The organism is Collinsella aerofaciens (assembly GCF_027679495.1).
GTDB lineage: Bacteria > Actinomycetota > Coriobacteriia > Coriobacteriales > Coriobacteriaceae > Collinsella > Collinsella aerofaciens_AK.
On record NZ_JAQEKC010000008.1, the window covers coordinates 1 to 94,982 of the forward strand.

The 94,982-nt window shown below is 59.0% G+C and carries 84 protein-coding genes, 1 pseudogene and 1 riboswitch; of the genes and pseudogenes, 43 read left to right on the plus strand and 42 right to left on the minus strand.

Annotation, left to right across the window (positions count from 1 at the left end; all coding sequences use genetic code 11):
- The first annotated feature begins 123 nt into the window (after positions 1–123).
- Positions 124–711, plus strand: coding sequence for a pyridoxal 5'-phosphate synthase glutaminase subunit PdxT (pdxT, locus tag PGW49_RS04240; RefSeq protein WP_270225646.1), 588 nt, complete (start codon positions 124–126; stop codon positions 709–711).
- A gap of 355 nt (positions 712–1,066) precedes the next feature.
- Here the strand turns inward: pdxT and PGW49_RS04245 are convergent, their stop codons facing one another.
- Together PGW49_RS04245 and PGW49_RS04250 are read right to left on the minus strand one after the other, a co-directional pair.
- Positions 1,067–1,954: a hypothetical protein gene (locus tag PGW49_RS04245; RefSeq protein ID WP_270225647.1), complete on the minus strand. Its 888-nt coding sequence runs from the start codon at positions 1,952–1,954 to the stop codon at positions 1,067–1,069.
- Positions 1,955–2,106: 152 nt separating this feature from the next.
- Positions 2,107–3,522: an MFS transporter gene (locus tag PGW49_RS04250; protein ID WP_270225648.1), complete on the minus strand. Its 1,416-nt coding sequence runs from the start codon at positions 3,520–3,522 to the stop codon at positions 2,107–2,109.
- 205 nt (positions 3,523–3,727) lie between these two features.
- On the opposite strand from PGW49_RS04250, the gene PGW49_RS04255 reads away from it, so the two are divergent.
- Positions 3,728–4,138 (plus strand): peptide deformylase, encoded by a 411-nt coding sequence (locus PGW49_RS04255; RefSeq protein WP_238022531.1) that lies wholly within the window; start codon positions 3,728–3,730, stop codon positions 4,136–4,138.
- 199 nt (positions 4,139–4,337) lie between these two features.
- Here the strand turns inward: PGW49_RS04255 and PGW49_RS04260 are convergent, their stop codons facing one another.
- Together PGW49_RS04260 and PGW49_RS04265 are read right to left on the minus strand one after the other, a co-directional pair.
- Positions 4,338–5,819 carry an aminotransferase class I/II-fold pyridoxal phosphate-dependent enzyme gene (locus tag PGW49_RS04260; protein ID WP_270225731.1) on the minus strand — a complete coding sequence of 494 codons (1,482 nt, stop codon included), beginning with the start codon at positions 5,817–5,819 and terminating at the stop codon, positions 4,338–4,340.
- Positions 5,820–6,020: 201 nt separating this feature from the next.
- On the minus strand, positions 6,021–6,878 hold the full coding sequence (locus PGW49_RS04265) for a LysR family transcriptional regulator (RefSeq protein ID WP_270225649.1): 858 nt from the start codon (positions 6,876–6,878) through the stop codon (positions 6,021–6,023).
- Between the two features lie 118 nt (positions 6,879–6,996).
- Here PGW49_RS04265 and PGW49_RS04270 point away from each other — a divergent pair, with 118 nt between their 5' ends.
- Both PGW49_RS04270 and PGW49_RS04275 read left to right on the plus strand, forming a co-directional pair.
- Complete coding sequence (locus PGW49_RS04270) at positions 6,997–7,908, plus strand: DMT family transporter (RefSeq protein ID WP_270225650.1); 912 nt, start codon at positions 6,997–6,999, stop codon at positions 7,906–7,908.
- Between the two features lie 140 nt (positions 7,909–8,048).
- Positions 8,049–10,298, plus strand: a complete 2,250-nt coding sequence (locus PGW49_RS04275; protein WP_333494005.1) for a KUP/HAK/KT family potassium transporter — start codon at positions 8,049–8,051, stop codon at positions 10,296–10,298.
- A gap of 79 nt (positions 10,299–10,377) precedes the next feature.
- Here PGW49_RS04275 and bsh read toward each other — a convergent pair whose 3' ends face one another.
- Both bsh and PGW49_RS04285 read right to left on the minus strand, forming a co-directional pair.
- On the minus strand, positions 10,378–11,343 hold the full coding sequence (gene bsh / locus PGW49_RS04280; protein ID WP_195362039.1) for a choloylglycine hydrolase: 966 nt from the start codon (positions 11,341–11,343) through the stop codon (positions 10,378–10,380).
- A 244-nt stretch (positions 11,344–11,587) separates the two neighbouring features.
- Positions 11,588–12,007 carry a peptide deformylase gene (locus PGW49_RS04285; RefSeq protein ID WP_035137017.1) on the minus strand — a complete coding sequence of 140 codons (420 nt, stop codon included), beginning with the start codon at positions 12,005–12,007 and terminating at the stop codon, positions 11,588–11,590.
- Between the two features lie 193 nt (positions 12,008–12,200).
- Between PGW49_RS04285 and PGW49_RS04290 the strand changes: the two genes are divergently transcribed.
- Both PGW49_RS04290 and PGW49_RS04295 read left to right on the plus strand, forming a co-directional pair.
- Positions 12,201–13,511 (plus strand): NCS2 family permease, encoded by a 1,311-nt coding sequence (locus tag PGW49_RS04290; RefSeq protein ID WP_270225651.1) that lies wholly within the window; start codon positions 12,201–12,203, stop codon positions 13,509–13,511.
- A 137-nt stretch (positions 13,512–13,648) separates the two neighbouring features.
- Positions 13,649–14,314 carry an alpha/beta hydrolase gene (locus PGW49_RS04295; protein ID WP_270225652.1) on the plus strand — a complete coding sequence of 222 codons (666 nt, stop codon included), beginning with the start codon at positions 13,649–13,651 and terminating at the stop codon, positions 14,312–14,314.
- A 234-nt stretch (positions 14,315–14,548) separates the two neighbouring features.
- Here the strand turns inward: PGW49_RS04295 and PGW49_RS04300 are convergent, their stop codons facing one another.
- The 3 genes from PGW49_RS04300 to PGW49_RS04310 form a co-directional block, all read right to left on the minus strand.
- The gene (locus PGW49_RS04300; RefSeq protein WP_270225653.1) at positions 14,549–15,682 is read right to left on the minus strand and encodes a 5-methyltetrahydropteroyltriglutamate--homocysteine S-methyltransferase; all 1,134 of its coding nucleotides are present in this window, start codon (positions 15,680–15,682) and stop codon (positions 14,549–14,551) included.
- Between the two features lie 155 nt (positions 15,683–15,837).
- On the minus strand, positions 15,838–16,734 hold the full coding sequence (locus PGW49_RS04305; protein WP_055286633.1) for a LysR family transcriptional regulator: 897 nt from the start codon (positions 16,732–16,734) through the stop codon (positions 15,838–15,840).
- Positions 16,735–16,744: 10 nt separating this feature from the next.
- The gene (locus PGW49_RS04310; RefSeq protein WP_270225654.1) at positions 16,745–17,653 is read right to left on the minus strand and encodes an HAD-IIB family hydrolase; all 909 of its coding nucleotides are present in this window, start codon (positions 17,651–17,653) and stop codon (positions 16,745–16,747) included.
- Between the two features lie 61 nt (positions 17,654–17,714).
- A riboswitch (TPP riboswitch) is annotated at positions 17,715–17,825 on the plus strand.
- Positions 17,826–17,876: 51 nt separating this feature from the next.
- Here PGW49_RS04310 and thiM point away from each other — a divergent pair.
- Genes thiM through PGW49_RS04325 form a run of 3 tightly spaced genes read left to right on the plus strand, consistent with a single transcriptional unit; the run spans position 17,877 to position 19,753 of the window.
- Positions 17,877–18,716, plus strand: a complete 840-nt coding sequence (gene thiM, locus PGW49_RS04315) for a hydroxyethylthiazole kinase (RefSeq protein WP_270225655.1) — start codon at positions 17,877–17,879, stop codon at positions 18,714–18,716.
- Between the two features lie 3 nt (positions 18,717–18,719).
- The gene (locus PGW49_RS04320; protein ID WP_225093307.1) at positions 18,720–19,061 is read left to right on the plus strand and encodes a thiamine-binding protein; all 342 of its coding nucleotides are present in this window, start codon (positions 18,720–18,722) and stop codon (positions 19,059–19,061) included.
- Positions 19,058–19,753, plus strand: a complete 696-nt coding sequence (locus PGW49_RS04325) for a thiamine phosphate synthase (RefSeq protein WP_270225656.1) — start codon at positions 19,058–19,060, stop codon at positions 19,751–19,753. The genes PGW49_RS04320 and PGW49_RS04325 overlap by 4 nt, the downstream gene beginning before the upstream one ends.
- Positions 19,754–19,854: 101 nt before the next feature.
- On the opposite strand, the gene PGW49_RS04330 is transcribed toward PGW49_RS04325, so the two are convergent.
- Positions 19,855–20,724 (minus strand): patatin-like phospholipase family protein, encoded by an 870-nt coding sequence (locus PGW49_RS04330; protein ID WP_270225657.1) that lies wholly within the window; start codon positions 20,722–20,724, stop codon positions 19,855–19,857.
- Between the two features lie 324 nt (positions 20,725–21,048).
- Here PGW49_RS04330 and PGW49_RS04335 point away from each other — a divergent pair, with 324 nt between their 5' ends.
- The 7 genes from PGW49_RS04335 (at position 21,049) to PGW49_RS04365 (ending at position 29,637) form a co-directional block, all read left to right on the plus strand.
- Positions 21,049–23,766, plus strand: coding sequence for a bifunctional diguanylate cyclase/phosphodiesterase (locus PGW49_RS04335; protein ID WP_270225658.1), 2,718 nt, complete (start codon positions 21,049–21,051; stop codon positions 23,764–23,766).
- A 127-nt stretch (positions 23,767–23,893) separates the two neighbouring features.
- The gene (locus PGW49_RS04340; RefSeq protein ID WP_270225659.1) at positions 23,894–25,423 is read left to right on the plus strand and encodes a diguanylate cyclase domain-containing protein; all 1,530 of its coding nucleotides are present in this window, start codon (positions 23,894–23,896) and stop codon (positions 25,421–25,423) included.
- A gap of 74 nt (positions 25,424–25,497) precedes the next feature.
- Complete coding sequence (locus tag PGW49_RS04345) at positions 25,498–26,121, plus strand: flavodoxin family protein (protein ID WP_270225661.1); 624 nt, start codon at positions 25,498–25,500, stop codon at positions 26,119–26,121.
- Positions 26,122–26,138: 17 nt separating this feature from the next.
- Entirely contained in the window at positions 26,139–26,480 is a 342-nt protein-coding gene (locus tag PGW49_RS04350) for an arsenate reductase family protein (protein ID WP_006234522.1), read from the plus strand.
- An 86-nt stretch (positions 26,481–26,566) separates the two neighbouring features.
- A complete protein-coding gene (locus tag PGW49_RS04355; RefSeq protein WP_270225663.1) occupies positions 26,567–27,697 on the plus strand; it encodes a GTP-binding protein in 1,131 nt (376 codons plus the stop codon).
- A 95-nt stretch (positions 27,698–27,792) separates the two neighbouring features.
- The gene (locus PGW49_RS04360) at positions 27,793–28,392 is read left to right on the plus strand and encodes a tRNA (cytidine(34)-2'-O)-methyltransferase (RefSeq protein WP_227790210.1); all 600 of its coding nucleotides are present in this window, start codon (positions 27,793–27,795) and stop codon (positions 28,390–28,392) included.
- Between the two features lie 144 nt (positions 28,393–28,536).
- Positions 28,537–29,637: an AAA family ATPase gene (locus PGW49_RS04365; RefSeq protein WP_270225666.1), complete on the plus strand. Its 1,101-nt coding sequence runs from the start codon at positions 28,537–28,539 to the stop codon at positions 29,635–29,637.
- Positions 29,638–29,677: 40 nt separating this feature from the next.
- Here PGW49_RS04365 and PGW49_RS04370 read toward each other — a convergent pair whose 3' ends face one another.
- The 4 genes from PGW49_RS04370 to PGW49_RS04385 all read right to left on the minus strand — a co-directional run bounded on the left by PGW49_RS04370 (position 29,678) and on the right by PGW49_RS04385 (position 36,141).
- Positions 29,678–32,173 (minus strand): excinuclease ABC subunit UvrA, encoded by a 2,496-nt coding sequence (locus PGW49_RS04370; RefSeq protein ID WP_270225669.1) that lies wholly within the window; start codon positions 32,171–32,173, stop codon positions 29,678–29,680.
- A gap of 10 nt (positions 32,174–32,183) precedes the next feature.
- On the minus strand, positions 32,184–33,302 hold the full coding sequence (locus PGW49_RS04375) for an AAA family ATPase (protein ID WP_225093298.1): 1,119 nt from the start codon (positions 33,300–33,302) through the stop codon (positions 32,184–32,186).
- 93 nt (positions 33,303–33,395) lie between these two features.
- Entirely contained in the window at positions 33,396–35,399 is a 2,004-nt protein-coding gene (locus PGW49_RS04380) for a GTP-binding protein (protein ID WP_270225672.1), read from the minus strand.
- Positions 35,400–35,652: 253 nt separating this feature from the next.
- Positions 35,653–36,141: a GNAT family N-acetyltransferase gene (locus PGW49_RS04385; protein WP_270225673.1), complete on the minus strand. Its 489-nt coding sequence runs from the start codon at positions 36,139–36,141 to the stop codon at positions 35,653–35,655.
- 125 nt (positions 36,142–36,266) lie between these two features.
- On the opposite strand from PGW49_RS04385, the gene PGW49_RS04390 reads away from it, so the two are divergent.
- On the plus strand, positions 36,267–36,515 hold the full coding sequence (locus tag PGW49_RS04390) for a hypothetical protein (RefSeq protein WP_225093295.1): 249 nt from the start codon (positions 36,267–36,269) through the stop codon (positions 36,513–36,515).
- Positions 36,516–36,563: 48 nt separating this feature from the next.
- Here PGW49_RS04390 and PGW49_RS04395 read toward each other — a convergent pair whose 3' ends face one another.
- Positions 36,564–37,268 (minus strand): class I SAM-dependent methyltransferase, encoded by a 705-nt coding sequence (locus tag PGW49_RS04395; RefSeq protein WP_225093294.1) that lies wholly within the window; start codon positions 37,266–37,268, stop codon positions 36,564–36,566.
- A gap of 439 nt (positions 37,269–37,707) precedes the next feature.
- Between PGW49_RS04395 and PGW49_RS04400 the strand changes: the two genes are divergently transcribed.
- The gene (locus tag PGW49_RS04400; protein WP_055286664.1) at positions 37,708–38,109 is read left to right on the plus strand and encodes a hypothetical protein; all 402 of its coding nucleotides are present in this window, start codon (positions 37,708–37,710) and stop codon (positions 38,107–38,109) included.
- A 128-nt stretch (positions 38,110–38,237) separates the two neighbouring features.
- Here PGW49_RS04400 and PGW49_RS04405 read toward each other — a convergent pair whose 3' ends face one another.
- Positions 38,238–39,053, minus strand: a complete 816-nt coding sequence (locus PGW49_RS04405) for a putative RNA methyltransferase (protein WP_225093293.1) — start codon at positions 39,051–39,053, stop codon at positions 38,238–38,240.
- A gap of 178 nt (positions 39,054–39,231) precedes the next feature.
- Between PGW49_RS04405 and PGW49_RS04410 the strand changes: the two genes are divergently transcribed.
- Positions 39,232–40,614, plus strand: a complete 1,383-nt coding sequence (locus PGW49_RS04410) for an MATE family efflux transporter (RefSeq protein WP_225093292.1) — start codon at positions 39,232–39,234, stop codon at positions 40,612–40,614.
- 27 nt (positions 40,615–40,641) lie between these two features.
- Here PGW49_RS04410 and PGW49_RS04415 read toward each other — a convergent pair whose 3' ends face one another.
- On the minus strand, positions 40,642–41,508 hold the full coding sequence (locus PGW49_RS04415; RefSeq protein ID WP_225093291.1) for a LysR family transcriptional regulator: 867 nt from the start codon (positions 41,506–41,508) through the stop codon (positions 40,642–40,644).
- A 158-nt stretch (positions 41,509–41,666) separates the two neighbouring features.
- Here PGW49_RS04415 and PGW49_RS04420 point away from each other — a divergent pair, with 158 nt between their 5' ends.
- Both PGW49_RS04420 and PGW49_RS04425 read left to right on the plus strand, forming a co-directional pair.
- Complete coding sequence (locus tag PGW49_RS04420) at positions 41,667–42,569, plus strand: DMT family transporter (RefSeq protein WP_225093290.1); 903 nt, start codon at positions 41,667–41,669, stop codon at positions 42,567–42,569.
- A gap of 88 nt (positions 42,570–42,657) precedes the next feature.
- On the plus strand, positions 42,658–43,383 hold the full coding sequence (locus tag PGW49_RS04425) for a uracil-DNA glycosylase (protein WP_225093289.1): 726 nt from the start codon (positions 42,658–42,660) through the stop codon (positions 43,381–43,383).
- A gap of 50 nt (positions 43,384–43,433) precedes the next feature.
- Here the strand turns inward: PGW49_RS04425 and PGW49_RS04430 are convergent, their stop codons facing one another.
- From PGW49_RS04430 to PGW49_RS04440, 3 genes are all read right to left on the minus strand, one after another.
- Positions 43,434–44,114, minus strand: coding sequence for an SDR family NAD(P)-dependent oxidoreductase (locus PGW49_RS04430; RefSeq protein WP_055309998.1), 681 nt, complete (start codon positions 44,112–44,114; stop codon positions 43,434–43,436).
- Positions 44,115–44,123: 9 nt separating this feature from the next.
- Positions 44,124–44,846, minus strand: a complete 723-nt coding sequence (locus tag PGW49_RS04435; RefSeq protein WP_270225681.1) for a VUT family protein — start codon at positions 44,844–44,846, stop codon at positions 44,124–44,126.
- 156 nt (positions 44,847–45,002) lie between these two features.
- Complete coding sequence (locus PGW49_RS04440; protein ID WP_055286676.1) at positions 45,003–46,616, minus strand: peptide chain release factor 3; 1,614 nt, start codon at positions 46,614–46,616, stop codon at positions 45,003–45,005.
- Between the two features lie 215 nt (positions 46,617–46,831).
- On the opposite strand from PGW49_RS04440, the gene PGW49_RS04445 reads away from it, so the two are divergent.
- Genes PGW49_RS04445 through PGW49_RS04455 form a run of 3 tightly spaced genes read left to right on the plus strand, consistent with a single transcriptional unit; the run spans position 46,832 to position 48,812 of the window.
- The gene (locus PGW49_RS04445; RefSeq protein ID WP_161115290.1) at positions 46,832–47,212 is read left to right on the plus strand and encodes a GntR family transcriptional regulator; all 381 of its coding nucleotides are present in this window, start codon (positions 46,832–46,834) and stop codon (positions 47,210–47,212) included.
- A 23-nt stretch (positions 47,213–47,235) separates the two neighbouring features.
- Entirely contained in the window at positions 47,236–48,117 is an 882-nt protein-coding gene (locus tag PGW49_RS04450) for an ABC transporter ATP-binding protein (protein WP_270225686.1), read from the plus strand.
- A complete protein-coding gene (locus tag PGW49_RS04455) occupies positions 48,114–48,812 on the plus strand; it encodes an ABC-2 transporter permease (RefSeq protein WP_270225687.1) in 699 nt (232 codons plus the stop codon). Before PGW49_RS04450 ends, PGW49_RS04455 begins: the two co-directional genes overlap by 4 nt.
- An 88-nt stretch (positions 48,813–48,900) precedes the next feature.
- Here the strand turns inward: PGW49_RS04455 and PGW49_RS04460 are convergent, their stop codons facing one another.
- From PGW49_RS04460 to PGW49_RS04470, 3 genes are all read right to left on the minus strand, one after another.
- Positions 48,901–50,205: a chloride channel protein gene (locus PGW49_RS04460; RefSeq protein ID WP_225093284.1), complete on the minus strand. Its 1,305-nt coding sequence runs from the start codon at positions 50,203–50,205 to the stop codon at positions 48,901–48,903.
- Positions 50,206–50,330: 125 nt separating this feature from the next.
- Complete coding sequence (locus tag PGW49_RS04465; RefSeq protein WP_225093283.1) at positions 50,331–50,864, minus strand: LOG family protein; 534 nt, start codon at positions 50,862–50,864, stop codon at positions 50,331–50,333.
- 36 nt (positions 50,865–50,900) lie between these two features.
- Complete coding sequence (locus PGW49_RS04470; RefSeq protein WP_225093282.1) at positions 50,901–51,326, minus strand: potassium channel family protein; 426 nt, start codon at positions 51,324–51,326, stop codon at positions 50,901–50,903.
- 198 nt (positions 51,327–51,524) lie between these two features.
- Here PGW49_RS04470 and PGW49_RS04475 point away from each other — a divergent pair, with 198 nt between their 5' ends.
- Both PGW49_RS04475 and PGW49_RS04480 read left to right on the plus strand, forming a co-directional pair.
- Positions 51,525–54,329 carry an ATP-binding protein gene (locus PGW49_RS04475; RefSeq protein WP_270225689.1) on the plus strand — a complete coding sequence of 935 codons (2,805 nt, stop codon included), beginning with the start codon at positions 51,525–51,527 and terminating at the stop codon, positions 54,327–54,329.
- 42 nt (positions 54,330–54,371) lie between these two features.
- Positions 54,372–54,851, plus strand: a complete 480-nt coding sequence (locus PGW49_RS04480) for a pyridoxamine 5'-phosphate oxidase family protein (RefSeq protein WP_270225690.1) — start codon at positions 54,372–54,374, stop codon at positions 54,849–54,851.
- Between the two features lie 95 nt (positions 54,852–54,946).
- On the opposite strand, the gene PGW49_RS04485 is transcribed toward PGW49_RS04480, so the two are convergent.
- Complete coding sequence (locus PGW49_RS04485; RefSeq protein WP_195625177.1) at positions 54,947–56,161, minus strand: MalY/PatB family protein; 1,215 nt, start codon at positions 56,159–56,161, stop codon at positions 54,947–54,949.
- A gap of 111 nt (positions 56,162–56,272) precedes the next feature.
- Positions 56,273–57,010 carry an SAM-dependent methyltransferase gene (locus tag PGW49_RS04490; RefSeq protein WP_240128701.1) on the minus strand — a complete coding sequence of 246 codons (738 nt, stop codon included), beginning with the start codon at positions 57,008–57,010 and terminating at the stop codon, positions 56,273–56,275.
- A gap of 140 nt (positions 57,011–57,150) precedes the next feature.
- Here PGW49_RS04490 and PGW49_RS04495 point away from each other — a divergent pair, with 140 nt between their 5' ends.
- The 3 genes from PGW49_RS04495 (at position 57,151) to PGW49_RS04505 (ending at position 59,375) form a co-directional block, all read left to right on the plus strand.
- A complete protein-coding gene (locus tag PGW49_RS04495) occupies positions 57,151–57,978 on the plus strand; it encodes a zinc ribbon domain-containing protein (protein WP_161145051.1) in 828 nt (275 codons plus the stop codon).
- A gap of 51 nt (positions 57,979–58,029) precedes the next feature.
- Complete coding sequence (locus tag PGW49_RS04500) at positions 58,030–58,275, plus strand: glutaredoxin family protein (protein ID WP_117734582.1); 246 nt, start codon at positions 58,030–58,032, stop codon at positions 58,273–58,275.
- 833 nt (positions 58,276–59,108) lie between these two features.
- A complete protein-coding gene (locus tag PGW49_RS04505) occupies positions 59,109–59,375 on the plus strand; it encodes a ribbon-helix-helix protein, CopG family (RefSeq protein ID WP_055309982.1) in 267 nt (88 codons plus the stop codon).
- Positions 59,376–59,526: 151 nt separating this feature from the next.
- On the opposite strand, the gene PGW49_RS04510 is transcribed toward PGW49_RS04505, so the two are convergent.
- The 5 genes from PGW49_RS04510 to PGW49_RS10465 all read right to left on the minus strand — a co-directional run bounded on the left by PGW49_RS04510 (position 59,527) and on the right by PGW49_RS10465 (position 66,239).
- Complete coding sequence (locus PGW49_RS04510; RefSeq protein WP_240128765.1) at positions 59,527–60,459, minus strand: tRNA dihydrouridine synthase; 933 nt, start codon at positions 60,457–60,459, stop codon at positions 59,527–59,529.
- A 253-nt stretch (positions 60,460–60,712) separates the two neighbouring features.
- Entirely contained in the window at positions 60,713–63,967 is a 3,255-nt protein-coding gene (locus PGW49_RS04515) for an ABC transporter ATP-binding protein/permease (RefSeq protein WP_270225698.1), read from the minus strand.
- A gap of 253 nt (positions 63,968–64,220) precedes the next feature.
- Positions 64,221–65,192 carry a TlpA family protein disulfide reductase gene (locus tag PGW49_RS04520; protein ID WP_195568549.1) on the minus strand — a complete coding sequence of 324 codons (972 nt, stop codon included), beginning with the start codon at positions 65,190–65,192 and terminating at the stop codon, positions 64,221–64,223.
- 29 nt (positions 65,193–65,221) lie between these two features.
- Positions 65,222–66,124: a 4Fe-4S binding protein gene (locus tag PGW49_RS04525; RefSeq protein WP_195568548.1), complete on the minus strand. Its 903-nt coding sequence runs from the start codon at positions 66,122–66,124 to the stop codon at positions 65,222–65,224.
- Positions 66,117–66,239, minus strand: coding sequence for a CD1871A family CXXC motif-containing protein (locus PGW49_RS10465; protein ID WP_411161328.1), 123 nt, complete (start codon positions 66,237–66,239; stop codon positions 66,117–66,119). Before PGW49_RS10465 ends, PGW49_RS04525 begins: the two co-directional genes overlap by 8 nt.
- Positions 66,240–66,336: 97 nt before the next feature.
- Here PGW49_RS10465 and PGW49_RS04530 point away from each other — a divergent pair, with 97 nt between their 5' ends.
- The 3 genes from PGW49_RS04530 to PGW49_RS04540 are packed head-to-tail and all read left to right on the plus strand — an operon-like array spanning position 66,337 to position 68,663.
- Positions 66,337–67,029 (plus strand): response regulator transcription factor, encoded by a 693-nt coding sequence (locus PGW49_RS04530; protein WP_270225703.1) that lies wholly within the window; start codon positions 66,337–66,339, stop codon positions 67,027–67,029.
- Positions 67,026–68,165 (plus strand): HAMP domain-containing sensor histidine kinase, encoded by a 1,140-nt coding sequence (locus tag PGW49_RS04535; protein WP_195625188.1) that lies wholly within the window; start codon positions 67,026–67,028, stop codon positions 68,163–68,165. Before PGW49_RS04530 ends, PGW49_RS04535 begins: the two co-directional genes overlap by 4 nt.
- A 30-nt stretch (positions 68,166–68,195) precedes the next feature.
- Positions 68,196–68,663, plus strand: a complete 468-nt coding sequence (locus tag PGW49_RS04540; RefSeq protein ID WP_199574392.1) for an arginase family protein — start codon at positions 68,196–68,198, stop codon at positions 68,661–68,663.
- Between the two features lie 529 nt (positions 68,664–69,192).
- On the opposite strand, the gene PGW49_RS04545 is transcribed toward PGW49_RS04540, so the two are convergent.
- The 5 genes from PGW49_RS04545 to PGW49_RS04565 all read right to left on the minus strand — a co-directional run bounded on the left by PGW49_RS04545 (position 69,193) and on the right by PGW49_RS04565 (position 72,081).
- Complete coding sequence (locus tag PGW49_RS04545; protein ID WP_195568545.1) at positions 69,193–69,876, minus strand: hypothetical protein; 684 nt, start codon at positions 69,874–69,876, stop codon at positions 69,193–69,195.
- A 413-nt stretch (positions 69,877–70,289) separates the two neighbouring features.
- Entirely contained in the window at positions 70,290–70,544 is a 255-nt protein-coding gene (locus tag PGW49_RS04550) for a hypothetical protein (RefSeq protein WP_118081429.1), read from the minus strand.
- 15 nt (positions 70,545–70,559) lie between these two features.
- Positions 70,560–71,183, minus strand: a complete 624-nt coding sequence (locus PGW49_RS04555; protein WP_195568543.1) for a DUF1700 domain-containing protein — start codon at positions 71,181–71,183, stop codon at positions 70,560–70,562.
- A complete protein-coding gene (locus PGW49_RS04560) occupies positions 71,170–71,490 on the minus strand; it encodes a PadR family transcriptional regulator (protein WP_022093836.1) in 321 nt (106 codons plus the stop codon). The genes PGW49_RS04555 and PGW49_RS04560 overlap by 14 nt, the downstream gene beginning before the upstream one ends.
- Positions 71,491–71,904: 414 nt before the next feature.
- Positions 71,905–72,081: a hypothetical protein gene (locus tag PGW49_RS04565; protein WP_195625189.1), complete on the minus strand. Its 177-nt coding sequence runs from the start codon at positions 72,079–72,081 to the stop codon at positions 71,905–71,907.
- A gap of 66 nt (positions 72,082–72,147) precedes the next feature.
- Between PGW49_RS04565 and PGW49_RS04570 the strand changes: the two genes are divergently transcribed.
- Positions 72,148–73,152: a helix-turn-helix domain-containing protein gene (locus PGW49_RS04570; RefSeq protein WP_229066805.1), complete on the plus strand. Its 1,005-nt coding sequence runs from the start codon at positions 72,148–72,150 to the stop codon at positions 73,150–73,152.
- 211 nt (positions 73,153–73,363) lie between these two features.
- Positions 73,364–77,677: a hypothetical protein gene (locus PGW49_RS04575; protein WP_270225711.1), complete on the plus strand. Its 4,314-nt coding sequence runs from the start codon at positions 73,364–73,366 to the stop codon at positions 77,675–77,677.
- Positions 77,678–77,789: 112 nt separating this feature from the next.
- Here the strand turns inward: PGW49_RS04575 and PGW49_RS04580 are convergent, their stop codons facing one another.
- Complete coding sequence (locus tag PGW49_RS04580) at positions 77,790–78,806, minus strand: hypothetical protein (RefSeq protein ID WP_161145419.1); 1,017 nt, start codon at positions 78,804–78,806, stop codon at positions 77,790–77,792.
- A 406-nt stretch (positions 78,807–79,212) separates the two neighbouring features.
- On the opposite strand from PGW49_RS04580, the gene PGW49_RS04585 reads away from it, so the two are divergent.
- The 4 genes from PGW49_RS04585 to PGW49_RS04600 all read left to right on the plus strand — a co-directional run bounded on the left by PGW49_RS04585 (position 79,213) and on the right by PGW49_RS04600 (position 86,378).
- Positions 79,213–80,595, plus strand: a complete 1,383-nt coding sequence (locus PGW49_RS04585) for an ATP-binding protein (RefSeq protein WP_195568534.1) — start codon at positions 79,213–79,215, stop codon at positions 80,593–80,595.
- 157 nt (positions 80,596–80,752) lie between these two features.
- Positions 80,753–82,750 carry a DNA gyrase/topoisomerase IV subunit B gene (locus PGW49_RS04590; RefSeq protein ID WP_195568533.1) on the plus strand — a complete coding sequence of 666 codons (1,998 nt, stop codon included), beginning with the start codon at positions 80,753–80,755 and terminating at the stop codon, positions 82,748–82,750.
- 45 nt (positions 82,751–82,795) lie between these two features.
- On the plus strand, positions 82,796–85,036 hold the full coding sequence (locus PGW49_RS04595) for a DNA gyrase subunit A (protein ID WP_195568531.1): 2,241 nt from the start codon (positions 82,796–82,798) through the stop codon (positions 85,034–85,036).
- Positions 85,037–85,283: 247 nt separating this feature from the next.
- Complete coding sequence (locus PGW49_RS04600) at positions 85,284–86,378, plus strand: P-loop NTPase family protein (RefSeq protein WP_270225716.1); 1,095 nt, start codon at positions 85,284–85,286, stop codon at positions 86,376–86,378.
- Positions 86,379–86,486: 108 nt separating this feature from the next.
- Here the strand turns inward: PGW49_RS04600 and PGW49_RS04605 are convergent, their stop codons facing one another.
- The 3 genes from PGW49_RS04605 to PGW49_RS04615 form a co-directional block, all read right to left on the minus strand.
- Positions 86,487–87,017 carry a flavodoxin family protein gene (locus tag PGW49_RS04605; RefSeq protein WP_022093910.1) on the minus strand — a complete coding sequence of 177 codons (531 nt, stop codon included), beginning with the start codon at positions 87,015–87,017 and terminating at the stop codon, positions 86,487–86,489.
- Positions 87,018–87,162: 145 nt separating this feature from the next.
- Positions 87,163–88,134 carry an alpha/beta hydrolase gene (locus PGW49_RS04610; RefSeq protein WP_270225718.1) on the minus strand — a complete coding sequence of 324 codons (972 nt, stop codon included), beginning with the start codon at positions 88,132–88,134 and terminating at the stop codon, positions 87,163–87,165.
- A gap of 2 nt (positions 88,135–88,136) precedes the next feature.
- Positions 88,137–88,934 (minus strand): carboxymuconolactone decarboxylase family protein, encoded by a 798-nt coding sequence (locus tag PGW49_RS04615; protein WP_270225720.1) that lies wholly within the window; start codon positions 88,932–88,934, stop codon positions 88,137–88,139.
- Positions 88,935–89,179: 245 nt separating this feature from the next.
- Here PGW49_RS04615 and PGW49_RS04620 point away from each other — a divergent pair, with 245 nt between their 5' ends.
- A complete protein-coding gene (locus tag PGW49_RS04620) occupies positions 89,180–89,620 on the plus strand; it encodes a MerR family transcriptional regulator (RefSeq protein ID WP_270225722.1) in 441 nt (146 codons plus the stop codon).
- A 137-nt stretch (positions 89,621–89,757) separates the two neighbouring features.
- On the opposite strand, the gene PGW49_RS04625 is transcribed toward PGW49_RS04620, so the two are convergent.
- Entirely contained in the window at positions 89,758–90,657 is a 900-nt protein-coding gene (locus PGW49_RS04625; RefSeq protein WP_270225724.1) for a LysR family transcriptional regulator, read from the minus strand.
- Between the two features lie 129 nt (positions 90,658–90,786).
- On the opposite strand from PGW49_RS04625, the gene PGW49_RS04630 reads away from it, so the two are divergent.
- The 4 genes from PGW49_RS04630 (at position 90,787) to PGW49_RS04645 (ending at position 94,006) form a co-directional block, all read left to right on the plus strand.
- Positions 90,787–91,635, plus strand: a complete 849-nt coding sequence (locus PGW49_RS04630) for an aldo/keto reductase (protein WP_270225725.1) — start codon at positions 90,787–90,789, stop codon at positions 91,633–91,635.
- A gap of 71 nt (positions 91,636–91,706) precedes the next feature.
- Positions 91,707–91,841: a flavodoxin gene (locus tag PGW49_RS04635; protein ID WP_270225726.1), complete on the plus strand. Its 135-nt coding sequence runs from the start codon at positions 91,707–91,709 to the stop codon at positions 91,839–91,841.
- Positions 91,842–91,946: 105 nt separating this feature from the next.
- Positions 91,947–92,798 carry an aldo/keto reductase gene (locus PGW49_RS04640; RefSeq protein ID WP_270225727.1) on the plus strand — a complete coding sequence of 284 codons (852 nt, stop codon included), beginning with the start codon at positions 91,947–91,949 and terminating at the stop codon, positions 92,796–92,798.
- Positions 92,799–92,842: 44 nt separating this feature from the next.
- Positions 92,843–94,006, plus strand: a complete 1,164-nt coding sequence (locus PGW49_RS04645; protein ID WP_270225728.1) for an iron-containing alcohol dehydrogenase — start codon at positions 92,843–92,845, stop codon at positions 94,004–94,006.
- Here PGW49_RS04645 and PGW49_RS04650 read toward each other — a convergent pair.
- The gene (locus PGW49_RS04650; protein ID WP_270225729.1) at positions 93,939–94,604 is read right to left on the minus strand and encodes an ATP-binding protein; all 666 of its coding nucleotides are present in this window, start codon (positions 94,602–94,604) and stop codon (positions 93,939–93,941) included. The genes PGW49_RS04645 and PGW49_RS04650 overlap by 68 nt on opposite strands.
- A gap of 197 nt (positions 94,605–94,801) precedes the next feature.
- Positions 94,802–94,982, minus strand: a pseudogene (locus tag PGW49_RS04655) (hypothetical protein); the annotation flags it as partial.

The window sequence follows — 94,982 nt, forward strand, 5'->3', positions numbered from 1 at the left end:
GTTTTTCGTTAAACGGACGCTAGGGCGTCACCCTTACACCAACATTTTCGACGCGATCAACGCCGACGAGATCGAGATCATCATGGAGGAGCGCGGGCGCTAGTCCGGCAGAAAGGATCGCACATGAGCGATTATGCAGACCAGACGGTCGCCGTGCTGGCGGTCCAAGGCGCTTTTGCCGAGCACGAGGCAAGGCTATCTGAGCTGGGCGCACGTTGTATTGAGCTGAGGCAGGCGGCTGATTTGAAGCAGGACTTTGACCGTCTGGTACTTCCCGGCGGCGAGTCTACCGTTCAAGGGAAGCTGCTTGATGAGTTGGGCATGCTCGAGGAGCTTCGTGCCCGTATCGCTGAAGGCATGCCCGTCCTGGGCACTTGCGCCGGCCTGATTCTACTGGCTCACGACATTGCCGCCCATGACGATAAGGGCACGCCGCGTTTGGCAACCATGGATGTACTTGTCGAGCGCAATGCCTACGGCAGACAGCTCGGCAGCTTTCGAACCAAGGGACAGGTAGCCGACATCGACGGTGAAGTGCCGCTGACGTTTATCCGCGCGCCCCGCATCGTCAAGGTCCACGGCGACGCCAAGGCCTTAGCGAAAGTCGACGGTCGTATTGTCGCCGCCCGTCAGGGCAACCAGCTCGGCGTAACCTTCCACCCCGAGCTCGACGACGATACCCGCCTCCACGAACTGTTCCTACAAATGTAGGCATCGAAATCAACAAACGAAACGAGAGTGGATGATCTCCCACTTTGAGCTTGAATGCAGGCTCAAACCGGGAGATCATCCACTCTTGTTCTATGTAGTCGTTTAAGAACGTCCCCAATGACTACAAGGAGTGTCCCAAGCTGCCGGCAGAAAAGGAACGTCCCTAACTGCCGCATCCGGAGCAAGACAACGCCGCAGGCAGAGGACGGACAGCGAGCGGGTCGCATTTGAGGCAAGGTGACGTGAAACGAAAGGGCGCTGACCTTCTGGTCGCGCCCTTGAAGTTGAACGTCAGATTGTCCAAATGCGGCCCGCGCAGCGTCGGCCCGTTACGGCGTTTGGTAAAACGCCGTAACTAAAAACGGTTACCGCGGAAGCCGCCGCCGTTGCGGCCGCCACGGTCGCCACCACGACCGCCGCGGTCGTTACCACGGTTGCCGCCAAAGCCGCCACGGTTGCCGCCGCGGTCGCCATAGCCACCACGGTTGCCGCCAAAGCCGCCGCGACCGCCACGGTCGCCGCCACGGCCACCGCGATCGCCAAAGCCGCCGCGACCGCCACGGTCGCCGCCACGGCCGCCACGGGGACCACGGTCGTCACGGGGACCGCGGGGACCACGGTCGTCACGGCCGCCGCGAGGACCGCGATCCTCGTCCAGGCCCATGGCGACGAGCGGAGCGATAACCTTATCGAGAGCGGCCATCAGCTCGGTGGCCTCCTCATAAGAAAGCTCGGGCAGGAGCTTCTCCTTCTTGTTGGCAAGCTCGACCAGGCCCTCAGCGGCATCCTCGGCAGCGAAGACGACGATCTTGCGCATATCGCCCTCGGCGTCGTCGATGCGGCCGACCAGATCGGCAGCCTCGGCCTCGGCCATCAGACCATCGAGCTCACGAAGGCGCATGCCCAGCAGGTCGGACATTTCCTTCTGCTCCATCTTGGGCTTGAGGTCAAGAAGCTTGATGGCGCGCTCGATGTTCGCCATGCGCTCGGCCTTGGCCTCCTCCTCCTTGGAAATAGCAAAGCGACGGCTACGCAGCAGGCGGGCGGCCTTCTGCATCTTGTCCATCAGCTCTTCGTCATCGTAATCAACGGCGGCCTCGACAACCTCGGCCTCCTCCTCGGCGGAAACCTCGTCAGCAGCCTCAACCTCGGCAGCTTCGGTCTCCACGGTCTCGACTGCCTCGACCTCGGCAGCCATGGTCTCGTTCTCGGTCTCGTTCATGATCTCTTCGTTCTCGGACATGAGACTCCTTCTTGGCCCTCTCGGGCATCATCGCCCCATTCGCGGGGCCCGTCGCGCACTCTTTGCGCTTTGAACATTCATGCCTCTCGGCAAAACGTCCATTAGTTTATGGTGTCGCCATCCAATCTAGCTGCAGAATCTATGTGCACACATTAATGCGACATGTGCGACTCGCGACGAGCGTACACCAGCGACGCCACGAACCCGACCGCGGCAATTACAGCCGCCACACGCACGGCAGCTGCAAATCCAATCGCCTGGGCAACGTCCGTCGCAACGCCAGCGGCGCCGGCAGTCGCCGCAGAACTCGAAAGCAGACCGATAAACAGCGACGGACCAAACGATGCGGCAATCATGTTCCACGTGTTAAGCAATGCCGTTCCGTAAGGATGTTCAGCGGCAGGCAGCGTCTCCAAGCCGGCCGTTTGCGAGGGGCTCAGCACCAAACCGACTCCGGCATACACCACAACGGTCAGCGCCACGACGACGCCGATGTTCATACTTGCCGCCGTCATCGAGATGGCAGTCTGCCCCACGGCAATCAGGGCAAAGCCGACCGGCAGCAGCGGCCATGCGCCACGGGCGTCCATCACGCGTCCGCCCACAATCGAGGTCACGGCGTTGCAGGCAATCGCCGGCAAAATGAGCAAGCCCGCAATAAGTGCGGTCATGCCGTATGCGCCCTCAAAATAGAGCGGCAACAAAACGCTCATCGAGAACGTCGTCATCATCGACACCACCACAAGCAGGCACGCGGGCCAAAAACGAACGCTCGCCATGGGACGCACGTTAAGCACCGGATGCTCGAGCTTGAGCTGACGGGCCGCAAACAGGCCGAGCAGCACAATGGCGGCGAAAAGCGCCACGATGCCGGCAATCGGATTGGTCGAGAACTCGCCTACGGAATACACGAATGCCGTAATGCCGGCGGCGAGCAAAACAACCGACAGAATATCAAGCGTGGTGCTCGAGCGCTCTCCGACATTCTGAACAAGCTTAACGCCCGCCGCAGCGACCACAATGCCGCCCACCAGCGGCACTACGAACACCGCCCTCCAGCCGAACAACGTGCACATAAGACCGCTGATTACGGGTCCAAACGCCGGCCCTAGCGTAATGCAGGCACCGCCCAGGCTAAGATACAGACCGAGCTTCTCGCGCGGGGCGCAAGACAGCACCACGTTCATCATGAGCGGAAACAAGATGCCCGATCCCGCAGCCTGCAAAATACGACTTGGTAGCAAAACGCTAAACGACGGAGCGATCAGACACAGGACTTCGCCGGCGACCATACATCCGCATGCGAAAAACAACAGCTTGCGCGTCGAGAAACGGCCGGACAGGAAGGCCATGATGGCCGTAAAGATCGACGTCACGATCATGTAGCCCGAAACGAGCCACTGCGCCGTGGTGGCACTCACCGAAAAGGCTGCCATAATGTCGTGCAACGCCACGTTAATGATGTTCTCGTTAAACGCGGCAACAAAGGCTGCAATATACATAACGACGAGAAGTGCCGCAGTGGCCGATGGCGTTGCTTGAACTTGTTGCTGAGATTTGCTCCCCATGCATTTCCTTCCTCTTGGAACGACAGTCGCATCGCCCCAGAGGAGCAGTCCAGGGCGAAAAATGAGCCCTAGACTTACGCCAGACGCCGTACACGACGAATCTGGCAACATGGTCCAACGTCAAAAGATTGTAACGCGGACGCGCAGCTTTCCTTCCGCGCTATTATTAAAAGTCCACGAAAGCATAAGACATGAGGAGCCCGCCATGATTAAGCCCATCATGAAATCCGAGTTCTTTTTGCGCCTGCCTTCCGAAGACGCGGGGCCCGACGATGCCGCGACCGGGCAGGACCTCCTGGATACACTCCACGAGCATGAGCACGAGTGCGTGGGGCTCGCCGCCAACATGATCGGTGTGCGCAAACGCATCATCTGCGTAAAGGACGGCAACAGGGCGCTCCTGATGTACAACCCTCAAATTCTTGAACAGGTCAATGCCTATCAGACGAGCGAAGGATGCCTCTCGCTGATCGGCGAGCGTCCCTGCACCCGCTATCGCCGCATTAAGGTTGAGTATTTGGACGAGAACTTCGTTCACCGCATCAAAAACTTCTCGGGCTACACCGCCGAGATCATCCAGCACGAAATCGACCACTGCAACGGGATTGTTATTTAGTTCCGCCGTTCTACCGAACGGCGGACCACTTGACGCTGCGCGAGCCGCATTCACGCCAATCTGACGTTCAATTTCGAGGGCGCGACCAGAAGGTCAGCGCCCTTTCATTTCACGTCACCCTGGCGCAAATGCGGCTCGCTCGCTGTCGTATGTCTATCCTGCGACGCCTCGATTCTTGCTGCGGCAGGCACCTAATCCCCTACGACTGGCGATAATGATCGAAGAAGTCGGCGAGGTCTTCGAGGGACTCTTTGAGCACTTCCATGCGCGGCAGGTAAACGATACGGAAGTGGTCGGGCTCGCCCCAGTTAAAGCCGCCACCGCGCGTGATGAGGATCTTCTTCTCGTGCAGCAGGTCGAGAGCAAACTGCTCGTCATCGGTGATGTTGAACTTTTTAACATCCATCTTGGGGAAGATGTAGAACGCCGCACGCGGCTTAACCACCGAGATGCCGTCAATCTTGTTGAGTGCCTCATACACAAAGTTGCGCTGCTCGTAGACACGACCGCCCGGGCGGATGTAGTTGTTAACAGACTGATGGCCGCCGAGCGCCGTCTGGACGATCGACTGAGCCGGCACGTTGGAGCACAGGCGCATGTTGGAGAGCATGTTGACGCCCATGATGAAGTCGCTCATGCAGCGCTGGTTGCCCGAAAGCACCATCCAGCCAATACGATAGCCCGCGATCATGTGCGACTTGGAAAGGCCGCTAAAGGTGACGCAGGGCAGGTCGGGAGCAAGCGAGGCAATCGAGACGTGCTCGTAGCCGTCCATGCACAGGCGGTCGTAGATCTCATCGGCAAAGATCATCAGCTGATGCCTGCGTGCAATCTCGACGATGCCCTCGAGCACCTCGCGCGGATAGACAGAACCCGTGGGGTTGTTGGGGTTGATGATGACGAGGGCTTTGGTCGCGCTCGTAATCTTGGACTCCATATCCTCCAGGTCGGGATACCAATCCGCCTGCTCATCACACAGATAATGTACGGGATGACCGCCAGCAAGGGTTGCGCACGCCGTCCAGAGCGGATAGTCGGGGCTGGGGATCAGAATCTCGTCGCCATTGTCGAGCAGCGCGTTCATCGAAAGCTGAATGAGCTCGGACACGCCGTTGCCCGTGTAGATATGCTCCATCTGAACGTTGGGCAGGCCTTTGATCTGCGAATACTGCATGATCGCCTTGCGCGCGGAGAACAGGCCACGCGAGTTGGAATAGCCTTCGCAGTCGGGCAGCTGCTGGCGCATGTCCTTGATGACCTCATCGGGCGTGCGGAAACCGAAGGGCGCCGGGTTGCCGATATTGAGCTTGAGGATGCGCTCGCCCTCGTCCTCCATACGGGCGGCCTCGTCGACGACGGGGCCGCGCACGTCATACAGGACGTTATCGAGCTTGGTGGATTTAGAAAAAGTACGCATGGTGGTGCTCCTTGCAATTTGAGCTGAGGGATGGGGTTCGGGCTTGGAATCGTTGCGGGATGATGATGCCTCGCCTTGATCGGCGTCGCCGGCAAGCAGCCAGGTAACATCGACCTCCATAATACGGGCGAGCAGCTCAGCCACATCGCGCCGCGGGATCGTCTTGCCGCTCACATATTGGCTCATCTGACTCTTGCCGAGTTTTTTGCCGAGCATCTCCGATGCGCGGATCACGTCCGACTGGCGAACGTCGCGATCGGACATAGCCTGTCGCAGGCGATCGCTAAACGTCTCTTGGGCCACTAGAACCTCCTTGCTGGCAAAGTTCAATTTATAGAACACGAATTGAACCAAGGTTCAATTTAGCAAGCAGTATAGCGCGGCACCTCATTCGAAAGTTCAATTTCATAAGAAAATGTACCGGACTCCGAGATTTGCCCAAAGCGGACAATGGCGTGTACGCGTTTAGAGGTATTCAAGGAATCGAGCGGCGGCAAGCGAAACGTCAGCCGTGCGATATATCGCATTGATCTGCCGATGGGGATGTCCCTCGAGCGAACGCACGGCAACATCGAACTGACAGCGGCGCAAGATGAGCGCGGGAAGAATGCTCACGCCCAGGCCGTCCTCGACCATGGCCATAATCGCATAGTCATCCCAGGTCGACAGCGTGGAGCACACCGCCAGTCCCGCCCGACGGAACAGCGGCGTAATCTCGTCATCGGTGCCGCGTTCTAGCAGAATAAACTGCTCGTTGGCTAAATCGGCAAGAGAAACGACCTCCGCCGTGGCAAGCAAAGAATCTGCCGGCACCACCGCCATCAACTCGTCGCGCACCAAAGACCGCGATGCCATGCCGTTTTCTCGTGGCTCACGCGGGATAAAGCCCAGGTCGCAGCGGCCTTCCGCCACCCATTGCTCAATCTCGGAGTAATCACCCATCAGCAGCTCGTAATCGACATCCGGATGATCGGCGCGAAAGCGCGCAATCACCGGCGGCAGCACGTGGGTCGCCACACTCGAAAACGTACCGATGCAGATTTTGCCGCGCATGAGCCCGCGCATCTCATCCACCCGTCGCTGCAAGCGAATGAATTCCTCGCAGAGCGCCTCGACAGCCGGCATGACCTGCCGCCCGTCGGCAGAAAGCACTACGCCCTCGCGACTGCGGTCGAGCACCTTAAAGCCCCAATCGGCCTCAAGATCGGCCACCATACGGCTCACGCCCGACTGCGAATAGCTCAGGCGCTCGGCAGCACGCGTAAAGCTTCCGGCGCGCACCGTCTCCAGCAGCACCTGCATCTTTTGAATATTCGTTTCCACGACACGCCTCCACCTTTACATGAATTTTTGTCATGTTAGCCATGCATTATATTCGCTTTTCTTCTATTGCCAGTTCGCCCATAGTGAACATGCTCGAATATAGAGGGGACGGAAGCGCATGGACAACGGACTGTTTACGTACTTAGCAGCATTGCTATTGTTTGGCTCCAACGGCATCATCGCCGCTGCCATCGCGCTGCCGAGCTCCGATATCGTGCTACTGCGCACGATTTTGGGCGCCCTCTCGCTTGTCACTATCCTTGCCATCACCCAACGCCATAAACTGCAGGCGCCATCTCGTCCCCGCGAAGCCGCAGCACTCCTTCTGTCGGGAGCCGCGCTGGGTGCCAGCTGGATTTTTCTGTTCCGTGCCTACCAGACGATCGGCGTCGGCGTATCCTCGCTGCTGTACTACTGTGGCCCCATCATTGTCATGGCGCTCTCCCCACTCATCTTTGGTGAAAAACTGACCGGCGGCAAAATCGCCGGGTTTATCGCCGTCGCCTGCGGTGCTTTTCTCATTGCAGCACAAGGTCTAGGCGGCAATATGCCCATTGCGGGTATCGTCTGCGGTATCGCCTCGGCATTTTGCTATGCGCTGATGGTCATCGCTAGCAAGGGTGCGCCACACATCGAAGGCCTCGAGAACTCCACGCTCCAGGTGAGCGCCGCCTTTGTGACCGCGCTGGTCCTCACGCTCATCACGCAGGGCGCTCCCTCATTCCTGTCCGCCGGCGTCGCCGCCAGTATTGATTGGCGCGCCGTCGTCATGCTCGGCGTCGTCAACACCGGCATCGGTTGCCTGCTCTACTTTAGTGCCGTCGCCAAGCTGCCCGTCCAGACCGTCGCGGTCGTCGGCTACCTCGAGCCGCTTTCGGCCGTCGTGTTCTCGGCCGTCCTTTTGGGCGAAGCCATAACACCGGTCCGCCTGATGGGCGCCGCGCTTATCATCGGCGGCGCGATTTTTTGCGAACTCGCCGGCAAACGCGCAAACGCCAAGGCTGGCATCGCCCAGACAGTACGTGCTTAAAAGCCCCTGCTTTGAAATGCTACCTGCGTAGATAAATAATCCCCAGCTGAGGATTATTGTCTAAAATAACCTGATGTGCCAAACTGCTCTTGTATGTATAAAGACGGCATAAAGATTATCTGTCCTAAACAGATAACCGGATGTCTAAGGGAGTCCACGTGGCACACAACAAACTGGAGGCAAGCCCCCAAGACCAGCGTGGTCAAGGCGGGCACGGAGCCATCCCCCTCTCCGCTGGCATGCTGCTTGTAACGCTCGGCGTCGTCTATGGCGACATCGGCACGAGCCCCATGTACACCATGAAATCAATCGTCGCCAACAACGGCGGCATCGGTACCGTCAGCGAGGACATGATCCTGGGCGCGCTTTCGCTCGTCATCTGGACCATGACGCTCGTGACCACGGTCAAGTACGTGGTAATCGCCATGAAGGCCGACAACCACAACGAAGGCGGCATCTTCGCCCTGTTCAGTCTCGTGCGCAAGGTGGCGCCATGGCTGATTCTGCCCGCCATGATCGGCGGTGCGGCACTGCTTGCCGACGGCATCCTCACCCCCGCCGTCACGGTCACCACAGCCATCGAGGGCCTGCGTACCATCGAGTGGGGCCACGCGCTGCTTGGCGACGGCCAGACCAACGTCATCATCATCACCATCATCATTATCTGCGGCCTGTTTGCCATGCAGCGCGCCGGTACCTCGTCGATCGGCAAGCTGTTCGGCCCGCTCATGACGCTGTGGTTCCTGTTCCTGGCAGGCGCCGGCCTGTTCAACATGCTCGGCAACCTGTCCATCCTACGCGCGCTCAACCCCATCCGCGGCATCATGTTCCTGTTCTCGCCCATCAACCACTCGGGCATCATGGTGCTCGGCTTCGTCTTTCTGTCGACGACCGGCGCCGAGGCCCTCTACTCGGACATGGGCCACGTGGGCAAGGCTAACATTTACGCATCCTGGCCATTCGTAAAGGCGGCCCTCATCCTTAACTATCTGGGTCAGGGCGCTTGGCTGCTCGCCAACAGCTCCAACCCCCAGATGCTCGCGATGGATATCGTTAACCCGTTCTATATGATGCTTCCCGAGCCCCTGCGCCCCTTTGCCATTGTGCTTTCGGCCGTGGCGGCCATCATCGCCTCGCAAGCGCTCATAACCGGCTCGTTCTCGCTGGTATCCGAGGCTACGCGCCTCAACCTTATGCCGCACCTGCGCATCCACTACCCCAGCGACACCAAGGGTCAACTCTATATTCCGCTCGTCAACAACATCATGTGGGTCGGCTGCATCTTCATCGTGCTGCTGTTCCAAAACTCCGAGCGCATGGAAAGCGCCTACGGCCTCGCCATTACCGTGACCATGCTCATGACCACCACGCTTTTGACGAGCTATATCGCTGGCATTCTCAAGCACAAGCTGGGCGCCTGCGTCTTCGCCCTGCTCTTCGGTGCCATTGAGCTGTGCTTCTTCGCCTCGTGCCTCACCATGTTCTTTGACGGCGGCTACGTCATGATCTTCCTGGCCGCACTGCTGTTTGGCCTTATGTATGTGTGGCGTCGCGGCACCGCCATCGAGCGCACGCAGACGATTCTGCTGCCCGTCTCCAAGTACATCGACCAGCTCAATCGCCTGCGCAATGACGAGACCTATCCCGTGCTCGCTGACAATCTGGTATTTCTCACCAACAGCCCCGACCCGCTCACGCTCGACCGCGACGTGCTCTATTCCATCCTAGATAAGCATCCCAAGCGCGCCAAGGCATATTGGTTCATTAACGTGCACGTTACCGACGAACCCTATACGCACGAGTATTCCGTCGAGACCTTTGGCACGGACTTCCTCTTCCGCGTTCGCCTGGACCTGGGCTTTAAGGTCAACCAGCGCGTCAACGCCTATCTGCGTCAGATCGTCGGCGACTTGATGGCATCGGGCGAGCTGCCGCCGCAACATCACACCTACTCCATCTACGAGACGCGCGGCAACGTAGGTGACTTCCGCTTTTGCATGCTGCGCAAGATGCTTGCCCCCGAAACGGACATCAACCGCAATGACCACCGCGTGATGGCCATCAAGTACGCCGTCCGCCGCGCCTGCGGAAGCCCGGCACGCTGGTACGGTCTCGAGAACTCGGCCATCATCATTGAGTACGTACCGCTCTTTGCCCGCATGCGCCCGGCCGTCAAACTTGTGCGCACCCAGGTGCCGCTCGAGGTTCAGATCGAAGAGGCCGAGGAAATGGAGGTCGACATCTTCTCGGACGACTTGGTCAACGGCAACGAAGCCGGTAAGGACATGAACGTCGATCCCACCGAGTTGCTCGAGAGCGTCGCCGATACGCCCGAACAGCAACAGCTCGACGGCCTCGAGAACGAACAACTCAACGACGCCAACTTCTAGCGACGTCACAAATCAACGACAGCGGCCCTGCACCTCACGGGAGATGCAGGGCCGCTTTGCATTGCGGTAAAGCTATCGGCTACGAACGACGCGGCTCGGGAACCACGAGCCTATCGGGGCTCGCGCCCTCGGCATCCATCAGGCTCACGTAGCGAATCGACGGATCCCCATACATCGCGTAGTAATAATTGCCCGTGCGCGCGCTAAAGCATCCGGTGTAGATAGTCTTCTCGAACTTGCCATCGCCCATCCTGGACGCTCCCTCGATCATCACCACGCCCTCGAGCGAGCGGAACATGCGAACGACGTTTTCGGTCTCGCTCTCCTTTTGCGGGTAATTGGCATTGAGGTACGCCGCCTTTACAAAACGGCTCGGCGAATAGCAATCGCCCGGAATGCCGCGCATGCCGGCACCGGCTCCATAGGGCTTGAGCTCGGCGCCACGCCATGTCGCCGTCTGCGGAAAATCGCTTGTGGCGGTGATATAGGTGCGTAGGTTTTCCATATGCCACGGGAAGGTCGGCTGATTGGCAAGGGTGTCGACCGGATCGTCGTATACATGCAGGCCGTCAGCCATCATCTCGACCACGATGCTGCGCTGGCTGTCGCCGATAATCCAATGGAGCAGTGACACGCCCAGCCCCTCTCCGGCAGATTTGGCGACAATCACCGTGTCGCGCAGCGCGGCCTCGACCTCATCGACCGTCGAGAACGTCGCTGCCACCCACAGGGGAAACTCATAGGCCGCGATATTGGTCTTGCCGTCGACAGGGCCCTTGGCATACTCGGCATAACCCGGGAAATTGAGACCCGCCACGGCGAGGCCCGCATCGTTGCCGCAATCGAAGAACATAGGGTAGTTCCTGTAATCGATGCACATACCGATCACCGCGTGCGCCGCTGTCGCGTCGTCGATAAACGAATACGGAATGTGAAACCCGCGCGGCATCACGCGAACCTGTTGGCCGTAGTCAAAGCTCCAGTCGAGGTTGCGGCCCAAATACATGTGGCCAGAATTATCGGTAAATCGAATACTCGTGCACATAGCGCCTCCTAGCCTTACGTTCTTGCTAATTTCATTGTCTCCAAACAAAAAGGCGCTAAACACAAAAGCCCGGACATGACAGCAACGTCATACCCGGGCTATTCAAGCAGGATAAACTCAACCAAGTTAACCCCGCAGGTCGTCTAAGGGGTCAAAGTGCCGCAGATTGCCACGAAAGAGGAGCGAAGCGTACTTAAGGTACGCGAGCGACGATTGAGCGGCAAGGTGCGGTGCTTTGATCCCCTTAGACCAACTTGCCGAGACAGTGGTCGATCATATGCTGGATCATTTGTGCCTCAAAGCCCGCGTAGTCGCGGCGGCATTCCTTCATCTTGCCGTCGACGATCTGATCAAAGGCGACCTTGCACTTGATATAGCGCGTGGACTTGGTGACCTCCTCGTGCGTCAGGCAGCTCTCCTCCATCTTGCTGGCGCCCAGGCCAAACACCAGACGGGGGTTGTAGAGCACGTGGGGCTCGCCGGCATCGTCCAGGTAGACGCAAACCTTCTTGGTAACGCCAATCTGGTTAGCGGCAAGGCAGCCGGCATCGTCGAGTGACTTGATGGTATCGATCAGGTCCTGAGCGACCGACTCGTCCTCGACGGTCGCAACCTCGCAACGCTGGGACAGGATAGCCTCGTCGTGGCAAAGCTCTTTAATCATACATTCCTCCATAGGGGTCGTTGTAACCGCTTAAGTATACGGTACCCACACATTTTCATGCGAAAAATACCGTCCGTCTGCTACAAAGCGCCGAACATCAACATGCGAGGAACAACAGCGTCGTAAAGGGGCTATAGTGGGTGAGTTCGTGTCAATCGGCCTAAACTCGGGGCCGAACAAGGAAAGGGTATGCATGGACGAACTATTTCACGTCAGCGAGCGCAAGTCCACAATCGGGACCGAACTCCGCGCTGGACTGACAACATTCCTGGCGATGGCCTACATCATCGCCGTCAACCCCGCGGTGCTCTCGGGCGCTGGCATCGATGCGGGAGCGCTCGCCTGCGCCACCTGCCTGGGCGCCGGCATCATGACCATCTGCATGGGCATCTTCGCCAATCGCCCGCTCGCCTGCGCGTCGGGCTTAGGCGTCAACGCGATGATCGCCGGAATCACCACCACCGTCTGCGGCGGTGACTGGCACGTGGCCATGAGCGTCATCTTCCTTGAGGGCGTCGTCATCTTGCTGCTCGTGCTTTGTGGCCTGCGCGAGGCCATCATGGACGCCATCCCGGTTGTCCTGCGTCACGCCATCTCGGTGGGTCTGGGCATGTTCATCGCCATGATTGGCCTGTGCGATGCCGGCATTATCACCGCTGGCGCCGGTACACTCGTCGGTCTGGGCGACATCACCTCCCCCACCTTCATCGTCGGCATCATCTCCATCCTGGTGACAGTCGCCCTCGCCTGCCGCAACGTCCCCGGCTCGCTGCTCATCGGCATCGTCGTCGCCGTCATCGCCGGTATCCCCCTAGGTGTGACCCAGGCTCCGACCGGTATCATCGCCCCGCTCGACTTCTCGAGCATCGGTGGCCCCATCGCCGACGCCGGCGGCGTGCCTGCCATCGTCAAGGTCCTTACCGACCCCGCGCTCCTCGTCATCTCGTTCTCGCTGCTCATGAGTGACTTCTTCGACACCATGGGCACCGCGATGGCCGTGGCCAAGCAGGGCGAGTTCCTCACCGACGACGGCAACGTCGAGAATATCAAGGAGATTCTGATCGTCGACTCCGCCGCCGCTGCTGTGGGCGGTTTCATGGGCGTCTCCTCCATCACCACCTTCGTCGAGTCCACCTCTGGCGCTGCCGACGGTGGCCGCACGGGCCTCACCTCCGTCACCACCGGCGTGCTGTTCATTCTCGCCGCGTTCTTCTCCCCCATCGTCACCATCGTTTCCAGCGCCGCCACCTGCGGTGCTCTGGTCTACGTCGGCTACCTCATGATGAGCGAGGCCTCTGAGATCGACTGGTCCGACGTGTCGCAGGGTTTCCCGGCGTTCATGATTGTCGCCGGCGTGCCCTTCACCTACTCCATCTCTGCCGGCATTGGCCTGGGCTTCATCGCCTACGTGGTCGTCGCGCTCTTTAAGGGCGAGGCCTCCAAGATCAAGCCGCTTATGTGGATCGCAGCCCTTGCCTTCCTCGTCTACTTCTTCGTGGCGTAACGGCATAGTCTGCTAAAACAAAACAACAAGGCGCGGAATCGCATCGAACGGCTCCGCGCCTTTCTTTTAGCGTCTGCCCCCGTGCCAGCGTGCGACAATTGAGGCTGTCAATATCACAACACCGAGAGAAGCCTGCCTTGGAAGCGCATCATAAGCAGATAACCGTTTATTCAGAGTGTGTGGAAGGCGCACCCGTCATCTACCTCCCCGTGGTTATGGGCGACGGTAGTGAAGTCTACGAGCGCTGCCGAGAGCTCGACTGCCCGCCATTCACCCTTGTCGCCATTGGAGGGCTCGATTGGAATCGCGAGCTGAGCCCCTGGGCATGCGACGGAACTATACGAGATGCCGAGCCCTTTGGCGGACAGGCTGCTGGTTTTCTTGACGAGTTGTTGAAGCAGATAATCCCCCAGGCCGAATCATCGCTCCCGCAACCGCCTGCCTGGCGCGGCGTTGCCGGCTACTCGTTGGCGGGTCTTTTTGCACTGTGGGCACTTTGGCAAACAGATCTCTTTGAGCGCGCAGCGAGTGCATCGGGGTCGCTGTGGTTCCCTGGCTTTATCGACTACGCGCGCGAGCGCACGATGACAGCTACGCCCGACGCCGCCTATCTGTCGCTCGGTAAAAAGGAAACCAAGACGCCCAACCGCATGATGCGGCACGTACTCGACGATACGCGCGCGATGGAAGAGCTGTTTATCGAGCGCGACATCCCAACAACGCTGGAGCTCAACCCCGGCAATCATTTTGCCCAAACTGACCTGCGCATGGCGCGCGGCATCCACTGGATATTGACGCATTAAAAATGGCGTCCACGCGTACGCACGGGCGCCATTTTTTGATTTAGCTGAACACAACTACTATTCGACAGTCTCCTCGAGTTCAGACACGGCGGGCGTCGAGGATTGGGACATGGAGGTCCTTTCATGATGAAAGGGCAATCAGGCATATCGGATAACCTGCCCGAACGATACGATCCGAACCATTGTACGTGATACGCCATGTCTCGCACGCGCCGCCACCTGCAAACGGTAGCGTTACTTCCAAACGCGCTCGGCAATGCGCTTGACCAGCGCGATCTTCGCCCACTGCTCGTCCTCGGTCAGCTTGTTGCCAATCTCGCAGCTGGCAAAGCCGCACTGGGGCGACAGGTACAGGTTCTCGAGCGGCACGTACTTTGCGGCTTCGCGGATGCGCTCGACGATAACATCCTCGTTCTCGAGCTCTGCCGCCTTGGTGGTTACCAAGCCCAGCACGACCTTCTTGCCGGGAGCGACGTACTTGAGCGGCTCAAAGCCACCGGCGCGCGGCGTGTCGAACTCCAGATAGAACGCATCGACATTCTCATGTGCGAACAGGTACGGCGCGATGGGGTCGTAGCCGCCCTCAAAGGCATAGGTGGAGTGATAGTTGCCACGGCACACGTGCGTGTTGATAACCAGATCGTTGGGCTTGCCCGCGATGGCGGCATTGTTGAGCGCTACGCCCAGCTCGCTCACCTTTTGCAGGTCAACCGGGCTCATGCCGGTCTTGGACACAAAGTCGGTATCGCAGTAGATGCCCCAGGTGCAGTCATCAAACTGGATGTTGCGGCAGCCTGCTGCGTACAGGTCGGCGATCACCGTGCGATAAGCGGCTGCAATGGCGTCGGCAAGTTCCTCATCGGTCTTATAGACAGCGCGCAGGCTCTCCTGCTGGCCGTCGCAGCGATCGAGCGTGACCTCAGAGAACGTCTGGATCGGCGCCGGAATGGTCTGGCGTGCGACCTGGCCCTCCCCCTCAAGCGCCTTGACGAACTTAAAATGCTCGACGAACGGGTGGTTCTCGCCGCTAATGGGACCAGTAACCACGGCGGTGTCGGCCGTCGTCTCCTCGTCATGGAACATATAACCCGTGCGTGAGGTGCGACGCTCAATGCCGTTAAGGCCCCACATAAAATCGAGGTGCCAGTAGCTGCGGCGGAACTCGCCATCGGTGATCACCAGCAGGCCAGAGGCCTTCTGCTTGGCCACCAAATCGCGAATGGCATCGTCCTCGACGGCCTTAAGACCGGAAGCATCGAGTTTACCCGCGACATAGGCGGCACGGGCGTCCTTTACAGCCTGCGGACGAAGAAAACTGCCGACGATATCGGCGCGAAACGGCGCGTTCGGTTGAATCGAAGTGCTCATAGATATCTCCCTTTGCATTGGATGCTTTACTGGGACAGAGTATGAGCGCTCATATGACCATCGTAAAATATACGTTTATAACAGTTTGATATAGATGCTTCCTATATCAGTCTGGACTGCCATAAAGAGACTTGAACTGTGCGGAGCACAGCAGCCTAGATATGCTGACGAATCGCGTCGATATAGGCCCGACCGTAGCGCGTGAGCGTCGTGTTCTTGCGCGTGATGATGCCAATCTCCATGTACTCGTCCACGTCGAGCGGAATCGAGATAATGCCGGGGCCGTTGAGCTCGTGGCTGATCACGCCCGAGCATACCGTGTAGCCGTTGAGGCCCATGGCCAAATTGAACAACGTCGCACGGTCGCGCACGCGGATATTTTTGCGACGCTCGAACGTCGAGGTCAGCTCCTCGGAATAGTAAAACGAGTTGTAGCTGCCCTGCTCGTAGGACAGGAACGGGTAGTCTTCCAGATCCTCGAGCGTCACGCTGGAGCGGTCCGCCAGCGGATGGTCGGCGCAGACGAAGACATGCGGCGTGGCGCAGAAGAGTCCTTCGAACACGAGCTCGTTGGCCACCAGCATGCGCTCGATGACCTCGCGGTTGTGCTCGGACAGATATAGGATGCCCAGCTCGCTTTTCATGTGCGCGACATCCTCGATAATCTCGTGGGTCTGTTCCTCGCGCAGGGTAAAGTCGTAGCGCGCGGCATCGAACTCGCGGATCACGTCGACAAACGCGTTGACGGCAAAGGAATAATGCTGGCAGCTCACACTAAAGTGCGGCACCTGCTCGGATGCGCCCTTGTACTTGCCCTCGAGCAGGTCGGCCTGGTCGAGTACCTGGCGCGCATAGCCCAAGAAGGTCTCGCCTTCCTCGGACACAATGACGCCTTTGTTGGTGCGCTCAAAGATGTGCACACCCATCTCGTTTTCGAGATCGCGAATCGACGCGGTAATCGAAGGCTGCGACACAAAGAGCCGGCGCGAGGCCTCGGTAATGCTGCCGCATTCGGCAACTTTGACGACATATCTGAGCTGCTGGAGCTTCATGGCTGTCTCCTTAGCTGTTAGTGGGATTCGCGTCGGCAGTACCCGGCAGGCGCATAAACGGCGGCATCTCCCCCGTCGCGGCGCAGGCGGCAATCTGATGCAAGACTCCGGCGACCGCATCATCCACCGCGGCGCCGATATGCCAGCGCGCGGCAGCCGTGACGGCCCCGTTGGCATTGGCGACTGCAACGGAGTTGGGAACGGCATCGATCATGGGCAGATCGTTATCGGAATCGCCAAATACGGCCACCTCGTCGGGCGTCAGGCTCAAGGCGCGCGCCAGCTCCAGCGCAGCGCAGCCCTTGTCCCAACCATCCGGAAGGATGTCGAACAGGCGCACTCGGTTGTTGGGAAACACAAGCGAGAGTTCCGGCACCTCAACGGCAACGCGCTCGCGTAGCTCCGCGAGCTCCTCACGCGAACGGGCACTCCAGATATTCGCCTTAAACACCGGCGCGCCATCGACGACGGGACGACACGGGGCCTCTTCGCCTTTGAGCCACGCATTGCCGCCCGACTCCATAGCGCGACGCACACGCTCGGGATTGCTCGTCACGCAATAGGCATCGTTGCCCCAAAAGTCATCGCCCAGGCTGTAGACTTTTAGAAATGTATCGTCGGTCTCTTGCTCCAGATAGTCAGCCAAACGCATCAGAGCATCGTTGTCGATTGCGCGCGAAGCGACTACTTCGCCGTCGACAAACATCACCTGGCCGTTACAGAACGCACCGGTCGAAAAACACTCGGAACGGTTTTTGAACATCCAGCCCATCGCGGACGGCTGACGACCCGAAACCGGGCCAAAGTGCAGACCCGCCGCCTGCATGGCATGAATACCCTCAATGGCGTAGTCGCTGGCGCCGTCATGCCCGGCTGGAATCAGCGTATCGTCCATATCGGTCAGCACAAGTTTGATCATAGAGTCCCCCAGTCATTTTCACCGCAACCATTGTAACGGTGCGCTAGTATAGGGAACAACAGATTCGATGCGGGAGTGCCGGCGGTGCAAACCACAAGGCTGAGAGGGCATGGGGCCCAATCCTTTGAACCTGTCAGTTAATGCTGGCGTAGGGAGCATGCCGCCTTTACAGGGGCGCTGTCTATGCACAGCGCCCCTTTTCTATGCCAAGGAGGCATGTGCAGTGATTGATTCGGAACAGCTTAAGCAAAATGTGGTCAAGGCCGTGGAGGAGATTCGCGTCACCAATCCGATGGCAGGCTCCATCACCAACACGGTGACGATCGACTTTGTCGCCAACGCGCAGCTCGCCGTGGGCGGATCGGCCGCCATGGTCTATCTGCCCGACGAGGGCGAGGCGCTCGTTGCCGGCGGCGGCGCCATCTATCTCAACATGGGCACGCTCTTCCCCATCTACGAGCAGACGATTCCCCGCGCGGCGAAGGCGGCACACGACGCCGGCAAGCCCTGGGTGCTCGATCCGGTTGGTCTAGGCATCGGCAGCCTGCGTACCCAGTTGGTAAACGAGCTCAAGCAGTATAAGCCCGCCATCGTGCGCGGCAACGCCTCCGAGATCATTGCGCTCGCTGGCCTATGGGGTCTTGAGGGCGAGGCGGCCGATCTGAGCCGCGTACGCGGTGTCGATACCACCGACACGGTAGACGCCGCCCGCGATGCCGCGGTGGCGCTCGCCCACTACACCGGTGGCGCCGTAGTCGTCTCGGGCGAAGTCGACCTGATCACCGACGGCACGACCGTGGCCAAGTCCCACGGCGGCAGCCCGCTCATGTCCAAGATCACCGGCTGCGGCTGCTCGCAGGGTGGCGTGCTGGCTGTGTATGCCTGCGCCGCCGATCCGTTTACGGCAGCCGTCTGCGGCACCGCCGTCTACAACGTCGCTGGCACGCGTGCTGCCGCCGTCGCCGATGCCCCGGCAAGCTTTAAGGTCGCCTTTATCGATGAGCTCTACCGCGCGAGCGCCCAGGACATCGCCGATAACCGACTCGAGCTCGAGGAGGCATAAGCCATGTCCGAGCCCGCAACCAATGCCGGTATGAACACGCTCGTCGCTGTGGCCATCGCCCCATGCGGCACCGGCGATGAGCTATCCGCCGAGGTCGCCGAGGTCGTGCGCGTCATTCGCGAGAGCGGCCTTCCCAACCGCACCACCTCGATGTTCACCGAGATCGAGGGCGACTGGGACGAGGTCATGCAGGTCGTGCGCGACGCAACCTTTGTGTTGGCGAGCAAGGGCATCCGCACCGAAGTCGTGCTCAAAGCCGATATTCGTCCCGGATTTACCGACACCATGACCGGCAAACTCGAGCGCATGGAAGCACAGATCAAAAAGCAGGAGGAAGCACGATGAGCATCCGCGACAACCTTGATATCTCGGCCTATCTGGTACTCGGCCCCGAAAACACGCTCGGGCGCCCCGTGGGCGATGTGGTGGCCCAGGCACTCGATGCCGGCTTTACCTGCATCCAGGTGCGCTCCAAGGTGGCAAGCGCCCGCGAGATCATTGCGCTGACCGGCGACGCCGCGCAGGCAATCGCTCAGGCCGGCAAGACCGGTCAGGTCGCCTTGCTGATCGACGACCGTCTGGACTGTGTGCTTGCCGCACGCGAGCAGGGTATTGCTGTCGACGGCGTGCACGTGGGCCAAAGCGATATTCCCGTCCAGGTCTGCCGCAAACTTTTGGGTCCCGACGCCATCGTGGGCCTTTCGGCCCGTTGCGAGGAGATGCTCGAGTACGTCAAGACCGCCGACATGAGCCTAGTCGACTACCTGGGCATCGGCCCACTCCACGAGACCGAGACCAAGCGCGACTGCGGACGCGCGGCCGACGGCTCTATCATCACCAAGAGCTTTGAGGACCTGGCCGCACTCCACGCGGCAAGCCCCGTGCCCATCGTGGTGGGCGGCGGCGTCAAGACGGCCGACCTGCCGCAGCTCAAGGCCACCGGCGTCGACGGCTTCTTTGTGGTGAGTGCCGTCTGCAGCGCCGATGACCCCTACGCCGCGGCCAAGGAGCTCGTCGACACCTGGCAGCAGGCATAGCCATAAGCCGAGCAGCCGATTCGCAGCCTCACATCTTCAGCAATGGAAAGCGCATCCCAGTTTGGACCTCCATTCCGGGATGCGCTTTCCACATGCGACCCTTACCCCGCCAGATACGCTTCCAACGCCGGCAAGGTCGCCTCCGCATCGCGGCGACCAATCTGGTAGATGCGCTCAAGTTCATCGGGCTCGCGACACAGCGACGGCACCTTCACCGATTCGCTCGGCCGCACCACAAAGATATCGCCGGCGGCCTCGCGACGTGCCAGGTCATCGAGCGTGGCATTGTAGACCTCATGCCGATGCTCAAGCGCTGCGACAAACTCCGGATAGTGACGGAACACGCGCCGCAGCATGGGCATCACGCTGTTGGGCTGCTTCACAAAGCCCGCCGGCTGCGTGAGTACCACGATATTGCGATCATACCCCTGCGCAAACAGCCATGCGCTGGGAATAGAATCAGCCACGCCACCATCCAGATACTTATGCCCGTCAATAGCAACGGGACGCGTCGCCACGGGAATTGCCGACGACGCCCGGATCCACTCGATATCGCGCTCATCGCCATAGGGCAGGTCGTGATAGACGGCCTTGCCCGTCTCGATATCGGTACACACGCACGTAAATCGCATGGGGCAGGCGCGATATGTCTCCAAATCGATGGGATCGCGCTCGATGGGCACCTCGTGATAGGCAAAATCGGCATTGAACATATCGCCGGTTCGCAGCCAGCTGGTCACGCTTGCGTAGCGCTTGTCGGCACAATAGGTCTTGTTGTAGCGAATGGCGCGGCCGATCTGGCGCGATTTAAAGTTGTAGCCAAACGCCGCGCCCGCCGAGACACCCACCATATGGTCGCAAGTTAAGCCGTGCTCCATCCAAACGTCGAGCACGCCCGCCGTATACATACCGCGGTAGCCGCCTCCCTCGAGTGCCAGCCCCACCGTGCGCGTCGTATTTGACTGTGCCATGCGACCATCTCCGTCCCCACAAATTCAAACGGAACAAGTATACCCGTCAACATATATCGTCTCAGTCGCATTTTCATCGAACATCGCATCGTCGCGCTACCGCCTGTCGAATAATAGCCGTCCACAGCATGTGCACCCATATATAATTGTGTACTGTTGTTTACACTACTCAGCTGTTATCAACAGCGAACATTAGCCGACAAATTAACTCAACAACGCAGCAAGGCGGGGGCCTGGATACACGCAAAACGCCGAGCAACGACGCGTGTACACAACGAGCTCGCCCGACGCAATCCGCCCCGACCTCAGAAAGCCGCTTAGAACATGGATACTGTCAGCAATTACACCGAAACGCTCGAAAAGACCGTCCGTGACCTTCTCGAGCGGCAGGAGGATCTGATCAGGACTGCCTTTACCGACCAGCTTACTGGGCTTGGCAACCGTGGCGGCTTTGCCCGTTCCCTCGAGGAGCTCTGGGAGCAGGACGCCCCCGTTACCATGGCGTTCATCGATATCGACAATCTCAAGCACTGCAACGACGTCTTTGGGCATGACGAGGGCAACCGCTATATCTTGCAGGTAAGTCTCTATCTTAAGCTGTATATGAAGGTGGGCGAAGCGGCGTTTCGCATAGGCGGCGACGAGTTTGCCATCCTATCTACGATTGCAACCGAGGACGACCTCGCCGAACGTCTGAAACACTGCCGAACGGTTCTGCTCAAAAACAACGATTCCGAGATGCCCCGCTCGTTTAGCTACGGAGTGTCACGTGCCGACCCCGCCCTGGGCGAAGCTTCCAATCGCATGACGCTCGATGCCGACCATCGCATGTACGACTACAAGCTACGTCATGCCATGCACCTCGATCGACGCAATATCACGCAAGTTCACGCCGACGACATCGAAATAAGCGATCGTATTTTTGACGCCTTTTCGATGCTCAACGAGGGCCGTTATTTCTTTATCGATAACTTGGACAAACATCGCACCCTTTGGTCACAAGGTGCCTTGCGCGATCTTGGCCTTCCCTCGGAGCATATAGACAACTGCCGCGATTACTGGAAAACGCGCGTCCATCCCGATGACCTTGAGGCCTACATCAACGACATCGACCAAGTCTATAACGGCACTAAACACCGTCGAGTTATGCAGTACCGCGTACGAAATGCCGCCGGCGACTACGTCCTCTGCCGTGCTCGCGGGTTTCGCATCGACGGCGACGGAAATGTCCCCTCGCTCTATGTCGGCGAGCTCGTCAACCACTCGCTTGCCGAAACCGTCGACGCCGCCACAGGCCTCGGAACGCAGCGCATGCTGGCCAACGCCATCGATGCCTGCCGTCGCGACCGTTGCGAGACGGGACTTATAGCGGTGCGCATTCGTGGCACGGCGAATCTCAACGAGCTCTACGGGGCCGAGGCCGTCGACAACATGCTTGCCGAATACGCAGGCCGCATGCTATCGATCACCCGCGGCAGGAGCAGGGTCTACCGTTCACGAAGCGTCCAGTTCGTCGTGCTCAGCAACGATTTGGACCACGAGGCATTCGAGCAACTGACCCGCCACCTTAAAGCGGCCGTTTTCGCTCCTGTGCAAATCGCGGGCGACACCATTACTCCCGTCTGCCTTGTCGTCCCGGCCTTTTACGAACACTTAACCCATCAAGCGACCGCCGTTTTAGGCGAACTCGAGCGTCGCCTTCGCACGGCCGGCGGGCTTGTTCCCAACGACAGCCTCCCCATACCCGAGGCGGAGCGCAAAAGCGCCATCGCCGAACGTATCGACTCACTCACGGGCCTCTATCGACCCAGCGAGTTTATGCGGCGCGCCAGCGCATTTCTCGAGGCAAGGCGCGACGGCGCCTGGTGCATCGCCACGATCGACATGGGCCGCATGCGCCTGTTTAATGAATGGCACGGCCAGGCCGAAGGTGACCGTGTACTCGCCGATGTGGGCACGGTCCTCAAGGATATCGAGAACGCCGACATGGGCGTCGCAGGGTACTGGGGCCAAGATGACTTTTGCGTACTCATCCCCTTTAAGCACATCACCGTCCATCAAATCTACAACCGCGTTCGCGAGGCAGTAGCCAGGCATGATGACGGCGTAGGTTTTTGGCCGTCCATGGGCGTTTACCCCATCGACTCCAATGAGGAAATCACCATCGATGCGCAGGCAAAGGCCATGTTTACCAATCGACGCGCAAAAAACGACTTTAAGGAGCGCATTGCCATTTTCCGCCCCGCGGAGTACGAGCGCGAAGTCGCGTTCCACCGCACGCTGACCGAATTCCAGTACGCGCTGTCAAATGGTCGCATCACGTACTATCTTCAGCCCCAGGTCGATATGGAAACCGGCGAGATTATTGGCGCCGAAGCACTCACCCGCTGGATTGACAAGGACGGCTCTCTCATTTCGCCCGCAACGTTTATCCCCGCACTCGAGGAAAGCGGCTTTGTAGTGACACTCGACAAGTACATTTGGCAGGGTGTCGCCATATGGCTTCGCGAGCGTCTCGATCGCCGTCTTCGCGTGGTTCCGGTCTCGCTTAATGTGTCGCGCGTGGATATCCTTGCCTGCGACGTTGCCGAACATATGGGGGCGCTCGCCGCCCAATACAACCTACCGCCCGAGCTCATGCGTATCGAGATCACCGAGACGGCTTATACGGGAGAATCCGAGGCCGTGGATAAGCTGACCGCAGATCTGCACACCCGCGGCTTCTCGACCTATATGGACGATTTTGGCACCGGTCAGTCCACGCTCGCGATGCTCAAGAACGTCAACGTCGACGTCATCAAGCTCGACCGCACCTTTGTGCCCACCGACCGCGATCAAGGCCGCAGCACGCAAATCATTTCATCGATGCTCGAAATGGCGCAGTCGCTCCATCTGCCCGTCGTGGTTGAAGGCGTCGAGACAAATGAGCAGGCGAACATGCTACGACAAATGGGCGCCCGCTACGCTCAGGGCTTCCTCTACTACCGCCCCATGCCGGCGAAGAATTTTGAGGCATTGCTCGATGGCGGCAATAACAACTGATACGCTCGCGCGCAAAACGCCGCCGCCGAAGGGGGCATTTGTCCCCATTGGCTAACTTATATCCCCACTTCAAACCAAATTGGGGATATGATACAAACCGTTGTTCCGCCCAAGGAGGTTATCCATCATGAACGAGTCATATCGCCTGGGCGAGCAATCGATTATTGCCTATCTTCAGCGACTTGCGAACGGCGTCTCGACCGCCGAACTCGATGTTGCCGCGCTGCCTGCTGAGCTACGCGCCGTTGGTGAGCAACTGCAAAAGACGCATGCCATCCTGCAACAAGAGCGCCAGCTGCTTGAGCGCAACGCCTATATCGATCCGCTCACCAACTTGGGCAACCGCAACGGATTCGACCGTCACGTCGAGCAACTCTGGCGCAAAGGCGATCCCTTCACCTGCGCCTATATTGACATCGACCATCTCAAGCATTGCAATGATAGGTTTGGCCACGCCGAAGGCAATCGCTATATTCTGGGCATCTGCCGCACGCTCTCCGAAACCATGGAGCACGATGAGATGCTGTTCCGTATCGGTGGAGACGAGTTTGTGCTTATCTCGCTCTCCGCAAACGAGACCGAACTCGAGCAGCGCTTGGAGCAGGTACGTGCCGGGCTGATCGAGGCGAGCTCAGGTGGCAAGGCGCCCATGATCGGCAGCTTTAGCTTTGGCTGCTCGCGCGTCGATCCACTTGCCGGCGACACGCGTCGCCAGATGACGATGGATGCCGATCGCAAAATGTATCGCTATAAGCTTATGCATCGTGTGCAGCAACCGAAAGACGATGACGCGCCGCAACGCCCAATCGTCGATCAGCTTCCCTGCAACGACCGGGTGTTCCAAGCGATCTCCATGAGCTCCGAGACGCGCTATCCGTTTATCCTCAATCTCGATACGGGAGAATCGCAATGGTCGGTTAACGCCGTGCGCGATTTTGACCTGCCCTCCCAGCACCCTTTTAACTCACTCGACATGTGGCTCGCCCGCGTTCATCCCGAGGACCGCGACAACGTACGTGCCGAGCTCGACATGGTGATAAACGGCACGTGGCACTTCCACTACATGCAGTATCGCGTAATGGATGCCACCGGAAAATACGTGCTTTGCGACTGCACGGGCTACCGCTTGGACGGCACCGATACCGAGCCCGGCATGTATGTGGGCATTATCATCAACCGAAGCTTGGCAGATACGACCGATTCCGTGACCGGCTTGGGCGATATTCACGCCCTGGTCAACGCCATTGGCGAAATGCGTCGCGTGGCGCGCAAGGCTGGTTTGATCGCCATCAAAATCGACGATATCGCTCAGGTCAATGCCCGCTTTGGCTTTGATGCGGGCGACCGCGTTTTGGCAGAATGTGCCGCCTGTCTGGTGGAATGCTCGCGCGGTAAGGGTCGTATGTTCCGCTCGACGGGGCCGATGTTCGTGGCTCTTTTCGACGACTTTGATCCCGAAGAAACCGATGCGATTGCAGAGGAAATCGAGCGGTTCCTGGGTTCGCCCGTGCTCTTTGGCCCATTTGAATATCAGCCACCCATTCGCGTGGCCACGCTCCATCTGGACGGCGTCGACCGTCAGCCCGTTTCCATTTTGAACGAGCTCAAAGCGTTGCTCGGGAAAGCCGTGCAGGTGCCAGGCACCAAACTGGATTAGCACCGCGCCCACACCGCCTCCCCCATCGTGCGATAATCCTCTGCAGAAGTCACCGACAGCAGAGGGAGTTTGTGATGAAGGTTCTTTTGGTCAATGGCAGCCCCAAGGCAAACGGCAACACCGCCCGCGCACTCGCCGAGGTCGCCGAGCAACTCAATGCCGAAGGCATTGATACCGAGGTGTTTCAGCTGGGCACCAAGCCCATTCGCGACTGCATTGGCTGTGGTCAGTGCGGCAAGCTCGATTGCCGCTGCACCTTTGACGATGACGTGGTGAACGAGCTGATCGCTGCCGCCGAGCAGGCAGATGGCTTTGTCTTTGGCTCGCCCGTCTACTATGCGCACCCCAGTGGACGCATCCTTTCGGCCCTCGATCGCGCCTTCTATGCCGGCAGCAAAGCCTTTGCACACAAGCCGGGCGCTGCCGTCGCCGTTGCCCGTCGCGGCGGCACGTCGACCACCTTCGACGTGCTCAATAAGTACTTCACCATCAACCAGATGCCCGTGGTTGCCTCCACGTACTGGAACAACGTGTTTGGTCGCGTGCCCGGCGACGCCAATGGGGACGCCGAGGGCCTTGCCACCATGCGCAACATCGGCAAAAACATGGCCTGGCTCCTTCGCTGTATCGAGGCAGGACAGGCCGCCGGCATCAACGCACCCGAGGCAGATCGAGCAACGACCAACTTCATCAGGTAGAACGGCGGAACAAATACATGAACGTGCAGATTTTTGGCACCAAAAAGTCTTTCGATACCAAGAAAGCACAGCGCTTCTTCAAAGAGCGCCGCATTAAGGTGCAGTTTATTGACCTTAAGGAAAAGGAGATGAGCAAGGGCGAGCTCACGAGCGTGATGCAGGCGGTCGGCGGTATCGACAAGCTGCTCAACCCCAAGGCCAAGGACGAGGAGACGCTCGCGCTCATCCAGCACCTCACCCCCAGCCAGCGCTTCGACAAGTTGCTCGAGAACCAGCAGGTTCTAGCCGAGCCCATCGTGCGTAACGGCAAAAAGGCCACCGTCGGCTATTGCCCCGATGTATGGGGAGCCTGGGAGTAGCCTGTGTTATTTGCCAGCGCGTGGGTATAAGAGCAGGCGTTTGGCATATGATTCAACTGTAAGCCATGTCTAACAAAGGAGGGCACATGCCCAACAAACCCGTGAAAATCATCATGCTTACCGGATACCTCGGTGCCGGCAAGACCACGCTGCTCAACCACATCCTCGCTAACGATGGCGGTATCCGCGCCGCCGTAATCGTCAACGATATCGGCGAGATCAATGTGGACGCCAGCCTCATCGCCGACGGCGGCCTTTCCGAGACCGACGACCTCATCCCGCTCACCAACGGCTGCATCTGCTGCACGCTTTCGGATGACCTGGCCAACCAGCTGCAGGGCATCGCCGATTCGGGCAACTTCGATTACATCATCATCGAGGCCTCGGGCATTTGCGAGCCCATCCCCATCGCCTACACCATCTCGAGCTTCTGCGACGAGGCCAAGGTGGGCGGCGAGCCCAAGCTCACGCTCGACAACATCGTGGCCGTGGTCGACTGCGCCCGCATGTACGACGAGTTCAACGGCGGTCGCGACCTGCTGGCCGAGGATATCGACGAGGACGACATCGAGAGCCTGCTCATCCAGCAGATCGAGTTCTGCTCCACGCTGATCCTCAACAAAACCGATACCGTGAGCTCTGAGCAGATCGCCGAGCTCAAGGCTATCGTGCGCAGTCTGCAGAAGGACGCCGTGATCGTCGAGGCTCAAAACGGCGAGGTTCCCATGGAGGAGCTGCTCGATACCGACCGCTTCGACTTTATGCGCGCCTACAACTCCGCCGCCTGGATCGATGCCATGGAGCATCCCGAGGAGCACGACGACCCCGAGGTGCTCGAGTACGACATCGAGACCTTTGTTTACTCGCGCCGTAAGCCGTTTGACCTGAAGAAGTTCACCGATTTTGTTGAGCAGGAGTGGCCCGACGAGGTCATCCGCGTCAAGGGTCCGCTGTGGCAGACCGGCGACCCGGACATGTGCTACATGTTTGAGCAGGCCGGCCACCAGATGCGCCTGATGGAGAACGGCCTGTTTGTCGACTCGGCGCCCGAGGGCGAGAAACAGAAGATCATCGACGAGAACCCCGAAATCATGCAGATTTGGGACGACGAGACGGGCGACCGCATGACGAGCCTGTGCATCATCGGCCGTCACATGGACAAAGATGCGCTCATCGCCTCCCTCGATGCCTGCCTGACCGACTGGCACCGTGCCTAGGTTTATCCAAGCGGGCATTTTTCTGTCTACGTAACCGCCAAACCACCACGAAGGTGCCCTTCGTGGTGGTTTTTCGTTCTGAGCCAAGGAGATTCATGTTCAACATTGTGCTGTATGCGCCCGAGATTCCGGCCAATACGGGCAATATCGGCCGTACCTGCGTGGTCACCGGCGCCCATTTGCATCTGGTGGAGCCGCTGGGGTTTTCGCTCGACGACAAGACGGTACGTCGCGCCGGCCTGGGCTACTGGCAAAACTTGGACGTGACGTCCTATGCCGGCTGGGAGGATTTCCTTGCGCGCAACGACCTCTCCCCTGCCGACGAGCGCCTGCATCTGCTAACCAAAAAGGCACGCCGCACCTATGCGCAAAGCACCTACCGCGATGGCGACTACTTGGTCTTTGGCAGCGAGAGCTCGGGCATTCCCGAGGAGCTGCTCGCCGCGGCGCCCGAGCGCTGCGAGCGCATCCCGATGCTGCGCGATTGCGACTCACTCGATAACGCCGAGGCTTGGGAAGCCCACGAGGAGTCGCTCGGGCATACCGAGGACAGCCACGAGGCCATCCTTCAACAGGATATCTGCGGCAACTTCGTCAACCCGGACGACTACCGCATCAGCGCACTCAACCTTTCCAACAGCGCCGCCATCGTCCTCTACGAAGCCCTGCGCCAAACAGGCTTTCCGGGAATGTGACAAAGGGACAGTCCCTTTGTCACATTCAAGCGCCACGCCGATGGCGCACGCGCCTGATTGATGCTCGAAATAACGAACCATCATTTTTAATCAGAATTAACTAAAGTAAAATGAAGTTAAACGGCGCTGTGAAAGGAGAGCTACGTGGAATACCTCGAAAACCCGTTTACCCCTAGCTTTGGCGAGGTTCCTGCCCATCTCGCTGGCAGACAACAGATTATTCGGGATTTGGACCGTGCCTTCTTGAGCCAGCGCAGGCGCCCAGAATTGACCTCGATCTTCTCAGGCGCGCGTGGAACCGGTAAAACCGCTCTCATGTCGTCGCTCGCGACTAGGGCGGAATCCCACGGCTGGATAGCCGTAAAGACGACCGCGCTCCCGGGAATGCTTGAGGAAATCGAGTTCGGGGCGAAACGCGCCGCAGCCCATCTCATCGACTCGTCCAACCGCTTCGAAGTCACCGGTCTCGGAATTGCACCGCTCGGCAGCATCGAGGTCGATCGCGTTCACGATGCCTCAACCTGGCGTTATCGCATGAGCGACATCATTGACCAGCTCAACGAGGCGGGCACCGGTCTGCTCGTCACGGTTGACGAGGTGGACCCGACACTCGACGAGATGATTCAGCTCGCAGCGACGTATCAGCACTTTGTGACCGATGGGAAACGCGTCGCCCTACTCATGGCGGGACTTCCCAACAACGTATCGACGCTGCTGAACCACAAGACGGTCTCGTTCCTTCGCCGCGCCCAACAATATCATCTGGGTCGCATTGCCGACTATGACGTACGCGAGGCCTTGATTCGCACAATCCAGGAAAACGATCGCCTGGCAGATGCTGAGGGAATCGATAGAGCCGTTCGCTCGAACTCTGGTTTTCCCTTCCTATTGCAACTCGTAGGCTACCGTGCCTGGGATCTCACAAGCGATTCGAAGGAAATCTCGTCACGCGACTTTGACCTGGGAATCAAAATCGCGCGCGACGAGATGGACGACCGAATCCTCGCGGCAACCTATCGGGAACTCACTGCAGAGGACAAGCGATTCCTCATCGCCATGCTCGATGACGAAGAAGAGTCCACCACCGCTGACCTTGTCGAGCGCCTTAAGCGTTCGCCGCAGCAGGTCTCCCGCTACCGACGCCGCATGATAGATGCCGGCATCATTGGAGAACGCGGGCGCGGAATCGTCGCTTTTGAATTGCCATTCTTCCGCGACTATCTCGCCGCTCAATGCGTGAAATAGGCATCAATGAGGCAAAGGGGCTGTCCCTTTGCCTCATTGTCTATAGGTAGCGACCGGTAATGCTCTTGGAACAGGCCGCGATGTCGCTCGGCGTGCCGGCGCAGACGATTTGCCCGCCCGCGTCGCCACCGCCCGGGCCCATGTCGATCACGTAATCGGCGTTACGGATAAGGTCGAGATCGTGTTCGATCACGATAACCGTGGCGCCCTTGGCAACGAGACCGTCAAACACGTTCAACAGCACCTGAACATCGAGCGGATGCAGGCCAATCGTGGGCTCATCAAATACGAATACGGCATCATCCTGCACGCGGCCCATCTCGCTCGCGAGCTTAAGACGCTGCGCCTCGCCGCCCGAGAGCGCCGGTGTGGGCTCGCCAAGTGTGAGATAGCCCAAGCCCAGGTCATGTAAGGTCTGCAAGCGCGCCTGAACCTTCTTGAGCCCCACCGTGGCGTCGATGGCCTCGTCCACACTCATGTCCATGAGCTGCGGCAACGTAAGCAGGCTCCCGTCCTTGCCCTCGCGATGGATATGCGAGGCGGCCTCGGCGTAGCGCGAACCACGGCATGCCGGGCAGACGATCTCGACGTCGGGCAAAAACTGCACGTCGAGCGATATCGAGCCCGTGCCGTCGCACGTAGGGCAACGCAAGGCGCCAGTGTTGTAGCTAAAGGCGCCCGCCTTGTAGCCGGCTGCCTTGGCTTCGGGCGTACGGGCAAAGGCGCGGCGCAGCTCGTCATGGATGTCGGCATAGGTTGCCACCGTCGAGCGAACATTGGCGCCAATGGGCGTAGCGTCAATCAGGTTGGCGCGGGCAATGCCTTCGGCATCGACCCAGCGCACATGGCGTGGCAAGCGCTCGCCAGCTGCCTGCGCCTTAAGCGCCGGAATGAGCGTCTCGAGCACGAGCGTCGTCTTACCCGAACCAGAAACGCCCGTAACCGCGACCAAGCGACCGCGCGGGATATCGACTTCGAGCGGCTTGACGGTATGGATGGCATCGGTCGCCATGCGGATATGGCCCTGGTCGAACATTTCGTCGTCAGTCACCTGTGGGCGCAAGCGCTTGGGCTCGGCGCGCAAAAACGGAGCGATGCGGCTGTCCCGCGATTGCTCGACCTCGTCTACCGTACCAGCGGCGATTACACTGCCGCCGCCTGCTCCGGCAACGGGGCCCATCTCGACCAGATAGTCGGCTTCCGCCAGCACGCGCGTGTCGTGGTCGACAACAACCACGGTGTTGCCGTCATCCACCAGATCGCGCATCACGCCTACCAAGCCGTCGACATTGGCAGGATGCAAGCCGATCGAAGGCTCGTCCAGCACATAAAGCACGCCTGTCGATCGGTTGCGCACCACGCGAGCAAGTTGCACGCGCTGGCGCTCACCCGTGGAGAGCGTGGCGCCAGCACGATCGAGCGAAAGGTAATCGAGGCCCAAGTCGACCAGGCGACGGGCCGCGCTCAAAAACGAATCGCAGATATCCGTCGCCATGGGCCGCATCTCGGGCGGCAAGGATGCGGGCACCCCGCGCACCCACTCAATCGCCTCGCCCAGCGTCATGGCCGCCGCCTGCGCCAGATTGATACCGCGCACCTGGGGCTGGCGCGCAGCCTCGGAGAGACGCGTGCCACCGCAATCGCGGCATGCTCCCTCGCGCAAAAAGCGAGCAACGCGTTTTAAGCCCTTATCGTCCTTGACCTTGGCGAGCGCATTCTCAACGGTATAGACGGCGTTGTAATAGGTAAAGTCGAGCGGCGTGGCGCCCTCGCCGTTTTTGGGCACGTAGAGAATGTGTTTTTTAACCGCCGGGCCGTGGAACACGATGTCGCGCTCTTGAGGCGTGAGCTGGTTAAACGGCACGTCGGTACGCACGCCCATCTCGCCTGCCACCTGCTTCATCAGATCCCACATGAGCGTGCCCCAGGGAAGGACCGCACCCTCGTTGATGGTCTTTGACTCATCGGGCACCAGGCTCGCCTCGTCCACCTCGCGCATGACACCGGTGCCACCACAGGTGGGACACGCACCGCCGCTGTTAAAGGCAAGGTCCTCGGCACTCGGCGCGTAGAACTCGCGACCGCATGCAGGGCACGTGAGCGACAGGCCCGCAGCCACGTTAAGGCTCGGCTCCACGCGCGCCCCGCAGTGCGGGCACACGTGATGGGCGCAACGGCTAAAGAGCAGACGCAGGCTGTTGTTGAGCTCGGTCATGGTACCAAAGGTCGAGCGCACGCCCGGCACGCTGGGGCGCTGATGCAATGCGAGGGCCGCCGGTACGTGCAATACCTCGTCCACCTGGGCGTGCTCGGCCTGCGTCAGGCGACGTCGAGTATAGGTGCTGAGTGCTTCCAAGTAGCGACGCGAGCCCTCGGCATAAAGAACCCCCAGTGCCAGCGAACTCTTGCCCGAACCCGATACGCCGGCAATACCCACGAGCTTTCCCAGCGGAATGTCGATACCGATGTCCTTGAGGTTATGGACGCGCGCGCCACGTACCTCGATAGCCTGCGGGCTCATCTTCTGTTCCGTCACCTTTATCACCCTACTCATGCCATAAAACTCGATCGCGAATGTACGCGCCCAGCATGGGCACGGTAAACCGGACGAGGCCGTATCCGGCAGCTTCGATGACGCGCTCGCGAATCAGGCTTGCGCGATATTTACTCGCCCAGCTCTGGGTACGCTCGCAGCGCTCAATGATATCCGCCATGCGCGTCGGTTTGCCCTCGTCAACCGCCATGGCCTCGATAAAGAGGCGCTGTGGACTGCGCAGCCCGTAATACAGAGGCGCGTCAACCGCTTCGTAGAACTCGGAGACGGCATCCGCATGGCCATCCTCGACATCGCGCCTTTCGATGACCTGCGAGCTACGCCGGACAGCAGACCGCCACATGTAATAGCCCACCAGCTGAACCATATAGGGATGCCCCATGCTCTTGCGCGCCGCAAGGTCCGCCGTCTCCGCGTCAACGTAAAGACCAGCATCTTTGACCGCCTGGATATATGAATCACGCACCTTGGGCAAGGATATCGCCCCCAGCGTACGCTGCTGGGCACGCCGCAAAAACGTCACGCTCGGCTCTTCGAGCAGGTCGTCAACCATACTGGGTAAGCCGGCGAACACCAGCGCAAGACCACGCTGCTCGCTATCGGGCAAGCCCGTGGCATCCTGGTCTCCGAGCACCTGCTGATAGAGAACGGCAAGGGCCGCCAGCTCCTCGATAGACGCCGATTGCGCCTCGTCAATCGCAAACAGTATGCCTTTGCCTGGACCGAGCTTCTTGAGGCGCTCGTTGACCAGCCCTCGCAACATCTCGCCCTTTGCCCGCGCCGCCTCGACTGACATCCGACCAAACGACGGACCGAACTCCATTGACGTCACAACGGGTTTATTCGAGCGAAGCGCGTCGGCCAATCGGTCGCATAAGCCAAGCGAAGCGGAATCGGAGACAACCGCCCATCCGCGCTCGCTAGCTAAACGCTGCAGCTCCCGCAGGAGAACCGTCTTGCCGCAGCCGCGGTTTCCCGTAATGAGCATGAGCCTACCCGGCGCTCCGGCGCCGTTATCGAGCCCTTCCTCGAAATCTTCGATGACCGACTCGCGACCGATGAGTATCGGAGGCCGCTTGCCAGCCGTGGGCTTAAAGGGATTTGGATTCATGTCGGCCTCCTCGGATTGGCAAACCCTGGAAATAGTTATACCAACTTATACCGAGTTATACCAATAGCATGTGACAAAGGAACTGTCCCTTTGTCACATGTGGCCGAAAAACTCGGCGTCTGCTGCTCGCCAGGGGCGGAAGGTGGCGGGATCGATCTTTACGTGCGCCGCGGCGGGTACGTCGTACCATTTGACCGTGTAACCGGCGCCGTGAGAGCAAAAGACCGAGTCGGGCGTGTTGGGCAGATCGGCTTCTGGCTCATAGGCGGCCGTCTCGATGACGCGCTCGGCATCATGGCAAGCCGCATAGCCGGCAAACTCTAGATACAGATGTCCGCGACCACTCGTGTAGGCAGCCACCTCCAGCGCGTAATCCTGCACTTCGGATGCCGGCACGCGACCCACAAGCTTCGCCCGGTCTCCCGCCATCGTCGGCGGCTCGTACTCGGCACCCATACGCGTGGCATCCGAGAGCGCCCGGCCCACGCACTCCCCCGGCACCTCGAGCTCAAAGCGATACCACGGCTCCAACAGTACCGCCGCGCCGGCCTCACGCGCCTGCATGAGCCCCTGACGAATCGCGCGGTACGTGGCCTGGCGAAAATCGCCGCCCTCGGTGTGTTTGGCATGCGCGCGGCCGCCCGTGAGCGTAATGCACACATCGGTGATGGGCGAGCCGGTCAGCGCGCCCAGGTGATCGCGCTCCATGGCGTTGGTGAGTGCCAAACGCTGCCAGTTAAGATCGAGCTCGTCGGTCGAGGTCACGGTGCCAAACTGCACGCCCGAACCCGCTGGCAACGGCTCCAGGCGTAGATGCACCTCGGCATAGTGGCGCAGTGGCTCAAAGTGGCCCACGCCCTCGACCGGCTGCGAAATAGTCTCCTTATAGAGAATGCCGCCGGGCTCAAACGCAATCGAAAGGCCAAAGCGATCGCCCAGCACCCGCTGCACGACCTCGAGTTGCACGGCGCCCATCAACTGCAAATGAATCTGCTCAAGATGCGTATTCCAGCTTACGCCGAGCATGGGATCCTCGTCCGCCAACTCAGTCAGCGCTTTGAACACCGCGTGGACATCGTGTTCGCCCGGAAGCACCGTATAGGTGAGGACCGGCGCAATGACGGGCGCATCGCCCGCAGGCTCCGCGCCCAGGGCATCCCCCGGGCGAACGTGCGCAAGACCCGTCACGGCACAAATACCGCCAGCAGCAACTTCTTGGGCAAGCTCATACTTCTCGCCGTTATAGATGCGTACCTGATCGACCTTTTGCTCCCATGCCTCGGCACCGGAACGTCCGTCAATCATCTGCTTGGCATGCAGTGTGCCGCCGGTTACTTTAACCCATGCCAAGCGCTCGCCGCGATCCCCGCGGCTGACACGATAGACGCGCGCGGCAAACTCCGGGAGCCACGCCTGTTCACGCATCAGCGCGCATATGCCATCCAGCAGCTCGTCCACGCCTTGGTCCTTGAGCGCCGAGCCGGCAAAGCAGGGAAAGAGCTTGCGCTCGGCAACCATGCGCGACAGCGTTGCGACAGAAAGCTCGCCCGCTTCAAGAAACTCCTCGAGCGCCGCCTCGTCCAACGCAGCAGCGTCCTCCTGAACGGCGCCGCCCGCCAGCAGTTCGTTGGCATCCAGGCAGCCTTCGGAAAGACGCTGCCCGAGCTGTGCCAGCAAAATATCGCGACCGGGATTCTCCAAATCAATTTTGTTGATAAAGATGAACGTCGGAATGTCATAGCGCGCAAGCAGGCGCCACAGAGTTTCGGTATGCCCCTGCACGCCATCGTTGGCACCCACAACCAAAATCGCGTAGTCCAGCGCGCGCAATGTGCGCTCCGCCTCGGCAGAAAAATCGACATGCCCCGGCGCATCCACGAGCATGACGTGGGTATCGCCATGATCGAGTACGGCCTGCGACGAGAAGATCGTAATGCCGCGCTCGCGCTCGATCGCGTTAGTGTCCAGATGCGAATCGCCATCGTCCACGCGGCCGCGCTTGCGGATGCGACCCGCGTTGAACAGCATGGCCTCGGCCAACGTGGTCTTGCCGGCATCGACATGCGCCAAGATTCCAACGACCGCTTGCTTCGACATGGCTCTCCTCTTATTGCAAGCCCATCGCACGCGGCAACGGGCGTTCACGCTCCACACTGGATGATACAATTTACGGGCCGGCGGGCGAAGCGGGCCCTATCCCCCGACCGAGCTCATCGCCCCGCGTTGCCGCGCGGCGATTTTCGTAGGTTCGCGCCTTGCGAAAGCCGGCTTGCAAATCAGCGCAGCGAACGAAAATGGCCCCGCCCGGGCCATTTTCGTTCGTGCGAATTGTTGACACGCGCCCCTGCTTTTACGCCTCGCGCAGCCAATCGAACGCGACACGCGCCGTGCCGTCGGACACATAGACGATACCGGCGCGCTCAAAGCCAGCCTTTAAGATGGCACCCTGCATGGGCAGGTTGTCCTGATGCGTGTCGATGCGCAGGTGATCGGCACGCTCCTTGGCAAAGGCAAACATCGCAGCCGCGATACCGTGCACGGTGCCGTCGGATGACACACGGTGCAGCACGGCGTACGGAGCGTCGCTACGCCATTGACCGTCCTCAATTGCGTCATAGCACTCGTCCGGACCCGGCAAAAAGGCAAACGTCGCCACCACGCGGCCGTCGACTTCGCACACATAGCTGCCACCGGCGGCGATATCGGCAGCCAGCTGCTCGGCAGAAGGCGTGCCCTCGGGCCACTGCGTGGCGTTGCCATGCGCGCGCATAAAGGCGCGGGCCGTGTCATAGATAGCCATGACGGCGGGAATGTCGGTATCGAGGGTTTTTCTGATCATCACGCGGCGACCTCACGTTTATTGGTATCACTTTGATTGGGCAATGATACCAGCGTCTGGAGAGGGGCACGAAGCAGATGGGAAGCAAAAAGCGAGCCGCCTGGTCAAAAGCAAAAAGCGAGTTTTTGAGCACTGCCACCGGCGGCGATATGAGCGACCTGTTTGCACGCGAGGACGAGCGCCGCGACGCCCTGGACGCCGAGCGCGATGAGGCCTGGCGCTACAAATCGTGCGAGCGCAAAAACCGTTACGACACGCGCGCCGAGGCCGAGGCAGTTATGGCCGACTGCGAAAGCCGCGGGCGGCGCGGTTTGGCCTGCTACAAATGCGAATACTGCGGTGGATGGCACCTGACGTCGCACCCTTGGAAATAGGCGCCGCATCGGCACGGCATTGACGGAGCGCCAGCCATCGCACGCAAGCTACGGGCGCGGCGGCACCAAAACATCGTAACGAACGGCCTTGCCCGCAAGTTGATAGCTCGGCTTAACGCCGGCAAGCAGTGGCCCCTTCACCGGTCGCTTGATAACGACCTTGCGCGGGTGCACCGCAAGCGCAGCTTCGACCAACGTCTCCTCATCGGCGCACGGCTGTTCCAGATGATGCAAGAGTTGGAACTTCTTTTTAACCGCCGCGCTCTTGGTGCGTCCGGGAAACATGGGGTCCAGATACACCACGTCAGGAGCGGTGAGCTCGCCCTGCCCGATCAGCCCAGCTGTATGGCGAAGGCCGGCAATGCTGTCCTCGCCCGCATGTAAGCGCATGCGCGCCACGGCTGTCGCAAGCGCCGGATCATCTGCCGCGCGATCCAAGGCATCCTTGAGGAGCGCCGCGATCACGCAATCCTGCTCATACAGATCGACGGTAAAGCCCGCGGCCGCCAGCAGCAGCGAATCCTCGCCAAAGCCTGCCGTGGCGTCAATCGCCCATGGGCTCTCGATGCCTTTTGCGCGCGCAGCCTTTACCAGCAGTTCTTGCTGCAGACGGCCCTGCTTGAGCCGTGGAAGCATGCGGCCAAAATCGGCACGCAGCTCCATCGTGCCGTCGGTGAGCGTGAGGCCCTCGGACTTCCCGATCAGCTCAAGCCCCGCGGACCGAGCAACAGAAAAGGGATCGACGACGCCCATGGGTACTCCTTAACAAGCAAAACGAATACGTGAGCGCCGTTTATGTCGGCACCCAACCGTCCGCTATTGTCCCACATGCGACATGGCCCACAGCATCCCAATGCAAAGCACCGCCATCAATCCCGTGCACACGGCAGCGATCACAGAATCACCCATGCGCCTTCCCAACGACCGCGGCTCATGCACTTGCCCTGCTCCGTACATCATGGCTCCTCCTTCGGTCCAGCTCTTACCATGGACCCATCATCGCAGCGCCGCGCATACGCTGCCATCGATTTGACTTACGCCCAGCTTTCCTTTTTGAAAGGTTGGGTTTGGCTGCGCGGGCTCAATGCGCTTTCAAACGCATGCATCGCCGCGTTGAACTACAATGTGCTTCACCATATGTGCAGTACATTGGGTGCGCCAAGTTGGCGTACTCGTATCGAAAGGACCAGCCATGAGCTTCACTCGCAAGACTCTCAAAATCCTTGCTCTCATCTACTTTGTTTTGGGCATCGCCAGCCTCGTCACCGCCGGCGTCGGCATCGCCACGGGCGGTCTCGATTCCACGTACGGTTCGTACGCCACGCTCGCAGCGGTCGTGCTTATCGCCAAGGGTCTCGTCGACCTTGCCGCAGGCGTCGCCGGTATCAAGGGCGCCAACAAGCCTTCACAGGTGGACGGCGCGTTTAAGCTCGGTATTGTTGCCGCGGTCGCCACGCTTGCCCAAGCGGTGCTCACGCTTCCCGCGTTTGGCGGCGACGCCATCAACTTTGGCGCCTTTGTCATCGTGGTGTACGACCTGTTCTTTGTTCAGCAGGCACACGCCGTTAAGGCCGAGAACAAGGACCGCCTATAAGCGCTCGCTTCTCATAACCTCTGCAGCCAAGCAACTAAAAAGGGCCGATCGCGCATCTCCGCGGTCGGCCCTTTGCGTTTGCCCAGATAAAACCTACCAAAATAAACCTGTCCCTTTTTGGCAGGTTGTTAGCCGTGGCGGTACTCGGCGATGATGAAGTCGATGTCAGTCTGAAGGGTATCGAGGTTTGCCAAGCGCTCTTTGTCGGCGGGGCGCGTGCGGTAGTAGTACGGCGTCATCTGGAACACCGCCTCGATGTCGGCCTGGGTCTGAAGTGTAATATTCGCAGACACCCGCTGCGTTCCGACCAACTCGAGCTCGGTGGTCTTCGGCAGCTTTTCATCGTTAAGGTACGGCGTGTCGTAGAGTACCTCCTTGAGCCCAAAGAGGTGACGAGCACCCGGCACCACGGTGTAGAGCGAACCCTCCGGCGCCAGCACGCGGGCAAACTCGCGTTCGTTAAAGGGGGCAAAGAGCTCGGTCACCATATCGAAGGCGCCATCGGCCACGGGGATGTCCTTCATGTTGGCCACGAAGTAGGTCGCATCGCCGCGCTTGGCGGCCAGGCGCACCATCTCCTTGCCCAGGTCAAAACCGTAAGCATCTACGCCCGGCGCCGCGCCCATGGCACTGGTGTAATAGCCCTCGCCACAGCAAATATCGAGCAGCGTCATGGGGCCGTTCGCAGACGTGGCGCGCCCAGACACCTGCTTGCGCACCAGCTCGACCATCGCATCGCGCAACGGCGCGTAGTATCCACGGTTCAAAAAGTCACGACGGCTGCGCGCCTGCGACTTGGGATCGCCCATGGAGTCGCCGCTCTTGGACGAGCGCAGTAGATATAGATAACCCTCGCGCGCACGGTCAAACCGGTGTCCGCCCGCACATGCGGCCCCACGCTCATCGTCCACCAACGGCTCATGGCAAACGGGACACAACAACATGGCAACTCCTTAGCGCGAACAACACAACGCCCACCATTGTCTCACGCCTTCCCCACCTAGTCATTGGGGACGTTTTTGAATGACTAGTCGTTTAAGAACGTCCCCAATGACTAGTCGATTAGGAGTATCATCATCTGCGCAAATAAGCACGAAAGAGCATATTAGAGATTGAGAGCGTATGGCTGATACCGTATCTAAGCACATTGACATGACCACCGGCTCGCTGTGGCGCAATATTCCCCTGTTCGCCTTCCCCGTGGCCGCCACGAGCATCTTGGAGCAGCTGTCAAACCTCATCGCCACGGTCATCATCGGTAACTTCTCGGGCGACCAGGGAACCCTCGCCATGGCGGCGGTCGGCTCCAATGTTCCGCTTACCAGTCTTATGCTCAACCTGTTTATTGGCATGTCGCTTGGCTCCAACGTGGTCATCGCCAACGCTATCGGCCGCAACGATCAGAACATGGTCAAACGCGCCGTCCATACCTCGATTTTAATGGCGCTCGTGGGCTTTGTCGTCATCGCACTGGGCGAGATCTTTGCCGAGCCCATGCTCGCCGCGCTCAACGTTCCCGCCGAGACCATGCCGCTCGCTTCGCTCTACCTGCGCGTCTTTTTGCTGAGCATGCCCTCGATCTTGCTCTACAACTTTGAGGCCGCGATCTTCCGCTCCGTCGGCATCACCCGCATGCCGCTGCAGGCGCTTGCCGTGTCCACCGTCCTCAACATTGGCCTGGATCTCATCTTTGTCCCCGTACTCCACTGGGGCGTCGCGGGCGTCGCCATCGCCACCGCCATCGCCTACACCGTCAGTGCCGCTACACTCTTTATCCGCCTGCTCAAGACCGACTCCGTCGTCCGCGTCACCCTACGCGACCTGGCTATCGACCCCGTCGCCCTCAAGCGCATCGTCAAGATCGGCCTGCCCGCCGGCATCCAAAGCGCCGTCTTTGCCGTCGCCAACATCATCATCCAGTCTGCCATCAACAGCCTGGGCACCGAAGTCATGGCGGCATCGAGCGCCGCCATGAGTCTAGAGTATGTGTGCTACAACCTGCTCAACAGCTTTAGCCAGGCTTGCACCACCTTTGTGGGACAAAACCACGGTGCCCGCCAGATCGACCGCTGCACCAAAACGCTCAAGGTCTGCCTGGTCGAAGGTGGTATCGTCGCGCTCACCACAATTATCGTTATTGTCGGCTTGGGGCGCGAGATCCTATCGCTGTTCAACAGCGATCCCAATATCGTCTCGATCGGCTATATCCGCGTGTGCTCGATCTTCCCGGCGTACGCCTTTAGCATGTTCTACGAAAACATGTCAGGCTACCTGCGCGGCTTTGGTATCTCGCTCACGCCCGCCCTCATCACCATGATCTGCGTCTGTGGCATCCGCTTCTATTGGGTGTTCTGCGTGTTCCCGCACTTCCGCACCTTTGCGAACATCATGATGGTCTATCCCATCAGCCTGGGCACCACGGCGTTCTTTATGGTCGTGGCGGTACTACTCTGCCACCCGGCACGCACCTATCGCGCCACCCAAGCCAAAGCGACAGCCCGCTAAACACCGCACTCAACGCCACGCCAGTCATTAATTGACAATATGTGAGCTCATATAGTCGATAAAGCGCCTCGTGGCGATGGGCATGGTGTCCCAGCTGCGCCAGGCGGCCACCACGTCGCGCGAGGGGGCATGCACGATGGGCCGCACACGAATATCGGCTCGCATGCCCTCAACGGTACGGCGATACAGCATGCTCACGCCTAGGCCCTCCTCCACCATCGCCATGATGGTGTAGTCGTCGGTCACCTCACTCGTCACGTGCGGCGACAGCCCGTGCGTTGCGAATGCATCGAGTACCAGACTCTGTTCGCCCTCATCCAGCAGCACAAACGGCTCGGACGCCAGGTCAGCGAGTGTCACCTTTTCCTTTGCCGTCAGCGGATGCGCGGCCGGCAACAATGCTACCAACTCGTCGTGATAGACGACGCGCTTCTCGAGCCCCGCGGTAAATCCGCGTGCTGTAAAACAAAAATCAACCACGCCATCGTGCACCCATTGAGCGTTGCGCGTGTAATCGCCCTGCTTGAGGGTGAAGCGTACGCCCGGGTGCAGCGCACCAAAGTCGCGGATCACACGCGGCAGCACGGTACGACTCACGTTGGTAAACGTCGCGATGCGAATGTCGGTCGACGAAAGCCCCAGCAGCTCCTGGCGCTTGCCCTCGAGCTCGGCCTCGGCGGTCACAATCTGGCGCAGGTACGGCAGATATTGTTTACCGTCGCGCGTAAGCGAAACGCCCTGCTTTCCGCGCTCGATAAGCGTGGTACCCAGCTCGCGCTCGAGTGCCTTGACGGCTTGGCTCACCGCGCTTTGCGTATAGCCCAGCTCGTCCGCCGCGCCTTTAAGGCTGCCGCGATCGACTACCATACAAACAATCTGATACCGCGATGCCATCGTGCCTCCATATCAATGCAGCCGCAAAACGTTTTGCCAGCGCTTTTCGCACTCACTTTAGTATTTCTTAATCGTACTGAAGATACATTCGCTTTACTACATCCAAATCTGGGAGCAGAATCCTTTGTGCGAAACCGTTCTGTAACAAAAGGAGTCCCATGGATCGCAAAAAAGCAATCGCGCTCTCATTTTCCGTTCCCGTCGCATGGGGCTTTTCGTATCCCCTCATGAAGATCGGTATGGACAGCATGAATGCCACGAGTATCGTCGCGCTACGCTGCATCATCGCCTTTGTGGCCTGCCTGCTGCTCTTCCACAAGCGCGCGTTCCGTATCAACCGCGACCTTATGGTCCGCGCCGCCATCATCGGCGCCATTATGGCAACCGAGCTCACCTGCATGTGCCTGGGCTCCAGCCTCACCTCCGCCTCCACTGCCGGCTTTTTGCAGAGCCTGACGGTCGTGATCGTGCCGTTTGCCAACGCCGCCCTGCTGCGCCGCGCCCCCGAACGCAAAGTGCTTGTCGGCACCGCCATCGTCACCTGCGGCATGCTGCTGCTCTCGGGCGCCGACTTTACCAGCCTGAATCCCGGCGCGATCATCATGCTGCTCTCCGCTTTTGTCTATGCCGGCCATATCATTGTGGCGAAGCGCTTTGTCGAAGATGTCAATCCGCTTGCTCTGGGTGTTTGGCAGCTGGGCTTTGGCGGCCTGTTCTCTGGCATCGCCGCATTCACCTTTGGCGGCTTCACGCTTCCCGGCACGCCTAACGAGATCGTCGTTGTCTTCGCGCTCGCACTCATCTGCTCTGCCTACGGCTTTATCACCCAGACGCTCGTGCAGCCCCACGTGCCCGCCGAGACCACCGGCTTCGCTTTCTCACTCGAGCCGGTCTGCTCTGCCGTCTTCTCCTTCTTCCTGGTCGGCGAGGTCCTAAGCCCCATCGCCTTCTTTGGCGCCGCCCTCATCCTCACCGGCGTCATGGTAGCAACCGTCGAGCTTCCGCGCCTCCGCGCACATGGACAGGCTCGCATGGCAGGAGCGCCCGAGCACGTCTCGTAGACCCCACTCTTCATACAGCCGCGGCATAAAGGCAACCGGTGCGCCTTTACAATAGATGCCAGCAGAGCATCTGACGTAAAGGAGCCCCATGGACGCCGCGACCCGCGACCGCAACATAGCAACTTGGTTGGGCGATGCGCCGCAGCCGGTACGTGACACTACGAACCAGCTGCTCGAGCGTATCGCCCTTTTGCGTGCCGAGCAGACCATCTACCCGGCACAAGACGACATCCTCAATGCCCTCGCCTACACGCCGGCCGACCAGGTCAAAGTTGTCATCTTGGGTCAGGACCCCTATCACGGACCCAACCAGGCAATGGGACTGTCGTTCTCGGTCGCCGCGACGCAAACCAAGTTGCCACCGAGCCTGCGCAACATCTATAAGGAACTCAAAGCCGATCTGGGTTGTCCCATTCCCGCCACGGGAGATCTAACACCATGGGCACAACAGGGCGTCCTGCTCCTCAACACTACGCTCACCGTGCGCGAGCATGCCGCTAACTCGCACGCCAAGCTTGGCTGGAACACGCTCACCGACTACATTATCGAACGCTGCTGCCAGCTGCCCCAACCGGTCGTCTTTTTGGCATGGGGCCGCTTTGCCCAGCAGATGGTCGAAGGTAAGCTCGTCGCAACTGGTGCGGTCAAGGCAACCGATAAGTTCTGTCTGGCCTCCACGCACCCCTCGCCGCTTTCGGCCAACCGTGCCACGGCAGAACTCCCCGCTTTTATAGGGTCGCGCCCCTTCTCGGCAGCCAATCGGCTACTCGAACAGCACGGCTTGACCCCCGTCAACTGGACTTGCCTCGGCTAAAAATCGATGCATCAAAAACGCGCCCGACGGCTTTCCATCGGGCGCGCTTCCTATTCGGGCCAAATAAATTGTGTGCGGCCAGCCTCGCCGCCATCGATCAACAGACTCTGCCCGGTCATAAACCGGTTGGTCACGCCCACAAAGTAGATCCACTCGGCGATCTCTTGGGCGGTTGCCCAGCGCTTAAGCGGTGTGAGCTCCATAATCTGGTTCCACAGGTGCTCGTCTTCCATCACACAACGGTTGAGCGGCGTGATAACGCCGCCCGGGTCCACACTGTTGGCGATGGCCTGCGGTGCCAGGCGGTTTGCAAGGTTCTTGGTGTAGGCGATAACGCCGCCCTTGCTGGCGGCATAGGCGGGAAACTCCGATCCCGTATGCCCGCTCGCCGACCCCACATTGACCACGGATTTAATAGCCGGCGCCGGCTTGGCGGCAAGCCCCTCCCCCACAAAGGCATAGCGCTCGGTCACGTTGATGGTGCCACGCAGGTTGGCGGCGATGTCGTCGGCCGAATCCTGCGTACCGGCAACGTTCACGATTACCTGGGGTTCAATATCGCCTGGAAACGAGTTAGGCTCGCGTACATCAACGATCAGATGGCGGTAGCGCTCGTGTTCGATCGCCGCCGGCAGCAGGTCAAAGCCCACGACCTCGTGGCCCTCGTCCAAAAAGCGCTGCACGCACGCGGCTCCGATACCGCCCGAAGCGCCCGTGATCAAAACCCGCATACTTGCTCCTTAGGCGGTTGCGTGGCGCTCGAGGTACTCGGAGCCCACATTCTCGCGCTCCCAGCCGCGCACAACCTTGTAGCCCACGGGGCTCAGGAAGACTTCGCACAGCAGCTCGGCGACGGCACCCGTCAGCGAGCACATAAGGACCTGCACCCAGGTCCAACCAAAGAACGTGTGGCTCACCACAATGGCAAAGACCAGGTTGTCGATAAACTGGCCAACGCCCGTAGACACATAGGAGCGGAAGGCGAAGCTCGCAAAGTTATTCTTTTTGAGCATACGGCCGAGCGACTGGTTGAGCGTGGAGTTAACCACGGCAGAAACGAGCATTGCCAGCGAAGAGCCCAGCACCACGTACCAGGTGCCGCCGATGGTGGCGTTAAGGGCGCTGTTGACCTCGATCATGCCCGTGTCGTAGTAAGCGCCCCACATGCCGGGCGTGAGCGAGCACGTCCAAAAGCACAGGCTGACAGCGAGGTTGACCAGCAGCGCGAGGATAGAGATTTTAATGGACGCCTTGGCGCCAAAACGCTTGCAGATCATGTCCTGGCACAAAAAAGAAACCCAGCTCACCACAAAGCCGCAGTCGAGTGCCAGATACGGCAGGCTGATAAGCTCTTTGTTGGCCAGCAGGTTCATCATGATGACGCTCACGAAAAACAGCGAAACCGTTGCCGCGGGAATGCTCCGCAGCAGGACCTTGTAGTCCTCCATGACCTTCTTGATCATTATGTACTCCTTTGGTTTTAGGTTTAACGAGCAGGATATCGGACCCGAACTGCTCGGACGCCCCGGTCTTGAGACGACGGTGGGTATAATAGCCGCTCACACGGCATAAGGCAAGCAAACGGCGCGGCAGCCCCGCAGGGCCACCGCGCCGATGCGTTAAAAGGCTACGTTGCCAAACTCCGACAGGATAAGGTCGGGATTGTGGTCGGTTGCCCAATCCACGTTCCACGGACTCGTGAACAGCAGCAGCTTACCACCGCGCATGTCCTCGACACGCAGCGTGTCGCGCGTGAGCGAAAGGCCCGGGATATCGATGGTGTCGGGGTCGTTCTGGATCCAGCGGATGTCCGTATAGGGCAGCGGCTGGCGACGAACCTCAACACGGTACTCGGCCTTGAGGCGGCGCTCGAGCACCTCAAACTGCAGCACGCCGACCACGCCCACAATGACGCTCTCCATGCCGGCACCCAGTTCGCGGAAGATCTGGATGGCACCCTCCTGGGCAAGCTCCTCCATGCCCTTGACGAACTGCTTGCGCTTGAGCGTATCGACCTGCGTAATGCGGGCAAACATCTCGGGGGCGAACGTCGGAATCTGCGGATACTGCACGTGGCGCTTGCCGGAGCACACGGTGTCGCCGATGCTAAAGATACCCGGATCGAACAGGCCCACGATATCGCCTGCGTACGCCTCGTCCACGATGGCGCGATCGTCGGCCATCATCGACGTGCCCGTGGCGAGCTTAAGCTTGCGGTTGCCCTGCACGTGAAAGGCATCCATGCCGCGCTCGAACTTGCCCGAGCAAATGCGCACAAAGGCGATGCGATCGCGGTGGTTCTTGTCCATGTTGGCCTGGATCTTAAACACAAAGCCGCTAAAGTCATCGCGGCAGGGATCGACCGGTTCGCTGGTGAGCGTATCGGTATAGGCGCGCGGCGTCGGGGCCAGACGCAGGAACTCCTTGAGGAAGGGCTCCACGCCAAAGTTGGTGAGCGCCGAGCCAAAGAACGCCGGGCTCAGCTTGCCGCAGGCCACGGCATCCAAGTCGAGCTCGTCGCCGGCGCCATCGAGCAGCTCGATGTCGTCCATCAGGTTCTTATGGTTTTCCTCGCCGATGAGCTCGTCCATGGAAGGATCACCCAGCTCAGCCTCGACCTCGGCGACCTTCTTGGTGGCGTTGGCGTGGCCGTCGCCCTCAAAGGCGATAACGCGACGGGTCTGACGGTCGAACACGCCACGGAAATTGCGGCCGCTGCCGATCGGCCAGTTCATGGGATACGTATTAATGCCCAGAACGTTCTCGATCTCTTCCATGAGCTCAAACGGATCGCGAGCCTCGTGGTCGAGCTTGTTCACAAAGGTGAAGATGGGAATGTGGCGCAGCGTACAGACCTTAAAGAGCTTTTTGGTCTGGGCCTCGACGCCCTTGGCGCCGTCGATGACCATAACAGCAGCGTCGGCGGCCATAAGGGTACGGTAGGTATCCTCCGAGAAGTCCTGGTGGCCGGGGGTATCGAGGATGTTGACGCAGGCGCCGTTGTAGGTGAACTGCAGCACCGAGGAGGTAACGGAAATACCGCGTTCCTTCTCGATGTCCATCCAGTCCGAGACGGCATGCTTGGCCGAGCTCTTGCCCTTGACCGAGCCGGCAGTCTGGATGCTGCCGGTATAGAGCAGCAGCTTCTCGGTAAGCGTGGTCTTACCGGCGTCCGGGTGGCTGATGATCGCGAATGTGCGGCGCGACGAGATTTCATCCGACAGGCTTGCCATGCGGATCCTTTCTTGCATTGAGTGCATTACGTCGTTGTAACCGCACTATTGTAGCCGCGAAATTCCGCCCTAGGGCGCCTATCAGGACAAATTCATCAGTTGGGGCCTGCGTAGCCGGCTCAATCGGCATTTACCTCTTGCATAACTGTGCATAGTGTGTATATATTGTGCTTACCGGTTATATACACGTGTAGTTCAACAGCTAAGGAGCCGCTGTGGACATCATCCTATCCAATTCGAGCGATAAGCCCATATACGAACAGATATCCTCGCAGGTCAAAGCTCAAATCCTTTCGGGCACACTCACTGCGGGAGCCAAACTCCCCAGCATCCGCGCACTCGCGAGCGATCTTGGCGTGAGTGTCATCACCACCAAGCGCGCCTACGCCGAGCTGGAGCAGCTCGGGTTTATCTGCACCGTGCAGGGCAAGGGCTGTTTTGTCACCGAGGGCAACCAGGAGCTCTTGCGCGAAAACCAGCTCTGCCATATCGAAGAGCTGCTTGCGAAAGCGGCAAGCCAAGCCGAAGCCTTGGGCGTCACGCGCGACAAGCTGCACGAGATGCTCGACCTGGTAGCCCCCGAAACCATGCAGTAGCCATCTGCAAGAAAGGCTATACCATGCAAAACCTTTTAGAACTCAAAGGCATCTCACGCCGTGTGAGCGACCGTTTTTCGCTGCGTGATGTCACACTCGCTGTGGAGCCCGGCCAGATTGTCGGCTTTGTGGGTGCCAACGGTGCCGGCAAAACAACGACGATTCGAGCCGCGCTTGGGCTTATCAAACTCGATGCCGGCGAGGTGCACCTGTTTGGGCAGCACTGTGGCGCCGACGCGCCCGATGAAGCGCAGCGCCATCTGCGCTCCCGCGTCGGTCTTGTCCTGGACACGTGCCCCTTCCCCTCCACGCTCAAGGTGGGCCAGATCGAGTCGCTCGTAGGCCCGGCGTACCCCACGTGGGACCGCGAAACGTTCGCCGGATTCATCAACCGATTTGGCCTCGATCCTAAGACAAAAGTCAAGGACCTCTCCCGCGGCATGGGCATGAAGCTGCAGCTTGCCTGCGCGCTCAGCCACGAGGCCAGGCTGCTCGTTTTAGACGAAGCTACCGCGGGCCTCGATCCCATGGCACGCGAGGAGCTGCTTGATGAGCTGCTCGCCTTTGTCGCCGACGGCCAGCACAGCGTGCTGCTCTCGAGCCACATTACGTCCGACCTCGATCGCACCGCTGATCGCGTCACCTGCATCGATAATGGCTCGATTATTTTTGACCTGCCGCGCGAGGATATTACCGACCGCGCCGGCATCGCCCACTGTACCCAAGCACAGGCCGCCGAGCTTATGGCTTGCGTCGAAGGCGCCCGTGCCGTCCACCACGCCTATAGCGTGGACGTGTTCGTGCCCAACCGTCGCGAAACGCTCGAGGCCTTTCCCGAGATTCCCTGCGATCGGGCAACCATTGATGACTATCTGCGCCTCATGCTGAAAGGGGCTTCGAAATGAAACGCGCCTTTATGTCCGAGCTCGCCATCGTTCGCACGCTCACCCCGAGCATCGCGGGCGTCGGCCTGTTCATCTTCGTCGTGCTAACCCTTGCCAACGCGTCGGATGGCGATTCCGGCATGAGCGCCGGCGCCTGCGCGGTCAGCGCCATGTCGCCCATCATGGTCATGAACTCACTGGCCGGTTTCGACAATCAAAACGGTTGGGAGCGTTATCGGGCAACGCTGCCTCTCTCGCGTAAAGACATCATCTGCGCACGCTACCTGAGCATCATTGTCTTCTCGGCTGTCATGGCGTGCGCCGCCGCGCTTCTGAGCATCGTCTCCATCCCGCTATTCAACAGCGTGGGCATCCCCTCGACGGGACAGACGGTCTTTGAGATCGCTATAGCCTCGGCAGCATCGATGCTCATCTCCCTCATGATGGTGTTTTTGGCACAGCCGCTGTTCTTCCGATTTGGACACATGGAGGCGCTGCGCCTATCCGTCGGCCTGTTTGCCCTGCTCTGGTGCCTTGCCATTGCCACGTTGAACTCCTCCAACCCCATCAGCAACTGGCTCATGTCGATTGCCGGAGCGAATCCCGATCCCGCCGTCCTTGGCTGTCTGTGTGCAGGAATTGCAGTACTGGCGCTCGCACTATGTGCAATCAGCTGCGCTGTCAGCACCAAGGTTTATCGAGTACGCGATCTGTAAGCACGCGAGTCTCGATCTACGAAGGGCGTGATCGCCCCCTCCCCGCCAATCCGTGGCAAACGGCATGTCCCCGGCGTGCGCCACCGTACTACTTGCGCAGCGGCTTGGGCAGCGGAATGCCAGCGGCGATAACGGCGGCGATGATCATGCAGACGATACCCTTGAGTGGGAAGCACATGAGCAGCAGGCCCACGACCATGACCGGCTGACGCATGACCGCACCCATCGTCGATGCCGTGCAGACGGCGACGCAAAATACCGGATCGGCGCCGGTGAGGATGGCAAGGCCGTAGCCCAGGCTTACGCCCGAGAAGATGACGGGAAAGAAATGGCCGCCGCGCCAGCCCATATTGATGAGGGCGGGGGTCAGCATGGCCTTAACCAGACCGGTCGCGATGAGCACGCCGGCGGGGATGGTCAGATAGGTTTCCATGAGCACGTCGGCCTGCGTCTCGCCGGCAAACATGGTGAAGGGCAGAGCCGTACCGCAGGCGGCAAGTACCAGACCGGCCAGCATTGCCTTGGCGATGGGGCGCTCCCCCATCGCGTGCGCCAGGGCCTCGCTCGCGTGCTCCGAAACAAAGTACAGCCAGCCGCAGACCGTACCGACGAGCGACAGGGGGATAAGCCAGGCAAGTTCCAGGTTGCCCACCTCGGCGGACTCGAACCTGGGCATGCCCATGCCGCCGCCCACAAGCTGGCCAAGCAGCAGGTAGGCACCCAGACCGCTGGCAATCGCAATGCCATAGACCACCGTCTTTTGCGCCTTGGGCAGCTTGATGGTGATCTCGTCGGACGCGGACTCATTGTGGGCGTCTTCGCCCTGGCCGTCAGCGCTACCGGCGAGCGGCGCCACAAAGCCAAAGACGGGCGCGGTAAAGAGCGCCGTCAGGGCAGCCTGGGTACCCAGCAGTGTGAGCTCCCTAAACTCGGCGCCAAAGCGGCGCATGCGGTCGCCAACCCAGCTGCACAGACCCGCGATAACGCCGGTCAGGCCCGCCTCCGGTCCAATACTTCCGCCAAACAGCAGCGGCAGCAATGCCGCGAGCGAAAGCTTGCCCAGGTTGTCGTACGGGTAGCGCCCATCTTGCTTGACCTTAGCCATCACCTGATTGAGGTTATCGGTCTTGGCGCCCGTAAGCTTTTCGTACAGACCGATTAACAGGCCGCCCAGCAGGCAGACAAAAAACGGGTACGGCAGAAAGCCAAACGGGCCGCTGGCGAGCTCGGGCGAAGCGACGCCCAGTGCGTGCGGGATCTCAGTCCATAGATAGTCGATGCCGTGCTCCATCGCAAAGAAGAACAGCCAGACTGCGGCGCCCGCGAGTGCGCCGGTCACGGCAACGCTAACTAAAAACAGCACGCGGTTTGTGGGTTTGGCAAGGTTATCCATCGGGTCCTCCCGCGGTCAAAGTCGACATAGATGCGTTTTATTGTAGAGCGAGCGTCGCCCGAACGAGCCAACCATCTGCGCTGCAAACGGCACCATTGGGAGTCATAGTGGGGCAGGCTCAAGCCTTATCCGTTGATAATCGAGGCGATCTCGCGCAAATCGTCGGCAAAGTAGATGCCGTGCTGGCGCCTCGGGCTCGAAAGCCCTTTATCAATCATGTGCCCGAGCAGCGCCTTGAGGTCGTTGTAGTAACCGTCCAGGTTATACAGGATGCACGGAGCACTCAGGTGCCCCAACGACACCGCGGACATAACCTCGGCAATCTCCTCGAGCGTGCCCGTCCCGCCGGGAAAGGCAATGAAGGCATCACCAAGCTCGATCATCTTGGCTTTACGCTCGGCCATATCGCTCGTCACGATGAGGTCGTCGATTCCGTCATGTTGAAACTCGGCCTCGATAAAAAAGCTCGGCTCAACACCCGTCACATGTCCACCTGCCTCGAGTACGCTATCGGCGAGCGCGCCCATCAGTCCCGACTTGGACCCGCCGTATACCAGCGCGTGTCCGTTGGCGCCAATCCAGTTGCCCAGCTCCTGCACCGCGGGCAGAAACGCCGGGTCATTACCGACGCTGGCACCCAGATACACGGTGATATTCATATTCAGTCCCCCTCGTCGTGACGCGCGACGTCCGTTCTAGCGTTGGCGTCGGCGATATTCGCGCACGCGGCGCGACAGGTCGGCGAGCTCGTCACGATCGAGTTCCTCCAAATGCTCAAGATCGTCCATAAAGCGCGCCATGGTGTCCTTTTGGCGCAGCTTGATGAGCGTATTGCAGTAGTTCACCGCCACGCCCGTAAGCATGGCGATATAGAAGATACTGATGACGCTTAGGATGACGGTAATGCCGCGGGCAACCGGCGTTTCTGCCGGGATATCGCCAAAGCCGATCGTCGAGACCGTCTCAAAGCTAAACCACAGGCCATCACCAAAGGTGAGGGTCGTAGGCTCGGACAGCCAGACAGCCGTCGAGCACAGCAGGTAAAAGATAAGAAACAGGCCCGTGATGCGTGCAAAGCCAGCCTGTCGCAGCACATCGGCAAGCGTCCTCAACCTGTTCATCGCGACCCCTTTTCCCAGACACCCAATCTCGTTCGCTCGGTATTGTCCCACAACCGGCAGTTAGGGACGTTCCTTTTGTGCCAGCAGAAAGGGACTGTCCCCAACTGCCGGGCGGGAGCGTTTAGCGGTGCAGCTGCCGACTGGGCAGGCTGAGCTGGTATCCTTATGCGGTAATGTCTCGATTCGTTAGGATTGCACGTGAGAGCTGCCACTGTCCTTCGTTCAGTTATATATCGCGCCCTGACCATTGTGCTTGCCGCGCTTGCCGTGCTGAGTTCTATCGCGCCTGTCCAGGCTTTTGCCGATGACTCTAGTCAGCAAGTCAAGACGGTCCGCGTTGGTTGGCTCGTCAGCAACGAGGGCTTCCAAGACGGCACCCCCGGCGAGCGTCTCTCGGGATGGGGTTACGAGTACCTCCAGACCCTGTCATACTACACGCCCGGCTGGCGGTACGAATACGTCTCCGGCACCTTCACCGAGCTTATGGACATGCTCGAGGCGGGCGAGATCGACCTCATGCCCAACATCTCCTACTCCGAGGAACGCGCCCAAAAGCTGCTCTTTTCCTCGAACCCCGAGGGCACCGAGCGCTACTACATCTACGCCAGGCCCGACCGTGACGACCTCGCAAAGGGTGACCCTCAAGCACTTCAAGGTCTCACTATCGGCTGCAACCGCGGTGTTATGCAAACCCTCGTCGGCCAGCAGTGGCTCGCCAACGAAGGCATTACCTGCACCTATAAAGAAATCGACACTGGCGGTGCCCTCTTTGACGCACTCGCAAACAACGAGGTCGACGCCATCATCATGAACGACACGATCTCGTCGCCCAGTGCCTCCCCCATGTTCTACATTGGTTCGAACGACTACTATCTTGCCGTTCCCAAAAGCCGCCCCGACCTGATGAACGACATCAATGCCGCCATGACGGCAATCGCCCGCGTCAACCCACGCTATAACGACGAAGTCAAATCTAGCTACTCGGCCCAAAACAGCGGTTCATCATCGCTCAACGGCCCCGAATGTTCCTGGCTCAAAGCAAACAACAACACCATCACGCTCGGCTACATTACGGGCAAACTCCCCTACTGCAACGAGGACGAAGACGGCGAAATGGAAGGCTCGCTCGCATCGCTTGCGACGACGCTACACGATAAATTTGGCATTACGGTCAAAACCGTCGCCTTTGATAGCTACAAGATGATGTCAAAGGCCCTGTCAAAGGGAAGCATAGCCGTTGCGCTGCCGGTATACCGAGATTACTGGTTTGCCGAGCAAACAGGCGTTGTGCAGTCGATATCGTTGGGGACCATATCCCTCACCGCCATCTACACCGGCAGCAACCTGAACAAAGACCTTCAGAACATCGCCTGTACCAAATCATCGTTTGTCAACAAAAATGCACTTGAAAGTCTGTTCCCCACAGCGACCGTGACCGAATACCAATCCGACGATGAAGCGTTCGACGCCCTCAGGAAGGGAACGGCGCACTGCATCGTCGCTCCCAGTTCACGCGTAAAAACCATCGGTGACCGTTATGATCTCGAGGACTGCGAGACGGTCGAGCTCCCTGACACCTGTGAGCTCTCGTGCTGGATTTCGCGCGGAAAGCCCGAGCTGCTGGGAATCATCAACAAGGGCATCATCAATGCCGGAGAATCGCTCTCCGCAAGTAATTACTCCTCCACGTCGTACACGGCCCAGGAATCCAACACGCTTCAATTCCTTTATCGCAACCGCACCGCCATTGCAGCTACCCTCATCGGTATGTTGTCGGTCGGCATCGTCCTGCTCATCTGGGCGCTCGTGCGCGCTCGAACCGAGCGCAAAAAAGCCGATGCTGCCAACGCCGCTAAGACGGCATTCCTCACGCGCATGAGCCACGACATCCGTACGCCGCTCAACGGTATCCTGGGCCTTATCGAAATTGAAGAATTGAAGGAAGGCGATATGCAAGTCGCCCGCGAGAGCCGTGCCAAGGCGCGCGTTGCCGCCAATCACCTGCTCTCGCTGATCAACGACATCCTCGAGATGGGAAAAATCGAAGACCGCAAGCTAACACTGGAACATGCGCCTTTTAACCTCAAAGAGCTTTGTGACGATACGCTGGTGCTGTGCAAGCTCCGCGCGTCCAGTAACGGCATCACCATGCAGGACAATAGTCTGCCGTACGCCACGGGGCCATACGTAATCGGCAGTCCCACCCATATCCGACAGGTCATGATCAACCTGTTAGACAACAGCATTAAGTACAACAAGCACGGCGGCTCCGTCACCTTTAGTTCACAGACCAAGCCACTCGATAACGGGCGCGCGCTCTTTTGCTTTAGCGTTTCGGATACCGGCATTGGCATGGCTCCCGAGTTTTTAAAGCATATCTATGAGCCGTTTGCCCAAGAAGGTGACGATGCGCGCAGCAAGTTCCAAGGAACCGGCATGGGCATGCCAATCGTCAAGTCGCTTATTGAACTGATGGGCGGCACCATCGAAGTCACCAGCGAACTCCATGTGGGCACCACGTTCTACGTGGAAATTCCGCTCGATATCGACAAGAACCCCCGGGCGCGGGCGAATACGGTCGAGAGGGCGCTCGACTGCTCGCTCGCCGACATGAACGTGCTGCTCGCCGAAGACAACGAATTGAATGCCGAGATTGCCCAGGCGCTGCTAGAATCCGAGGGCGTCGTGGTCACCCGCGCCGTCAACGGCAACGAAGTCGTCGATCTGTACCTGTCTCATCCCGCCGGCAGCTTCGATGCGATCCTGATGGACATTATGATGCCGGACATGGACGGTTACGAGGCAACCCGCGCGATTCGCCTGAGCGAGAAGGTCGATGCAGCCGATATCCCCATCATCGCGCTCACCGCCAATGCCTTTGCCGAGGACGCCAAGGCGGCACACGACGCCGGCATGAACGCCCATCTGTCCAAACCGCTCGACTTTAACAAGCTCAAAAACATACTCGCCCGCATCAAGAAAAACGGATCCGTTTCGCTATAGTTTGTGCTCAACCACCACGCACGACCAGAAAGGAAGCCAACGATGTTTAGGCCCTTACGTCGAAAGAAACGCGCCATCACTGACGAGGAAGCGCGCGAACTGCTCGCTACCTGCAAGCGCGGCGTCTTTGCCGTCAACGGCGACGATGGCTACCCGTACGCCATTCCCGTCAACTACTTCTTTGACGCCGAGCACGACAAGATTTATTTCCATGGCGCCAAAGCCGGCCACAAGGTCGACGCACTCAAGCGCGATGACAAGGTCTGCTTTACCGTTTACGGCAACGAGTGGCACAAGGACGGTGACTGGGCTCCCTACGTTATGAGTACCGTGGTCTTTGGCCGCTGTCGCCTGGCGAACGACACTCCCGCGTTTATCGAAGACAAAGTCCGCCAGCTCGCCCTTAAGTACTACCCTTCTGCCGAAGAAGTCGAAGAGGAAATCGCCAAAGACATCAAGGGCGTCCAGCTCTACGAGATTTCGATTGAGCATCTTTGCGGCAAGCAGATTCAGGAAAAATAAACCTCCGCAGCAGGTCTGCGCCCAATGGTTACAGATGCCTTACCACACGGGGCCTTCCAGCCGACTTGGCAGAAGACCCCGCATGCAGTGCTCACTTACCGTGCATTAAAAACGTAGCGGTCCAGGCGGTCGCACGCTTCCCTTACGCGCGAAAGCGGCAGCGCCAGATTCACGCGAATGTGGCAGGGCCCGTGGAACGGGCGGCCGTCCTGATATCCCACGCCTACGCGCGCCCCCTCGTCGAGCAGCCACTGAATATCGCGGCCATGCTCGCGGCACCACTCGGTGCAGTCCAGAAACACCATGTACGTGCCCTGCGGACGCGAATAGGACACGCCCTCAAAATGCTCGTCCACGTAATTGCAGAAGTACTCGATATTGCCGGCAAGCACCTGGTTGAGCTCGTCCACCCACTCGTAGCCCTGCGGCTGGTAGGCACCGATAAGCGCATGCATAGAGAGGACGTTCATCTCGTTGTAGTGGGTCTTGTCGGACACGGCGCACACGCGGTCGCGCAGCGTCTCGTTATAGATGATGTGGTAGCTGCCGACCAGGCCCGCCAGGTTGAACGTCTTGCTGGGCGCATAGAGGGCAACCGTGCGCATGCGGGCGTCCTCGCTTACCGACTGCGTCGGAATATGCTTGTGTCCCGGCAGGATGATATCGGACCAAATCTCGTCCGAGATCACCACGCAATCGTGCTGGCGGTAGATGTCCATGGCGCGCTCGATCTCGTCACGCTCCCATACGCGGCCGCAGGGATTGTGCGGTGAGCAGAACACCGCGGCATGGATGTGGTTTTGGGCGAGTTTGCACTCCATGTCCTCAAAGTCCATGCGCCACACGCCCTGGTCGTCGAGTTTAAGCGGGCTGTGGACAATGCGATAGCCCGCAGCTTCGATGGACTTGGTAAAACCAATGTAGGTGGGGCTATGGACCAGCACTGCATCGCCCGGCTGGACATACGCGCGCAGCGTCGACACGACACCGCCCAGCACGCCGTTTTCGTAGCCGATATGTTCAGGGCGCAGGCCCTCGACGCCATTGCGGCGGCTCTGCCATTCGATGATGCGGTCGAAGTACTCGGCGCGCGGGTTAAAGTAGCCAAACATGGGATGCTGAGCGCGCTGAATGATGTGCTCCTGGACCGTGGGCACCGTGGCGAAATTCATGTCGGCCACCCACATGGGAATGCGGTCGAAGCCCTCGTCGGGTGCGTTCGGAGCCATGCCGGGGATCTCGCCCCAAGAGTCAACGGCGATGGAGTCCATGCCGTGGCGGTCGATAAGCGAGCTAAAGTCGTATTTCATGCTGAACTCCCGTGCAAAGTGATTGTTTTGGTAGGCGTTATTGTCCACCAGCACGGGCGATTTTGGCATGGGGTTTGGCGCTTAATTTGACGGGTGCGGACGAATGGCTGGTTAGTCTTGCGCGTCGTTGACGGCGACCACGGTTAGCTGGGTTTTATCGACCGTAAAAGATATGTCAAGCCCGGCGAAGGCCAGATGATAGACGCGGTTTGGCTCGTGCTTGCTGCCCGCGCGGCGCGGATCTTGGCGAAGAACCTCGACCAGACCGGGGAGCTTTGCGGGCGGGACCATGTCTTGAAGAGCCTGCGGGAACTCAACATCGAGCTCTTGCCACGGAGCATCCTCAATCCAGCCGCCCGTTGCATCCGGGTGACAGTCCGCAAACGGAATGTAGGGCTTAATGTCGTAGATGGGCGTGCCGTCGCGCAGGTCGGCCCCCAGCACATGAATGATGGGGCCATCATCGGTGAACTCGACACGATCGAGCTTGACGCAGGTAAGCCCGATGGGATTAGGGCGAAACGGACTGCGCGTGGCAAAGACACCCACGCGCTCGGCTCCGCCCAGACGCGGCGGGCGCACGGTCTTCGACCACTTGGCATTGGTGCCGGACCTGTCCTGCGACTTGGCATCGGCAGCTATGTCCTTAGCCATGCCGCCGGGCGTTCCGTTTTCGAAGCGCCACAACAGCCATAGGTGAGAGAAGGAGTCCAGGCCCTCAACCGCTGCGTTGGAGGCAAATTCCGGCTCAAAGACGATGCGTCCCTGCAGATGAGGCGCCAAAAAGCTGTTGCGCGGAATGCCGAACTTCTGCGGCAGGTCGGTATGTATGTGTGCGATAGGTTCCATGCCGGTCATTGTACGGCATGGAGGTGTGGGGCGTTGCGCGCAATTCCTCGCCGCGGTCCCCGTCGTGCAACCAACGGTTGCTTGGAAGGGCGCCTGCCGCCGCGTATGCTTAAGCCATCAACCAGCAGAAAGGAGCCGCTATGGCCTTTGCAGAAAAGCTCATTGCCATCCGTCGCGCCCATCACCTTACCCAGGAGCAGCTCGCCGCCAAGCTCTTCGTCACACGCCAAGCCGTCAGCCGTTGGGAGCGTGGCGAGGTCACACCGGGCATCGACATGATGAAACTCATTGCCGCCGTGACCGGCGAGCCGCTGCCCCACCTGCTCGAAATGCCCGAGCATTATTGCCAGAGCTGCGGCATGATACTCACACCCGACGACTGCGGCACCGACGCCACGGGCGCCACGACCGACCATTACTGCAAGTGGTGCTACGACCACGGCAAGTACACCTACGACACCACCATGGAGGCGATGATTGAAGATTGTGCCCCGCGGCTGGCGCAAAACACCGGCATGTCGCTCGACGAAGCCGTCTCGCTCATGGGCGCCGTCCTGCCGCAACTGGAGCGCTGGCGCACCGTGCAGGAAAACGAGGAGCGCTACGGTGCCGAGGCGCGGGCACGCTATGGCAATGAGGCTATCGATGCAGCAAACGAAGCGCTGCTGGACATGGACCCTCAGACGTGGAACGACATGAAGGAACTTGAACGCGCCATTTTGGGCCAGCTCTCGATTGCCATGGGCGACGGCGATGCGGATGGAAGCGAGGCTCGCAAGCTTGTCGCAATGCATCGCCGATGGATTGGCCTCAATTGGGGACACGAGCCCCAGAACGAATCGTACCTGAGCCTCGCCCACAGCTATCTTGCCGACCAGCGCTTTGTTGACTACTACGACAAGCCCTGCGGCACCGGAGCCACGGCGTTTCTGGTACAGGCCATCGAGTCGTCGTTGACGCGCGCATAGACCGCGGCGGCTTTGGGTATTTCAATCAAAACCTCAACCGATTGGAGACCTATGGCTACTGATCATGAGCTCGAGCTGTACGTTATGACCGGCTGCCCGTATTGCTTAAAGGTCAAGCACTTTTTGGCCGATAACGGCGTGACCATTCCCGAGCGCAATATCTCGACCGATTCCGATGCCGAACAGACACTCATCGCCGTCGGCGGAAAACGCCAGGTTCCCTGCCTGTTCATCGACGGCAAACCACTCTACGAATCGAGCGACATCATCGCGTGGGTGCAGGAAAACCTGCTCTAGTACGCACGCTCTGTCCGTCCAGGGCCCCAACCCATACGACCCAAACATGTACACCAGCATCCAAAGTCGACATTTTTCGACATCTTTGGATGCTGGCGTACAGCTTTTTGGTAGTCATGGACGCTCTTGGCCGGCTAATTGTTTGAGGAGACCTTTGGATTATGGCTGTTTGACGCCTCTGGAAAGGTTTCCGAGAGGGCTGTGGTCAAAAAAGGGCAAATATGAGTACTGCTACCTGTTTAGTAGCAGCGATTTTGATCACTTCAGGAACTATTCAACGTTCCACTCGTCCGCAGACGACGTTATTTCTCCTCATATGTTCAATAAAAGTAGCTCTTAATGGGAACAAATCTCATCAGGAGCTACAATTTATAGCAAATAAATGCAACCATAATGGCAACAGTACTCATATTTGCCCTTTTTTGACCACGACCCTCCAGAATAGTCGCTGAGAGCGACACTAAATGACAAAATCCGACACTTGAACGTTCTTATATGAGTAGCCATTGAAGGACACCTAACGACTACTCCCATTCGCGACACACTGTGTCGCGAATTAAGCTGGCCCCATTACCGAAGACCAGTGAGAGCTCCTGCCCAGAATCTCAATAGCTTAATAAAGGGCTCCCCTCCGGAAGTTCAATGAGCATCCAAATTCCAAGCTGAAAAGCAAAGGAGTATCGAAGCCGTCAATGCTCATTTCCTATCGAACAGGCAGGTCAAAACAAGCTAATTAGCCCGATGAACTGCTTGTATTTTTGTCTACAAAATTGTATACAAAAAGAGAATCCGAGAACCGGCGCTCGACATTATGTCGATCGATAGGAGGCGCCATGGATGCTAAGCAGCTCGAAAAGATGATGGGGTTTGCTCCCGGAGAGTTGAAGAAAGCCGCGGAAGCCTACGAAAAAGATGAGTGGCCGAAAGGTCACACCATCAAGTTGGGAAGGCCACCAATCTCCGATGAGCCGAGCGTCGTTATATCAGCACGTGTGGGCGAATCGATTCTTGAGGCGTTTGACGAAAAAGCCAAACGCCATGGGCAAACACGCACGGAGCGGCTCAGAGAGCTCATTACACTTGATGCACTGATTGCCTAGGCCCGCTCCCCCGTCGGACCCAAACATGTACACCAGCATCCAAAGTCGACATTTTTCGACATCTTTGGATGCTGGTGTACATGTTTTTGCTACATAGTCGTTGGGGACGTCCTTAAATGACCAGTCGTTAAAGAACGCCCCCGATGACTAGTTAGCCGTGGAAGCGAGCTGTGGGTGCAAGCGGCTGTTCACGGAAGACGCGCTCGACGGCAGCGCGGTATTCGTCGACCTTTTTGGTCTTGCGTACGATCTTGTGGACGGTAGCGGGATCAGCGAAAGCGCACTTGGCGTAGAACCACCACTCCTTCATGCGGAAGACCGCATTGCCGCCAATCTCTTCTGCATATGCCGCAAACAGCGTGTCGTGGAAGCGCTGCAGCTCAGCAGCCGTTGCAGCAGGGCCGCCCTTGACCATGCGAGCCAGAGCGGGGTTCGCGAGCAGGCCACGCCCCAACATCACATGGCGCGTGCCGGGATAGGCCTCCACCAGCGCGTCCATATCCTCAAGATCAAAAATGTCACCGTTATAGGCCACGGGGAACGGCGCACGCTCCAGCGTCTCGCCATAAAACTCTTTGCGCGGCAAGCCCGTATAGCGGTCCTTCTGTACGCGCGGATGCACGATCAGCTCTGCCAACGGCATGCGGCAATACAGATCGAGCACGCGCTCGTATTCGTCGTCATTCTCCAGCCCCAGCCTGGTCTTTACCGATACCGGCAACGGCGACCGCTCGCACACATCGCTTAAGAACACCTCGAGCTCGTCGAGATTGCGCAAGAAACCCGAGCCCTTGCCCTTGGCGACAACCGTACCCGAGGGGCAACCCAAGTTGAGATTGACCTCGCGGTAGCCCATGTCGGCGAGCACCTGTGCCGCCCACACAAATTCGTCCGCGTTCTTGGACATCAGTTGAGGCACTACGTTGAGGCCCTGGTTATTGGCAGGATCGATCTCCTTAAACGCCTTGCCGCCAAAGCAGTTTCCCACCCGCGGCGGCGGCAAAAACGGCGTGTAATAGCAATCGAGTGCACCGAAGCACTCCGCATGCACGCGACGGAACACATGCCCGGTAATCCCCTCCATAGGGGCCAACGATAGAATCATCAACATCTACTCTCAGATCAATGCGGCAAAGGGACTGCCCCCTTGTCACATGCATTATGCCTTGTGCTTCAGGCGATTCACAAGATAGAGGTGACTACTGGACGATGACCATCCTCCAGCCGCACCCCATACAACAAAAGTGAATACTTTCCCGGGAAGTGAACAAGTGAAAAGTAATAGATCTCGATTTACATGCCGTTCAATGCGACAAAGGAACTGTCCCCTTGTCGCATTATTCAGAGCGCAGGGCTTCCACGGGGTCCTTTTTGGATGCACTGCGGGCCGGTAGCAAACCGGCGACGACCGTTAGCAGCACCGAAATCGCGATGAGCACCAGCGCGTCCTGCACGGGCAGGCTCATCAGGTTGGGGACCTGTTTGGCCGCAAGCGCCCAAGCATTGACCGGGAAGCTCACGGCCACCACGACGACAACAGCAAAGACGCCGGCAATGAGGCCCTCGATAAAGGTCTCGGCGTTGAACACGTTTGCCACGTTACGCTTCGACGCGCCAATCGCACGCAGAATGCCAATCTCCTTTTTGCGCTCCAGCACGCTGATGTACGTGATGATGCCGATCATGATGGAGCTCACCACCAGGCTGATGCTTACGAATGCGATGAGCACCAAGCTGATGGTGTTCACGATGTCGGTTACCGAACCCATGATGATGCCCATGTAGTCGGTGTACGAAATTGCCCGATTATCGTGGCCGGCGGCTTTGACCTGCTTGTTGTACGCGTCGATGTGATCGAGCACGCGCTCCTTGGCCTCAAAGTCGCGCGGGAAAATCTTGACCGAGATGGGGTCTGCCTCGTCCGCATAGCCCAACGTGGTCAGATTGTTGTCGTAGGTGAGCTTCGACGCCTTGGCATAGCTCATCATGAGCGAACTCAGGTCCTCGGCGTCCATGTTGAAGTGGATGGCATGAGCAAAGGCACTCGCATCCACGCGCATGGCGCTCGCCAGGTTAGCAAAACTCGACGACATCTGCGTCGCCATCTGGCCCATGAGCTCTGCTGTGCCTGCCTTGAGCTGAGCTGACACCGTCGCCGCAATCTGATCGCTGATCGACTTCATCACCTGATCCATAGCCTGCTGCAGATACGGAGCCAGCTGCTTTTGCACATAGTCGGTCATCGCCTGTTGCAGGCGCTCGGCCAGGGCATCGCCACCGAGTGCCTTGAGCTGAGCCAGATATTGCTGGGCTGCGGCATCATTCTCAAGATACGTCGAGAATGCGGCGGCGAGCTTTGACGCGTCCTCAAGGTCTTCGGGCGACAGCGCCTTAAACTGATCAGACTGCAAAAAGCCCTCAAACAGCTGGTTGGCTAGTGTTCCCACCTGCTGCATTTGCTCGGGCGTGAGTTCCAGACCGTCAAAGATACCCGAGAAATCTGGGGTTGGCGCTTTTGCCATGATGTCGCTGAAGTCGATGTCCTTGCCAACGCCCGAAAGGTCAATGTCCAGCCCCGACAGATCGATGCCAGAAAGGTCCATACCGCCGGCTGCACCCGAGAGCGCAGATGTATCGAACGAAAACGCGCTCTTGAGCGCTGCCTCGTCCACACTGAACATGCTGCCCAGATCCACGCCTTGCTTGGCCTCGCCTTGCAGTTCGTCGAAGGTTTTGCCCGTAAAGACATCCGTCTCGGGGTGGGCGAGTTGCTCCTGCACAATCTGCGAATCGGCGGCGCGCTCCATAAGCTGGCGAGTCAGTGCATGCGTATAGGCAATACCCGGAGACAACGCGCTCGCGTTGGCGGTCTCGTTAGGTCGCACCACGCCCACAATGTGCACGTCGATACCGTCGGCAACCTTGGCGGCCATAAAGTCGGTGTCGCCAGACATATCGGTCCATATGCCGGTCTCTTCGTTTTTGCGATACGCATCGGCCGGCGACAGCACCTTAAACGTCGTGGACAGCGCATCGTCGTAGGTAAATTCGGTGCCGGTCTCGGGCGTTTCGACCCCACCGTCAGCCGTCATAGCGCTGTTTACCAGATCGTTGAGCTCATTGATATCCAGCGCGCCGATGCTGTAGAGCGTGTAGTCGCCCACCGTGCCACGACTCGAGAGCACCATCACGGCTTCGTTGGCAGACGTGGGCCAATGACCGGCGACGACATCGTACTGGCTGTCGAGCAGGCTCTGGTCGTCAATCATCTCGTTAAAGACCGAGGTTCCCATGGATTCCATGCTCACCGTTGCCGCCGAACTCGCACCTCCGCTCATGGCCTCGGTCATGGCGTTGGGCACCAGCCGGACAGGCTTCTCATCGCCCTTGCCGGCACGATAGACAACCGGCGATACACCGTAGCCGTACTGGATGGCGTTGACTTCTTTATCGATGCCGTCGCCACCGGCATCGAGCCACGCCTTAAAGCTCGTCATGTCGTTGGACTTAACGCTTGCAAACATATCCTTTACGGCCGTGACCACGGGAATCTTATCGGTTCCCTTAGCCTTGCCGCCGGCACTGTCGTCGGACGAATCCACGTTTTCAGGCGAGTCATCATCCGCAGCCCCCTGTCCGCCCATCATGGACGACAGGTCGTAATCCTGCTTGGAAATGGTGAGCGGGTAGCTCGAGAGCGTATCCTCCTCGACCTTTTTGATGTAGCCGTTTACGCCGTTGGACAGCGCCAGAATCGCCGCGATACCGATAATGCCAATCGAGCCCGCAAAGGCAGTCATGGCCGTACGGCCTTTTTTGGTCATAAGGTTTCGGGCAGAAAGCCCCAGCGCCGTCACAAAGCTCATCGAGGTTTTGCGCGTAGGCTTGGCTTCGCGGCGCGTGGCGTCAGCGACATCGAAAGGATCGGAATCGTCGGTGATCTTGCCGTCCGCCAGGTTAACGATGCGCGTGGCGTACTGGTACGCCAGCTCGGGATTGTGCGTGACCATAATAACCAGACGGTCGCGTGCCACGTCCTTGAGCAAATCCATGACCTGCACGGATGTCGTTGAATCCAAAGCGCCGGTCGGCTCGTCTGCCAGCACAATCTCGGGATCGTTGATCAGCGCACGGGCGATGGCCACACGCTGCATCTGTCCGCCCGATAGCTGGCTCGGGCGCTTGTTAACATGCTCGCCCAGGCCAACTTTCTCCAACGCCTCGCGCGCACGCTCGCGGCGCTCGGTATGCCCCACACCCGTGAGCGTAAGCGCCAGCTCCACGTTTTCCAAAATGGTCTGATGCGGGATGAGGTTATAGCTTTGGAACACAAAGCCGATGCGGTTGTTGCGGTAGGCATCCCAATCGCGATCGTGAAAGTCCTTGGTCGAGATGCCGTCGATGAGCAGGTCGCCGGAATCGAAATGATCAAGCCCACCGATAACGTTGAGCATCGTGGTTTTACCCGAGCCCGAGGGACCCAGAATGGCCACGAACTCGTTATCGCGAAAAGCCAGGCTTACGCTGTCGAGCGCCACCTGCGTAAACGACTGGGTAACGTACCTTTTGCAAATACCTTTGAGCTCCAACATGGACGGCAACCTCTCCTGCGCAGGCACCCTGCCCGCTCTCCCCCGCCGTTCGTATTCGACGCGTTTGTCCTACTCTATCCCCATTTTTTACCGGTGCAAGTGAGGAATGTAGGGAACCGCATCAAAAAACGAACGGGACGACGTCCAAAAGAAGAGGTCCCGAGCGGGACCTCTAAATGGTGGAGATTATCTTAAAAGGCAGCGGACTACTCCGCACAGCGGCGCACGATCCTCGCCATGCTTTACGCGTTTTTTACTGCTCGCTATTCGCAATCGCCTGGTCGATAAGCTTGTCGAGTGCTGCGCGCTGCTCGGCGGAGCTGATGGCTCCCACGATTGGATCCCCTACGATGTTGCCATTCTGATCGATGACATACGTTGTCGGGAACGAGAACAAATTTGACGTAAACTTACCGGCCTCGCTATCCGGCTTGAACCAGATGTTCTTATACGTCACGCCCTTCTTGCTCAGCACGTCCTTGGCATCTGCAATCTCGCCCTTGTTGCCATCGAGCGTAAAGGAATTGACGCCCACGACCTGGCCGCCCTTCTCGGCAAGCTCCTGATTCAGTTTCTCAAGATCGCCCAGCTCGCCCACGCACGGCTTGCAAGTAGTGAACCAGAAGTTCATGACGGTGACCTTGTTCTTAGAGAACAGCTCGTCGCTGTTCACGTCGTTGCCATCCAGGTCCTTGCCCGTAAAGCTGGGGAACTTCGTCGCCTCGCTCGAAGCATTGGCACCAGCCGTCATGCCAGCGGTCGAAGCGTCGACGCTCTCGCCTGCACTCGGCGTGCTTCCACAGCCGGGGAACTCCTTCTCCAGGCTCTCGAGCTTGTCCTCGATCTCCTTGATCTGCTGTGCACCGGCCTTGAGTGTCTTAAGCTCATCCGCCGTGAACTCATCCTTGGCGCCGTCGATGGTCTTGAGCAGAAAATCGCCGTAATTGCTGCCATCCTCAATCATTGCCGAGTCTTTATTTGCCGCATTGAATACCTTTTCCCACAGCGCGTTATCACTCGAAAAGATCTCGTTCTCCTTCTGCATGAGCTTCGCATACAGCTCGGCGGCCTCGTCGGCATTGGTCGGCTTCTGCGCAGTGAGTTCTGCAATCTTAGGATCGGAGCCCGCAGATTCACTCGCATTGCCACCGGGTGCCGAGCACGCCACAAGGCACAAGGCCAATACCGGCACCATAAACAGGGCCGCAATCTTAGAAAGCTTCATGGTCATTCCTCCGTTTTGTCGAAGCTTGTTTACTTTTTATCGGCGGTCAAGGGGAGCTTTTCCGCCGACACATCCAGGCCATAGCGATAGCTGATGGCATCGACGGGACAGGCCCCGATGCACTTTCCGCACCGGATGCATTCGGCATGATTGGGCGCGCGGACCACATCAACGTCCATCTGACAAGCCTTTGAGCACTTGCCGCACGAGACACATTTGCATGCATCGACCCGAATCCCCAGCAGGGATACCTTATTCATGAGCGCATAGAATGCGCCGAGTGGACAAATCCATTTGCAGAAGGGGCGGTAGAACAAAACGCTCAGCACTACCACGGCAATGAGAACGGCAAGTTTCCAAGTAAAGAGATGTCCCAACGCAGATCGAATGCCGGCATTGGCAATGGCCAGCGGAATGGCACCCTCGAGCACACCCTGCGGACAGATGTACTTACAAAAGAACGGGTCGCCCATGCCCACGTCGTTAACCACCAAGACGGGCAGCAGCACCACGGCAAACAGCAGCACGACGTACTTGATGTACGTGAGCGGCTTAAGCTTTTTCGTGGAGAACTTTTTGCCGGGGATCTTGTGAAGCAGCTCCTGCAGCCAGCCAAACGGGCACAAAAACCCGCATACAAATCGCCCCAGCAGCACGCCGAGCAAAATGAGCGTACCGGTAACGTAGTAGGAGAAGTTGAACTTGGATGAACCTACCACCGACTGGAACGACCCGATGGGGCACGCACCCGATGCCGCGGGGCACGAATAGCAATTAAGTCCAGGTACGCAGACTGTTTTTCCCGCGCCCTGATAGATGCCGCCTTTGGCAAAGTTTGGCAGGTGAATGTTGGTGATGAGCGTCGCCGCCGCCTGAATGAATCCGCGAAATCGGGCCAAAACATGCGGCGCAGTGTTTTCTCTTTTATCCAATTCCGATACACTCCAAGCACAGCCTAATCGCTTTGGCCAGCACGGCATTCGCCTCGCCACGCATAACGCCAAAGCACACCATGGCAATTCCGACGATCAGCAACGCAACCTGCATTACAGGTTTTATCGCTTTGAACAACTTGACCACTCCTTTCGTCACGCGACCTATTGGACCATATCGACTATAAAATCCGTGTTAAGCGCGATTTGGAATGTGCAAGGAGACTGTTATGCGAATTTTGATCGTCGAAGACGAGCGGGCACTGTGTGATGCAATCGCGCGCAGCTTGCGAAACTTGGCGTACAGCGTCGACTGCTGTCACGACGGACAGGAGGCGCTCGACCTACTGGACGTTGAGGCCTTCGACCTCGTGGTACTCGACCTCAACCTTCCCCGCATCGACGGCATGACCGTACTCAGGGAACTTAGGAAAACTGACTGCGAGACTAAGGTACTGATTCTGTCCGCACGCGGCGAAGTATCCGATAAAGTCGCCGGACTCGATGCCGGCGCCAACGATTACCTCACCAAGCCGTTTCATCTGGACGAGCTTGCGGCAAGGATTCGCAGCCTTACCCTCAGACGCTTTACACAAAGCGACATAGTTTTAACCTGCGGAAAGCTCAGCTTTGACACCAAGGCGCGCATCGCTTCCGTGGACAGCGAGGCTTTATCTCTTACGCGCAAGGAAACGGAGATCTTGGAATACCTGATGTTTAATCAGGGGCGTCCGGTAAGTCAGGAGGAGCTTATCGAGCACGTTTGGGATAGCAGCGTGAACAGCTTTAGCAACGCAACCCGCGTTCATATCTCGTCACTCCGCAAAAAGCTACGCAGCGCTTTGGGATACGACCCGATTCGCAATCGGATTGGAGAGGGCTACGTTATGGAGGATAGCGAATGAAAAGGCTTTCGCTGCAATGGCGCATAACGATTATGACGGCACTGCTCACGTGTGCGGCGTGCGTGCTGACGAACTGCCTGGTCGGCTATACGGGCATGCGCTACATGGATGCCATCGGCAGTGACATCTCGGCCTTTAACGCAACCGGCGAAGATTCGCCCCAGGCGTTCGACCCGACGAAAGCGGTCCCCGATGACAAGGTCACGATCGTCGTAAACGACGCACAGGAGTCTTTTGGCACGACAACCTGGTACATCACGGCTGGAGTCACACTCCTTGGCGGCGCGCTAGCATACTTTGCGAGCGGCCGTGCACTCAAACCGCTACGGGCTTTTGCAGCCCAGGTTGAGCGTGTGCAGCCTGACAACCTAAGCGAAATCAGACTCAGTGAAGATGTGCCCACCGAGCTACAGAGATGCAGCGCCTCTTTCAACGACATGATCGCCCGTCTTGGCGAAGGGTTCTCTGCGCAGCGTCAGTTTACCGGCAACGCCGCACACGAGCTGCGCACCCCGCTCGCCCTTATGCAAGCACAGATTGAACTATTCATCTCCGAACACTCCGGTTTGCAACCCGAAACAGCCGAGCTGCTCGACCTGCTACAAGAACAAACCGAGCGCATGTCTCGAATGACCAAGGTATTGCTCGAGATGAGTGAGCTCCGCAGCGTTCCTTGCGAAGACGATGTTGAACTTGGCCCCTTGTCCGAAGAGGTCCTCACCGACCTTGCGCCACTTGCCGATAATAAGGGCATAGCCCTCAATTGTGCTGGAGACGCTTTAGTAATCGGGAGCGACACGCTCCTCTATCGGCTGGTGTTTAATCTGGTCGAAAACGCCATCCGTTACAGCCGCTCCGGCTCGACTGTCAACGTCTCCATCAGCGACAGCGACAGCCACGTGTTCCTGCGAGTCGAGGACCAGGGCCCGGGAATACCCAAGCAGTACCGTGAGAGCATCTTCCAACCGTTCTTTCGCCTGGATAAATCCCGCAGCAGGGCATACGGCGGCGCAGGACTCGGGCTAGCGCTTGTTTGGGAGATTGCAGCGCTTCACGGTGGCACGGTAGAGGTCGAAGCAAATTCCGAGAACGGAACCGTGATGCTCGTGACCCTCTCAAAGGGGGCCACCACGTGATCCGACTGTCCAGGAGTCCCACTCGACATTGTGAAACGCGTCCCAAAACTTGGACATGAGAAATGGGAGACAGTTCGCATCTATGCCGAGGACGAAGTCCTGGCGGGGATTCAGGATGCGCAGAGGAAGCTTGCGGCAGAAAACCCCGACAGAGTCGTGACCGTCGGCGGCAACTGTATGGTGTCGCCTGCCCTCTTCGATTACCTGCACGGGAAATACGAGAACGTTGGAATCGTCTGGATCTATGCGCATCCGGATGTATCCACGCTGAATGATGGCTACCCCAACGCTCACGCCATGGTACTTGGCAGCCTTTTGGAACAGGGTGCACCGCAACTCGTTTCGCGGATGCGGCATCCGGTGTTTAAGCCGAGCGATGTCCTGCATGTCGGGCTACAGCAGCTCCACGACTATCAGGAAGTTTGCTTAAACAAGCATAGGTGTTGCGGTTTTAGCCGATGTCCTCATGGAGGAAAACGGCATGCTGGGTCTGTCTGATTAAAGTCCAACAGTTTCCATGAGGCATCTAGCACGGTAAAAGCTAAAGACCCGGGAGACCCCAAACTGTCAACCATCTTTACGGGTGCAAGGGAAACGGGCAAGACAGCCCCCTCTCGCTCCTATCCGAAACGGCGCTTGAACACGGCTGGATTGCAGCGAATGTCTCCGCCATGCCCGGCATGCTCGAAGATATCATCGAGCACACAAAGGAGGCCGCAGGCCGTTACCTCTCGCAGCCCCATACACGCGTGAGCGGAGTTCAAGTTGGGCAGCGGGGCGGTTTAGCGCGCCAATATAATCAAATCGTGCACTTCCATAGCCTCTCGTCTACGTGGTGTACCGTCGTCTCCCCTTTTATCAGAGTTGGGCGATTTTCAGGCACCCGAGCTGAACTCAAATTGAACTCAACGATGCCTTATCGGTCGAGGGCGTCCTAGCGAGAATATACAGAGGCGCACATTTCGCAGGGAACCTCCCATTCGTTATCATATCGGGATGCTGTCAAGGCAGCGTCAATGCGTTCGACCTACACCTTCTCGCTTTTCGAGGCCTCGTCTGCAGGACCATCGGAATCGATACGGAATCGATCGGCATACCATTCATCCGAAGCAATCACCTTATGGAGCATCTGGAGATGCAGGTCGACATAGTGGCAGAACGCCTTGCCGCATTCCACGAGAGGCGCATTGTTTCTCTCGTTGGGCTCGGCTCCAAAATTAAACTCGACCTCATAGCCCTCCCCAGGCACACCCATGCTCGGCAGAATATCAATGGAGAAGTGGACGAATCCAGACGTCACCTTGTATACATCTTTTACCTTTGGATCGAACTTCTCGAGTAAGTCTTGAAGTCTTCCATCGGACATCTTCTCACCCGAGAAATCTTTCAGCTTGTTCACAGGCACACCTTGAAACACCTGCTTGAGAAAGTCATCCTGGTCTTCGGCGGCGAATAATGCGAATGTCCGCAGGCAGACTCCAACCTGTGCGCGGAGAAGCTGGGCGACGCAAACAAGATTCCTCGACTCGAGCATGGAGATGAATCCGTCTATCAGTCTCATCGCATACTCAGAGGAGGATGCCAGATATAGATCCCATTGGGTAAAGTCGACGTTCATGAAGGGAATCACTGCATTGCGCTCGGCGACTCTCAAGGCACTCAGTCTTTGTTCTATTTTCTCAGCTTCTTGTTTGAACTGTTCGCTATCCAAAATGCCCCCAAATGCCGGCTTCTCAACAAATCAAAAAAGCAAGAGAGACAGAGATTAGGTTCCTGCTCCACTGAACCCGCGCTTCCAGTCGAGACACTCCTCCTCGAAGATCTCCCCAGAGTCCCGCCTCTCGCGCCCCTCACGGAACTGTCCATATCAGTGTAGCCAATCCAAGCACAGCCCCACCGCACGGCCCAGTCGCTTCCGGTCCTGCGTGGCCCCGTGAAGGCGGAAGGGCGTGGTTGTCGTCATCGCGTTCCTTTCTCCTCGTACCTTTTTGGGCATGCGTCACGGGCCCCCGCGCGGCGCTGAGAGCGAATCGGCGCAGGCTTGGGGCCAGTTGCGTAGAGGTTGAGGTTCGGGTTTCGCCGGCTTACGCAGCTTGGCGGGCAGAACGCCCGGGCTCGCTGCGCCTAGGGCGCGGCGGGATCCGCGACGCCGGAGGTGTCGATCTCGCCCAGATTGGCGAGCTGCTCGATGAGGGGGAGGCCCATCGGGTCGTCCACCTCGACGCCGCCGAGCACGATGGTGCTGTCGCGTGTGTCTATTTGGGTTGTGAACACGGCCGGGTCGAAACCCGAAGCGATAAAGCCAATACCCGCGAGGACAACACCCGCGGCAACGAGCCCGCCCGCCACGGCGAGGTAGATCTTCTTCGCACTGGTCATGGTACTCACTCCTTTCTACGCCGCGAGATGCGCGGCAGCGCCGCCCTTCTCGCCCTTACCCTTCCAGAAGGGCGAGGCGGCCTTCCTCGCCCAGAGCGCCGAGAGGCGCGCAATTTGTTTTGAGGCTGCCCAAGCGCCAGCACCAACGAAGAGCGCCACGCCGACGAGGCCGAGCCCCACGCCCGCCGAGGCGAGGGCGTACGGGAAGTGGCCGATGATGACGCCGCTTACGGCAAGCAGGAGCTCAACTACGCCCACGCCCCCGAGTGCCACCGCGACGATCCACACGCAGAGCGCCAGCACCCAGATGCAGATATAGACCGTGACGGCCACGGCGGCGAAGGCGGCGAGCAGCGGCACCCACACCGGGGAGCCCACGATGGCCAGCACCCACAGCAGCGCGGTGCTGCGCCGGCGCGTCCTCGCGATCGCGCGCGGCACGGCGGGCAGGTCGTCGAGCGTGGCCTCCGCCACCTCGCCGGGCGTGCCCATGGCGGCCACGGCCTCCTCCTCGCTCATACCGTCCTCCATGCGGTCGGCGATGGCCTCCGCATAGAACGCCTTGGTCTCCTCCACCTGCTCGGCCGGCAGGCAGGCGAGCAGCTCGCCCAACCGGCCCAGAAACTCATCGCGCGTCATGGTGCGCCTCCTCAACGTATGCGTAAATCTCCCGTACGGACGGCCACTCGGCCAGGAACTCCTCGATGCGCGCTCGCCCGTCGTCCGTGATGCGGTAGTACCGGCGCAGCCGCCCGTTGTGCTCGGCGGAGCGCGCCGTGATGCACCCGGCCTTCTCCAGGCGCTTGAGCAGCGGGTAGAGCGTCGACTCCGTGAGCCCCATGCTCGCCGGTACGTCCTTCACGATCTGGTAGCCGTAGGACTCCTCGCCGGAGACGGCCGCGAGCACGCAGGCCTCCAGGAAGCCGCGCTTCATCTGTGCCTCCATCCGCACACCTCCTCTCGTCATATACTATGCTATACACACTATACGATGCAAGGTATTAGACGTCAACTCTCATCGCGAAGATTCTCCGGCCCCTGCGCGCTGCGAACGTGATATCGCGGGGCGGTTGGCATTATGCATGAAACGTCAAGTAACGCTCTTTTGATCCACTTCCACTCGGCCCCATATGCCTTGTACAACACCCCCCTTCAACCTTGGGTTCAAGGGAGCCGCTAGGCTGGGCGTGCCGGACGGTAAGGTCCTGGACGCGATGGTGGACTTCTCCGATGCCATAGGGGTCATGGGTCTACGCCGATGGAGGCCCACGCACGCGGCAGGGCTCGCCCGTCACCGCTGGTCGCCGGACGGTCCCCACGCCCCGCTCGCCAACGCGCAGGCGACAGCAGCAGTCCAGCGCTAGCTGGAGACGCCGGAATGCCCAGAAGATGCGTTTCCCATCACTGCGACAGAGCTTTTTGCAGGGGTGGCAATTTTTCCTAATATCGAGGTCAGCTTGGCTTCGGTAGCCACCTTGAGAGCATCGCCAATAGACTCTTCCTTTATGCGTTCGGCATAATCGTAGGCAATACCCAAAAATTCCAGTCCCGAGTAACAGGAGTACAATTGCTGCCAGTGTTGCCAGCTGTTGGGAGATGGAAGATGGACTGCGATGGCTACCCATGCGTTCCCATGCCGTTGATGTGCACCGCCTTTGTGCCGGGGCAGATTGACGCTGCGGTTGCAGGCATTTCCGACCCCGATTCGCGCGCCATTGCCACGGCAGAAGCGCTGTACTTTCGCGGACAGGCCACCCTCGCTGCCAAGACAGCGCGCCCCTATCTTGACGCCACCGACCCCGCACTGCGCTATTCCGCATGCTTTATCTGCGGATACGCCAGTCTGTCGCTCAACCGTATCGCCGATGCCCGCCGGTGCCTTGCTGGCATCCTCGATACGCCAGCCGACAAGGAATCGCCTGCCGTCCACGCCATGCACATCCTGTTCGCCTCGGCCGCGAGCGTCCTGCTGCACTTGCCTTCCCCGTATTCCGCCGAAGAGTTTTATCCGCTTGCGGCGCATCTGCCCGAAGGCCTGCGCCTGTTCGCCAGCTATGTGATGGCGCACGCCTTGTATCTGCGCGGCGAATATGGCCGCAGCCTGGGCATGGTGGAAAATGCCCTGATCATGAAACAGGGAAGCTATCCCATCTCGGAGCTGTTCCTGCACCTGGCAGCTTCCATGGCATGCATGAGCCTCAAGGACATCGACGCCGCAAAAACGCACTTCGGAGCTGCTTGGAACGTTGCGCGCCCCGACGGCCTTGTCGAACTTATCGGCGAGCACCACGGCCTTTTGCAGGGGCTTATCGAGGCGTGTCTAAAAACGCAATACCCTGACGACTTCGCACGCATCATCGAGATTACGTATCGATTCAGCTACGGCTGGCGGCGCATCCACAACCCCGATTCGGGCGAGGACGTGGCTGACGACCTGACGACCACGGAATTCACCATGGCCATGCTCGCCTGTCGCGGGTGGACCAACGCCGAAATCGCACGCCATATGGGAGTATCGCCGGGCACCGTCAAAAACCGCCTATCAGGAGTGTATGCCAAGCTTGGTATCGGAACTCGCGCCGAGCTGGTTGCCCACATGTTGCGCTAGCGGCCAGACTGCCCGGCGTATCGAAAGCACTCCGGGGGCCTAGCGCTTTCGCGCGCTCAAATTGGACATTTTGACCCTCGAACGGCACTACCGCCACGGGGCACCTTCTCGCAAAATTGGATTATTTCCACCGAAATTTGCGGGATGGGAGCCCAAAATGCTTGATCGCCGTTCGCTACTTATCGCCGGAACATCCTCGCTAGCGAGCATTATGTTGCCTCGCGTGCCGGGAAGCGAAAATGCCTTCCTGCTGCCGTTCGCGCCCACCGCGGCCTATGCCGACGAAGAAGACCCCTTCAAGGTCCTGGTGCTCTCGCGCACCATGTTTGGTGTGGTTGTGATCGACGTCGCCAACAAGAATATGCCCATCAAGGGAGCCCAGGTCACGCTCGCGTCGCGTTATGCCGCGGGCAAGCAGCTCTCCGCCACTACCGACGACGAGGGCACGGCCATCTTTGAGGTCGCGCCTCTTTCGGAAGGCTACGTGGACGAGGCAACGCTTCTCGACGCGTACGACTTTAACGGCGGCATCTCCATTAGCATGGCGGGCTACCGTGATGTCGAGATTCCCCTTGCGCGTATCCAGGGCGGCACCGCCATAACCGCGCCCACGCGTCCGCTTTCCGACGGCGAGCCGTACTTCCGCCAGCTCACATTCGACGAATGGGACATCCAGTACGCTGAAGCCACGTTCATGACATTGCCGAAGGACGACACGGCAAACGAGCAGCCCGATACGCACGCCTTTACCGTGCAGGCACATCTGCCACAGGGTGGACAGGCAACGCTGCGCATCAACAAAGTGACGCCTGCCGCGGGCAGCTCACCCGAAACCTTCACGCAGATTGGCCAAGTCAAGGCCAGCGCATCGGGTGCGGATAATCTGGCAACGTTCACGCTTGAAGACACGTTCCTTGATGCAGCTTCGGGCCTTCTGGAAGAAGGGTGCAAGCTGCGCTTTGTCCTCGACTACCAGGGCAAAACCTACACGCTCTCATCCCCTATGGCCGTTGTTACCGCGCCGGCGGCAAAGGCGGAATCCGGATCGACCACTATCGTCCCCACTACCATGGACCAAGAGATCACTCCGTTTGATTTCCCCGCGGCGTTTCCCGGCATCGGCGGCAATAAGTTCACGTGTTGGATGCCCTCGTTCCCCATTTTGTTCGATTTCTCGTTTGCCGGGTACGTACTGTTTGGCGGAGGATACAAACCAGCCAGCTATATGAACGATTCGGGCAACCCTGATCCTGAATACTGGAAGAAGTCACCGCGTGAGTCGGGCGCCAAGCAGGCAAACCGCTACCTCGACGAGATGGAGGGGAAGTGGAATCAGTACAAGAGCATGAGTGCCGGTTCGGGCACCGATCCAAGAAACACCAAGCTCCTTCGCCACCATTGCACGCTGCTATTCACGATGGATATCGCAACACAGGTGTACGGCTCGCTCGCCTACGATTGGGTGGGCAAAACCTGGGGTAACAACAACGACCCCGCATACGGCAATATTAAGGCCCTCTTCCAGGTAAGAACCGACCTCAATTGGACAGAACAGTTTACCCTAGGACCGGTGCCGTTTTTCCTAAACGTCAACCCCTGGGTGCTGGCGAAGCTGGCGCTCGCCGTGGGTGCCCACACGCACGGCAGCGGCGCGGCGTTTTTCAAGAACATTTCGCTCGACTATTCAAACACCTCGGGCTCATTCACTATCCAGATCGGGCTTGCCGTCACCTTTGGCGCCGGCGTTGCAGGCGTCGCCTCGTCTGCCGTGCGTGGCGCCGCATCCCTCACCCTGTTCATTGGGTACGAGAAGGCGGACGGGCACCAGCTTCCGCGGCTGCGCGTGGGTGCAGACGTCGATGTCGATGTGATACTCCAGTTCGTAATGTTCAAGTGGACCACCAAGGCTTGGTCGGGGTCGTGGCCCACACTCCTCGATTTGTGGAATATGTCGGTGAACAATGGCAACCAGTATGTGCTCCAGCGCTCTGAGCTCGCATTGGGTGGAGATACGCCTTACACGCTGGATGCCCGCTTCGGCTCGGCCGGCAACATCGAGGCGGGCGGCGTGCCGCAATTTATCGCATCGGCCACCATCGTCACCAACGCCGAGCTGCTCGCACGCGCCGAGGTTAAGGCCGCTGTCGTAAACGTCGCGCCCGTCGTGCGCGATTGGGATCAAGCGGTCACGCGCATTGAGCTCGAGGCGGATGCAGAAAGCGACGACACAGGACAGATCGAGCATTTCGTCCATGCACTGATAGAGAACGACGAAAACGCCGCGACGATGTATAAGTACACCTATATCGGGCAGGCGAAGGACGCCGCTGCGGACCCCAACGCCAATTCTGCTGGTGTATCGGAAGACGAGCGTGGCGGCATCAAGCCCTCGAGCGACAACGTGCTGTTTGCTGGCGTGCTCAGCGAAGCCCACATGAAGCTGGCAATGATTGCCGGCGTAGAATGCCTGTTCCGTATCGCCTCGGTGCGCTACGGCGACAATGGTCGCTCGCGCCTGGTGGTACACACAAAGGCAAACGGAACGTGGTCCGCTCCCACGCCTGTGGACTTTCCCCTTGGGTTTGGCGAGGGCGACGTGGAGCGCGACAGCATATACGATTACGACTTCGACGTAGTGGAATATACGGACGGAAGAGGAAACCAGGACGCCTACGTGCTGCTGGTCTCGGGCGAGCGCCCCGCCGGCGACAACACCCTTTTCGATACGGCGAGCACATCCGGCATACTGTCCGTTGTGCGCCTGCGCATAAGCAACGACGGAGTTCGCGTGATATCGCACACGTCGTGGCGCAGCATCTCGCGCGGCCGCCTTCAGGAGGATGGCTACCATTGCCTGCAGTGCCCACGCATCACGGTGGGCAAGACACTTGTCGACGGGCGCCTGTCGGGCGCCTACCTCCACCGCCGCGGAACCACCGCAGAAAAGACGCTCGGCAGCGAGGCTGAGGTTGCGCTGGAGTGCTTTACCCTATGGTCGGACGTTTCGGGCGACAGCCTGACGTTCCGCCAAGTTCTCCGCTTTCCGCAAGCACCGTCGAGCATCGAGCTGGGTGAGCCCGAGAATATCAACGGCAAAATGGTGGTGCCCGTTGCATACGAGACCGCAGACGGTTGCGGCTGCGCATCGTACGCCGTGATCGGCCAGTCCATCGCGGGCTGGGGCGTTATGTCGCCAGATGCCACAGTACCCCACGCGGTGCCGTGGCCGCAGCACACGGGCTTTTTGGCAACTGTCAACGAGCAGCTGCAGCATGTTACGTGGACGCGAGGCGCATCGGCATTTGCAACGCAGCCCGTGGGTGCCGCAGGCTGTGGCCCGGCATCGTTTAGCGTAAGCAACAACGGCAGGTGCGTGCTCTATGTAGAGAACACCGATGGCAAGGTGGGACAAACCTACGACGAAGAAGGCAACCCGGTTGCAGTGATGGGCAAGCACTTCCGCATCTTCGCCAGCACCTTGGCGGGCGATCTGTTCACGGAGCCGTTTGTGATGTGCGAGCTGGACCATCCCGTCGATCAGATAACGACGTTTTTGACGTCGGGAGGCATGCTCTCCGCACTCGCCACGCACATTGTGAGCGCGGAGAAGAGCGAGGCAGAGCTGCACGGCATCGAAGTGCCCTTGGTGGCGTGTGCCACTCCGACGGGCGCGGTCGCTACCTCGGGCGCGGTGGTGCCCGGAGCAGCAGGCGAATCCTTCATGGTCACGGTGCGAAACGACGGCAACACCTTACTGACCGCCGGCACGATCGATCTGTACCGAGAGGGCTCCAGCCAGCCGTTCTCCAGCGCATCCATCGGATTCGGAGTGAACGCACGCATGGCTTCGATCTACGATCCAGAGCTTGCCGAGGACGCTTCGGCCAACGGCATGGCACACGTGAAGTACGCACTCGAAACGCTGGGCACACGTTTTGCAACGCACCCGCTGGTAGCCGACAACGGCAACGCCGTGCTGGCACCGGGTTGCACGGCACAGTTCCGCATGAGCTTCGCCATTCCCGAGAGTTGGAGCGACGAAGTGGGCAAACGCGTAACGCTGTATGCGAAGGCGCGTAATCTGGTGGCGCTCGATCCCGTAACGCTCGAGGAAATTCGACCGGGCGCGAACTCGGCGCTGGGTGCCGTACTGCACGAGCTTCATGTGCCCGACGCGTCATGCGAACGCTCAGAAGTTCAGGTCGGCGTATGCGACAGCGCGGATACGACAGGACTTCACGACGCCCCGATGACCGTGGACGGCGATGGCGGCTCGAGCGGCGGCGGTACTGACAAGGGCGGCGGCTCCGGCGGAAGGAGCTCCGGCAGTGGCAAGGACCACAGCAATAACAAGCGCTCCGGAAAAGCGGGCGCGCTCGCTGGCACGGGCGATGTCAATGCTCCCCTTACGGCAGCCGCTACAGCACTCGCCGCGGCAGGCGCCGGCCTCATCGCCTACAGCGCCCGCCGCACGGCGCTCGAAAAAGACACCGCCAATGAGGTCAATTCGGATAGGTCTCGCTAGCTCCTAGTTACTTTTGTGAGAGACGCCGACTCGGCTCATCGAACACCAAAAGGGGCTGGCCCCGATAACTCGGAGCCAGCCCTGAGTCGCCTGACATGGGAATCGCAACCCGCTACTTGAGCTTCAATGCCTCCATCATGGGCGCGGCGGCGTCCCAATCGATCTTCCAGCCAATCGACACGCGGACGGTCTCGCCCGTCGCGGGAGCCGTCGCAAACAGCGTATGGCCGTTGTCGGGACCGGTAAAGCGCAGCCACGTTATGCCGTTGTACTCGACCTGGTCGGTTGTTGTCTCCTTGCCTTCGTAGACCTGCTCTAGGCTTGCAACCTCTTCCTCCGGCGAGCGCGGGAAGATGCTGATGTTCAGGCGTCCTCCAGTCTCGTCGTGGAAGAAGTTTGCCTTTTCGCGCTCTTCGTCGGACGAATCCAGCGTGTACCCATCGGCGGCCTCGATGCTGTACGATGCGCAGTCGATGCCCGTTAAATCTGCCTTCTCGCCAGAATCGGCCACGCCGCCGGCCGCCTTGAACTCCTTGGTCTCGCATCCCGTGGTGTCAAAGTGCATGGCCTCATGATTCTTGGCGGGGGCATAAGCGTCTACGAACTCGACAGTGATGGGCCCGTAGTACGCCGTCTTGGGCGCCCAGAAATACACGTACTCAACGGTCTCGCCCGGGCCGATATCTGGCCTCTCGGAAAGGTCGATGCCCTCGTGCAGCTCATCGGGAGCCTCGCTTGCAACGTAGTCGAGCACGGCCGCCTTGCCGGAAGTAAACAACGGGTCGCCTGCCTCAAGATCGCCCTGGGCAGCATGCACGTTAAAGGAACTGAACGTCCTGTTCTTTGTGTTGTTGTTGGTGATCTTGATGTGCAGGTAAAAGCCGTCCTGCAGCTTGGCATCGCCGCGATAGAACGTACCGTGAGCCACCGACTCATAGGTAATGCCTGCCACCTCGACCGTCTGCGAATCATAGGCCCTGGGCTTTTCCTGCACAGGCGCGCTGCCGCCCGAACCGCCAGGCGAGCCGCTCGGAGCACTACCGCCACAGCCGGCCACTGTACACGCCAGCACGGCCGAAAGCGTCACGGTGGGAATTCCTAACAGCAGTTTCTTTGTCATGGGCCTCATCATTCTCACCGCTCCTTTCGGCTTGCAGCTCATCCATTGCCCGAGTCCCAAGTCGACCCTGTGGCATCGGCTTCCACTATGAGCGTATGACGAAACACGGCGCCGGCGAAGTGACCCGTGGCCCAAATAACGACCCACCAGCGTTCCTTATGGGCCAAAAGAACTCGCACATGCACGCCCCCGGCCCATAAAACGAGACGTCTGTCCCAATGTTCGATTCGATCCAACAATCCGCACGACACGTTTTCGACAACGTATCCAACCGCAAACGCAGCAAGACGCATTCGGCCGCCTTCAAATTTACTCGGGCAGAACCGACTCGGTTTTGTCCGAGTAAACTCGAGCATAAACTGATCCATGCGATACAATTAACTCGGACAAAACCGAGTCGGAAGGAACCGAGTAAGTGGAATTTATTGGCAGGGAGCGTGAGCTCGCCCGTATTAAGAAAACGCTCAAAGCACCCGAGCAGCGCAATGTTCTCATTTACGGCAGGCGTCGCGTCGGAAAAAGTGAGCTCATCAAGCAGGCGCTAACCGATTTGTCGGACGTCGCAACGGTCTATTACGAGTGCCGCCAAACCTCCGAGGCAGACAACCTCGAGAGTCTGTCCGTCCTTGTTGCTGAAGCGCTGAGCTTTCCTCCGCTCGCCTTCACAGGCATCCGCGAGCTCATCGAATTTCTGTTTGCCCAAGCTAAAGACAAGAACATTACCCTCGTTCTCGACGAATACCCCTACTTGAGAGATGCGGTTAAAGGCTTAGACAGCATTCTTCAGACCTCAATCGACGCCCACAGGGAAGACTCACGTTTAAACATTGTCCTGTGCGGCTCCTACGTTGAGATTATGAAATCCCTCATCGAGCATGAAAGCCCCCTCTACGGGCGAATTGATCTCGCACTTGAGCTTAAGCCCATGGATTACTTTGACGCTGCGAAGTTCTATCCCGCGTTCTCGCCCGAGGACAAGGTGCGGCTCTATAGCGTTTTTGGCGGCATCCCCTTTTACAATCGCCTCATCGATCAATCCCAAAGCGTACGCGACAACATCATCGAGCTCGTCACGGAACCTGGCGCCCGCTTAGAAAGCGAGGTGCCGTCCTATCTCAACGCCGAGATCTCGAAGATGACCAACGCCAACGAAGTTTTCGGGGCTCTCGCACAAGGTTACTCCCGTTGGGGGGACGTGCTGGCACAGTCGCACGTCTCGAGCGGTCCGGCCATGGCAGACGTGCTCGACAAGCTCATGTCACTCGAAATCGTCCAAAAGCGTGCACCCATCAACGACCCTACGAACAAGCGCAAGTCTGGCTACTTTGTAGTGGATCCGCTTTCGCTCTTTTACTATCGCTATGTTTTCCGCAATGCCTCAGCACGTCAGCTGCTCGACCCGGAAGTCTTCTATGATCGTCACGTCTCCCAAGACTTCGAGGAAAACTACGTTCCTCATATGTTCGAGGAGATCTGCCGTCAATACCTCGTGCGGCAGAACAGGACCGGCAAGATCGAACCGGCTTTCGACGCCATAGGCAAGTACTGGTACGACGATCCCGCAAACAAAACGAGCGGCGAATTCGATGTGGTAACGCAAGACCCCGAGGGCTACGCATTCTACGAAGCAAAGTTCCGCAAATCCCCCGTCACGCAAAAAATGGTCGACGAGGAAATCACCCAAGTCGAGGCAACGGGGCTCAAGTGCCATCGCTATGGATTCTTCTCCCGTTCGGGCTTCGAAGCTGGCGAAAGCGATCGAACCGTCTTCATCGACCTGCCGCAGATGTTTGGATAGGACAGGACAGGTCCCTCCCGCATTCCAAGCATTCATTATCTAATCGAACGATTGTTCGATGGATTTCGTGTTGGTTGGAATCGTCTGTGGGCTGGGCTATGCTACCTTGACTATCTATATGACTTAAACGCAGCAAAGGAGCACCGAGAGAGCGAGTATGGCAAAAAACACCGCAAACTATGGTAACGACAGTATCCGCCAGCTCAAGGACGAGGAGCGCGTACGCCTGCGCCCCGCCGTCATCTTTGGCTCGGACGGGCTCGACGGCTGCGCACATGCCGCCTTCGAGATCCTGTCCAACGCCGTTGACGAGGCGCGCCAGGGCTACGGCAAGCTCATCACCCTTACCGCCTTTCGCGATGGCTCCATTCAGGTAGAGGACAATGGCCGTGGCTGCCCGCTCGACTGGAACCCTTCCGAGAAGCGTTTTAACTGGGAGCTCGTCTTTTGCGAACTCTACGCCGGCGGCAAGTATAACAACAACCAGGGCGGCGACTACGATTTCTCGCTCGGCACCAACGGCCTGGGCTCCTGTGCGACTCAGTACGCCTCCGAGTACATGGACGTCACGGTTTGGCGCGACGGCAACAAGTACTCCCTGCACTTTAAGAAGGGCAAGGTCGTCGGCGCCAAAAAGAAGGCGCTCGAGATTGAGCCCAGCGACGAGAACCGCACCGGTACCACCATCAAGTGGCGTCCCGATCTTGAGGTCTTTACCTCCATCAGTATCCCCCACGATTGGTATCGCGAGACCATGCGCCGTCAGGCCGTGGTCAACGCCAACGTGACCTTCCGCCTGCACATCGAGGGCGACGATGGTGAGTTTTCCGAAGAGGATTTTTGCTATCCCAAGGGCATCGAGGACTACGTGCTCGAGAAGGTCGGTACCGACTACCTTACCGAGCCCTTCTTTATCGAGGCCGACCGTCGCGGTCGCGATCGCGAGGACCTGCCCGATTACAACGTAAAAATCACCGCATGCATGTGCTTCTCGCGCACCTTCATGATGCAGGAGTACTACCACAACTCATCGTGGCTCGAGAACGGCGGTTCGCCCGAGAAGGCCGCCCGCAGCGCTTTGACCAGCGCCATCGATGCCTACATTAAGCAACAGGGCAAATACAACAAAAACGAGAGCGGCATTAAGTGGCAGGACGTCCAGGACTGTCTGGTACTAGTGACCAACTGCTTCTCCACCCAGACGTCTTACGAAAACCAGACTAAGAAGGCCATCAACAACCGCTTTATCCAGCAGGCCATGACTGCCTTCTTTAAGGAGCGCCTCTCGACCTACTTGATCGAGAACAAGGACGCCGCCAATAAGATTATGGAGCAGGTGCTCATCAACAAGCGTTCACGCGAGAATGCCGAGAAGACGCGCCAGAGCATCAAGACCAACCTGCAGCAGAAGACCGATATGGCCAACCGCGTGCAGAAGTTCATCGACTGCCGCTCCAAGGACAAGAACCGTCGCGAGATCTACATCGTAGAGGGCGACTCGGCAGCAGGCGCCATTCGCACCTCGCGCGATGCCGAATTCCAGGGCGTCATGCCCGTCCGAGGTAAGATCCTCAACTGCCTGAAGGAGGATTATCCGCGCATCTTTAAGTCCGACATCATCATGGACCTTATGCGCGTGCTGGGCTGCGGTGTGGAGATCAAGGACAAGCGCATCAAGAACCTGGGCGCCTTTGACCTGGACAACCTCAACTGGAACAAGGTCATCATCTGTACGGACGCCGACGTCGACGGTTATCACATCCGCACGCTCGTGCTCACCATGCTCTATCGCCTGGTGCCCACGCTTATCGACGAGGGCTACGTGTATATCGCCGAGTCGCCGCTCTACGAGATCAACTGCAAAGAGAAGACCTACTTTGCCTACACCGAGCTCGAGAAGAACGGCATCCTTAAGGAGATCGGCGACCAAAAGTGCTCGATCAACCGCTCCAAGGGTCTTGGTGAGAACGATCCGGACATGATGTGGCTCACCACCATGAACCCCGAGACGCGCCGCCTGATCAAGGTGGAGCCCGAGGACGTCACCAAGATGGAAACCATGTTCAACCTTTTGCTTGGCAACGACGAGGCAGGCCGCAAGCGCCATATCTCCGAGCACGGCAAGGAATACCTGGACCAGCTGGACCTGCAGTAGCAGCAAATCGATAACGACGGCCCATAAGAAGTTCAAGAGGAAATCGTGGCAAAGAAGAAGACGAAGAACCAGCCAAAGAAAAAGCAGGTCAACGCCGAAAACGTCATCGGCCTGCACTCCGAGGTCACCGACCAGCCGATCACGCAGACGCTCGAGGTCAACTACATGCCCTACGCCATGAGCGTCAACGTCTCGCGTGCGTTCCCCGAGATCGACGGCTTTAAGCCCTCGCACCGCAAGCTGCTCTACACCATGTACAAGATGGGTCTGCTCAAGGGCGAGCGCCAGAAGAGCGCCAACATCGTGGGGCAAACCATGAAGCTCAACCCGCACGGCGATGCCGCGATCTACGAGACGATGGTGCGCCTGGCGACGGGCAACGAGGCACTGCTTGCGCCCTTCGTGGAGTCGAAGGGCAACTTTGGCAAGTACTATTCGGGCGATCTGAGCTACGCCGCCTCGCGTTATACCGAGGCCAAGCTCTCCCCCATCAGCGCCGAGATCTTCAAGGACATCGACAAGGACCCGGTCGACTTTGTCGACAGCTACGACGGCGCCATGAAGGAGCCGCGTTTGCTGCCCACCACGTTCCCCAACATCCTTGTCTCGGCCAACAAGGGCATCGGCGTCGCCATGGCGTCCGACATCTGCGGTTTCAACCTCAACGAGGTCTGCACCGCCACCATGCACTACCTGCAGGATCCCGACTGCGACCTGCTCGAGTACATGCCCATGCCCGACTTCTCGACCGGCGGCGAAATTATCTACCGCCGCGAGGAGATGGAAAAGATTATCGAGACCGGCCTTGGCAGCTTCCAGATCCGCTCCCGCTGGCGCTGGATTCCCGAAGAGCGCATCATCGAGGTCTACGAGATCCCCTACACCACCAAGACCGATGTCATCATCGAACGCATCGTCAAGCTCTCCAAAGAGGGCAAGGTCAAGGAGATCGCCGATATCCGCGATGAGACCGACCTCTCGGGTCTGCGTATCGCCATCGACCTTAAGCGCGGCGTCGACCCCGACAAGCTCATGGCCAAGCTCTATCGCTCGACCACGCTGCAGGATTCGTTCTCGTGCAACTTCAACGTGCTCGTCGACGGCTATCCCCGTGTTATGGGCGTGCGCCAGATTCTGCACGAGTGGGTCAAGTGGCGTATTGAGTCCACGCGCCGCCGCATTAACTTTGACCTGGGCAAAAAGTCCGAGCGCCTGCACCTGCTGCACGGCCTTGAGGCAATTCTGCTCGACATCGACAAGGCCATCGCCATCATCCGCGGCACCAAGCTCGAAGCCGAGGTCGTGCCCAATCTTATGAAGGGTTTCGACATCGACGAGACCCAGGCCGAGTTTGTTGCCGAGCTCAAGCTTCGCAACATCAACGAGGAGTACATCCTCAACCGCACCAAGGACATTGCAAAGCTTGAGGGCGAAATTGCCGAGCTGGAGGAGATTCTCTCGAGCGAAGACAACATCAAGAAGGTCATCAGCGACGAGTTGGCCGCGGTCAACAAGAAATATGTGATGCCGCGTCGCACGGGCAGGATCGAGCCCCATGAGGTCATCGAGGTGAGCTTGGAACCCGAGGTCGAGGAGTACCCGGTCACCATCATGCTCTCGCGCGATGGCTACCTTAAGAAGATGACGGACCGCGTACTCAAGAAGGCGACCACGCTCAAGTACAAGGACGGCGACAAACCCTTTATCGAGTTCCCGTCCTCCAACACCCACGAGCTGCTGGTCTTTACCAACAAGAGCCAGGTGTACAAGTGCAAGGTTGCGGCGTTTGAGGACACCAAGTCGGCCCAGCTGGGCTCGTACCTGCCGACCGATCTTGAGATGGAACCCGACGAGGGTGTCATCTGGGTCATCGACCCCGAGGACTACAAGGCCGACGTGCTGTTTGTCTTTGAGAACGGTCGTGTGGTGCGCGTCGCACTTGCCGGATACGTTACCAAGACCAACCGCAAGCGCCTTAAGAACGCCATCTACGGCGGCAGCAAACTGCTGTATGCCCAGGTGCTCAAGGAAGATCGCGATATTGCACTGGTCTCGAGCGACTATCGCCTGATGAACTTCAACACGTCGTTGCTCAAGACCAAGACGACCACCAACACGCAGGGCGTCCAGGCCTTTACGGCTAAGAAGGGCCGCTCGGTCACCACCGTCGGCACAACCGAGGAGATTCTTGGCGCCGGCGTCTCGGCCGAGAAGTTCACCGCACAGAGCCTGCCTTCTGCCGGTGCCCTCATGAAGGAAAACGACATGCCGAGCCTGTTTGACTAGGTGCCACGGCAACGAGACCGTTAGATACTTCTCAAAGCGACGAGGCCCGGAACGCAACGGCATTGCGCCCGGGACTCGTCGTTTTTCTTCTCAACTATTTTTTAACGCAGATAAATTGATTTCTGCTTATTTTTCTGCGTAAAAAATGTCAGCGTCACTGCTTCGATGCCCATTGGTCAGTCGTTAGCAAAACTTGCAAAAGTTAGCAAAAGTTGCAAAAATTAGCAAAACTTGCAAAGGAGCTACCATGGAGTACAGCAAGAACCCCTTTACCCCAACATTTGGAAGCGTCCCTCCCTTTCTAGCGGGTCGCGAGCATATTCTGCGTGACATCAACCGTGGCTTTATCAACGGCCCGGGAGATCCAAACCTGTCGACTATTTTTACGGGCGCAAGGGGAACGGGCAAGACGGCGCTTCTCTCGCTCCTTTCAGAAACGGCGCTTGAACACGGCTGGATCGCAGCAAATGTCTCCGCCATGCCAGGCATGCTCGAAGATATTATCGAGCGAACCAAAGAAGCCGCAGATAGCTACCTCTCACAGCCTCACGCGCGCATAAACGGCGTTCAAATTGGTCCAGTGGGCATCGATTGGACATATGCTCAAGAGGCCCAGGGCAACTGGCGCACACGCATGAATGGCATCTTTAAGCAACTCGAAAAACATGACATCGGACTTCTCATCACCATCGATGAAGTCACCGTCGATCTCGAAGAAATGCTTCAATTTGCCTCTGTTTACCAGCACTTTGTACGCGAAGGTAAAAAAGTTGCCCTACTCATGGCAGGACTGCCCTACAAAGTATCGGCGTTGCTGCGTAACGATTCCGTCTCGTTCCTCAGGCGTTCCCAATATCATCAGTTGGGACGAATCACTGACGTTGAAATTGCAAACGCATTCCGCAAAACCGTTGAGGCCGGAGGCCGCTCAATCACGCCAGAAGCGCTCGAGGATGCCGTGAAGGCCGTCGACGGATTCCCCTACATGATGCAGCTCGTCGGATATCGCACATGGGATGTTTCGGAGAACTCGCCCAAAATCAGCGCACCTGATGTCCAGCAGGGTTCTCTGCTTGCCCGTATGGAGCTGCACGATCGAATTCTCGAAACGACCTATCGGGAGCTTTCCGATAAAGACATTGAGTTTTTGCTCGCGATGCTGCCCGATTCTGGCCCCAGCAGGGTCTCGGAGATAGCCAAACGCATGGGCGTTGCCAGCAACTATGCAAGCCAATATAAACGCCGTCTCCTCGAGGACGGCGTCATCGGGGAACGTGGACGTGGCCTCGTTGGCTTTGACATCCCCGCGTTCAGGGAGTTCCTGAGCGAGAAAGTCTCCTAGCACGCGGAGATTGTCCACAAGGGCAACGGTGCATGGCAATCAACGATTCACCCGGCAAGGACGGCAAGTACTTCCAATAACGCTGATTGCCATGCGCTCTTCTTGTTCTTAGGCGAGCTTGCGAGCGAGCTCTCGAACCTCTTCCAACTTGGGCGAGGATGCCATGCTGTCGCGCTCGGTCATACCGCTGATGGTGACAATGCCCAGGTCCTCCCACTTGCAGTACGCGCAGGTCGACTTGTACATAGCGATCGCCGCATCATAGACGCCCTCGCTGTGGCTATCGAGCAAAAGGGCCGTCTTGGTGAACGGGAAGCCCGTAGCACCGAAGGCGTACAGGCGGTCGATGGCGGCCTTCTCCTGCGCGGTGATATCGAACCAGTAGATAGGCGAGGCGAAGACGACCATATCTGCGTCTTTCAGCGACTCAATCACGTTGGCCATGTCATCCTTCTGCACGCAAGTGCCCTCGTGGGCGAAGCAATACTGACACCCCAGGCAACCAGCGATTTTCTTGCCGGCAACGCGGATGACCTCGACCGTATGGCCGGCCTCGCGCGCGGTCTCGGCAAACGCCTCGACCATGGTGTCGGTATTGGCGCCCTTACGCGGGCTACCACTCAATACAACGATATTCATAGGATTCCCTCTCCTTCATGCTGCAGGCGCGCAGCATGTTTTCTTGTAACCAAAACGAATGGAGTTAATCAATCGTCTCGTTTCAGCTACTCCCTCTCTTTAGAAGAATCGTTGCTGGAGACTTGGCATTAAATCAAGGCACGCCTTATTTCAGATACTCCTCAAAGAATGCCTTCAGCTTTCCAAACGGAATGATGTCCATCTGATCGTAAAGGTCGGTATGGCTGGCACCAGGGATAATGAGCAATTCCTTGTTGTCCCCGGTCAGCTTGCCGTACGCGGTTTCGCTGAAATAACGGGAGTGCGCCTTCTCGCCATGCACCAGCAGTACCGCAGAGCGAATTTCGCTGCTGTATTGCAAAATCGGCATATTCAGGAACGACAGCGAGGACGTCACATTCCAGCCACCGTTGGAGTTCAGGCTGCGGGGATGGTAGCCTCGCGGAGTTTTGTAGTAGGCGTAATAGTCCGCTAAAAACTGCGGCGCATCCTCCGGTAATGGATCGACCACGCCGCCCACCAGCGCATTGCTGCCGTTTTTATAGTCCTCGGTGCGCTGCGCGTTCAGCGCTTTCCGCTTTTCAAAGCGTGCCCGCTCGGAATCCTCGGCGTCAAAATAGCCGTTGGCGGTCACACGGGTCATGTCGTACATGGTCATAGCCGCGGTAGCTTTGATACGGGTGTCGATGGCCGCCGCATTGACCGCCATGCCGCCCCAACCGCAGATACCGATGATGCCGATACGCTCCGGGTCAACGCTTTCCTGCACAGAGAGGAAATCCACCGCTGCGCAGAAGTCCTCGGTGTTGATGTCCGGCGATGCTACATAGCGGGGCGTGCCGCCGCTCTCGCCGGTATAGGACGGGTCAAAGGCAATCGCGAAAAAGCCCAGCTCCGCCATCTTCTGCGCGTACAGACCGGAAGACTGCTCCTTCACAGCGCCAAACGGGCCACTGACGGCGATGGCGGGCAGCTTGCCTTCCGCGTTCTTAGGCACGTACACGTCGGCAGCCAGCGTGATGCCGTATCGGTTGTGGAAGGTCGCCTTGCTGTGCTCAACCTTGTCGCTTTTGGGGAACACCTTGTCCCATTCCTGCGTCAGTTTCAACTGCTCCATGCCTAAGCCTCCTTGTCAGCCGCTTTAAGGTATTGCTCGTCGTCCACGGCCTCCAACCACTCGTTGGAGGCCTCCTCGCCCGGAACCTCCACCGCGAGATGGGAGAACCAGCTGTCAGGCACCGCACCGTGCCAGTGCTTTACGCCCGCGGGAATATTTACTACATCGCCAGGGCACAGCTCTTGTGCCGGTTTGCCCCATTCCTGGTAAAGCCCTCGACCAGCCACGCAGACGAGGATCTGTCCCCCACCGCTTTTGGCGTGATGTGTGTGCCAGTTGTTGCGGCAGCCGGGCTCGAACGTAACGTTGTAAATGCCGACCTGTTCGGTGGAAAGGGGCGCGAGATAGCTTTGCCCGATAAAGTACTTCGCAAATGCGTCGTTGGGGGCACCGATGGGAAAGGCCATCTCGTTTTGATGCTGCGCCTTTGCGTCGGCAGCGTCTTCGTCCGCCCAGACCTCCTTCGCCATGCGGAAGGCCGCCCATGCCTTGGGCCATCCCGCGTAAAATGCCGCGTGCGTAAGGATTTCCGCTATCTCCGTCCTGGTCACGCCATTGTTCTTTGCGGACATCAGATGGTATTGGAACGAAGAGTCCGTCAGCCCCTGTGCCATCAAGGCAACCACCGTCACCACGCTGCGGTCTCGAAGGGAAAGCCCGTCTTCTCGGCTCCACACCTCGCCGAACAGCACATCGTCATTGAGCTGTGCAAATTTGGGGGCAAAGTCCCCCAGGGCATCTCTGCCTGCCGTTTGTTTAATTGCCATGATCGATTTCCTCTTGTCGATGGTTCTGGACACAAATCTCTTTCCGCGCAGCCAAGTTGCCCGCCTAGATTCCCATGCCTATTCGTCGCGCCTGCTCCAGAGCAGGATGCCCGGCGATATTACCCACGTCGTTCACGCCGCCGGCGAAAACCGTTCCGGCAAGCGTGCGCCTTTGGCGAAAATCCCTTGCGCTCCCAATTTATATTGACGAGAATGAAGGTAATACCTAAACCTAACTTTAGGTCAAGGAGTAAATTCGAGATTTGTCCGGAGGGACCATGTACACAATCGGACAGGTGGCGGAGATGTTCGATCTGCCCGTTTCCACGCTGCGTTATTACGACAAGCAGGGATTGTTCCCGGAATTGGAGCGGACGTCCGGCATTCGCCGATTCGGCGATACGGAACTCGAGGCGCTTCGGGTCATCGAATGCCTGAAGAAGGCCGGAATGGAGATCAAGGACATCCGGCTGTTCATGGAATGGTGTGCGGAGGGCCCATCGACATATCCCAAGCGCAAGGCCATGTTCGAGGAGCGGAAGACCCACATGGAGTCGGAGATCGCGAAGATGAACCGCGCGCTGGACATGTTGAAGTTCAAATGCTGGTACTACGAGCAGGCGATTCAGGATGGCAACGAGGATAGACTGAAGGCGCTGATTCCCGACAATTTGCCGGAAGAAATCAAAAGTACCTACGAAAACGCCCACACTCAATAATGCCGCCCGATGCTCAAGGGGCTTTGGCAAGGAATTGTTTTAGGCAGACATGCAAAAAGAAAGCCTCCGAACCAGAGGGTCCGGAGGCTGTTATTCCCGTTATTCCCATAGGCATAAGCGCATCTGTTCGCGATTGCCTATCGATGCTCTGCCTCGAGCGCGGCAGACACCGCATCGAGGAACTCCCGCACATGGTCTGCGGGGTGCGACGAATGAAGCAGCCCGTAAGACACGAGACAGTCCCAATCGGTAGGGACGGTTTTGAGCATGGGGTGGACGTTGGCCCACAACGGCAGCGTCGCAAGCGCGAGGTCCTCGTTCGCGCCGCGATTGAACACCTCCGCCCGATATTGCGGGAAGTCTACGAGCGCGATTTGAGGATGATGCAAGAGTATCTCGTCGCGCACGCGGTCGATTTCGGCGTTCCAGCCCCGGCGTATAAGCATAAGACTGTGATTGTGGAGGTCGTCGAATGTGACGATGTCGCGTTTGGCGAGTTCGCTGTCGACGGGAACGGCGCACCAGAGCGGCTCGCGCGAAAGCTCGAGGCCCAGGCACCCGCGCTCTTTAAGAAAGGCATCGTCGAAAATCCCCGCCACGATATCCATGTCTTGCCCGAGGTTCGCCAAACCGCGTGCCGCCGAGGGTGTGTTTTCAAACGTTACCACCTGAAGGCTCATGCCAGGGCAACGTTCCTTCACCTTCGGCCACAGCTTCGTGAGCGGCGTGCTGGGCGTCATGAGCGACACTCCCACGCGGATGATGCGCTTCTCTCCACGCTCGGCGACGCGGGCGCGTGCGATTGATTCTTGAGAGTACTGCACGATATGGCGGGCGTCGGCGAGCAGCGACCTGCCTGCTCGCGTAAGCGAAAGCCCCTGATGCGATCGGTGGAACAGCGTAAGGCCTAGCCGCGACTCCAGCAGGTTCATCTGCTTGATGACGGCCGTGGGCGTGATGAAGGACTCTTGTGCCGCCTTGGAGAAGCTGCCCGCCTCCGCCACGCGGATGAAAGTGTCAAGCTGTGGGTTGTACATCGATCCTCCTGTCACGCATTATGTGCCGTATATACCCCATGGTTATATCCATCATTCCAACGTGAACTTCTCGCACGTCAGCAAACGCCGTAGCATTGCATTCGAAAAGTCACCATTAAGGAGGAGACCATGGAGTATCTGAAGCTCAATAACGACGCAGAGATGCCCATCGAAGGTTTGGGCACCTTCCTCATGACCCCGGTCGAGGCCGAGGCGGCCGCAACCGCCGCGCTCGCGGCTGGCTACGAGCACATCGACACCGCCAACGCCTACATGAACGAGCGCGCCGTGGGCCGTGCCATCGCCAAGAGCGGCATCGCGCGCGACAAGATCTTCGTCTCCACCAAGCTCTGGCCGAGCGTCTACGACGCAGGCATGCCGGCGGTGGACGCCACGCTCCAGCGCCTGGGGCTCGACTACGTCGACATGCTCATCCTGCACCAGCCGGTAGGCGACTACCTGGCCGCGTGGCGCACGATGGAGGAGGCGTACCGCGCGGGCAAGGTGCGCGCCCTCGGCCTCTCCAACTTCCCGCAAGACAAGATCACCGAGGTCATCGAGGTCGCCGACATCATGCCGCAGCTCGTGACCGTTGAGTGCCACCCCTATCACGCCCAGCGCGACCTGCGCGCCTACCTCGCGCCGTACGGCACGGTGATCGAGGCGTGGTACCCGCTCGGCCACGGCGACAAAGGTCTTCTGGAGGAGCCCATCTTCGTCGCTCTCGCCGAGAAGTACGGCAAGACCCCGGCCCAGGTGATCCTGCGCTGGCACGTGCAGATGGGCACCTCCATCATCCCCGGCTCCAAGAACCCCGCCCACATCGCCGACAACGCGAACATCTTCGACTTCTCCCTCACCGAAGACGAGATGGCCGAGATTGCCAAGCTCGACGGGACCATGACCTACTACACCGCCACTGAGGAAGCACTCGAGGGCTACCTGGCCATACGCCCCGATTTCGACGCGCAGGAGTAGCGCTCAGACGATAACGGACCAACCAAGCCGCCGCCGAGGACCAGTCGGCTGTCGAGGACGAGCCCGCCGCAGTGCCCGCTGCAGACGGCAACGTCCTCGTGGCCTGCTACTCGGCACAGGGCCACACCGCTGTCGTAGCTCAGGCCATCGCCGACGAGCTCGGCGCCGATCTCTTTGAGGTGACGCCTAGAACCCGCGGATTATAACCCCGTGCGCACCCCAGCGTTATAGAACCCTCACCAACGGAAACTTCCGCCGGTACGGCGCCCCTCGTATGGTGGATACGTCAAGTTGTGAGAAAGGAAGGCACCATGGACTACATCACCTTGAACAACGGCGTCAGGATGCCGCAGCTCGGCTTCGGCGTGTACCAGATCCCGGACGCCGCGGAATGCCAGCGCGCCGTGGAGGACGCGCTCTCGGTCGGTTACCGGCTGCTCGACACGGCCGCGAGCTACGGCAACGAAGAGGCGGTCGGGGCCGCCATTCGTGCGAGCGGCCTGCCGCGCGACGAGGTGTTCGTGACGACCAAGCTGTGGATGTCGGATGTGAGCTACGAGGGGGCCAAGCGCGGCTTCGACGCGTCGCTCAAGCGGCTGGGGCTCGACTACGTCGACCTCCACCTCATCCATCAGCCGTTCGGCGACGTCTTCGGCGCGTGGCGCGCCATGGAGGAGCTCTACGAGCAGAGCGTTATCCGCGCCATAGGCACAGCTAACTTCTACCCCGATCACCTCGCAAACCTCATCTCGTTCAACCGCATCGCCCCCGCCGTGAACCAAGTCGAATGCAACGTGTTCTTCCAGCAGCGCGAGGCACAGGAGTACATGGCCGGCAAGGAGGTGGCCATGGAGGGCTGGGCGCCCTTTGCGGAGGGCAGAAACGACCTCTTCCGCAACGAGGTCCTCGCTCGCATCGGCGAGGCGCACGGCAAGACGGTCGCCCAGGTCGTGTTGCGCTGGCTGCTGCAGCGCGGTGTGGTCTGTATCCCTAAGAGCACGCACCGCGATCGCATGGAGCAAAACTTCGACGTCTTCGACTTCGCGCTGGGCGACGACGAGATGGTCGCCATCGCCGCGCTCGACACCGGGCGCAGCGCGTTCTTCGACCACCACGACCCCGCCACCATCGAATGGATGTCCGGGCTCGTGCGCAACGTGTAGACGAGCGGTCAGACCGCACTGATAACTTACTAGGAGGAATTGCCATGAACTCATTCACGTACGACTACCCGGTCAGGAACTACTTCGGCGAGGGGGCCATGGACCAGGCACTCGACGCCGAGATGGGTGCCATGGGCAAGACAGTGATGCTCGCCTACGGCGGAGGTTCGGTCAAGCGAACCGGCGTCTACGGCCACGTGGTCGATAGACTCACGAGCGCGGGCAAGCGCGTGGTGGACTTCGGCGGCATCATGCCCAACCCGACCTACGAAAAATGCCAGGAAGGCGCCGCGCTCGCACGCGAGGAGCAGGTCGACTTCATTCTCGCCGTCGGCGGCGGGTCGGTCTTCGACTGCTGCAAGGTAGTCTCCGCGCAGGCGATGCTTGACGAGGGCATCGAGACGTTCGAGCACGCCGACGGCAAGATGCCGAGCTCGTTCATCCCCATGGGCTGCATCGTAACGCTCTCCGGCACGGGCGCCGAGCAGAACAACGGCGCCGTCATCACCAACGAGGAGACGCACGTGAAGGGCGCCTATCTGGGGGCGATGCCCATGTGGGCGGCGCTCGACCCGGCGCTCACGCTCACCGTACCGCATGCGCAGTTCATGAGCGGCGCGTTCGACACGCTCTCGCACTGCATGGAGAGCTATTTCGGAAGCCCGCGCGGACGCAACGTCACCGACGACATCAACCTCGCCATCCAGCGTAACGTCATCCGCAACATGCGCGTCATCGCGGACGACGACCAGAACCTCGATGCCCGAAGCGAGCTCGTCTATGACTCCGCCATGGCCGAGAACGGCGTGCTCAAGATCGGCAAGTCAACGGACTTCCAGGCGCACATGATCCAGCACCAGTACGGCGCGTACACCCACACCAACCACGGAATGGGCCTCGCGGTCATCCACCCTGCGCTCTACCGCCACCTGGCCCCCGAGGCGCCCGCGCAGTTCGCCCGCTGGGCACGCGAGGTGTGGGACGTCGACGCCAAGGGCAAAGACGACCTTACGGTGGCGCTCGAGGGCATCGACCGCCTGCAGACGTTCATCGGCGAGATGGGGCTTCCCACGAGCTTCGCCGAGATGGGCTCCGACGCGTCCGACGAGACGCTGCACAAGGTTGCGGACACCTGCGTGCTCACCGGCGGCTGCGCCAAGAAACTGGAGCGCAGCGAGGTGTTCCAGATTCTGACCGAGTGCCTCTAGATCGGCGGTGGGTCCCGATCCGCCCGCGCCGAAGGAAACCGTACGACTCCGAGATGTCATCGTAATCGTAGGACCCGGCGAGCCCGCCGCGCCTGATGAATCCGTCGAAGTCGTCGTCGACGGCCCCCTGCTCGTCGAAGTAGGAGCGGTATTCGCCGAAGCTGAAGGGGAGGATGTGTACCTCCCCGTGGCGCCCTGTGAACAGGGTTGCCAGGTCCGAACTCAGGAGGAACGCGTTCGATCCCGTGAGGTAGATATCCCATCCGCCACGTGCGTGAATGCTGTTAATTGCTTTCTCGAAACCCTCGCACAGCTGCACCTTGTCGATGAAGAGACGGTTGCGGGTGCCCTCTTTGTGCCGCTCGATGATTTCGTGATACAGCGTGTGATACTCAAGCAGCGGCTCGTTGTCGAGGTCCAGCAGATCGATGTAGACGTTGTTGGAGGATGGGTCCCTCCGAGCAACGGAGGCGGAGAACGCCTTCATAAGCTCGGACCTACCAGAGCGGCGCATCCCCGTGATCACCTTGATGTCCCGGGTGCCCTCGAGCGCCCAAAGCCGCTCCATGTACGTATTGCGGTCGACCCAATCAATCATTAGCTCTTTCTCGGTTTCAAAACCGATAAGGAAATATGCGCAAGGGCGCGTCGGAGGGTAAGCCCCAGCCATGTCATGTCGGCAGAAGCCCTCGACCGGCGGCACGACGAAGTCGAAATAGCCCTCGATTTCCCGCGGGCCCTCTTCGAAATCTTGATGGTATATGCGACGCCGTAGAGCATCGGCAACGCGTTCTGCTATGCGCCGCCTTCGACATTGGAATCGCCCTTGCCCCGCACAGCAACGTAGCTCATAGACGGAACGATCAGGATGCTCGGCTTGTCAGGCGGTTTGCCCGTGATGTTGTAGTGCACCGTAAACGCTGATGGAGATGGCTGCGCGCGGGCACGGGCGCGCCACCGCACTTCACAGCTTGTT

What these genes read in the sequence shown, in the direction of transcription:
- bsh (WP_195362039.1), bottom strand. Translation starts at nt 11,343, where the DNA reads ATGTGCACGAGTATTCGATTTACCGATAATTCTGGCCACATGTATTTG.
- PGW49_RS04515 (WP_270225698.1), bottom strand. Translation starts at nt 63,967, where the DNA reads ATGTTGGAGCTCAAAGGTATTTGCAAAAGGTACGTTACCCAGTCGTTT.
- PGW49_RS04580 (WP_161145419.1), bottom strand. Translation starts at nt 78,806, where the DNA reads ATGAGGCCCATGACAAAGAAACTGCTGTTAGGAATTCCCACCGTGACG.
- PGW49_RS04640 (WP_270225727.1), top strand. Translation starts at nt 91,947, where the DNA reads ATGGACTACATCACCTTGAACAACGGCGTCAGGATGCCGCAGCTCGGC.
- PGW49_RS04420 (WP_225093290.1), top strand. Translation starts at nt 41,667, where the DNA reads ATGGATCGCAAAAAAGCAATCGCGCTCTCATTTTCCGTTCCCGTCGCA.
- PGW49_RS04535 (WP_195625188.1), top strand. Translation starts at nt 67,026, where the DNA reads ATGAAAAGGCTTTCGCTGCAATGGCGCATAACGATTATGACGGCACTG.
- PGW49_RS04630 (WP_270225725.1), top strand. Translation starts at nt 90,787, where the DNA reads ATGGAGTATCTGAAGCTCAATAACGACGCAGAGATGCCCATCGAAGGT.
- PGW49_RS04440 (WP_055286676.1), bottom strand. Translation starts at nt 46,616, where the DNA reads ATGGCAAGCCTGTCGGATGAAATCTCGTCGCGCCGCACATTCGCGATC.
- PGW49_RS04500 (WP_117734582.1), top strand. Translation starts at nt 58,030, where the DNA reads ATGGCTACTGATCATGAGCTCGAGCTGTACGTTATGACCGGCTGCCCG.
- PGW49_RS04650 (WP_270225729.1), bottom strand. Translation starts at nt 94,604, where the DNA reads ATGATTGATTGGGTCGACCGCAATACGTACATGGAGCGGCTTTGGGCG.
- PGW49_RS10465 (WP_411161328.1), bottom strand. Translation starts at nt 66,239, where the DNA reads ATGCAGGTTGCGTTGCTGATCGTCGGAATTGCCATGGTGTGCTTTGGC.
- PGW49_RS04305 (WP_055286633.1), bottom strand. Translation starts at nt 16,734, where the DNA reads ATGAAGCTCCAGCAGCTCAGATATGTCGTCAAAGTTGCCGAATGCGGC.
- PGW49_RS04310 (WP_270225654.1), bottom strand. Translation starts at nt 17,653, where the DNA reads ATGATCAAACTTGTGCTGACCGATATGGACGATACGCTGATTCCAGCC.
- PGW49_RS04350 (WP_006234522.1), top strand. Translation starts at nt 26,139, where the DNA reads ATGAACGTGCAGATTTTTGGCACCAAAAAGTCTTTCGATACCAAGAAA.
- PGW49_RS04355 (WP_270225663.1), top strand. Translation starts at nt 26,567, where the DNA reads ATGCCCAACAAACCCGTGAAAATCATCATGCTTACCGGATACCTCGGT.
- PGW49_RS04400 (WP_055286664.1), top strand. Translation starts at nt 37,708, where the DNA reads ATGAGCTTCACTCGCAAGACTCTCAAAATCCTTGCTCTCATCTACTTT.
- PGW49_RS04625 (WP_270225724.1), bottom strand. Translation starts at nt 90,657, where the DNA reads ATGTACAACCCACAGCTTGACACTTTCATCCGCGTGGCGGAGGCGGGC.
- PGW49_RS04605 (WP_022093910.1), bottom strand. Translation starts at nt 87,017, where the DNA reads ATGAATATCGTTGTATTGAGTGGTAGCCCGCGTAAGGGCGCCAATACC.
- PGW49_RS04260 (WP_270225731.1), bottom strand. Translation starts at nt 5,819, where the DNA reads ATGTCCGATCGCGACGTTCGCCAGTCGGACGTGATCCGCGCATCGGAG.
- PGW49_RS04570 (WP_229066805.1), top strand. Translation starts at nt 72,148, where the DNA reads ATGGACTGCGATGGCTACCCATGCGTTCCCATGCCGTTGATGTGCACC.
- PGW49_RS04520 (WP_195568549.1), bottom strand. Translation starts at nt 65,192, where the DNA reads ATGAAGCTTTCTAAGATTGCGGCCCTGTTTATGGTGCCGGTATTGGCC.
- PGW49_RS04645 (WP_270225728.1), top strand. Translation starts at nt 92,843, where the DNA reads ATGAACTCATTCACGTACGACTACCCGGTCAGGAACTACTTCGGCGAG.
- PGW49_RS04505 (WP_055309982.1), top strand. Translation starts at nt 59,109, where the DNA reads ATGGATGCTAAGCAGCTCGAAAAGATGATGGGGTTTGCTCCCGGAGAG.
- PGW49_RS04610 (WP_270225718.1), bottom strand. Translation starts at nt 88,134, where the DNA reads ATGGAGCAGTTGAAACTGACGCAGGAATGGGACAAGGTGTTCCCCAAA.
- PGW49_RS04410 (WP_225093292.1), top strand. Translation starts at nt 39,232, where the DNA reads ATGGCTGATACCGTATCTAAGCACATTGACATGACCACCGGCTCGCTG.
- PGW49_RS04495 (WP_161145051.1), top strand. Translation starts at nt 57,151, where the DNA reads ATGGCCTTTGCAGAAAAGCTCATTGCCATCCGTCGCGCCCATCACCTT.
- PGW49_RS04470 (WP_225093282.1), bottom strand. Translation starts at nt 51,326, where the DNA reads ATGAACAGGTTGAGGACGCTTGCCGATGTGCTGCGACAGGCTGGCTTT.
- PGW49_RS04255 (WP_238022531.1), top strand. Translation starts at nt 3,728, where the DNA reads ATGATTAAGCCCATCATGAAATCCGAGTTCTTTTTGCGCCTGCCTTCC.
- PGW49_RS04455 (WP_270225687.1), top strand. Translation starts at nt 48,114, where the DNA reads ATGAAACGCGCCTTTATGTCCGAGCTCGCCATCGTTCGCACGCTCACC.
- PGW49_RS04290 (WP_270225651.1), top strand. Translation starts at nt 12,201, where the DNA reads ATGGACGAACTATTTCACGTCAGCGAGCGCAAGTCCACAATCGGGACC.
- PGW49_RS04555 (WP_195568543.1), bottom strand. Translation starts at nt 71,183, where the DNA reads ATGACGCGCGATGAGTTTCTGGGCCGGTTGGGCGAGCTGCTCGCCTGC.
- PGW49_RS04450 (WP_270225686.1), top strand. Translation starts at nt 47,236, where the DNA reads ATGCAAAACCTTTTAGAACTCAAAGGCATCTCACGCCGTGTGAGCGAC.
- PGW49_RS04270 (WP_270225650.1), top strand. Translation starts at nt 6,997, where the DNA reads ATGGACAACGGACTGTTTACGTACTTAGCAGCATTGCTATTGTTTGGC.
- PGW49_RS04590 (WP_195568533.1), top strand. Translation starts at nt 80,753, where the DNA reads ATGGCAAAAAACACCGCAAACTATGGTAACGACAGTATCCGCCAGCTC.
- PGW49_RS04575 (WP_270225711.1), top strand. Translation starts at nt 73,364, where the DNA reads ATGTTGCCTCGCGTGCCGGGAAGCGAAAATGCCTTCCTGCTGCCGTTC.
- PGW49_RS04380 (WP_270225672.1), bottom strand. Translation starts at nt 35,399, where the DNA reads ATGTCGAAGCAAGCGGTCGTTGGAATCTTGGCGCATGTCGATGCCGGC.
- PGW49_RS04395 (WP_225093294.1), bottom strand. Translation starts at nt 37,268, where the DNA reads ATGGGCGTCGTCGATCCCTTTTCTGTTGCTCGGTCCGCGGGGCTTGAG.
- PGW49_RS04325 (WP_270225656.1), top strand. Translation starts at nt 19,058, where the DNA reads ATGAGCATCCGCGACAACCTTGATATCTCGGCCTATCTGGTACTCGGC.
- PGW49_RS04340 (WP_270225659.1), top strand. Translation starts at nt 23,894, where the DNA reads ATGAACGAGTCATATCGCCTGGGCGAGCAATCGATTATTGCCTATCTT.
- PGW49_RS04415 (WP_225093291.1), bottom strand. Translation starts at nt 41,508, where the DNA reads ATGGCATCGCGGTATCAGATTGTTTGTATGGTAGTCGATCGCGGCAGC.
- PGW49_RS04620 (WP_270225722.1), top strand. Translation starts at nt 89,180, where the DNA reads ATGTACACAATCGGACAGGTGGCGGAGATGTTCGATCTGCCCGTTTCC.
- PGW49_RS04560 (WP_022093836.1), bottom strand. Translation starts at nt 71,490, where the DNA reads ATGGAGGCACAGATGAAGCGCGGCTTCCTGGAGGCCTGCGTGCTCGCG.
- PGW49_RS04435 (WP_270225681.1), bottom strand. Translation starts at nt 44,846, where the DNA reads ATGATCAAGAAGGTCATGGAGGACTACAAGGTCCTGCTGCGGAGCATT.
- pdxT (WP_270225646.1), top strand. Translation starts at nt 124, where the DNA reads ATGAGCGATTATGCAGACCAGACGGTCGCCGTGCTGGCGGTCCAAGGC.
- PGW49_RS04465 (WP_225093283.1), bottom strand. Translation starts at nt 50,864, where the DNA reads ATGAATATCACCGTGTATCTGGGTGCCAGCGTCGGTAATGACCCGGCG.
- PGW49_RS04300 (WP_270225653.1), bottom strand. Translation starts at nt 15,682, where the DNA reads ATGAGCACTTCGATTCAACCGAACGCGCCGTTTCGCGCCGATATCGTC.
- PGW49_RS04275 (WP_333494005.1), top strand. Translation starts at nt 8,049, where the DNA reads ATGTCTAAGGGAGTCCACGTGGCACACAACAAACTGGAGGCAAGCCCC.
- PGW49_RS04375 (WP_225093298.1), bottom strand. Translation starts at nt 33,302, where the DNA reads ATGAATCCAAATCCCTTTAAGCCCACGGCTGGCAAGCGGCCTCCGATA.
- PGW49_RS04485 (WP_195625177.1), bottom strand. Translation starts at nt 56,161, where the DNA reads ATGAAATACGACTTTAGCTCGCTTATCGACCGCCACGGCATGGACTCC.
- PGW49_RS04480 (WP_270225690.1), top strand. Translation starts at nt 54,372, where the DNA reads ATGTTTAGGCCCTTACGTCGAAAGAAACGCGCCATCACTGACGAGGAA.
- PGW49_RS04460 (WP_225093284.1), bottom strand. Translation starts at nt 50,205, where the DNA reads ATGGATAACCTTGCCAAACCCACAAACCGCGTGCTGTTTTTAGTTAGC.
- PGW49_RS04320 (WP_225093307.1), top strand. Translation starts at nt 18,720, where the DNA reads ATGTCCGAGCCCGCAACCAATGCCGGTATGAACACGCTCGTCGCTGTG.
- PGW49_RS04385 (WP_270225673.1), bottom strand. Translation starts at nt 36,141, where the DNA reads ATGATCAGAAAAACCCTCGATACCGACATTCCCGCCGTCATGGCTATC.
- PGW49_RS04245 (WP_270225647.1), bottom strand. Translation starts at nt 1,954, where the DNA reads ATGTCCGAGAACGAAGAGATCATGAACGAGACCGAGAACGAGACCATG.
- PGW49_RS04425 (WP_225093289.1), top strand. Translation starts at nt 42,658, where the DNA reads ATGGACGCCGCGACCCGCGACCGCAACATAGCAACTTGGTTGGGCGAT.
- PGW49_RS04335 (WP_270225658.1), top strand. Translation starts at nt 21,049, where the DNA reads ATGGATACTGTCAGCAATTACACCGAAACGCTCGAAAAGACCGTCCGT.
- PGW49_RS04285 (WP_035137017.1), bottom strand. Translation starts at nt 12,007, where the DNA reads ATGATTAAAGAGCTTTGCCACGACGAGGCTATCCTGTCCCAGCGTTGC.
- PGW49_RS04510 (WP_240128765.1), bottom strand. Translation starts at nt 60,459, where the DNA reads ATGGAGGGGATTACCGGGCATGTGTTCCGTCGCGTGCATGCGGAGTGC.
- PGW49_RS04405 (WP_225093293.1), bottom strand. Translation starts at nt 39,053, where the DNA reads ATGTTGTTGTGTCCCGTTTGCCATGAGCCGTTGGTGGACGATGAGCGT.
- PGW49_RS04330 (WP_270225657.1), bottom strand. Translation starts at nt 20,724, where the DNA reads ATGGCACAGTCAAATACGACGCGCACGGTGGGGCTGGCACTCGAGGGA.
- PGW49_RS04360 (WP_227790210.1), top strand. Translation starts at nt 27,793, where the DNA reads ATGTTCAACATTGTGCTGTATGCGCCCGAGATTCCGGCCAATACGGGC.
- PGW49_RS04345 (WP_270225661.1), top strand. Translation starts at nt 25,498, where the DNA reads ATGAAGGTTCTTTTGGTCAATGGCAGCCCCAAGGCAAACGGCAACACC.
- PGW49_RS04490 (WP_240128701.1), bottom strand. Translation starts at nt 57,010, where the DNA reads ATGGAACCTATCGCACACATACATACCGACCTGCCGCAGAAGTTCGGC.
- PGW49_RS04530 (WP_270225703.1), top strand. Translation starts at nt 66,337, where the DNA reads ATGTGCAAGGAGACTGTTATGCGAATTTTGATCGTCGAAGACGAGCGG.
- PGW49_RS04250 (WP_270225648.1), bottom strand. Translation starts at nt 3,522, where the DNA reads ATGGGGAGCAAATCTCAGCAACAAGTTCAAGCAACGCCATCGGCCACT.
- PGW49_RS04550 (WP_118081429.1), bottom strand. Translation starts at nt 70,544, where the DNA reads ATGACCAGTGCGAAGAAGATCTACCTCGCCGTGGCGGGCGGGCTCGTT.
- PGW49_RS04600 (WP_270225716.1), top strand. Translation starts at nt 85,284, where the DNA reads ATGGAGTACAGCAAGAACCCCTTTACCCCAACATTTGGAAGCGTCCCT.
- PGW49_RS04430 (WP_055309998.1), bottom strand. Translation starts at nt 44,114, where the DNA reads ATGCGGGTTTTGATCACGGGCGCTTCGGGCGGTATCGGAGCCGCGTGC.